107 protein-coding genes (2 of these 107 cut by a window edge) are annotated in these 115343 nt (G+C 70.3%); 54 read left to right on the forward strand and 53 right to left on the reverse strand.

Annotation, left to right across the window (positions count from 1 at the left end; genetic code table 11):
• The 5 genes from KCH87_RS08285 to KCH87_RS08305 form a co-directional block, all read right to left on the reverse strand.
• On the reverse strand, positions 1-25 hold the 5' portion of the coding sequence (locus tag KCH87_RS08285) for a hypothetical protein (protein WP_210585257.1). The gene continues 437 nt to the left of window position 1, outside the view; only the first 25 of its 462 coding nucleotides appear in the window; its start codon is at positions 23-25; its stop codon lies off the left edge, out of view.
• On the reverse strand, positions 9-500 hold the full coding sequence (locus KCH87_RS08290; RefSeq protein ID WP_210585258.1) for an RNA polymerase sigma factor: 492 nt from the start codon (positions 498-500) through the stop codon (positions 9-11). The genes KCH87_RS08285 and KCH87_RS08290 overlap by 17 nt, the downstream gene beginning before the upstream one ends.
• A 79-nt stretch (positions 501-579) precedes the next feature.
• Complete coding sequence (locus KCH87_RS08295) at positions 580-1197, reverse strand: class F sortase (RefSeq protein WP_210585259.1); 618 nt, start codon at positions 1195-1197, stop codon at positions 580-582.
• Entirely contained in the window at positions 1194-1565 is a 372-nt protein-coding gene (locus KCH87_RS08300) for a Tat pathway signal sequence domain protein (protein ID WP_210585260.1), read from the reverse strand. Before KCH87_RS08300 ends, KCH87_RS08295 begins: the two co-directional genes overlap by 4 nt.
• 306 nt (positions 1566-1871) lie before the next feature.
• The gene (locus tag KCH87_RS08305) at positions 1872-3071 is read right to left on the reverse strand and encodes a CdaR family transcriptional regulator (RefSeq protein WP_210585261.1); all 1200 of its coding nucleotides are present in this window, start codon (positions 3069-3071) and stop codon (positions 1872-1874) included.
• 289 nt (positions 3072-3360) lie between these two features.
• Between KCH87_RS08305 and KCH87_RS08310 the strand changes: the two genes are divergently transcribed.
• The 4 genes from KCH87_RS08310 (at position 3361) to KCH87_RS08325 (ending at position 6810) form a co-directional block, all read left to right on the forward strand.
• Entirely contained in the window at positions 3361-4251 is an 891-nt protein-coding gene (locus KCH87_RS08310) for a DUF4394 domain-containing protein (RefSeq protein ID WP_210585262.1), read from the forward strand.
• 354 nt (positions 4252-4605) lie between these two features.
• Positions 4606-4809, forward strand: a complete 204-nt coding sequence (locus tag KCH87_RS08315; protein WP_210585263.1) for a cold-shock protein — start codon at positions 4606-4608, stop codon at positions 4807-4809.
• A gap of 181 nt (positions 4810-4990) precedes the next feature.
• Complete coding sequence (locus tag KCH87_RS08320) at positions 4991-6475, forward strand: DEAD/DEAH box helicase (protein ID WP_210585264.1); 1485 nt, start codon at positions 4991-4993, stop codon at positions 6473-6475.
• Between the two features lie 74 nt (positions 6476-6549).
• Positions 6550-6810: an SCO5918 family protein gene (locus KCH87_RS08325; protein ID WP_210585265.1), complete on the forward strand. Its 261-nt coding sequence runs from the start codon at positions 6550-6552 to the stop codon at positions 6808-6810.
• A gap of 60 nt (positions 6811-6870) precedes the next feature.
• Here the strand turns inward: KCH87_RS08325 and KCH87_RS08330 are convergent, their stop codons facing one another.
• From KCH87_RS08330 to KCH87_RS48915, 3 genes are read right to left on the reverse strand one after another with little or no spacing between them, the layout of a single operon-like run.
• Positions 6871-9393 (reverse strand): FtsX-like permease family protein, encoded by a 2523-nt coding sequence (locus tag KCH87_RS08330; protein ID WP_210585266.1) that lies wholly within the window; start codon positions 9391-9393, stop codon positions 6871-6873.
• Between the two features lie 3 nt (positions 9394-9396).
• A complete protein-coding gene (locus KCH87_RS08335; RefSeq protein ID WP_210585267.1) occupies positions 9397-10158 on the reverse strand; it encodes an ABC transporter ATP-binding protein in 762 nt (253 codons plus the stop codon).
• Positions 10158-10568 (reverse strand): hypothetical protein, encoded by a 411-nt coding sequence (locus KCH87_RS48915; RefSeq protein ID WP_247195892.1) that lies wholly within the window; start codon positions 10566-10568, stop codon positions 10158-10160. The genes KCH87_RS08335 and KCH87_RS48915 overlap by 1 nt, the downstream gene beginning before the upstream one ends.
• 156 nt (positions 10569-10724) lie before the next feature.
• Between KCH87_RS48915 and KCH87_RS08345 the strand changes: the two genes are divergently transcribed.
• The 6 genes from KCH87_RS08345 (at position 10725) to KCH87_RS08370 (ending at position 16312) form a co-directional block, all read left to right on the forward strand.
• A complete protein-coding gene (locus tag KCH87_RS08345; protein ID WP_374198979.1) occupies positions 10725-12014 on the forward strand; it encodes a sensor histidine kinase in 1290 nt (429 codons plus the stop codon).
• On the forward strand, positions 12002-12661 hold the full coding sequence (locus tag KCH87_RS08350) for a response regulator transcription factor (protein WP_210585268.1): 660 nt from the start codon (positions 12002-12004) through the stop codon (positions 12659-12661). The genes KCH87_RS08345 and KCH87_RS08350 overlap by 13 nt, the downstream gene beginning before the upstream one ends.
• Before the next feature lie 146 nt (positions 12662-12807).
• The gene (locus KCH87_RS08355) at positions 12808-13950 is read left to right on the forward strand and encodes a serine hydrolase (RefSeq protein WP_210585269.1); all 1143 of its coding nucleotides are present in this window, start codon (positions 12808-12810) and stop codon (positions 13948-13950) included.
• Between the two features lie 192 nt (positions 13951-14142).
• Complete coding sequence (locus KCH87_RS08360) at positions 14143-15357, forward strand: cytochrome P450 (RefSeq protein WP_247195894.1); 1215 nt, start codon at positions 14143-14145, stop codon at positions 15355-15357.
• A gap of 252 nt (positions 15358-15609) precedes the next feature.
• On the forward strand, positions 15610-16005 hold the full coding sequence (locus KCH87_RS08365) for a hypothetical protein (RefSeq protein WP_210585271.1): 396 nt from the start codon (positions 15610-15612) through the stop codon (positions 16003-16005).
• Positions 16006-16039: 34 nt separating this feature from the next.
• Positions 16040-16312, forward strand: a complete 273-nt coding sequence (locus KCH87_RS08370; RefSeq protein ID WP_210585272.1) for a hypothetical protein — start codon at positions 16040-16042, stop codon at positions 16310-16312.
• Positions 16313-16316: 4 nt separating this feature from the next.
• On the opposite strand, the gene KCH87_RS08375 is transcribed toward KCH87_RS08370, so the two are convergent.
• Positions 16317-16703, reverse strand: a complete 387-nt coding sequence (locus KCH87_RS08375) for a helix-turn-helix domain-containing protein (protein WP_210585273.1) — start codon at positions 16701-16703, stop codon at positions 16317-16319.
• A gap of 116 nt (positions 16704-16819) precedes the next feature.
• Here KCH87_RS08375 and KCH87_RS08380 point away from each other — a divergent pair, with 116 nt between their 5' ends.
• Positions 16820-17668: an SDR family oxidoreductase gene (locus KCH87_RS08380; protein ID WP_210585274.1), complete on the forward strand. Its 849-nt coding sequence runs from the start codon at positions 16820-16822 to the stop codon at positions 17666-17668.
• A 9-nt stretch (positions 17669-17677) separates the two neighbouring features.
• Here KCH87_RS08380 and KCH87_RS08385 read toward each other — a convergent pair whose 3' ends face one another.
• From KCH87_RS08385 to KCH87_RS08405, 5 genes are all read right to left on the reverse strand, one after another.
• On the reverse strand, positions 17678-18334 hold the full coding sequence (locus tag KCH87_RS08385) for a response regulator transcription factor (RefSeq protein WP_210585275.1): 657 nt from the start codon (positions 18332-18334) through the stop codon (positions 17678-17680).
• Positions 18331-19644: a histidine kinase gene (locus KCH87_RS08390; RefSeq protein ID WP_210585276.1), complete on the reverse strand. Its 1314-nt coding sequence runs from the start codon at positions 19642-19644 to the stop codon at positions 18331-18333. Before KCH87_RS08390 ends, KCH87_RS08385 begins: the two co-directional genes overlap by 4 nt.
• 125 nt (positions 19645-19769) lie before the next feature.
• Entirely contained in the window at positions 19770-21986 is a 2217-nt protein-coding gene (locus KCH87_RS08395; RefSeq protein WP_210585277.1) for an MMPL family transporter, read from the reverse strand.
• Positions 21987-22179: 193 nt separating this feature from the next.
• Positions 22180-23841, reverse strand: coding sequence for a lysyl oxidase family protein (locus KCH87_RS08400; protein ID WP_247195895.1), 1662 nt, complete (start codon positions 23839-23841; stop codon positions 22180-22182).
• A 217-nt stretch (positions 23842-24058) separates the two neighbouring features.
• Positions 24059-24514 (reverse strand): MarR family transcriptional regulator, encoded by a 456-nt coding sequence (locus tag KCH87_RS08405; protein WP_308298780.1) that lies wholly within the window; start codon positions 24512-24514, stop codon positions 24059-24061.
• Between the two features lie 166 nt (positions 24515-24680).
• On the opposite strand from KCH87_RS08405, the gene KCH87_RS08410 reads away from it, so the two are divergent.
• The 3 genes from KCH87_RS08410 to KCH87_RS08420 all read left to right on the forward strand — a co-directional run bounded on the left by KCH87_RS08410 (position 24681) and on the right by KCH87_RS08420 (position 27593).
• On the forward strand, positions 24681-25649 hold the full coding sequence (locus KCH87_RS08410) for an alpha/beta hydrolase (RefSeq protein ID WP_210585280.1): 969 nt from the start codon (positions 24681-24683) through the stop codon (positions 25647-25649).
• Positions 25650-25750: 101 nt separating this feature from the next.
• Entirely contained in the window at positions 25751-26677 is a 927-nt protein-coding gene (locus tag KCH87_RS08415) for a peptidoglycan-binding protein (protein WP_210585281.1), read from the forward strand.
• Between the two features lie 154 nt (positions 26678-26831).
• Positions 26832-27593: a hypothetical protein gene (locus KCH87_RS08420; RefSeq protein ID WP_210585282.1), complete on the forward strand. Its 762-nt coding sequence runs from the start codon at positions 26832-26834 to the stop codon at positions 27591-27593.
• 7 nt (positions 27594-27600) lie between these two features.
• Here KCH87_RS08420 and KCH87_RS08425 read toward each other — a convergent pair whose 3' ends face one another.
• The 3 genes from KCH87_RS08425 to KCH87_RS08435 form a co-directional block, all read right to left on the reverse strand.
• Positions 27601-28071 (reverse strand): DUF4442 domain-containing protein, encoded by a 471-nt coding sequence (locus tag KCH87_RS08425; protein ID WP_210585283.1) that lies wholly within the window; start codon positions 28069-28071, stop codon positions 27601-27603.
• A gap of 86 nt (positions 28072-28157) precedes the next feature.
• A complete protein-coding gene (locus KCH87_RS08430; RefSeq protein ID WP_210585284.1) occupies positions 28158-28562 on the reverse strand; it encodes a luciferase family protein in 405 nt (134 codons plus the stop codon).
• A 114-nt stretch (positions 28563-28676) separates the two neighbouring features.
• Positions 28677-29729: an ABC transporter substrate-binding protein gene (locus tag KCH87_RS08435; RefSeq protein WP_210585285.1), complete on the reverse strand. Its 1053-nt coding sequence runs from the start codon at positions 29727-29729 to the stop codon at positions 28677-28679.
• A gap of 260 nt (positions 29730-29989) precedes the next feature.
• On the opposite strand from KCH87_RS08435, the gene KCH87_RS08440 reads away from it, so the two are divergent.
• The 7 genes from KCH87_RS08440 (at position 29990) to KCH87_RS08470 (ending at position 37430) form a co-directional block, all read left to right on the forward strand.
• A complete protein-coding gene (locus KCH87_RS08440; protein ID WP_210585286.1) occupies positions 29990-30748 on the forward strand; it encodes a hypothetical protein in 759 nt (252 codons plus the stop codon).
• A 123-nt stretch (positions 30749-30871) separates the two neighbouring features.
• Positions 30872-31834 (forward strand): HtaA domain-containing protein, encoded by a 963-nt coding sequence (locus tag KCH87_RS08445; RefSeq protein ID WP_210585287.1) that lies wholly within the window; start codon positions 30872-30874, stop codon positions 31832-31834.
• Between the two features lie 83 nt (positions 31835-31917).
• The gene (locus KCH87_RS08450) at positions 31918-32442 is read left to right on the forward strand and encodes a hypothetical protein (protein ID WP_210585288.1); all 525 of its coding nucleotides are present in this window, start codon (positions 31918-31920) and stop codon (positions 32440-32442) included.
• 84 nt (positions 32443-32526) lie between these two features.
• Positions 32527-35067: an immunoglobulin domain-containing protein gene (locus KCH87_RS08455; RefSeq protein WP_210585289.1), complete on the forward strand. Its 2541-nt coding sequence runs from the start codon at positions 32527-32529 to the stop codon at positions 35065-35067.
• A gap of 65 nt (positions 35068-35132) precedes the next feature.
• On the forward strand, positions 35133-35498 hold the full coding sequence (locus tag KCH87_RS08460; RefSeq protein ID WP_210585290.1) for a DUF6479 family protein: 366 nt from the start codon (positions 35133-35135) through the stop codon (positions 35496-35498).
• A gap of 156 nt (positions 35499-35654) precedes the next feature.
• Entirely contained in the window at positions 35655-36539 is an 885-nt protein-coding gene (locus KCH87_RS08465) for a serine hydrolase (RefSeq protein WP_210585291.1), read from the forward strand.
• A 192-nt stretch (positions 36540-36731) separates the two neighbouring features.
• Positions 36732-37430, forward strand: coding sequence for a DUF4142 domain-containing protein (locus KCH87_RS08470; RefSeq protein ID WP_247195956.1), 699 nt, complete (start codon positions 36732-36734; stop codon positions 37428-37430).
• Between the two features lie 10 nt (positions 37431-37440).
• Here KCH87_RS08470 and KCH87_RS08475 read toward each other — a convergent pair whose 3' ends face one another.
• Positions 37441-39084, reverse strand: a complete 1644-nt coding sequence (locus KCH87_RS08475; protein WP_210585292.1) for an alpha-amylase family glycosyl hydrolase — start codon at positions 39082-39084, stop codon at positions 37441-37443.
• 319 nt (positions 39085-39403) lie between these two features.
• Between KCH87_RS08475 and KCH87_RS08480 the strand changes: the two genes are divergently transcribed.
• A complete protein-coding gene (locus KCH87_RS08480; protein ID WP_210585293.1) occupies positions 39404-40318 on the forward strand; it encodes an LAETG motif-containing sortase-dependent surface protein in 915 nt (304 codons plus the stop codon).
• A 76-nt stretch (positions 40319-40394) separates the two neighbouring features.
• Here the strand turns inward: KCH87_RS08480 and KCH87_RS08485 are convergent, their stop codons facing one another.
• A complete protein-coding gene (locus tag KCH87_RS08485; protein WP_210585294.1) occupies positions 40395-41354 on the reverse strand; it encodes a nucleoside hydrolase in 960 nt (319 codons plus the stop codon).
• Positions 41355-41420: 66 nt separating this feature from the next.
• A complete protein-coding gene (gene thrS / locus KCH87_RS08490; protein WP_210585295.1) occupies positions 41421-42641 on the reverse strand; it encodes a threonine--tRNA ligase in 1221 nt (406 codons plus the stop codon).
• A gap of 306 nt (positions 42642-42947) precedes the next feature.
• Between thrS and KCH87_RS08495 the strand changes: the two genes are divergently transcribed.
• On the forward strand, positions 42948-43709 hold the full coding sequence (locus KCH87_RS08495; RefSeq protein WP_210585296.1) for a hypothetical protein: 762 nt from the start codon (positions 42948-42950) through the stop codon (positions 43707-43709).
• 156 nt (positions 43710-43865) lie between these two features.
• Here the strand turns inward: KCH87_RS08495 and KCH87_RS08500 are convergent, their stop codons facing one another.
• The 4 genes from KCH87_RS08500 to KCH87_RS08515 all read right to left on the reverse strand — a co-directional run bounded on the left by KCH87_RS08500 (position 43866) and on the right by KCH87_RS08515 (position 47873).
• Positions 43866-44660 (reverse strand): ANTAR domain-containing protein, encoded by a 795-nt coding sequence (locus KCH87_RS08500; RefSeq protein WP_308298781.1) that lies wholly within the window; start codon positions 44658-44660, stop codon positions 43866-43868.
• A 68-nt stretch (positions 44661-44728) separates the two neighbouring features.
• Positions 44729-45454 carry a TIGR03943 family protein gene (locus KCH87_RS08505; protein ID WP_210585298.1) on the reverse strand — a complete coding sequence of 242 codons (726 nt, stop codon included), beginning with the start codon at positions 45452-45454 and terminating at the stop codon, positions 44729-44731.
• Positions 45451-46458, reverse strand: coding sequence for a permease (locus KCH87_RS08510; RefSeq protein WP_210585299.1), 1008 nt, complete (start codon positions 46456-46458; stop codon positions 45451-45453). Before KCH87_RS08510 ends, KCH87_RS08505 begins: the two co-directional genes overlap by 4 nt.
• A 71-nt stretch (positions 46459-46529) precedes the next feature.
• The gene (locus KCH87_RS08515) at positions 46530-47873 is read right to left on the reverse strand and encodes a tetratricopeptide repeat protein (RefSeq protein ID WP_210585300.1); all 1344 of its coding nucleotides are present in this window, start codon (positions 47871-47873) and stop codon (positions 46530-46532) included.
• 358 nt (positions 47874-48231) lie between these two features.
• On the opposite strand from KCH87_RS08515, the gene KCH87_RS08520 reads away from it, so the two are divergent.
• Positions 48232-49470, forward strand: a complete 1239-nt coding sequence (locus KCH87_RS08520) for an amidohydrolase (RefSeq protein ID WP_210585301.1) — start codon at positions 48232-48234, stop codon at positions 49468-49470.
• Here KCH87_RS08520 and KCH87_RS08525 read toward each other — a convergent pair whose 3' ends face one another.
• The 5 genes from KCH87_RS08525 to KCH87_RS08545 form a co-directional block, all read right to left on the reverse strand.
• Positions 49471-50826, reverse strand: coding sequence for an extracellular solute-binding protein (locus KCH87_RS08525; protein ID WP_210585302.1), 1356 nt, complete (start codon positions 50824-50826; stop codon positions 49471-49473).
• The gene (locus KCH87_RS08530; protein WP_210585303.1) at positions 50823-53306 is read right to left on the reverse strand and encodes a caspase family protein; all 2484 of its coding nucleotides are present in this window, start codon (positions 53304-53306) and stop codon (positions 50823-50825) included. Before KCH87_RS08530 ends, KCH87_RS08525 begins: the two co-directional genes overlap by 4 nt.
• Before the next feature lie 4 nt (positions 53307-53310).
• Positions 53311-53661 carry a hypothetical protein gene (locus KCH87_RS08535; protein ID WP_308298782.1) on the reverse strand — a complete coding sequence of 117 codons (351 nt, stop codon included), beginning with the start codon at positions 53659-53661 and terminating at the stop codon, positions 53311-53313.
• Between the two features lie 168 nt (positions 53662-53829).
• Positions 53830-54942, reverse strand: a complete 1113-nt coding sequence (locus KCH87_RS08540; protein WP_210585305.1) for a hypothetical protein — start codon at positions 54940-54942, stop codon at positions 53830-53832.
• 83 nt (positions 54943-55025) lie between these two features.
• A complete protein-coding gene (locus KCH87_RS08545; RefSeq protein ID WP_210585306.1) occupies positions 55026-56243 on the reverse strand; it encodes a PP2C family protein-serine/threonine phosphatase in 1218 nt (405 codons plus the stop codon).
• Between the two features lie 130 nt (positions 56244-56373).
• On the opposite strand from KCH87_RS08545, the gene KCH87_RS08550 reads away from it, so the two are divergent.
• On the forward strand, positions 56374-56817 hold the full coding sequence (locus tag KCH87_RS08550; RefSeq protein ID WP_210585307.1) for a hypothetical protein: 444 nt from the start codon (positions 56374-56376) through the stop codon (positions 56815-56817).
• Positions 56818-57006: 189 nt separating this feature from the next.
• Here the strand turns inward: KCH87_RS08550 and KCH87_RS08555 are convergent, their stop codons facing one another.
• Positions 57007-57390 carry an SH3 domain-containing protein gene (locus KCH87_RS08555; protein WP_210585308.1) on the reverse strand — a complete coding sequence of 128 codons (384 nt, stop codon included), beginning with the start codon at positions 57388-57390 and terminating at the stop codon, positions 57007-57009.
• A gap of 118 nt (positions 57391-57508) precedes the next feature.
• Here KCH87_RS08555 and KCH87_RS08560 point away from each other — a divergent pair, with 118 nt between their 5' ends.
• A complete protein-coding gene (locus KCH87_RS08560) occupies positions 57509-58393 on the forward strand; it encodes a hypothetical protein (protein WP_210585309.1) in 885 nt (294 codons plus the stop codon).
• Between the two features lie 31 nt (positions 58394-58424).
• Here KCH87_RS08560 and KCH87_RS08565 read toward each other — a convergent pair whose 3' ends face one another.
• Entirely contained in the window at positions 58425-59756 is a 1332-nt protein-coding gene (locus KCH87_RS08565; protein ID WP_210585310.1) for a PLP-dependent aminotransferase family protein, read from the reverse strand.
• Positions 59757-59832: 76 nt separating this feature from the next.
• On the opposite strand from KCH87_RS08565, the gene KCH87_RS08570 reads away from it, so the two are divergent.
• The gene (locus KCH87_RS08570) at positions 59833-60618 is read left to right on the forward strand and encodes an alpha/beta fold hydrolase (protein WP_210585311.1); all 786 of its coding nucleotides are present in this window, start codon (positions 59833-59835) and stop codon (positions 60616-60618) included.
• Between the two features lie 10 nt (positions 60619-60628).
• Positions 60629-61615, forward strand: a complete 987-nt coding sequence (locus KCH87_RS08575) for an endonuclease/exonuclease/phosphatase family protein (protein WP_210585312.1) — start codon at positions 60629-60631, stop codon at positions 61613-61615.
• Between the two features lie 195 nt (positions 61616-61810).
• Here KCH87_RS08575 and snpA read toward each other — a convergent pair whose 3' ends face one another.
• Complete coding sequence (gene snpA / locus KCH87_RS08580) at positions 61811-62476, reverse strand: snapalysin (RefSeq protein ID WP_210585313.1); 666 nt, start codon at positions 62474-62476, stop codon at positions 61811-61813.
• Positions 62477-62650: 174 nt separating this feature from the next.
• Here snpA and KCH87_RS08585 point away from each other — a divergent pair, with 174 nt between their 5' ends.
• Positions 62651-63595: a LysR family transcriptional regulator gene (locus KCH87_RS08585; RefSeq protein ID WP_210585314.1), complete on the forward strand. Its 945-nt coding sequence runs from the start codon at positions 62651-62653 to the stop codon at positions 63593-63595.
• Positions 63596-63736: 141 nt separating this feature from the next.
• The gene (locus KCH87_RS08590) at positions 63737-63952 is read left to right on the forward strand and encodes a hypothetical protein (RefSeq protein ID WP_210585315.1); all 216 of its coding nucleotides are present in this window, start codon (positions 63737-63739) and stop codon (positions 63950-63952) included.
• A gap of 86 nt (positions 63953-64038) precedes the next feature.
• On the opposite strand, the gene KCH87_RS08595 is transcribed toward KCH87_RS08590, so the two are convergent.
• Complete coding sequence (locus KCH87_RS08595) at positions 64039-66105, reverse strand: PhoX family phosphatase (RefSeq protein WP_210585316.1); 2067 nt, start codon at positions 66103-66105, stop codon at positions 64039-64041.
• A gap of 271 nt (positions 66106-66376) precedes the next feature.
• Between KCH87_RS08595 and KCH87_RS08600 the strand changes: the two genes are divergently transcribed.
• From KCH87_RS08600 to KCH87_RS08610, 3 genes are all read left to right on the forward strand, one after another.
• Entirely contained in the window at positions 66377-67759 is a 1383-nt protein-coding gene (locus KCH87_RS08600) for a VWA domain-containing protein (RefSeq protein WP_210585317.1), read from the forward strand.
• Positions 67760-67913: 154 nt separating this feature from the next.
• A complete protein-coding gene (gene metG / locus KCH87_RS08605; protein WP_210585318.1) occupies positions 67914-69623 on the forward strand; it encodes a methionine--tRNA ligase in 1710 nt (569 codons plus the stop codon).
• Between the two features lie 113 nt (positions 69624-69736).
• A complete protein-coding gene (locus KCH87_RS08610) occupies positions 69737-70201 on the forward strand; it encodes a hypothetical protein (RefSeq protein WP_210585319.1) in 465 nt (154 codons plus the stop codon).
• Here the strand turns inward: KCH87_RS08610 and KCH87_RS08615 are convergent.
• Both KCH87_RS08615 and KCH87_RS08620 read right to left on the reverse strand, forming a co-directional pair.
• Entirely contained in the window at positions 70147-70362 is a 216-nt protein-coding gene (locus KCH87_RS08615; protein WP_210585320.1) for a DUF397 domain-containing protein, read from the reverse strand. The genes KCH87_RS08610 and KCH87_RS08615 overlap by 55 nt on opposite strands.
• Positions 70363-70364: 2 nt before the next feature.
• Positions 70365-71213: a helix-turn-helix transcriptional regulator gene (locus KCH87_RS08620; RefSeq protein WP_308298783.1), complete on the reverse strand. Its 849-nt coding sequence runs from the start codon at positions 71211-71213 to the stop codon at positions 70365-70367.
• A 239-nt stretch (positions 71214-71452) separates the two neighbouring features.
• Here KCH87_RS08620 and KCH87_RS08625 point away from each other — a divergent pair, with 239 nt between their 5' ends.
• From KCH87_RS08625 to KCH87_RS08640, 4 genes are all read left to right on the forward strand, one after another.
• The gene (locus tag KCH87_RS08625) at positions 71453-71878 is read left to right on the forward strand and encodes an ATP-binding protein (protein ID WP_210585321.1); all 426 of its coding nucleotides are present in this window, start codon (positions 71453-71455) and stop codon (positions 71876-71878) included.
• A gap of 80 nt (positions 71879-71958) precedes the next feature.
• On the forward strand, positions 71959-72876 hold the full coding sequence (locus tag KCH87_RS08630) for a hypothetical protein (protein ID WP_210585322.1): 918 nt from the start codon (positions 71959-71961) through the stop codon (positions 72874-72876).
• Between the two features lie 3 nt (positions 72877-72879).
• On the forward strand, positions 72880-73299 hold the full coding sequence (locus tag KCH87_RS08635; protein ID WP_210585323.1) for a hypothetical protein: 420 nt from the start codon (positions 72880-72882) through the stop codon (positions 73297-73299).
• A 104-nt stretch (positions 73300-73403) separates the two neighbouring features.
• A complete protein-coding gene (locus KCH87_RS08640) occupies positions 73404-73769 on the forward strand; it encodes a PH domain-containing protein (protein ID WP_210585324.1) in 366 nt (121 codons plus the stop codon).
• A gap of 76 nt (positions 73770-73845) precedes the next feature.
• Here the strand turns inward: KCH87_RS08640 and KCH87_RS08645 are convergent, their stop codons facing one another.
• The 3 genes from KCH87_RS08645 to aspS form a co-directional block, all read right to left on the reverse strand.
• Positions 73846-74811, reverse strand: coding sequence for an intradiol ring-cleavage dioxygenase (locus tag KCH87_RS08645; protein WP_210585325.1), 966 nt, complete (start codon positions 74809-74811; stop codon positions 73846-73848).
• A gap of 131 nt (positions 74812-74942) precedes the next feature.
• Positions 74943-75812, reverse strand: a complete 870-nt coding sequence (locus KCH87_RS08650) for an intradiol ring-cleavage dioxygenase (protein WP_210585326.1) — start codon at positions 75810-75812, stop codon at positions 74943-74945.
• Between the two features lie 121 nt (positions 75813-75933).
• The gene (gene aspS / locus KCH87_RS08655; protein ID WP_210585327.1) at positions 75934-77697 is read right to left on the reverse strand and encodes an aspartate--tRNA ligase; all 1764 of its coding nucleotides are present in this window, start codon (positions 77695-77697) and stop codon (positions 75934-75936) included.
• A gap of 163 nt (positions 77698-77860) precedes the next feature.
• On the opposite strand from aspS, the gene KCH87_RS08660 reads away from it, so the two are divergent.
• The gene (locus KCH87_RS08660) at positions 77861-79969 is read left to right on the forward strand and encodes a SpoIIE family protein phosphatase (protein ID WP_210585328.1); all 2109 of its coding nucleotides are present in this window, start codon (positions 77861-77863) and stop codon (positions 79967-79969) included.
• Between the two features lie 3 nt (positions 79970-79972).
• Here the strand turns inward: KCH87_RS08660 and KCH87_RS08665 are convergent, their stop codons facing one another.
• Positions 79973-81019 (reverse strand): AI-2E family transporter, encoded by a 1047-nt coding sequence (locus KCH87_RS08665; RefSeq protein ID WP_210585329.1) that lies wholly within the window; start codon positions 81017-81019, stop codon positions 79973-79975.
• 19 nt (positions 81020-81038) lie between these two features.
• A complete protein-coding gene (locus tag KCH87_RS08670) occupies positions 81039-81260 on the reverse strand; it encodes a hypothetical protein (RefSeq protein WP_210585330.1) in 222 nt (73 codons plus the stop codon).
• 56 nt (positions 81261-81316) lie between these two features.
• Here KCH87_RS08670 and KCH87_RS08675 point away from each other — a divergent pair, with 56 nt between their 5' ends.
• The 3 genes from KCH87_RS08675 to KCH87_RS08685 all read left to right on the forward strand — a co-directional run bounded on the left by KCH87_RS08675 (position 81317) and on the right by KCH87_RS08685 (position 85096).
• Positions 81317-82696 carry a cytochrome P450 gene (locus tag KCH87_RS08675; protein ID WP_210585331.1) on the forward strand — a complete coding sequence of 460 codons (1380 nt, stop codon included), beginning with the start codon at positions 81317-81319 and terminating at the stop codon, positions 82694-82696.
• 52 nt (positions 82697-82748) lie between these two features.
• Positions 82749-83063 carry a hypothetical protein gene (locus tag KCH87_RS08680; protein ID WP_210585332.1) on the forward strand — a complete coding sequence of 105 codons (315 nt, stop codon included), beginning with the start codon at positions 82749-82751 and terminating at the stop codon, positions 83061-83063.
• Positions 83064-83362: 299 nt separating this feature from the next.
• On the forward strand, positions 83363-85096 hold the full coding sequence (locus KCH87_RS08685; RefSeq protein WP_210585333.1) for a recombinase family protein: 1734 nt from the start codon (positions 83363-83365) through the stop codon (positions 85094-85096).
• A gap of 63 nt (positions 85097-85159) precedes the next feature.
• On the opposite strand, the gene KCH87_RS08690 is transcribed toward KCH87_RS08685, so the two are convergent.
• The 3 genes from KCH87_RS08690 to KCH87_RS08700 all read right to left on the reverse strand — a co-directional run bounded on the left by KCH87_RS08690 (position 85160) and on the right by KCH87_RS08700 (position 88852).
• Positions 85160-86131, reverse strand: a complete 972-nt coding sequence (locus tag KCH87_RS08690; protein ID WP_210585334.1) for a pirin family protein — start codon at positions 86129-86131, stop codon at positions 85160-85162.
• A 116-nt stretch (positions 86132-86247) separates the two neighbouring features.
• A complete protein-coding gene (locus KCH87_RS08695) occupies positions 86248-88194 on the reverse strand; it encodes a YncE family protein (protein WP_210585335.1) in 1947 nt (648 codons plus the stop codon).
• 190 nt (positions 88195-88384) lie between these two features.
• A complete protein-coding gene (locus tag KCH87_RS08700) occupies positions 88385-88852 on the reverse strand; it encodes an SseB family protein (protein ID WP_210585336.1) in 468 nt (155 codons plus the stop codon).
• Positions 88853-89017: 165 nt separating this feature from the next.
• Here KCH87_RS08700 and KCH87_RS08705 point away from each other — a divergent pair, with 165 nt between their 5' ends.
• The 6 genes from KCH87_RS08705 (at position 89018) to KCH87_RS08730 (ending at position 96936) form a co-directional block, all read left to right on the forward strand.
• Positions 89018-89869 carry an intradiol ring-cleavage dioxygenase gene (locus KCH87_RS08705; protein WP_210585337.1) on the forward strand — a complete coding sequence of 284 codons (852 nt, stop codon included), beginning with the start codon at positions 89018-89020 and terminating at the stop codon, positions 89867-89869.
• A 132-nt stretch (positions 89870-90001) separates the two neighbouring features.
• Positions 90002-91828, forward strand: coding sequence for an acyl-CoA dehydrogenase (locus tag KCH87_RS08710; protein WP_210585338.1), 1827 nt, complete (start codon positions 90002-90004; stop codon positions 91826-91828).
• Positions 91829-91924: 96 nt separating this feature from the next.
• Positions 91925-93223 (forward strand): M18 family aminopeptidase, encoded by a 1299-nt coding sequence (locus tag KCH87_RS08715; protein WP_210585339.1) that lies wholly within the window; start codon positions 91925-91927, stop codon positions 93221-93223.
• Positions 93224-93293: 70 nt separating this feature from the next.
• Positions 93294-93545: a DUF6458 family protein gene (locus KCH87_RS08720; RefSeq protein WP_210585340.1), complete on the forward strand. Its 252-nt coding sequence runs from the start codon at positions 93294-93296 to the stop codon at positions 93543-93545.
• Positions 93546-93618: 73 nt separating this feature from the next.
• Entirely contained in the window at positions 93619-94113 is a 495-nt protein-coding gene (locus tag KCH87_RS08725; RefSeq protein WP_210585341.1) for an LURP-one-related/scramblase family protein, read from the forward strand.
• Positions 94114-94236: 123 nt separating this feature from the next.
• Positions 94237-96936 (forward strand): SpoIIE family protein phosphatase, encoded by a 2700-nt coding sequence (locus KCH87_RS08730; RefSeq protein WP_210585342.1) that lies wholly within the window; start codon positions 94237-94239, stop codon positions 96934-96936.
• Positions 96937-97015: 79 nt separating this feature from the next.
• On the opposite strand, the gene KCH87_RS08735 is transcribed toward KCH87_RS08730, so the two are convergent.
• Positions 97016-97915: a D-alanyl-D-alanine carboxypeptidase family protein gene (locus tag KCH87_RS08735; RefSeq protein ID WP_247195899.1), complete on the reverse strand. Its 900-nt coding sequence runs from the start codon at positions 97913-97915 to the stop codon at positions 97016-97018.
• 186 nt (positions 97916-98101) lie between these two features.
• Between KCH87_RS08735 and KCH87_RS08740 the strand changes: the two genes are divergently transcribed.
• Positions 98102-98764, forward strand: coding sequence for a GntR family transcriptional regulator (locus KCH87_RS08740; RefSeq protein WP_210585344.1), 663 nt, complete (start codon positions 98102-98104; stop codon positions 98762-98764).
• Positions 98761-100056 carry a nitrate/nitrite transporter gene (locus KCH87_RS08745; RefSeq protein ID WP_210585345.1) on the forward strand — a complete coding sequence of 432 codons (1296 nt, stop codon included), beginning with the start codon at positions 98761-98763 and terminating at the stop codon, positions 100054-100056. The genes KCH87_RS08740 and KCH87_RS08745 overlap by 4 nt, the downstream gene beginning before the upstream one ends.
• Positions 100057-100094: 38 nt before the next feature.
• Here KCH87_RS08745 and KCH87_RS08750 read toward each other — a convergent pair whose 3' ends face one another.
• Positions 100095-100919 carry a maleylpyruvate isomerase family mycothiol-dependent enzyme gene (locus KCH87_RS08750; protein ID WP_210585346.1) on the reverse strand — a complete coding sequence of 275 codons (825 nt, stop codon included), beginning with the start codon at positions 100917-100919 and terminating at the stop codon, positions 100095-100097.
• A 180-nt stretch (positions 100920-101099) separates the two neighbouring features.
• On the opposite strand from KCH87_RS08750, the gene KCH87_RS08755 reads away from it, so the two are divergent.
• Positions 101100-101924, forward strand: a complete 825-nt coding sequence (locus KCH87_RS08755; protein WP_210585347.1) for a carbon-nitrogen family hydrolase — start codon at positions 101100-101102, stop codon at positions 101922-101924.
• Positions 101925-102091: 167 nt separating this feature from the next.
• Here KCH87_RS08755 and KCH87_RS08760 read toward each other — a convergent pair whose 3' ends face one another.
• From KCH87_RS08760 to pdhA, 3 genes are read right to left on the reverse strand one after another with little or no spacing between them, the layout of a single operon-like run.
• Positions 102092-103531, reverse strand: coding sequence for a dihydrolipoamide acetyltransferase family protein (locus tag KCH87_RS08760; RefSeq protein WP_210585348.1), 1440 nt, complete (start codon positions 103529-103531; stop codon positions 102092-102094).
• 10 nt (positions 103532-103541) lie between these two features.
• A complete protein-coding gene (locus KCH87_RS08765) occupies positions 103542-104522 on the reverse strand; it encodes an alpha-ketoacid dehydrogenase subunit beta (protein WP_210585349.1) in 981 nt (326 codons plus the stop codon).
• 2 nt (positions 104523-104524) lie between these two features.
• Complete coding sequence (pdhA, locus tag KCH87_RS08770) at positions 104525-105673, reverse strand: pyruvate dehydrogenase (acetyl-transferring) E1 component subunit alpha (protein WP_210585350.1); 1149 nt, start codon at positions 105671-105673, stop codon at positions 104525-104527.
• Between the two features lie 527 nt (positions 105674-106200).
• Here pdhA and KCH87_RS08775 point away from each other — a divergent pair.
• Entirely contained in the window at positions 106201-107205 is a 1005-nt protein-coding gene (locus tag KCH87_RS08775) for a phosphotransferase (RefSeq protein ID WP_210585351.1), read from the forward strand.
• 114 nt (positions 107206-107319) lie between these two features.
• Here the strand turns inward: KCH87_RS08775 and KCH87_RS08780 are convergent, their stop codons facing one another.
• Together KCH87_RS08780 and KCH87_RS08785 are read right to left on the reverse strand one after the other, a co-directional pair.
• Positions 107320-108888: a protein kinase gene (locus KCH87_RS08780; RefSeq protein WP_210585479.1), complete on the reverse strand. Its 1569-nt coding sequence runs from the start codon at positions 108886-108888 to the stop codon at positions 107320-107322.
• 374 nt (positions 108889-109262) lie between these two features.
• A complete protein-coding gene (locus tag KCH87_RS08785) occupies positions 109263-109802 on the reverse strand; it encodes a bacterial proteasome activator family protein (protein ID WP_210585352.1) in 540 nt (179 codons plus the stop codon).
• A 141-nt stretch (positions 109803-109943) separates the two neighbouring features.
• Here KCH87_RS08785 and KCH87_RS08790 point away from each other — a divergent pair, with 141 nt between their 5' ends.
• Positions 109944-110366, forward strand: coding sequence for a hypothetical protein (locus tag KCH87_RS08790; protein ID WP_210585490.1), 423 nt, complete (start codon positions 109944-109946; stop codon positions 110364-110366).
• Between the two features lie 108 nt (positions 110367-110474).
• Here KCH87_RS08790 and KCH87_RS08795 read toward each other — a convergent pair whose 3' ends face one another.
• Positions 110475-111455, reverse strand: a complete 981-nt coding sequence (locus KCH87_RS08795; RefSeq protein ID WP_210585353.1) for an NAD(P)H-quinone oxidoreductase — start codon at positions 111453-111455, stop codon at positions 110475-110477.
• 154 nt (positions 111456-111609) lie between these two features.
• On the opposite strand from KCH87_RS08795, the gene KCH87_RS08800 reads away from it, so the two are divergent.
• Both KCH87_RS08800 and KCH87_RS08805 read left to right on the forward strand, forming a co-directional pair.
• The gene (locus KCH87_RS08800) at positions 111610-112638 is read left to right on the forward strand and encodes an ATP-binding cassette domain-containing protein (protein WP_210585354.1); all 1029 of its coding nucleotides are present in this window, start codon (positions 111610-111612) and stop codon (positions 112636-112638) included.
• Positions 112635-113483 carry an ABC transporter permease gene (locus KCH87_RS08805; protein WP_210585355.1) on the forward strand — a complete coding sequence of 283 codons (849 nt, stop codon included), beginning with the start codon at positions 112635-112637 and terminating at the stop codon, positions 113481-113483. Before KCH87_RS08800 ends, KCH87_RS08805 begins: the two co-directional genes overlap by 4 nt.
• 14 nt (positions 113484-113497) lie before the next feature.
• On the opposite strand, the gene KCH87_RS08810 is transcribed toward KCH87_RS08805, so the two are convergent.
• Positions 113498-114604, reverse strand: a complete 1107-nt coding sequence (locus KCH87_RS08810; RefSeq protein WP_308298784.1) for a potassium channel family protein — start codon at positions 114602-114604, stop codon at positions 113498-113500.
• A protein-coding gene (locus tag KCH87_RS08815) for a molybdopterin molybdotransferase MoeA (protein WP_210585357.1) crosses the window boundary here: on the reverse strand, positions 114592-115343 show its 3' portion. The gene runs 598 nt beyond the window's last position; 752 of the gene's 1350 nt are visible here — the last part of the coding sequence; the start codon falls outside the window, past its right edge; the stop codon is at positions 114592-114594. The genes KCH87_RS08810 and KCH87_RS08815 overlap by 13 nt, the downstream gene beginning before the upstream one ends.

The following is a 115343-nucleotide window of genomic DNA, read 5'->3' on the forward strand; positions in this document are numbered from 1 at the left end:
GGTCCTCGTCAAGGCGTGTGGTCAAGGCTTCTCCTCAGATGGACGCGGAGCAGTTCGCGGGCCGCGTGCAGGTCGGCCTTGACGGTTCCTTCCTTGCGTCCGGTCAGCACGGACACCTCCCGGACCGGCATGTCAGCGTAGTAGTGGAGAAGGATGGGCACGCGCAGTCGTTCCGGCAGGGACTGCACGAGCAGCCGTACGGACGGGTCCGTCTGTTCGTCGTGGGGGCGGACCGCCGCTTCGTTGGTGACGCGGCGCACGGCCTTGCGCTCGCGCTCCAGCTTGCGCCAGTGGTCCCGGACGAGGTTGGCCGCCGTGACAAAGAGGAACCCGCGGGGCTCCTCCACCTTCGTCCAGCGGGCCCACAGCCGGGCGAACGCCTCCGACGCGATCTCGTGCGCCGTCTCGTCGTCGTCGACGAGACGGCGGCACCAGCCGGCCAGCCGCGGGTAGAGGGCCGCGAACAGCTCGGATGCTGCCTTGTCACGGGAGGGTTTCAACGCTCTCCATCGTCGTGGGGGGCGGTCGTAAGGAAGGATGCCGGGCCGTCGGCGTACGTTCCGTCGGCCCGGATCCTTCTCAGGTGCTCGGCGCGGCGAAGACGATCACGTTGTCGCGGTACTCGGTTCCGCTCCTGGGGCCGCCGCAGGTGACCAGCCGCAGCTCGGGGCGGTCCACGTCGCCGTAGACCTCGTTGGTCGGGAAGTCGGCCTTGGCCACCGTCCGTACGGCGCTCACGGCGAACTCCGCCCTCGTTCCGTTCCCCAGGCGCGCCTCGATCCGGTCGCCGCGGTGCAGCTCGCCGAGACGGCGGAAGACTCCGTCGCCGTACTCGCCGACCGTGACATGGCCGAGGAGCACCGACGGGCCGACCTGACCCGGCACCGGCGAGTGCCCGTACCAGCCCGCCCGGTCGTCCGCGGTGATCGGCGGCACCTCCACCGTGCCGTCCGCCGCCAGCCCCAGCCGGATGACCGGGGTGTCGACCCCGATGGCCGGGATCCGCAGCCGGACGGGAACCGAACGGCCGGTCGCCTTCGCGGGGGCGGACGAGGACGGCGGTGCGCTGCCGGCGCCCTGGTCGGTCCCGTCGGTCCGGTCGGTCCCGGCGGTCCCGCCGCCGCAGCCCGCGACCAGCGAGGCCGTCAGCGCGCCCGCCGCCGTGGCGAACGCGCGCCTGGAGAGCGGCGGGGTCATGCCCCGGTCGCCCGCCGGCGTACGACGAAGACCGCCGCGCCGCCCAGGCCGAGCAGCGCGGCAGTGCCGCCGCCGATGAGCCCGGCCCCGGGCCCCGAGTTCTCCGACGCCACTCCGGTGTCGGGCGCGCCGCTCGGTACGACGGAGACCTGGTCCGACGGGGCCCTGGTCGGTCCGGTGTCGCGAGCCGAGGGAACGGGGGACGCGTCCCGGGTCGGCTCGGCGCTCGCACTCGCGTCCCGGGCCGGTTCGGCACTCGGGGCGGCCCTCCTGGGGGCCGGGGACGTCTCGTCGGCGAGCGCGGGCGCGGTGCTCGCCAGTACGGCGGTGCACGCAAGTGCCAGGGCGCTGAGGACAGTTCGGCGCATGGAATCGCTCTCTTTCGTCGGACCGCCCGGTACGCGGGCGGCCTGAATGACGGATCGAGCGGAGAGACGAGGCAGGGGTGAGGCGGGTTGTAAAGAGATGGCAAAGTCGATGAAGGGGCCGGCCGCCGCCGTGTTCCTCCTCAGGTCCACGCACCCGACAGCCGCCGCGTGACGACCGCGCTGAGCGTGCGTACGCCGTGCGCGGAACCCGGATCGATACCGGCGAACTCCCGCGCCCGGCCCAGCCGGTAGCCCAAGAGGACCGGCCGCCACGCGCCCGCTCAGCCCTACACCCCCGACAACCCCTCAGCCCCACGCCCCCGACAACCGCCTCCTGACAACCGCGCTGAGCGTGCGCACGCCATGTGCCGAAGCCGGATCGATGCCGGTGAGTTCCCGGACCCGGCGCAGGCGGTAGTCGAGGGTGCGCGGATGGACGTTGAGGGCGGCTGCCGCCGCGCCACGGTTCATGTCGTGGCCGTAGTAGGCGTCGAGCGTGACGACGAGGTCCGGGCCGGGTGCGAGACGCCGGGCCACGGAGTGGAGCCAGGTGTCGACGAACGGCACGTCCGCGACCGCGAGTTCGACGAAGACGTCCGCCATGGTGTGCGGCCGCAGCCGGGGGGACGGCTTCCCCAGTGGGGCCGCCTTGCTGATCCGGCGGGCCCGTTCGAGGGCGTCGGGGAGTTCGGCGAGCGGTGCGGTGGCGGTGCCTGCGGCGCAGGGACGGCCGAGGGCCTCGGCGAAATCCCGTACGAGATCCGCCACGGGCGCGGGGGACGGCCGTAACTCCTCGTCCGCACCCGGAGTCACGGCGATCAGCTCACCACCCCGCGTCCCGCCCTCCGGGCACCACACGACCGGCACCCGGTGCGCCTTCACCAGCGTCTCGATCTCGTTGTCCAGTTCGCGCTCCCCGGCGGGACGGTCCGGCACGCGGATCACCGTCACGGCGCAGAATTCCGGGAGTTCCAGGTCGAGGGCGGGGGCGAGGTCCGCGGCCAGCGGGTCGCCGGTCAGCAGTGATCTGGCCAGCAGGGCGACCTGTTCGACGTAGGGCAGCCGGCGGCGCAGCACCGTCACGAATCCCCGCCGGTAGGCGACGATGCCGCGGTCGCCCTGCGGGGCGAACCAGGTCATCACCCGCATGAGTTCCTCGACATCGCCGCCGCGCCGGCTCTCGGTCGCCTCGTGGATGTCGCGCAGCATGAGCGCGGTGTGCACACGCAGCACCCGCTGCCGTGAATCCGAGGACATTCCGGCACCGGCCCGAACCTCGCCGATGGCCGCGATGTAGCCGAGGTCGTCGGCGGACAGCTCGCTGTTGTCCGGGGACAGTTCGATCGTCCGGCGCCGGAGCCACACGGAGTACTCCATGGTCTCGGCCCTGGCCCGAGGGTCTGTATCCAGAAAACGGAACTCCGGAATCTCACGTGCGTACGTCTCGACCTCCCGGCGGGCGTTGGTCGACGCCTGCCGGGCCAGTTCGGCGTAGAGGCTCCCCATGGGCGGGAGCCTGCCATCGCAGGTGAGCGGCTCGACAGACGAAATCCGGACGGGGTTTATCACTTCGCGTGATGCGAAGGACGTTGCACCACCGGAACATTTGTCATGGTGCGCAAAGTTCGCTGATCCAGGGGCTGTTGTGGGCCGATCCGGTTGTGGAGCTGCTGTGAAGGCGGCTAAATGGGAGCCGCCATCACTTCGAAATTCGCACTCGCAGAGATTCGCGTTGCTCCTGCGATTGCATTCGATGACATTCGTTGGCGTTCGATCAAACGGGAGGGAAACAGCGATGAATGCAGGAATCAGGAAGAGACTCGCGGCGGCGGCCGCGGTCCTGTCCGTCTCAGCGGCGCTCCTGGTGAGCGCACCCGGCACCAGCTCGGCCGCCCCCGCCGCCACCCCCAGCCTGCGGGCCTTCGGGATAACCGGCGACGGCACCCTGATGGCCACGTTCACCACCGACCGGCCGGACAAGCTGGACTGGGTCCAGCTCATCACCGGCCTGTCCGGCGACACAAAGCTGCTCGGGATCGACTTCCGGGTCCAGAACGGCCTGATGTACGGCCTCGGCGACAAGGGCGGCCTCTACACGATCAAGACCCCGCCGCAGACCGCCGATGTCGTCGTCACCAAGGTCTCCCAGCTCCAAGTGCCGCTGTACGGCACCAACTTCGGCTTCGACTTCAACCCTGCGGCCGACCGGCTCCGGGTGATCAGCGACAACGGCCAGAACCTGCGGCACAACCTCAATGACCACACCACGGTCGAGGACACCACCCTGACCACGCCCCCGCTCACCGGCCCGGCCCGGGGCGTCACCGCCGCCGGCTACACCAACAACGACCTCGTCGCGGCCACCGGGACCGTCCTGTTCGACATCGACACCACGAACGACACCCTCGTCATCCAGGCGCCGGCCAACAACGGCCCCCTGACCACCGTCGGCTCCCTCGGCTTCGACGCGCAGCCCAACGCCGGCCTGGACATCTTCAGCTACCTGACCAACGGCAAGACGACCTCCGTCGCCGCCTTCGCCTCGCTCACCCCGTACGGCGCGAGCACCCCGACGCTCTACAGCATCAACCTCTTCACCGGTGAACCGACTCCGGTCGAGTCACCGGTGTCCCCGAAGTTCCCCCTGCCCATCACAGACCTGGCGATCAGCCTCACCGGCAGCTGAGCAACAGCACCACGAGGCGGCACATCCGGTGCGGCGGCGCTCATGAGCGTCGCCGCACTCGGCGCGGCACCCGCACCCGACCCGGCGGTGCGAAAACAAGGCTGTCGGCGAAGACGATTTTCGCCTCCTCCGGACGAGAGGGACAAAAATCACGTGCTGCGCACGGCCGATCGCGTCGTGATACCGTCGAGCCCAGTTGTAGTTGTGGTTCCCAAAACTTCAGCGCCGCCGCCGCTCCATCGCAGCGGCGGCGGCGCTTTGTCTTACCGGTTGTATTCCGGCGGGGTAATCATCGCGACGACACGGAGTCCGCACGGTGCGGACTCCGACGCACCACCCCTAAGGAGATATGACATGGCTACTGGCACCGTGAAGTGGTTCAACGCGGAAAAGGGCTTCGGCTTCATCGCGCAGGACGGCGGCGGCCCCGACGTCTTCGCCCACTACTCGAACATCGCCACCCAGGGCTTCCGTGAGCTGCTGGAAGGCCAGAAGGTGACCTTCGACATCGCGCAGGGCCAGAAGGGCCCGACGGCCGAGAACATCGTTCCGGCCTGACGCTGACACCTGCTTCGCAGCTGGGGCCCGCACCTTGGGGTGCGGGCCCCAGCTCGTTGCTCTGCCCGGCACGGACTCGCACACCCCTTTCTCTTTCAATCAGGCTCGTTCTCGCAATTCACCGCGCTGGTCATTCGCTGCGGGAATTCCTTGATGCGCGCCACGTCAAGGAAGATTTCGAATGAACCGAAACCGCACGCGTACGAACGACCGCGTGGCCCGTACGCGAACGACACGATCCAGCACCGGGAAGGGCAACGCCCATTCCGGCACCGGCAAGGGCAACGCCCGACGCCGTCCTACCGTGCCCCAGCAGGGCGAATTCGCACTGCCGGAGACGATCACCCCCGCGCTGCCCGCCGTCGAGGCGTTCGCCGACCTCGCGATGCCGGCGTCGATCCTGACAGCGCTCGGCACCGCCGGCGTGACCGTTCCGTTTCCGATCCAGGCGGCGACCCTGCCGAACTCCCTGGCGGGGCGTGACGTACTCGGCCGTGGCCGCACCGGCTCGGGCAAGACCCTCGCCTTCGGACTGGCCCTGCTGTCCCGTATGGCCGGCCGGCGGGCCGAGCCCCGGCAGCCGCTGGCACTGGTCCTCGTCCCCACCCGTGAGCTGGCCCAGCAGGTGACCGACGCGCTGACCCCCTACGCCAAGGCGGTGCGGCTGCGGCTGACCACGGTGGTCGGCGGCCTGTCGATCGGCCGGCAGGCCGCGGCCCTGCGTGCGGGGGTGGACGTCGTCGTCGCCACGCCGGGACGGCTCAAGGACATGATCGACCGAGGCGACTGCCGCCTGGACCAGGTCGACATCACCGTCCTGGACGAGGCCGACCAGATGACCGACATGGGCTTCATGCCCCAGGTCACCGCCCTGCTCGACCAGGTGCGTCCCGGAGGACAGCGGATGCTGTTCTCGGCCACCCTGGACCGCAACGTCGACCGGCTGGTCCGCCGCTACCTCACCGACCCGGTGGTCCACTCGGTGGACCCGTCCGCGGGCACGGTCACCACCATGGAGCACCACGTTCTCCATGTGCAGACCGAGGACAAGCGGCAGGCGACCACCGAGATCGCGGCCCGCGAGGGGCGGGTGATCATGTTCCTGGACACCAAGCACGCGGCCGACCGGCTGACCAAGCACCTGCTGAACAGCGGCGTGCGCGCCGCCGTGTTGCACGGCGGCAGGTCCCAGTCCCAGCGCACCCGGACCCTGGCGCAGTTCAAGGACGGGCACGTGACCGTGCTGGTGGCCACGAACGTCGCGGCACGCGGTATCCACGTCGACAACCTCGATCTGGTCGTGAACGTGGATCCGCCCACCGACCCCAAGGACTACCTGCACCGTGGCGGCCGTACGGCCCGCGCCGGCGAGTCCGGCAGCGTCGTCACTCTGGCGACGCCCGACCAGCAGCGCGAGGTGAGCCGGATGATGGCTGCCGCCGGAGTCAACGCCCGGACCACACGCGTACGTTCCGGTGCCGCGGAGCTGACCGACATCACCGGCGCCCGGACACCCTCGGGCGTCCCGGTCACCATCACCGCGCAGGCCACGGAACGCCCCCGGGCCGACGCCTCTTCCGCGGCCCGGGCCCGCCGCGGGGGCCGTGGTGGGCGGCCGAGGCGGCACCCGGACCGGCGGCGGTCCGTCAACGACCCGGCGGCCTGAACCGGGCCGTCGTGATCAGGAGTTCCGTCCCGCTCTCCTCCCCGTGACAACCCCTTGACCCCCTGAGAGGCATCATGCGCGTCATCATCGCCCGTTTCCCGTTCGAGCTGACCAAGAGTGGTGTCATCGACTCGATGGCGGGCGTCGAGCCCGAGCCGGTCACGGGAGAGTCCGTGATCGTCGGCCGCCGCCAGTACCCCGTCAAGCAGGTCGGCCAGATCGTCACAGGTCAGGACCGCCGCGACTTCTCCGCCGCCGAGGTCACCCGGGCCATGGTCGCGCTCGGCTTCACCTGCCGCACCGGTGCCGAGGTCGCGCCTCCCTCGTTCCCGTAGCCGCGGTCACCCGTTTGAGCTCTGCGAAGGCCTCGCCGTCCGCCGTCTCCAGCGGTGCTGCTACTCGCGCACCGAGAGCGCGTCCGCGGGGGCCGTCCGCAGCGACTGGCGGGTGGGCAGTTCGACGGTGAGGAAGGCCGTGCCGACGACCAGGACCGCGAGGGCGGGCAGCAGCCAGGGCGGGCCCGCGGGCCAGGGGCGGTCGAGGAAGCCGATACCGAGCAGGGCCAGCGGGATCACCGACAGCAGCACGCCCGTGATGAGAGCCGCCGCGCCGATCACCGCGGCCTCGCGGCGCATCATCGCGAGGATCTGGCGGGGTGTGGTGCCGTTCAGGCGGAGCGTGGCGATCTCGTTCCGGCGCTGGGCGGTGGTGGCGACGAGCTTGTTGGCGATGCTCAGCAGCAGGTAGCCGAGGAGTACGACGATGACGGCCAGGTTGATCCAGACCTCGGGCGGGGCCTCGCTCAGGCTGTCGGCGTCACCGTTGTCCGTGGGTTCGAGTACCAGGCCGGGCTGCGCCGCGGCCGTGGCGGCGAGGTTGCGCTCCGCCGTGTCGGTGCCGTCGGTGCGGACGAGGATGCTCTGGTCCAGCCCTGCGGTCGTATGCCCCTCGGCGAGGTTGTGGGACAGGACCACCGGCCCGAAGCCGAGGCCGCGGTCGTAGACGGCGACGACCTCCGCCTCGACACGGGTGCCGTCACCCAGCACCAGCCGCACGATCCTGCCCAGCTCCGCCCCGCGCATCCGCGCGACCTCGCTGCTGACGGCCACGGTGTCCCCGGTCAGCCGGTCCAGACTGCCCTCCCGTACCCCGAGGTCGAGCACCGACCTCGCGTCCGGCGTGAGGATCATCGCCGTGGCGGACTCGACCGCGTCGTCCCCGAACATCTTGTACGGCCACACCACGGTCGTGGAGCTGACGGGGGCGGCCGCTCGTACACCGTCGGTGTCGCGTACGGCGGACAGCGCGTCGGCGGGCAGTCCGCCGAGGCCGGGGGCGGTCAGGCGCTGCTGGGCGAGGGTGCCGGTGGAGACGTCCTGTTCGGTGGCCGCCATCACCGTCGTCTGCGTGAAGGTGTACGTCAGCACGAACACGACCGCCATCGCGAGGGCACTGACGACGCCCGCGAGCCGCATGGCGTACCCGCGGATGTTCGACACCGCCAGCCAGGTCGGCGCCGAGACGCCGGGGCGCAGACGGCGGGCCGCGGTGTCGCCGAGGCCCCGGACCAGTGCGGGGCCCGCGAGGGCGAGGCCGATCGCGCCGAGGATTCCGGAGAGGGAGGTGGCCGTGGAGCCGAGGACCGTGCGGCTCAGCAGCGGGGCGGCCGAGAGGACGGTCGCGGCGACGATCAGCAGGAGGCCGGCACGGGTGCGGAGCTTGGACGGGTTGCGGGGTTCGCTGCGGGACTCGGCGACCGCCTCGGTGGCCGGCATGCGCGAGGTGCGCCAGGCGGCACCCCGGGCCGACACCTGGACCGCGGCGCCCAGCAGCAGGATCGTGGCGGCTGCGGGGATCGGGCTCAGGGTCAGCGGCAGGGCGTCCGGGAGCACTCCGCGGTCGACCAGGAGATCCCGGAACCGACCGGCCAGCAGATAGCCGAGGGCGACTCCCGGCACCATGGCCACGCCCGCGATGAGGGTCGCCTGCGTGGCCGCAAGTCGCCGTATCTGCTTGGGAGTTGCGCCCACGGCCCGCATCAGCGCGAGGTCGCGCCGCTGCCCGCCGACCGCCACGGCCAGCGCGCTCGCCATGACGAAGCCGATGATCAGCAGGACGATGCCGGCCAGTGAACCGGCGAGCAGGATCAGCAGGGAGCGGGCCGCCCCGGCGCCGGGGGACTCGACGTCGCCGCGGTCGGCCCCGGTGGACACCGTCAGGCCGGTGCCCTGCACCTTGTCGCGGGCCGCGGCGGCGACCTCGTCCTCGGCACCGGGTTCGGTGCGCAGGGCGACCAGATCGACGGTGTCGCCGCCGGACAGCTGCCGGGCCGTCGTATCGGCGAAGAGGATTCCGGCGCCGGGTGCGTCGACCACGGCGGAGAGGCGGTAGTCGGCGGCGGGGCGACCCACCGCAACGATCCGTACGCGGTCACCGACTTCGACTCCGGCGGCCCGCGCGGTCGCGGTGTCCACGGCGACCTCACCCGCAGCGGGTTCGTCACCGTCGACCCGCGAGTCCGTCAGCAGCTGCGTCGAGGACCAGCCGTGTCCTGCGGTCTGCGGTTCCTCGGCCGGTACGACCTGGCCGCGGGCGTCGACGAGGGCGGCGGGGAAGCCGATGTCGCCGACGGCCTTGGTGACACCCGGCAGTCGGGAGAGGTCGTCGACCAGCTCGGCCGGGACCGTCCCGCGCTCCGGGAGCGCGATCGGCAGGTCACCGGCGGGGTGGTAGTTCTGGTCGCTGGAGACCACGACCTCCGCGCCGGCGAGGCGGCCGGTGGGGAGCTGGGAGCGGAGGCCGGACTCGGCGAGGACGCCGGTGCCGGTGATGAGCGCCGCGCCGCCGAGGACCGCGCAGGCCACCGCGAGGAGTGCGGTGATCCGGTGACCGGCCATGCGTACCGCGAGATGCAACATGATCTACGCCTCCCCCAACGCGACGAGACGGGCGGCCAGTTCGGGCGCGGTGGGCTGGTGGAGCGTCTCCGTGACCCGGCCGTCGGCCATGACCAGGGCCTGGTGCGCCTGGGCGGCGGCGGCCGGGTCGTGGGTGACCATCACGACCGTCTGCCGGAGTTCGTCGACGAGTTCGCGCAGCAGGTTCAGGACCTGGTGGGCGGTGCGCAGGTCCAGCGCGCCGGTCGGCTCGTCGGCGAACACGACGGCCGGCTTGGCGACCAACGCCCGGACGATGGCGGCGCGTTGCTGCTGGCCGCCGGAGAGCTCGGCGGGCCGGTGGCTGAGCCGGTCGGCCAGTCCGACCCGCTCCACCAGCGTCGTCAGCCACTCCTTGTCGGGAGCGCGGCCCGCGAGGCGCAGCGGCAGGGTGATGTTGTCGGCGATGCTGAGGGAGGGCACGAGGTTGTAGGACTGGAACACGAAGCCGATGCGCTCGCGGCGCAGTTCGGTGCGGCGGGTCTCGTTCAGGCCGCCGATCTCGTGGCCGTCGATGGCGATGCTGCCCTCGGTCGGGGAGTCGAGCCCGGCGGCACAGTGCATCAGCGTGCTCTTGCCTGACCCGGAGGGCCCCATCACGGCCAGGAAGGTGCCGTGCGCCACCGTCAGCGACACGTCGTCCAGGGCTCGTACGCCGCCCGGATACGTCTTGCTGACGTGCGCCAGCGTGATGGCGGGGGTATGGCCCGTGACCGTACGGGGAGTTCCCGTGAAGGGCGCCCTCATCACCGGCCCCGCAGACGCTGGATGACGAGCGCGGTCACGCAGAGCGCGGTGACCGCGCCGCAGGCGAGGTGGATGTGGGTCGCGGCGCCGGTGTAAGAGGCCGCCATGTTGCCAGCCACGCTGATCACCAGCACTACCCAGAGGGTCGTTCGGGCCAGGGCCTGTGTCGAAAGTGGCGTCGTCCGCCCGGAGGGCGGGCCGGGCGGCGTCTGGTGCGTGCTCTCGGCGTGCCGGGCGGAAGCCCTCGTACTGGACGTACTTGGGCTTTCGCCCGGTGCGGCGAGAGTGCGTGCCAGGCGTCGCCCGGCAGGCGCCACTTTCGACACAGGCCCTGGGTCGGCGCCGGAGAGGGCGCGCTGCTGCGGGGTCCGGGGGTCGGTGGTGATCCGGTAGGGGTCGGTGGTCGTCATGGCCTGCTCCTTCGGCGATCCGCTGTCGGTCACCGAAGTTACGGATCGTGACCCCTCGTCTCCGAGCCCGCAGGCCGCCCGGTTCGGGGTACAGCAGGCTGTACCTCTGCCTCCTCCGCCTGACGGCGAACCGGCCGACCCCCTAGGGTCGTTGACGTGCACGCCGAAACCGCCGAGATCACCGACGGCAAGAAGGCCGCCCCCGCGCGCCCCGGCATCCGGGAGACCTTCGTCCGCGCGGCCGGTGCGGCCGTCGCCGCGCTGGAACAGCTCGCCGGCGGGCTCGGTACCGCCGTGGTCGCGCTGGCCGTCCTGCTGTGGCTGGTGCTCGCCGCCGTCACCGTTCCGCTGGGCGTCGGACTGCTGATGGCGCCCAGGGCGCTGCGCGCCCTGCACTCGCTGGCCGACCGCGAACGCGACCGGCTCGGCCGCTGGGGGCCCGAGGTCATCGGCCCCGGTCCGGCACCGACACGGCTGCGGCTCGCCCTCGTCGACACCACCACCCGGCGGGAGCTGCGCTGGCTGGTGCGCCACGCCACGCTGGGGCTCCTGCTGGGCATGTTCGGCGTCCTGCTGCCGCTCATGGCCGTACGCGACTCCCTGTTCCCGGCGTACTGGTGGCTGATCCCGAAGGACGCCAGCAGTACGTCGATAGGGTTCGGGCCCGCACAGTCGTGGGCGGACGCCCTCGCCGTGGCGCTGCTGGGCCTCGGCTGGATCGCGATCATCGTGGGGCTCACCCCGGGCATGGCACGGCTACAGGCGGCGCCCGGACGGCGGCTGCTGTCCGCCGGGCCCGACGTGGACCTGTCCCTGCGGGTCGCCGAGCTCACCGCCACCCGGGCCGCCGCGCTGGACGCGCACGCCACCGAACTGCGCCGGATCGAGCGCTCGTTGCACGACGGCACCCAGAACCGGATCGTCACCGTCACCGTGCTGCTGGGCGCCGCCCGCCGCATGGTGGCCCGCGACCCGGCGGGCGCCGACGAACTCCTCGAACGCGCCCAGGGCGCCGCCGAACAGGCCCTCGCGGAACTCCGTACGGTCGCCCGGGGCATCCTGCCGCCGGTGCTGGCAGACCGTGGACTCGAGGGCGCCCTCTCCGGCCTCGCCGCGAACTGCGCGGTGCCCTGCCGGACCGATGTCGAGGCGCCGGAGCGGTGCGCCGCGTCCGTCGAGGCGACCGCCTACTTCGTCGTCGCCGAGGCCCTCACCAACATCGCCAAGCACAGTGGCGCCCAGGAGGCCTCCGTCACCGTCCGCTCACGCGGCGGGCAGCTGTGTCTGACCGTGACCGACGACGGCCGGGGCGGCGCGGACGAGGGCGGCGGCTCCGGACTGACCGGCATCCGCGGCCGCGTCGCCGCGCACGACGGCTCCCTCTCCCTGACCAGCCCCCAGGGCGGTCCGACAACTCTGGAAGTGGAACTGCCATGCGGATCGTGATCGCCGAGGACGACCCGTTGCTGCGCGAGGGCCTCGCGCTGTTGCTGCGCGCCGAGGGTCTGGACGTCGTGGCCACCGCGGGCACCCCCGACGGCATCCTGGACGCCATCGACGAGCACAAGCCCGACGTCGCCATCCTCGACGTACGGATGCCGCCGACGCACACCGACGAGGGGATCGTGGCGGCGGTCGAGGCGCGGCGGCGCAGGCCCGATCTCGCCGTGCTGGTGCTGTCGGCGTACGTCGAGCAGAGCTTCGCCAGCGATCTGCTGGGCGGCGGAGTGGGCGGGCTCGGCTATCTGCTGAAGGAACGGGTGGGCCGGGTCGAGGAGTTCCTCGACGCGCTGCGGCGGGTGGCGGAGGGCGGTACCGCCATCGACCCCGAGGTGGTCGCCCAGCTGTTCACCCGCAGCCGTCAGGACACCCGCCTGGAACGGCTCAGCCCCCGGGAGCGGGACGTGCTCGCGCTGATGGCCGAGGGGCTCGGCAACAGCGCCGTCGCAGAGCGGCTGGTCGTCACCGACGGGGCCGTGCACAAGCACATCCGCAGCATCTTCGCCAAGCTCGACCTGTCGCCGACGGACCAGGTGGACCGGCGGGTCGCGGCGGTCCTGCGGTATCTGGAGGACGTACGGCAGCGGGGCTGAGGTACAGCAGGCCGTACCCCGGCACGGCCCCGGCCACCACCGCACAGAGGCCAGTTGGCGAGATCGTACGGAAGCGGCCGGCTTCCTAAGTTGGTGTCCGCATCGCAGAGAGCGGTGCGGACACAGACCCGCAAGGAGCACCCGCCATGAAGCTCACCGCCACGGCCCTGGTCGCCGCGATCGCCGCGTCCCTCCTGACGGTCCCCACCGCGTCCGCCGCGACCAGGACGCCCCAGGACTCGCTGCGGGACCGGGTGAACGCCGTGATGGAGACCGGGACCGTCGGCGCCCTCGCCCGCTCGACCGGCCCGCGCGGACACCGCTCCGCGACCGCGGGCGACCTCGACACCGCCACGGGTGAGGCCGTGCGCCCCGGCGACCGGTTCCGGATCGCCAGCGCGAGCAAGACGTTCGTCGCGACGGTGGTGCTGCAACTGGCCGGTGAGGGGCGGCTGTCGCTGGACGACACCGTCGAGGACTGGCTGCCGGGCGTCGTCGCGGGCAACGGCAACGACGGCGGCAGGATCACCGTACGACAGCTTCTCCAGCACACCAGCGGGCTGTTCAACTACACGGCCGACCTCCCGGTGCTCGCCACGGTCGACGGCTTCGAGGCCGGCCGGTACACCACCTGGACCGACGAGCAGCTGGTCGCGATCGCGATGAGGCACAAGCCGGACTTCGAGCCCGGCACCAAGTGGTCGTACTCCAACACCGGTTACATCCTGGCCGGAATGATCATCAAGAAGGCGACCGGGCACAGCTGGCAGCAGGAGGTCACGCGCCGCATCATCGAGCCGCTGCATCTGCGCAGCACCTCCGCCCCGACCACCGAGACCCGGATCCGCGGCCGCCATCTGCACGGCTACTCCGACTTCGGCGACTCCGGCGCGACGATCGACGTCACCGAGTTCAACCCGACCGCGGCCGGCGCGGCGGGCGCCATGATCAGTACGACGGCCGATCTGACCCGCTTCTACCAGGCGCTCCTCGGCGGGCACCTCCTCCGCCCGGCCGAGCTGAAGGCGATGAAGACGACCGTGCCCACCCCGGACCTGGACGTCGTCTGGCCCGGCGCCGGCTACGGCCTCGGCCTGATGCGGATCCCGCTCTCCTGCGGTGGGGCGTATTACAGCCACCCCGGCGACTTCCCCGGCTACACCACCCGCGACGGCGTCAGCGCCGACGGCCGCCGGGTCGTCGTCCTGGCGACCACCGGCGACGGCGCGGCCGATCTGTCCACCGAGCACGCGCAGAACAAGCTGATCGACGGAGAGCTCTGCGCCTGACACAAGCCTGACAAAAACCTGACAACAGCCCGACAACGACCGGATAAGCGCCGAAAAGACCCGGAACGCCGCGTTCCGGGTCTTCACACAACCCGGCCGCATCCCTCCTTTCGTGCCACACCGCACCGGAATCACGATGGTCAAGTACCGCGTGGCGCCGATGGGTTGAAGGGACGACCGATGGAGAAGTCGATGGCCGAGACCATTCCGGAGTTCGGGACGAGCAGGGCGCCGGGGTGTCCGTTCGATCCCGCACCGGCCATGCGGGACCGGCGGGAGGAGGGGCCGGTGGTGCGGGTGCGGCTGTGGGACGGCAGCACCCCGTGGCTGGTCACCGGATACGCCGAGCACCGGGCCGTACTCAGCGACCCGAGGGTCAGTGCCTCCCCGACCACCCCGGGCCTGCCGAGGCTCTCCGCGTCGGAGGTCCGCGAGGAGGGGTCGGTCCCCGCGCTCAGCTTCATCATGATGGACGATCCCGAGCACGCCCGGCTGCGGCGGATGGTCACCGGCGCCTTCTCCGTCAAGCGGGTCGAGGCGATGCGCACGGTCACCCAGCGGATCGTGGACGAGCAGATCGACGCCATGCTGGCGGGCCCGAACCCGGCCGACCTGGTCGAGGCGTTCGCGTTGCCGGTGCCCTCGCTGGTGATCTGCGAACTGCTCGGAGTGCCGTACGACAGCCATGACTTCTTCCAGCGGAACAGCAAGGTCATCATCAACCGCGACTCCACCGGCGAGGAGCGGATGGAGGCCATGATCCGGCTGTACCAGTACCTGGACGGACTGGTCGGCGACAAGCTCGACGCCCCCGGCGAGGACCTGCTCTCCGGGCTGACCGGGCGGATCAAGGACGGCGAGCTGTCCCGCGACGAAGCGGTGCAGATGGGCGTGCTGATGCTGTTCGCCGGGCACGAGACCACCGCGAACATGATCGCGCTGGGCACGCTCGCCCTGCTGGAACACCCCGACCAGCTGGCCCTCCTGCGCGAGAGCGACGACCCGAAGTTCGTCGCCGCCACGGTGGAGGAGCTGCTGCGCTATCTGACCATCACCCACGGCGGGCTGCGGCGGGTGGCGCTGGAGGACCTGGAGATCGGCGGCCGGGTCATCCGCGCCGGCGAGGGCATCATCGTCGTCAACGAGACCGCCAACCGGGACGCCGCCGCCTTCCTCGACGACCCCGACCGGCTCGACCTCGGCCGCGACGCCCGCCGCCATGTCACCTTCGGCTACGGCATCCACCAGTGCGTCGGCCAGTCGCTGGCGCGGATGGAACTCCAGGTCGTCTACAGCACCCTGTATCGGCGTATCCCGACGCTGCGGCTGGCGGCGGACGTCGACGACATTCCCTTCAAGCACGACGGGTTCATCTACGGCGTGTACGAGCTGCCTGTCACCTGGTGACGGAGCGCTCTGCTGGGTTGGGCCGCTTTGGGTCGTTTTTCGGCTGCGGCGCCGTTGTGGCTGGTCGCGCAGTTCCCCGCGCCCCTTTGGGGCGCTGATGTGGGCCGTCGTGGATCGAGGGGGCCGTGGTGTAGCGGGCTACACCATTCCTTCGGGAGGTCGGTCCCTCGTGGCGGCGGGCCTGGCCCGGGATCGTTGACGGCAGAGATCGCGACCGATCCCGGCCCGCGCCCCTCCCAGAAGGACACTCCCATGCGCTCGAAGCCCGCCGCCCTGAAGTCGTTCGCCGCGAACCTGCTGCTCTGGTCGTTCTTCGTCGGCGGTCTCGCCGCGAGCTCCGCCTCCGGAGCCGTCCTGGACGGGACGCAGAAGGACATCGCCACCTACGCCGGTATCGCCGTGTCGCTCCTCGCCGGCTCGCAGATAGCGAGGAAGCCGAAGATCAAGGCGTTCCTCTCGACCCGTCCGGTGCTGTGGTTCCTGTTCCTGTTCAACGGCGGAGTGGCCGGGGTCAGCTACCTGACCATGGACGGCGCGAAGGGGATCATGGCCGCCGCCGGCATGGGCCTGGTCTCCCTGGGCGCGGCAGGCGGCCTCGTCACCGGCCGTCGCAAGCGGGCCGCGGGCGCACTCCGGGCCTCGGCCTGACTCCATCGACGTCCACACCGAAAGGGACCCCTCCATGCCCACGAAGCGCCTCGCCGTCACCCTCGCCACCGCCCTCGCCGCCGTCGTCCTGACCGCCGCACTCGCCACCGGCTGCGACGACTCCGCCGACAGCGCCGACAACGCCATCGACTGCAGGACGGACAACGACAAGCTCGCCCAGTCCATCGACGATCTCAACCAGGCCATGGCCGACTACAACAAGGCCATCCTGAACGGCGACACGGACCCGGACACGGGGAGGATCGACGCCGCGGCCGACGCGTTCAAGGACGTCTGCACACCGTGACGGGTCAGGACGGCTCGGCGTCGTAGTCCTGCCGGGCGCGATCGACCTTGTCCAGGTTGTCCGTCGCCCATTCGGCGAGGTGGGCGAAGAGGGGGGCGAGGCTGCGGCCGAGTTCGGTGATCTCGTACTCCACCCGGGGCGGGACCTCCGGGTGGTACGTGCGCATGACCAGGCCGTCGCGCTCCAGCTGCCGCAGCCGCTGGGTCAGCACCTTCGGCGTGATCTTCGAGATCCCCCGCTCCAGCTCGACGAAGCGCTGCCGGCCGTAGGTGTGGAGGCTCCACAGGATCGGCGTGGTCCAGCGGCTGAAGACGATGTCCACGACCGGGCTGATGGGACAGGCCAGTTCGGGGTCGGAGACCGGCGTTCGGGTCTTCGCTGCTGCGGCCATGCGCGCTCCCCTGAGGTAGTCACTTTCCCCTAGGTACCTACTATACCGAGGCTGTTAGCGTCCTCTCATCGGCACGGAATCTGGCGCAAATGCCCAGATCACAAGGGGAGTTGACGATGATCGTAGTGACGGGGGCGACCGGCAACGTGGGGCGGTCGCTCGTACGGTTCCTGGTGGGCGCCGGTGAGCCGGTGACCGCGACTTCGCGCTCCGTCGCGGACGCCGAGCTGCCGGAACAGGTGGTGCGGAAGGCGGCCGATCTCCTCGACGCGGAGAGCCTGCGGCCCGTTCTCGACGGCGCCGACGCGCTGTTCCTCCAGGACGGGGGTCCGAGTGCGCATCGGCTCGACCCCGCGCACCTCGTGGATGTCGCGAAGGCAGGCGGCGTACGGCGGATCGTGCTGCTGTCGTCCCAGGGGGTCGCGACCCGGCCGGACTCCGCCTCGCACGGGGAGGTGGCCCGGCGCATCGAGGACGCCGTACGGCAGTCCGGGCTGGAGTGGACCGTCCTGCGGCCCGGCGGGTTCGCCTCCAACACCTACGCCTGGGCCGAGTCGGTGCGCACGACGCGGAGCGTGGCCGCGCCGTTCGGTGACGTCGGGCTGCCCGTGGTCGACCCGGACGACATCGCGGAGGTCGCGGCTGCGACGCTGCGGGCGGAAGGCCGACATGCCGGGCGGATCTACGAGTTGACCGGACCGGCCCTCGTCACGCCCCGGCAGCAGGCCGAGGCGATCGCGGCGGCGCTCGGTGAACCCGTGCGGTTCGTCGGGCAGTCGCGTGACGAGGCCCGCGCCCAGATGCTGCGGTTCATGCCCGGGCCCGTGGTCGACACGACCCTCGGCATCCTCGGCGAGCCGAACCCGGCGGAGCTGCGCATCAGCCCGGACATCGAACTCGTCCTCGGGCGGGCGCCGGGCGCATACGGCGGCTGGGCCCGGCGTCATGTCGCCGCCTTCCGCTGACCGACCGGCTCACGCGGGCCTCACCAGCCCCGTGTCATAGGCGAAGATCACCGCCTGCACCCGGTCCCGTGCGCCGATCTTCGCCAGCACCCGGCTCACATGGGACTTCACAGTGGACTCGGCGAGCGAGAAGCGTTCGGCGATCTCGGTGTTGCTCCAGCCGGTGGCCATCGCGGTGAGGACCTCGCGTTCGCGTTCGGTGAGGGCGACGAGGCGGCGTTCCTGGTCGGGGGTCTGGCCCGGCATCCGGTCGGTGAAGGCGTCGATGAGCTTGCGGGTCAGACCGGGCGCGATCACGGCGTCCCCGGCGGCCACCGCCCGGATGCCGGCGATCAGTTCGTCGGGCAGGGCGTCCTTGAGGAGGAAGCCGCTGGCGCCGGCGCGCAGCGCCGAGTACGCGTACTCGTCGAGGTCGAAGGTGGTCAGGATGAGGACCCGGGAGCGGCCGCCGGACTCGACGATACGGCGGGTCGCCTCGATGCCGTCCATGCCGGGCATCCGGACGTCCATCAGCACGACGTCGGGGCGGAGTTCGGCGGCCATGCGCACCGCCTCAGCGCCGTGGGTGGCCTCGCCGACCACGGTCAGATCGGGGTGCTGCTCCAGGAGCATGCTGAAGCCGAGGCGCTGAAGCGCCTGGTCGTCGACGATGAGGACGGTGGTCATCCGGGTCGCTTCTCCGTGGGTGCCGAGGTGGTCGCGATCAGAAAGCGGGCGTGGACGGTCCAGCCGCCGAGGTCGTTGGGGCCCGCGGTGACACTTCCGCCGTAGAGCGCGGCCCGCTCGCGCATACCGACCAGGCCGCGGCCCTCGTCGCTCACGCGCGCGTGCAGAGCGGGCCCGGTGTCCTGGACGGTCAGGTCCACGGCGGTGTCGTCGGCGGTGAGCGTGACCTGGACGGTCGTGTCGGCCACCGCGTGCTTGAGGGTGTTGGTCAGGGCCTCCTGGACGACGCGGTAGACGGCGAGTTGGAGGCTGGGGGGCAGGTCGGTGCGGTGGCGGCCTTCGGTGTGCAGGGTGACGGCGGGGCCTGCGGCGCGGACGCGCTCCAGCAGGGGGGTGAGGTCGTTGAAGCCGGGCTGGGGGGCGAGCGGGGTGCCCTCTGCGGTGGCTTTCTCGTCGTCGCCGATGACGGCGAGGAGGCGGCGCAGTTCGGCGAGGGCGCCGCGGCCACTGTCGGCGATGATGCGCAGGGTCTCGGCGCCCCGTTTGGGTTTCGCCTCGGTCAGTCCGGCGGCGCCGTTGGCGAGGCCGACGATGACGGCGAGGGTGTGGCCGAGGATGTCGTGCATCTCGCGGGCGACGCGGGCGCGTTCGGCGGCGACGGCGAGGCGGGCGCGCTGGTCTCGCTCCACCTCCAGGCGGCGGGCGCGTTCGCGCAGGGCCCGGATGTACGCGTTCACCACCCGGCCGACCAGGCCCGCCGCGGCGACCGCCGCCACGAGGGCCGACTGGATGATCGCCACCACCGGAGCCTGGAGGCCGATGTCCTGGCCTTCGTCGCGCATGATGGTGGCCACGGTCGTCTGCGTGACGGCGACCCCCAGACAGACCGCCAGCTGAACGGGCCGGCTGCTGCGGCCCACATTGAGCAGCGCCACCACGCGCGCGGCCTCGGACCCGGTGGCGGTGTCCAGGGCGAGGGCCACCGCGGAGACCACAGAGGTGAAGGCGAACACCAGAAGGGGCCGATGCTGCCGCCACAGCAGCGGGACGCAGAAGGCGGCCATCAGGACCAGCAACGTCGGCACGTCGCGCCCGCTGCCGTCCTGTACGTCCGTCAGGGCCGGAATACCGAACAACACGCACATCAACGGCACCGCCCAGCGCCTGACCCACGGACGGTTGTGGTCCGCCTGCACCACCCGCATGAGCGAGCGCATGACCACGACGTCCGCGCGCCGCTCGTCCCCGCCCAGCAGGGTCTCGGGCGTGACGGAGGAAGCCGATGGCCCGGCAGCGGTCGATGCGGTCACGTCGTACGCCCTCTCGGTACGGGGGCCGCCCGCCGGTCCCCGGGGGAGTGGGACCGACGGGCGGGGCGGGTGGTCACGGCTGAGGTCGGGCCGTACGCCCTGCTTCGGATCGTACGGCCGACCGCTCAGCCCTTTCCGCTGGGCACGGGCTCCGGCTCCGATGCGCTCTCGGGCTCCTTGTCCAGCAGGTGCCGCAGCCTCTCGCCCTCCACGTCCACATTGGGCAACAGACGGTCGAGCCACCCCGGCAGCGACCAGGCGCGGCGGCCCAGCAGGGCCATGACCGCCGGGACGATGGTCATCCGGACCACGAAGGCGTCGAAGAGGACGGCGGCGGCGAGGCCCAGGCCGATCGACTTGATCATCGCGGTGTCGCTGAAGATGAACCCGGCGAACACGGAGATCATGATGACCGCGGCGGCCGTGACCACCCGGGCCCCGTGCCGGAAACCGGCGACGACCGCTTCCCTCGGCTCGGCCCCGTGGACGTACTCCTCCCGCATCCGGGTCACCAGGAAGACCTGGTAGTCCATCGCGAGGCCGAACACCACGCCGACCAGGAAGATCGGCAGCACGCTCACGATCGGGCCGGTCTGTTCGACGCCGAAGAGGTCCGCGAGCCAGCCCCACTGGAAGACGGCGACGACGACGCCGAGGGTCGCGAGGACGCTGAGCAGGAAGCCGGCGGCGGCCTTGACCGGGACGAGGATCGAGCGGAACACCAGCATCAGCAGAATCAGCGCCAGGCCGACGACCATGCACAGGTACGGGATGAGGGCGGCGTTGAGCTTGTCGGAGATGTCGATGTTGAGGGCGGTGGTGCCGGTGACCATCAGCTCGGCGCCGGTGTCGTCCTGGAGGGCCGGGCCCCGGTCGCGGATCTCGGAGACCAGGTCGACCGTCTTCTCGCTGGTCGGGGAGGAGCCCGGGACGGCGCGGATCAGGGCGACGTCGCCGGTCTGGTTGAAGGTCGCGGGGCTCACCGAGGCGACGTCGGGCAGACCGTCGAGGAAGGTGACCGCCTCATTGGCGGCGGCCTTGGGGTCGTCGCTGCCGCGGGCGTCGACCACGACCGTCAGGGGGCCGTTGTAGCCGGATCCGAAGCCCTCGGTGACGGTGTCGTAGGCGGTGCGCTGGGTGCTGCCGGGGGTGGCCGACTCGTCGCCGGGCATGCCGAGCTGGAGCGACAGGGCCGGGATGGCGAGCAGGAGCAGACCCGCGACCGAGACGCCGAGGACCTTGACCGGGTTGCGCAGCACGAACTTCGACCAGCGCACACCCATCGGCTCGCGCTCACCGCTCTCGATCGCCCGCATCCGGCGCGTCTTGAGCTTCCCGGTCGAGACGCGGGGGCCGGCGAAGCCGAGCATCGCGGGCAGCAGGGTGAGCGCGATGACCACGGCGACGACCACCGCGAAGGCGGCGCCGAGGCCGATGTCGGACAGGGCCTTGATGCCGATGACACTGAGTCCGGCCAGCGCGATGACCACGGTCAGCCCCGCGAACACCACTGCCGAGCCGGCCGTACCGAGCGCCCGCCCGGCGGCCTCCTCGGGCCTGTGCCCGTCCCGCAGCTCCCCTCGGTAGCGGGAGACGATGAACAGGGCGTAGTCGATGGCGACCGCCAGGCCCAGCATCAGCGCCAGCGTGCTGGTGTTGGAGCTCAGGTCGATGAACGAGCTCGCGACGGTGATCCCGAGGATCGCCATGCCGACCCCGAACAGCGCGGTCAGCAACGGCAGTCCGGCCGCGACCAGCGAGCCGAAGGTGATGACCATGACGACGGCGGCGATCGCGATGCCGATCAGCTCGGCCGCGCTCTGGTGGGCCTCTTCGGCGACGGCGTTCCCGCCCATGCTGACCGCGAGGCCCGCCCGCTCGCCCTGCTGGGCGATGTCCTCCAGGTCGGCGCGGGCGGCGTCGGTGACGTCGGCCTCCGCGACCTTGTACGTCACCTGCGCGTAAGCGATCGTGCCGTCCTTGCTGACGGTGCCGCTGGTGTACGGGTCGGCGACGCTCGCCACCTGGCCGGCCTTGCCGAGGTCGGCGACGAGGGACTCGACCTCGGTCTTGTGCGCGGCGGACGTCAGCTTCTGTCCGTCCGGCGCCTCGAAGACCACCCGGGCCGTGGCCCCGTCGGCGGACGCCTGCGGGAACTCCTTCTCCAGCAGGTCCAGTGCCTTCTGGGACTGGGTGCCGGGGATGGAGAAGGAGTCCGACGTACTGCTCGACACACCGGCGGCGCCGATGCCGACGGCGGCCAGCACGGCTATCCACAGCATGAGGACGAGCCGTCGTCGTCGGAACGAGAACCGGCCCAGCCGGTAGAGGAACGTGGCCACGGAGAACTCCCGGATGGGGGAACGAGGAACGTGTCACCACGCTAGGAACGTCTCGCCGCGACTCAGTGGGCCTCAAGAGGTGAATACGGCGCAGGCACTGGTACTGCGGTGCCATGCGGCCGTCATTCGCCAGGTGTAGTCCCGCCCATGGAAAACCCCCGGGTGGCGGCCCGGGGGTCGGTGGTGCAGAGGGTCAGCCGACGTTGATCAGGTCGTGCGGCGGCACGGTCACCGTGCGGGCGCCCGGCTCACCGCCCAGGACGACCTTGCGCAGGGCGACGTTGTTGTTCGTGTTGGTCTCCTGGAGCCGCTTCTCCGGGTTGGCGATGACCTGGATGTAGTACGTGCCGTTCGGCAGGTCCGTGACGTCGAAGGACTGGCCGGGGCGGTACTGGGTGTAGGTGTCGCCGGAGCCGACGTCGAGGACCTCGCGGACGGAGATGGAGTTCTGCTGGCCGCAGGCGGTCGACAGGTCGGTGTTGTACGGGTGCCAGTTGGCGTTCTTGACCGTGTAGTCGACGGCGTCGGTGTTGGCCAGGCAGAACGCCTCCTTGCCGCTGCGCACCTCCTTGGTCTGGTCCTCGCTCAGCAGCCGATAGCTGGCGAAGTCGGTGAAGTGCCAGTGCTCGTGGCCGATCCGCGGGTCCCACTCCATGGTGCCGGTGGGGGTGTACCCGACCTGCTTGCCGTCCGCGTCGTAGAAGTACTGGTACGCGTCCATCAGGTCCTTGCCGGGGCTGCGGAAGCCGTCCACGACGAGGGGCGCGGGGCCCGCGTTCCAGACGTTGGCGCTGAAGGCGAGGTAGTCCTTGCCCGCTACGTCGCCGTCCTCGCCGTCGGTGATGGCGATGTCCCACGCGGGCAGCGAACGCAGGTCCGGCTTGGGCACGTTCGCGGGGGCGCCCGCCCGGCCGGTGGGCCGCTGGGTGGCCGGCTTCAGCGCGGGCGCGATGCGCGAGCCGTCGGTGTGACCGCGTCCGTCGCCCAAGTGGTGTGCCAGGCCGCGGTCTTCGAGCGCGTGCGACAGGGCGCCCGGCGTGGGCGCGTCGGCGCCGCGGGGGCCGTCCTGGTGCATGCTGTGGCCGGCGGCTCCCTGATGACCCGAGTGGCCCGAGCGGGCGGTCAGGCCCTCGCCGCCGCCCCCGTCGCTCTGCTGACGCACCGTCACCTTGATGGTCGGCTGGTCGTCGGGGATGCCGAACAGGTCGCGGTACTTCTTCGCCACCCGCACCTTGGCCGTGTACTCACCGGCCGGCAGATCCACCGGCTTGTCGTAGTCGACCGTGCTGGAGTTGGACGCCCACCCCTTCTCCGTTCCCCACACCGAGCCCAGCGTGAACGGGTTGGTGGGGCAGCTCTCCGGGTAGTGCGAGGTCGCCGGGGCGTCGGGGCGCAGGCGGCCGGAGGCGTTGTTCGGGCAGAAGGCGCCCTTGCTGGTCGCCACCTCCTGGCCGGCCGCGTTCTTGACGGACACCTCAAGGAAGCCGGGCAGCCCGGAGAAGTCCTTCACCAGGCCGGCGGGCAGGTTCTTGGTCGTGGTCTTCGTGCCGTCGCGGAAGATCTGCTGGGCGACGACGGGGTCCTTGTACGACTTGCGCGTGACCTTGAACTCCAGCGGCGCGTCGTCGACGGTGACATACGTCCCCAGGTCCAGGTAGACGCCGGACTCCCCCTCCCAGCGGTCGAGCGTCACGGAGTTCGAGGCGGCGATCAGCTTGAGCTTCGGCTTGCCGGGCGTGCTCGGGGCCGCGTCGGCGCCGGGAGCGGTGGCGGCGACCCCGGCGACGACGGCGAGTGCGGCGGAGACGGCGAGTGCCGAGCGTTTCACGCGCGTGCGATGTTGCTGACTGGTCATCGGTTCCTCGTCTGCGAGTGCCATGGTCAATGGCATCGGACTGGACAGCCCACGACCGGCCGGCCTTGGGTCCCCCCGGACCCGACCGGTTCTGTGAGCACTCTGTGAGACCGGTAAACACCGTGTGTGGGTTGCCTGTTGAGGCTGAGGAGTTACGGGACACGGCAGAACTCCGTTACGCGAGACACATCCCGTCACGCATGCGCGGTCGGTGCCGTCAGCCGTCCGTCACGTTCGCCGTCAGCAGCCGCAGCAACTGCTTGGCCTGCGCGTCCTGTTCCGGGGTCAGACCCATCGCGTCGCCGATGGCCAGGGGGACGGTGGCGGCCCGTTCGCGGAGGTGCGCGCCTGCTTCGGTGAGGCGGATGGCGACGGAGCGTTCGTCCTCGGGGCGGCGTTCGCGGCGGAGCAGGCCGCTCGACTCCAGGCGCTTCAGGAGCGGGGAGAGGGTGCTGGACTCCAGCTGGAGGGCGGCTCCCAAGTCCCGTACGGAGATCGAGTCCTGCTCCCACAGCACCAGCATCACCAGGTACTGCGGATAGGTCAGACCGAGCGCGTCCAGGAGCGGGCGGTAGCGAGTGGTGACCGCCCTGGATGCCGCATACAGTGCAAAACAGAGCTGGTCGTCGAGGAGCAGCGAACCCTGTCGTGCGTCCGGTTCCGCAGTGCTCACGCCACCCTCCTCCATGTCCGACCTGCTCCTACCCTACTTTTCAAGTCTCCCCGATTCAATCGATGCCAAATAAGTCGAGCACAAATAAGTTGCGCACGACTTAATCGTGCAGTACCTTCACAACATGCCGCCACTCCCGACGGCACCCGATCCAAGGGAGATCGCCATGACCGACACCACCGCCCCCCACCCCGTCCTGGAGCCCGCCGCCGCCGACTTCGCCGAGGCCACCGCGAACCCGCCGTACCTCTTCGACCTCGACCCCGCCGAGGGCCGCAAGACCGTCGACGAGGTGCAGTCGGGCGAGATCGAGAAGCCGGTGGTGGACGAGGAGTGGATCACCGTCTCCGGCGGTCCCACCGGCAGCGTCCGGGCGCGCATCGTCAAGCCCGCCGGAGCCACCGGCACCCTCCCGGTGATCGTCTACATCCACGGCGCCGGCTGGGTCTTCGGCAACGCCCACACCCACGACCGCCTGGTCCGCGAACTCGCCGTCGGCGCGCGGGCCGCCGTGGTCTTCCCCGAGTACGACCTCTCCCCCGAGGCCCGCTACCCGGTCGCCATCGAGCAGAACTACGCGGTCGCCCAGTGGGTCGTCCGCGAGGGCGCCGCCAAGAACCTGGACGCGACCCGGATCGCGGTCGCCGGTGACTCCGTCGGCGGCAACATGAGCGCCGCGCTGACCCTGATGGCGAAGGAGCGCGGCGACGTCCCACTCGTCCAGCAGGTCCTCTTCTACCCGGTGACGGACGCGAGCTTCGACACCGCCTCCTACCACCAGTTCGCCACCGGCTACTTCCTGCGCCGGGACGGCATGCAGTGGTTCTGGGACCAGTACACGACCGACGAGGCGGAGCGCGCCCAGATCACCGCGTCCCCGCTGCGCGCCACCACCGAGCAGCTCACCGGACTCCCGCCGGCGTTGGTCATCACCGGCGAGGCGGACGTCCTGCGCGACGAGGGCGAGGCGTACGCCAACAAGCTCCGCGAGGCCGGCGTCCCCGTCACCGCCGTCCGCTACCAGGGCGTCATCCACGACTTCGTGATGCTCAACGCCCTGCGCGGGACCAACGCCGCCGAGGGCGCGATCACCCAGGCGATCACCACCCTGCGCACGGCCCTCGGCACCGGCTGACGCAACACTCCTGCTACAGGACGCTCGAGCCTCCTCCGCCCACACAGCCAATGCCCTTACATTTCAGGGCAGTTGGGCAGAGTGATCAGGAGGAGGCCGGAGTGAGCACCAAGACAGGACCGCAGCGGTACCCCGGAGCGAGCCGCGCGAACTGGTACCAGGACGACTTCGGCGGGGACGCGATGGAGGTCAACGTCGTCGTCCTGCACACCACCGAGGGCCGCAGCCTGCCGGGATACGGCGGTGGCGGATCGGCCCCGAACCTCACGGCCGTGCCCGACCTCTCCGCCAAGAAGCTGAGGTGGTACCAGCACTTCGACGTGGAGTCCTCGTCCAGAGCGCTGCAGAACCTGCGCGGCGGCGTCGAGACGAACACCCTGAACGTCTGTCAGGTCGAACTCGTCGGCACCTGTGACCCCAAGACGCACAAGAAGTGGCAGGCCGCGGACCAGTCGCACGTCTACTGGCCCGACGCCCCCGAGTGGGCGCTGCTCGGCGTCGCACGCTTCCTCGCCTGGATGCACGAGGAGCACGGCGTGCCGCTGACCGGGCCGAAGGCCTGGCCGGCATATCCGACGTCGTACGCGGACGGCGGCGACCAGCGGATGCCGGGCGCGAAGTGGAGCGCTTTCAAGGGCATTTGCGGGCACATGCACGTGCCGGAGAACCTCCACGGCGACCCCGGCGCGATCGACTTCGCCCGCATTCTCAAGCACGCCAAGGCGGAGCTGGACCTCGACGACGACACTCCGTCGGAGACCGAACCGTCCAAGCCCGCGAAGCCGAAGGTGCCCGCCTTCCCCGGCCGCAAGTACTTCCGCGACGGGGCCTCCAACAAGTACGTCCTCCAGCTCGGCAAGCAGCTCGTGAAGCGTGGCTTCGGCGACCACTACCGGGTCGGCCCCAGCAAGGCCTGGGGCGAGGCCGACCGGCTCAACGTCCGCGACTTCCAGAAGTCCCGCAAGGAACTGCGCGGCGACGCGGACGGCCGGCCCGGACCGCTGACGTGGCGACTGCTGTTCTCGTAGGACATGCACCACATGCACCCCGCTTCCCACGCGGGGTGCATGTATTCACCGGCGTGGAATCTGCGCAAGAGCACCACACGGGCTGCACACAGGCTTTCAAAAGGATCGTTAGGTTGCTGGCCAGTCGGTGCTGTCAACCCCAGGAAGATCACAGATGGACTACTGCTCCACGTGTCGCCGGCATCTCAACGGCGCCCTGGTCTGTCCCGGGTGCGGCGCCTACGCCCCGGACATAGCCCCGGTGGCGATGGCGACCTGGTTCGACGACCGACGCCATGACGAGGCCGACGCCGGGTCCGGCAGGGACGACGGCACGGGCGTCCAGGGCCCTCGCCACGCCCCGGTCGCGGCATCCGCAGCGCACGGCGGCCGGGCCGCGCGGCGCCGGCAGCTGGCCCGGCTGCGGAAGCACCAGCGGCGAGCCGTGATCGCGACCGCCATCGCACTGGTCGGCGGCGGCCTGAGCTTCGCCACGATGAACCGCGGCACCACCGAACGCGCACAGGCGACCACGGCCCCCGACGACACGATCATGGGCGGCGCGGGCAAGCAGACGACGGGAGTGGAGGAAGCGACGCCGGAGCAGGGCAGCCGCCCGGCTTCGCCGACCCCCAGCACCCAGGCTTCCGACCCGGCGTCCCCCCGGGTCCCCGGCCAGCGGTCCGCCACCACCCCACCGGCCACGCAGTCGCACACCGTCACCACGACGGCCCCGCAGCAGCAGCGGCAGAGCCTGCCCCTGCTCCCCAGCGCGCCGGACACGCCCGTGACGACACCGACGCCGTCCAGCACGCCGTCCGACCCCGCGACGACCGCCCCCACCCCGACTCCGACGCCGTCGCAGACGACACCCTCCACCGCGCCCACGACGCCGCCGCCGGCACAGCTGTGCCTGCTCGTGATCTGCCTGGGCTGACCGCGAGTCAGGCCCTGCGCCGCACGCTCCAGTCGAACGTCCCCCGGCACACCACGGCCCCCGACGCGTCCGTGATCTCGGTGTGGGTGGAGAGACGGGCCCGGTCGGTCTCGCGCGAGAGCAGCGGTCGTACGGCGTCCCGGGCTTCCTGCGTCAGACGGCAGGTGGCGACCAGGCGCCCGCGCGCGGGGGCCAGGAACTCCATGGTCGCTTTGGTGCCGAGGGGTACGACGCCCGTCATGTCGTCGGGGCCGCTGCTCTCGGCGATGATCGCGGCCAGGCCCGCCGCGTCGGCGAGGGCGACGAGGCCGCTGGAGTGGAGGGAGCCGATCACGTTGGTGAGTGGCTGCGGGGTGGGGCAGGTGAGTTCGGCGGTGCCGTCGGCGGCGGTGAGGACCTCGATGGCGGCCGTACGGTGCGCGGGGATGTCCAAGAGGGTGCGTGCGAGCGCGGTGGTGTCCGTCTTGTCCGTATCCATCGCTGCAGAGTGACACGGGCCGCTTACGGCCGGGTGACGTGCAGGGTGGAGTCAGGAGTTGATGGCAGGCAGGGAGTCGGCGGTCCTTACGCCGTGTCGCGCCAGCGTGCCGAGTCGCGGGGCAGGACGGTGACGTGGTGGAAGTTGCAGCGCTGGGCCGGCGGGCCGTCGGCCGGGAGTGGCTTGTCGTGGGCCTGGAGGGCCACGCTCACCAGGCTGGCCAGCAGGTCGACGTCCGTGTCGCAGTCGAGATGGACGGTCACCCACCGGGAGCCGGGAACGAGCCGGATCGCGGTGGACTTCACCAGGTCGTCGGAGAAGCGCTGAATGGCCGCGCTGGTGAGGTGCAGGTCGACCTCGTGGTCGGAATGGAAGTGCACGATCTCGTTGCGAGGGGTGCGCAGAGCCCGGCCCGTCCCACAACTGGCCGGAACCACCGTGAGATCGGGCCAGGCTTCCAGTCGCTCCAGTGCGCGCCGGGCCAGAGTCATGGCTCCATCGTCACCCGATCGCCCCATCGCTACCAGGGGTTGTTCGATCCGTAACCGTTGCGTCGCTCACGTTCGGACCGTTTTGCTGGCTCATGTCCGACCTCACACCCCATCTCACGCCTGGTGAATCCGGTCCACGAGGATGTCGATGACCAACGGCGTGCGCGGGCCGAAGCTCAGCAGGACGCCGTCCTCCAGCGTCACGATCCGCCGGTCGGCGCCCGCCGGGGTCTGGCCGATGCCCGGGATGCCGACGAGGCCTTCGACGCCGCCGACCGATTCCAGGCCCTTGTCCATCATCAGGATCACGTCCGGCCGGGCCGAGACCAGGGCCTCACTGGTGAGCGGGGTGAAGGGCTTGTCGAGGCCGGTCTCGACGCCGGCGTCGACCGCGCCGGCCGCCTCGATCAGGGAGTCGGCGCCGGAGCCCTTGCCGCCCATGAGATAGACGGCCGCGCTGCCGCGCATGTAGAGGAAGGCGACCTTGGGCTTGCTGCCACTGGGAACGGCGGCGCGGGCGGCGGCGAGTTCGTCGTCCATACGGTCGTTGAGGGCCTTGCCCGCCTCGGGGACGCCGAGGGCCTCGGCGATGCGCGTGGTGCGGGTGGTGACGTCGGCCAGTTTCGTCGCCGGGTCGAGAACGACCACGGGGACGCCGGCGTCCCGGATCTGGTCGACGGCCTCGGAGGGGCCCGTGTCGGTGTCGGCCAGGACCACGGTCGGCTTCAGCGACAGCACGCTCTCCGCGCTCACGTCGTGCGCCTTGGTGACCTGCGGGAGCTTCTTCGCCTCCTCGAAAGTGGCGGTGATGTCACGGCCCACGACCCTTTTCCCCAGCCCCAGCGTGAACACGATCTCCGCCACACCGCCGTTGAGGGGCAGGATCCGCGACGCGTCCTTCACGGTCACCTTGCGGCCGTCCGAGGAGTCGACGGTCACCGGCAACTCCGGTGTGGGCGCCTCGCCTTCGAGCGGCACGAGCGTGTTCTTCGCAAGCTGCTTCTCGGCCACGGCGGCTCGCTCGCCCGCGGACACCGGGGACGCGTCCGAAGCACCGCCCACATCGACGGAGTTGCCCGCACAGGCGCCGGTGAGCAGGACGACCGCCAGAGCTAGCGGGGCCAGGGCCCGTGTCGAAAGTGGCGTCTGCCGGGCGACGCCTGGCACGCACTCTCGCCGCACCGGGCGAAACCCCAAGTACGTCCAGTACGAGGGCTTCCGCCCGGCACACCGAGAGCACGCACCAGACGCCGCCCGGCCCGCCCTCCGGGCGGACGACGCCACTTTCGACACGGGCCCTGGGACCCGTAGGCGCGGGGTTCTACCGGACTTCTGCATCGCCGGTCCTTTCACGTCTCGTATCTCACACACGGTTGAGCATTAGCTTAGGTTAGGTTTACCTTAACTACCCGAGGTGGGGGTGTGACTTGATTTCCTCAAGTGGCCTGCATGGCAGGAGAGTTGTCGGATTCGCCGGGGCAGCCGCCTCGGTCGCCCTGGTGCTCACGGCCGCCGCACCGGCGTCCGCGGCGAGCAGCTCGGCGACCGGTCCCGAGGGCCAGAAACTCACCGTCTCCAAGGCCTCCGGCCTCGCCGCGGCCGGCGAGACGGTCACCGTCTCCGGCTCCGGCTACAACACGGAGAAGGGCATCTACGTCGCCTTCTGCGTGGACAACGGAGCCGGGAAGACACCCACGCCCTGCGTCGGCGGCGTCGACATGTCCGGCGAATCCGGGGCGTCCCAGTGGATCTCCTCCAACCCGCCCTCGTACGGCGAGGGCCTGGCCAAGCCGTACCAGGGCAGCGGACACAACGGCTCCTTCAGCGTGCAGCTCAAGGTGCGCGCCAAGGACGCCAACACCGACTGCACCAAGTCCGGCGTGAAGTGCGCCGTCATCACCCGCAACGACCACACGCGCGGCGGGGACCAGTCGCAGACGGTGCGGATTCCGGTGAGCTTCGGGGGAGGCGGGTCGTCGGAGGCGGAGGGGACTTCCGCGACGCCGAGTGCGACGGTCGGCGCGAGTACGACCGGCGGAAGCACGGGCGGTACGGGGGAGAGCTCCGACGGTCCGCTCGCCAGCACCGGTTCCCTCGCCCTGCCGCTCGGCATCACCGCGGCCGGGCTGGTCGTGGCGGGCACGGGGACCTGGTACGTGGCGCGACGGCGCCGACGGGCGATCTGACCCCGGTTCGGCAGCGCCCCGGAAGGGGCGCGGGGAACTGCGCGACCAGCCACGACGGCGCCGCAGACGACCGCGGGAGCCGCACACCGACACAGCCAGCGGAATGCGCAAGGAGAACTGAAGATGCTGAAGAGACCCGGCGCCGCGGTCCTGGCCGGCGGCGCCCTGCTCGCACTGCTCGGCCCGGCGGGCCCGGCAGACGCGGAGGAGACCTTCCCGCGTGAGGTGTCCGGCGGTTACGCGACCTGGGCCACGGGCTCGGCGGAGCTGGACGGCGTGACGCTCACCGCTGTACGGCCCGCCGTGCAGGGCTCGGCCGGCCGGACCTCGTTCCCGGCCACGGGCGGTGGCGCCGACCCCGAATCCGGCGCCGCCGACATCGACCTGGGCGGCACGCTCCGCCTCGACGGCTCCGCCGGGCAGCCCCTCGTCCTGGGCACCCTGCGGCTGAGCCTGGAGGGCGACGACGGTGCCCTCCACGCCCGTACGGCCGTCGGCGGCCGGGCCCGTGACCTCACGCTGGCCGAGGTGGCGACGGACGGCGCCGCACTCGCCGTACGGGCGGGCGGGGTGACCTGGACCGGCCTTCAGGCGTCGCTCACGGAGGAGGGCGCGGAGTTGCTGGCCGCGTGGAGCGGCGCGGAGTTCGCGGCGGGGGACGGGCTGGGCGTGCTGGATGTGACGGTGGGGACGGGCAGCGGTACGCCTGTTGAGACACCTGAGCCGACGCCGACCGCCGAATCACCCGGTGCCGAGCCGGGCACCGAACAGCCCAAATCCCAGCGCCCTACGGGGACTTCGGCGAAACCCACGGCGACCGTCACGCACCCGAACCTGACCGCTGGCAGCGAACAGACCGTCACCGGAACGGGGTTCGAGCCGGGCGCAGTAGTGCTCGTGGCGATCGACGGCGACACCCGCCATCAGGCGGTGGCCGACGATCGGGGCCGCGTCGAGCGAGCCTTCCCGGTGTACGCCACCGCCGAAGCGGGTGCGCACGCAGTGGAGTTGTACTCGCCGACCGGTGAACAGCCGGGCGTATCCGCGCAGTTCGCGGTCGAGTCCTCGGACTTTGCTTCCCGTTGACAAAACCACAGGGATCGAAGTTAGGTTTGCCTAACCTAAGTTGAGCCTTCGCTCAGCTCACCCAGAGAGGTTCTCGGTACCCCATGAGACGTAACTCCGCCCGTGTCGCACTCGCCGTGGCCGCCGCCGGCGCGCTCACCCTCGGCCTGGCCACCTCGGCCTCCGCCGCCACCTCGACCCGCACGGTCGTCGACGGCACGACCACGTACAACCTGTCGCTCACGTCGCCGGACACGGCCGCCGCGGCGGGCCAGGTCATCACCGTCTCCGGCGCCGGCTACAACACCGGCCAGGGCGTCTACGTCGGCCTGTGCGTGGTCGACGGCGCGGCGGGCGTCAACAAGCCGACCCCGTGCCTCGGCGGCCAGGACGAGTCCGGCGCGACGGGCGCCTCGCACTGGGTGAACGACACCTTCGGCGGCATGTTCGCCAACAGCTCCAAGTTCTCCGCCGGCGGCTCCTTCAGCGTGAGCATCTTCGTCAAGGCGACCCTCGACGACGGCAGCGTCTGCGGCGAGGACGTGACCTGCGCGGTGGTCACCCGTGCCGACCACTTCGACACGAACGACCGCAAGTACGACGTCCACGTCCCGATCGCCTTCCAGTAACCCCCGCACGTGGTGCGGGCCGGACTCCCGTCATACCGGCCCGCACCACCCCCTGCCGAGCCGACCCACCGATGAGGAACTCCCATGATCTCCACGGCAGTTGACCAGCCCCGTCCGCGTCGCAGACGTCCGGTGGCGGCGCTGCTCGGCGCCGCCGCGCTCGTGGCCGCCTCCGTCACGGTGGGCGCCGGCTCGGCGGCGCAGGCCTCCGACACCCCGAAGACGGCCCTCGGCAAGAGCGGCCAGAAGCTCACGGTCTCCGCCTCCGCGAATCTCGACCCCGACGGCGAGACGCTCCGGGTCACCGGCGAGGGCTACGACGCGACCAAGGCCATCTACGTCGCCCTGTGCAAGGACAACGGCGACAACCGCATCCCCACCCCGTGCCTCGGCGGCGCCGACATGACCGGGGGCGGCGAGTCGTCGAAGTGGATCGTGCCCGAGGGCGACGAGTACGCGGGCGACCTCGCCGTGCTCTGGGGCGAGGGCGGCACCTTCGACGTGCAGATCGCCGTCAAGGCCAAGGACGGCGGGCTCGACTGCACCCGGGTCACCTGCTCGGTCGTCACCCGCGTCGACCACCGGAACAGCGGCGACCGCTCGCAGGACGTCCGGATCCCGGTCGCCTTCGAGGGCCAGGATCCCGGCGGTGACGACGGCGACGGCGTGGACGCGCCTCCGGGCACCGTCAGCTATGTGAAGGCGGCCGAGTTCACCACCGCCGGACGGCCGGTGGATCTGCTGCTGCACCCCGACTCCGGGAAGCTGTACGTCGGTTCGGAGAACATCCCGGACACCGCGGACATCGCCGAGCAGGGCCTGTACGCACTCGACGCCGGCGACGGCAAGCTGCTCAGCCATGTCGCGCAGGCCCCCGGATCCACCGGCACCCTGGCCCCCCGCGTGGCCAAGGAGATCACCGTCCCGCTCGCCGGTGACGGGGTCGTCTTCCACTACCCGCTGCGCGGCCTGGGCCACGCCAAGGACGGCGACACGGTCGCGAAGGGCGTCTGGCTGACCGGCGCGTCGGTCACCGCCACCGGCCCCGGGACCAAGGCGTCGACGGTCCTGGTCCAGCAGGGCGCCACCCTCTCCGAGGTCGACTACGCCACCGGCACCGCCAAGCCCGTGCTCACCCTCGACGGCGGCAGCAAGCTCGGCGTCGGCACCGCTCACGCCGCCGCCTGGTCCGGCCACGACTCCGGGAAGCTGAGCCGCATCGACACCGGCTCCTTCACCGTGACGGCCACGGCCCAACTCCCCGAGGGCTTCCTCACGTTCATCGAGCCGGACCCGGACACGGGCAACGTCTGGGTCGGCGTGGGAGACGACGTCCTGGTCTACGACGCGGACGCCAAGCTCCTGACCACTCTGGAAGGCAAGGACAGGGCGAAGGCGGCGGGCTTCGACGCGACCACCCACCGCGCCTTCGTCCTCCGCGAGGACACCGCCGCGGAGGGCTCGGACAGCACCGGCTCCCTGGAGACGTACGACAGCACCACCTTCCGGCAGGCCGCCGCGACCGTCGCCCTCCCGGGCAGCCTCGCGGGCACCGGCGCCGCGGTGGCCGTCGCTCCCGGCGCCACCTCCGTCTATGTCACGGGCCAGGCGGAGAGCAAGGTCCTCAAGTTCGACGTCCGCGTCTCCCCCAAGGTCGTGCAGTCCCCCACGGACCAGACGGTCTCCCCGGGCGACGAGGTCACCTTCGTGGCGGCGGCCGAGGGCACCCCGGAGCCGGCCGTGCGCTGGCAGGTCAGCCCCGACGGCGGCCAGACCTGGACCGCGGTCGAGGGCGCGACGCGGAACGCGTACGCCTTCACCGCGAAGGCATCGCAGGACGGCTACCGCTACCGGGCGGAGTTCACCAACTCGGCAGGCACGACCCGCACTTCACCGGTCACGCTCACGGTCGAGGAGCCGTCGGACGGCGACGACGGCGGCGGCACGGACGAGGACCCCTCCGGCACGAAGACCGTCACCGGCCCCGAAGGACAGAAGCTCACCGTCACCCCGGTCAACAACCTCGCCACCGAGGACCAGACCCTGAAGATCACCGGCTCCGGGTACGACACCGACAAGGGCATCTACGTCGCCCTGTGCGTCGACAACGGCGCCGGCGAACTCCCCACGCCCTGCATCGGCGGCGTCGACATGTCCGGCACCTCCCACTCCTCCGCCTGGATCTCCTCCAACCCGCCGGACTACGGCGAGGACCTGGCGATCCCCTACGGCACCGGCGGCACCTTCGAGGTCGAGCTCACCGTCGACGCCGAGGACGAGTACACCGACTGCTTCGAGGCGACGTGCGTCCTGGCCACCCGCGCCGACCACACCCTCTCCGGCGACCGCACCCAGGACGTGAAGGTCCCGGTCAGCTTCGTCGGCCAGGACCCGGTGGACACGGACGACGGCGACACGGGCGGGTCGGGCGGCACGTCGGGCACGGGCGGCACGGCCTCCTCCGGTTCTTCCGGCACCTCCGGCTCCTCCGGTTCCACACCCACGGCCTCGGGCGGCGGCAGCCTCGCCTCCACCGGCGTCACGGTCCTCTCCGTCGCCGCACTCGCGGCCACGCTGCTCGGCGCGGGCTGGGTGGCCTACCGCCGGGGTCGCACGACCGACTAGCCACCCCGGAATCCTGTCCTCCCCCAGCACTGCCCATTCAGTCGATATCGGCGATAATCGGAAGCATGAGTACGGCAGCGTTTGAGGTAGCAGCCACGGCGAGTGACGTACTGAACGTGATAGGCGCCTTCGCCGGAGGCCTGCTCATCGCCGGTGCCCTGGTCTGGGCCGTGCAGTTCGGCATGCGGGTCAGGGACCAGGAGTCCCCACGGCCTCGCCCGGATGAACAACCCCACCTTCCCGACACCGGCCCGGTCCGTGAGACCCGGGAGATGCGGGAGCCGGACGAGGTCCCCCGGTCGGAGCGGGAGCGGCTCCTGCCGCACGAGCTCCACCACTCGGGCAGCAAGCGAGGAGACGACCAGCACCGCAAGCGCTGGCTGCCAGGATCGAGCGGCGGCTTCGGAAGCGGCGGCCTGGGCCACCGCTGACCGCCTGAAAAGGGGCTGTGACGTGAGGTAAGCGGCTCCGGCGAAGTCGGCTGCGGATGGGCGGCGCCGAAAAGAGGCCGGGCCGATCGGGCGATGTTGACGTGCGGGAGCCGAAGGGCGGTCCTTCACTGGGAGGCACCGACCCTTGGAGGCGACATGGCCCTCATGTCCCTGGCCCTCGCCGGGACACTCGCCGTCACCGCTCTTGCCGCTCCCGACCGGGCCGCGCCGGCCGTCAGCTGTACGTCCGGCAAGGCGGGCCTCGCCGCGAAGCTGCGCAGGGAGCTCACGGCCGCGCTGGCGGACCGTGGCGGCACCGTCGCGATCGGCCTGCGCGACCGCAGGACGAACACGACGTGCACGCTGCGCCCGTACAGACGCTTCGACTCGGCGAGCATCGTCAAGGTCACGCTCCTGGCGACCCTGCTGTGGGATGCGGAACGCAAGGACCGCTATCTGACGGACTGGGAGGAGTCCCTGGCGTGGTCGATGATCACGAAGTCGAGCAACAAGGCGACGGGCACGCTGTGGAGCCGGGTGGGGGTGAACAAGGTCCGGTCGTTCCTCAAAGAGGCCGGGATGACGCAGACCGTCCCCGGTTCGTACGGCTACTGGGGCCTGACCCGCATCACGGTCCGCGATGAACAGCGCCTGCTGGCCCTGCTCACGAGGGAGAACCCGCTCCTGGGCGCCGACGCCCGCGCCGCCATCCTCAGGCTGATGAACCAGGTCACCGACACCCAACGCTGGGGCACCCCGGCCGGCGCCCCCGCCGGCGTCTCCGTGCACGTAAAGAACGGCTGGCTGCCGCGCGCCACGCACGGCTGGCGGGTCCACAGCACCGGCGTGTTCCGGGGGAACCGCCGCACCTACACGATCACCGTGCTCACCGAGGGCAACCACACCAAGACGTACGGCGTGAACACCATCCAGTCCGTCGCCCGCGCCATCCACGACAACCTCAACCCCGAGTCGCGCACGGCGGAGCTCCACACCCCGCCGGCCCCGGCCGAGGTGATCCCCCCGCTGCCGCCCGGCTGACGCCGGCTCCTCCGGGCGAGGCACCTGACCATCCCTTTACGAAGCGTCGTCAAGCCTTACGAAGTCCATACGAAGCCTTACGAAGTCAAAAGGCGCCGCCCGCCCCCGCACCCGTACTCCCGTACGCACGACCGCGTACGGGAGTGCGGACGCCGGCCGCCAGGAGGAACGGTGCGATTGTCGCGGAACGCCATGGGGACGCTCTTCATCGGCGGAGCCCTGAGCCTGACCCTGGCCGCGCTCGCCTACCCGGGGATGCTCGGCCTCCAGACCGTCTCCAGCTCGGGGGACCGGATCATCGCGCAGACCTCGGCGGGGCCGCTGACGGAGTCGGACCGGGACTTCGTGGTGAAGGTGCGGGCGGCGGGGCTGTGGGAGTACCCGGTGGGGCAGATGGCGCTGGAGAAGGGCACGACCAAGGCGGTCGTCACCGCCGGGGAGCATCTGATCGACGGACACGCCGGACTCGACGCCGCGGTCCGCAAGATCGCGCCCGAGCTGGGCATCGCGATCCCCAACCAGCCGAGCCCGCAGCAGCAGGGCTTCGTCGCGACGCTCCAGTCCGACACCGGCAAGCAGTTCGACAGCGACATGGCCAACATCCTGCGGGTGACGCACGGCCAGATCTTCAACACCATCGCGAAGATCCGCGCCACCACCAAGAACTCGCTGGTGCGCCAACTCGCCGACCAGGCCAATGACACCGTCCTGGACCATATGACGGTCATGGAGAAGACCGGCCTGGTCAACTTCGACCAGGTCCTCTTCCAGGAGACCACCCCGCCCAAGCTCCCCGCCGACGACATGACCCCGCCGCCCCCGGCTCCGGGCCAGTCCCAGGTGGTCCTCACCCCGCCGGCGACCAGCTCACCCGAGCCGACGACGGGGTGACGCACCAGGGCTACGCCAGCCAGACCGTCGTATCCGGCCCGATCCGTCCGTCGTCGAGCGGCGCGCTGCTCAGCAGCACCTCACCCGGCGGCAACGGCACCGCCGTACCGGACAGGTTGGCGACACACCGCCAGCCGTCGCCGCGGGCGAAGGCCAGGACGCCGGGCGGGGAGTCCTCCGCCCAGCTCAGCTCCTCCCCGGCGAGCAGCTTGCGGCGCAGCCTGAGGGCCCTGCGGTAGAGCTCCAGGGTCGAGCCCTCGACACCGTCCTGGGCCTCGACGGCGTACGACGCGAAGCGCGCCGGCTGCGGCAGCCAGGCGGCCCCCGCCCCGAAGCCGTACGACGGACCGGTCGTCGTCCACGGCAGCGGCACCCGGCAGCCGTCGCGGCCCTTGGAGGTGTGGCCGGTCTGCTGCCAGACCGGGTCCTGGAGGACCTCGACGGGCAGCTCGGCGACCTCGGGCAGACCGAGTTCCTCGCCCTGGTAGACGTACGACGATCCGGGCAGCGCCAGCATGAGCAGCGTGGCCGCACGGGCGCGCCGCAGCCCGGCCGGCTCGTCGACGGTGGGGGAGGTGCCGCCCGACAGGAGCCAGGCGTTGTCGTCGGTGCCCGGCGGGAGCATCAGACGGGAGGCATGGCGGACGACGTCGTGGTTGGAGAGCACCCAGGTGGCCGGGGCGCCCGCCGCGCGGGCCGTGGCGAGCGAGTCGACGATGACCTGCTTCAGTTCGCCGGCGTCCCAACTCGCTTGCAGATACTCGAAGTTGAAGGCCTGGCCGAGTTCGTCCGGGCGGGCGTACCGGGCTCGGCGGGCGCCCGGGACCCAGGCCTCGGCGACCGCCATCCGGGGCGGAACGTAGGCGTCGAGGATCTTGCGCCAGTCGCGGTAGATCTCGTGGACCTCGTCGCGGTCGTAGAAGGGGTGGGTGCCGGGGGCGAAACGCGGGAGCGCGTCCTCGGCGCTGAGTTCGGGCTCGCCGAGGTCGCGCAGCGGTTCGCTCAGGTCCTTGGCGAGGGCGTGCGCGACGTCCACCCGGAAGCCGTCGACGCCTCGGTCGGACCAGAAGCGCAGGGTGGTGCGGAAGTCGGCGCGGACCTCCTCGTTGTCCCAGTTGAGGTCGGGCTGCTCGGGGGTGAACAGGTGCAGGTACCACTGGCCGTCGGGGACGCGTCGCCACGCGCTGCCGCCGAACACGGACTGCCAGTCGGTGGGCGGCAGTTCACCCTTGGCGCCCTTGCCGTCGCGGAAGACGTACCGTTCGCGGGCCGGCGAGCCGGGCCCGGCGTGCAGCGCCTCCCGGAACCAGACGTGCTGCTGGGAGGTGTGGTTCGGGACGATGTCGACCATCACCTTCAGGCCCAGCCGGTGGGCCTCGTCGACCATGGCGTCGAAGTCGTCGAGGGTACCGAGGCGGGGGTCGACATCGCGGTAGTCGGCGACGTCGTAGCCGCCGTCGGCGAGTTCGGAGGGGTAGAAGGGGCTCAGCCACAGGGCGTCGACGCCCAGGGCGGCGAGGTGGGTCAGGCGCTGGGTGATGCCCTTCAGGTCACCGAGCCCGTCGCCGTCTGCGTCGGCGAAGCTGCGCGGATAGACCTGGTAGACGACGGCCTGACGCCACCAGTTGGGGTCGCGGGACGAGAGATCGGGCACGCGGTCTCCTCTGCGGTGCGGTGGAGCGACAGGAAAATCCCTGTCCAGATCGCCTGAAAAGTGAACCACCGGGCGGTTGCGTCGGGCGTGGAGTGATGCATTCCTTGTGTGACGGAAATGTGATGACGCTTGAACTTCCTTTGTATCTCCGCAGGTTGACAGCGTTCGACGGCACGACGAGCATGGTGCTCACTGTGGCGCATGTGACCGATGGGCCCAGTGTTTTATCTACGACCATTCCGCCCCGGCACAGCCGGCGGCATCGCGCTGCCCTCCACGCTCTGTGCCCGGGTCTGCTCACGCCAAGATGGGGATCCGCATGTCCATAGCGAGACGTGTCACCGCGCGCCGCCTGCTGACCACGGGCGCCGCGTCGCTCGTCCTCTGCGCCGCCACCGTCGCCTCCGCCTCCGGCGCCTGGGCGCACGGCACGCCCGGCGGCGACGGCTGGAAGTCCGGCGGCGCCTACCAGCCCGGCACCGGCGCGGGTACGGAGACCGAGACCGACCGCTGCCAGTTCTCGCTCGACGGCACGAACTTCTACGACTCGGTGAAGGTCGACGACCAGAACCTGAAGCCCACCGACGACGGCAAGGTGCACATCTCCGTCCGCACCGCCGGCGACGCCACCACCTGCACCGCCTCGCTCGCCTCCTACCTCGCCCACGGCGCCACCTTCGCCACCTCCGGCGAGCAGGTCTTCATCGACTTCGACACCGTGACCGCCAAGCCGGGCCAGACCGACACCCTCGACATCGCGGTGCCGGACGCGGGCTGCTTCGCGCAGATCGACCTCTACCGGGGCGCGGTCAAGTACGACGGCGAAGACCCGGACATCGGCGACGGCTTCGAACACGGCGACCTGCCCAAGGGCCCGGACCGCCCGGTCATCAAGGACAAGCTGATCGCGGCCTGGAACGGCGGCACGAAGGACTGCACGACGCTGCCTTCGGAGCCCCCGGCCGAGTCCACCCCGCCGGCCGAGTCCACCCCGCCGGCGGAGGAGACGACACCTCCGGCGGAGGAGACGGAGCCGCCGTCCGAGACCCCGTCCACCCCGACCGCCTCGGAGTCGACCACGGCCCCCGCCGCCACCCCGAACGGCGGCGGCGACGACCTCGCCGAAACCGGCGGCAGCAGCGCCACCATGCCGATCGCCATCGGCGCGACGGTCCTGCTGGCAGGCGGCGCGGGAATGGTGGTCCTGACACGCCGCCGCCGCACAACGAACTAGGGGCAGCCATAGCGCCCCTTTAGGGGCGCGGGGAACTGCGCGACCAGCCCCCACAAGCCCGCAGACAAAAAACCGACTAACGCTCGACGGTCGAGAGGTACAGCTTCACGTACCTCTCGACATCGACGTCCAACGCCACATCCACCAGCGCCTGTTCACGCACCCCGACGTGGATCTCGGACTCACCGTGACGCGGACGCCGGTCAACGATCGTCTGCCCCCGCCCGGGCCCCGCGGCAAGGCCAACCTCAACAGGCAACAACTCCGTACGGATCCCCGCCGGATCAACAACCGCACACACCGCCCCGGCGTCGCCCAGACCCCCCGTCGGGGTGGGATCCCCGGACGCGTCCGGATCCCGGTGCGCAAGCAACTCACCGGCCATCCAGAGCGCCGGCTCCGAACTTCCCCGCAGCCGCTGGACGTCCGCCGCCGGGACAAGAACCCGCTGGAACACATCCAGGCCGTACATCGTGATCGGCACCCCCGCGGTGAGCAGGATCGCCGCCGCCTCCGGGTCGTGCCACACGTTGAACTCCGCGACCGGCGTGGCGTTCCCCGTCGCCACCGCGCCGCCCATGAACACGATCCGCTCGATGTTGCGGACCACCTCCGGGTGGGTCCGCAGGAGCAGCGCGATGTTGGTGAGGGGCGCGGTGGGGACGAGGGTCACCGGCCTCGGCGAGGCGAGGATCTCCCGCCTCAGCAGAGTCACCGCGTCCACGTCGACCGGGGCACGGGTGGGCGCGGGCAGCCCGAGGTCGGCCATCCCGTCCTCCCCGTGGACGTGCCGGGCCGTCCGCACGGCCTCGATCAACGGCCGCTCGGCGCCGCGTGCGACGGGGATGTCCGGGGCGCCCGCCTGCTCCAGCACGGTGAGCGTGTTGCGTACGACCCCTTCGACATCGGTGTTCCCGGCCACACAGGTGATCGCCCGCAGGTCGATTCCCGGGTGGCGTACGGCGAACAGCAGGGCCAGGGCGTCGTCGACACCGGTGTCGCAGTCGATGATCACGGGTATGGGCTGACCGGTCACGTCGGCGCTCCTCTTTCCACGTTCCGCTTCCGCGTAAGTCACTGTCGAACACTGTCGAAAATGACCTTACGCAGCCGCCCAGAGTTCGGCGCCGCGATCGGCGACCCGTTCCGCGATCCGGTCGAGAAGCGCGCCCACAGGCACCGCCCCCGGCTGCCGCCCGTCCCTCAGCCGTACCGCCGCCAGGTCGCCATCGGCCTCCCGAGCCCCGATCACCGCCTGGTACGGCACGAACCGCGCCCCCCGGACACGGGCACCGAGGGTGCCGTCGCCGGGCCCGTACAGCTCGGCCCGCAGCCCGCGCCGCACGGCTCGCCGTACGACCTCCTGCGCCTGCTCCTCCTGCGCCCCGGACACCGGCAGCACCGCCAGCTGCACGGGCGCGAGCCAGACCGGGAAGGCACCGCCGTGTACTTCGACGAGGTGGGCGACGGCGCGTTCGACGCTGCCGATGATGCTGCGGTGGACCATGACGGGGCGGTGCTTGGCGCCGTCGGCACCGATGTAGTGCAGATCGAAGCGCTCCGGCTGATGGAAGTCGATCTGCACGGTGGAGAGGGTGGCCTCGCGCTCCGCCGAGTCCACGATCTGCACGTCGATCTTGGGCCCGTAGAAGGCGGCCTCGCCTTCTACCGCGTCGTACGCGATCCCGGCCCCGTCGAGGACCTCCTCGAGCAGGGCGGTGGCGCGGCGCCACAGCTCGGGATCGGCGACGTACTTGCCGCCGTCCCCGGGAAGTGACAGCCGGTACCTCGCCGCACGGATCCCCAGATCCGCATACGCCCGCCCGATCAGCTCCAGCGCCGCACGGGCCTCGTCGACGGATTGCTCCAGGGTGCAGAAGACATGCGCGTCGTTGAGCTGGATGGCCCGCACCCGGGTGAGTCCACCGAGGACGCCGGACAGCTCGGAGCGGTACATGCCGCCCAACTCCGCGATACGGAGAGGAAGTTCGCGGTAGCTGTGCGAACGGGACCGATAGATGAGCGCATGGTGCGGACACAAGGACGGCCGCAGCACGACCTGCTCTCCACCGAGCTCCATGGGCGGAAACATGCCGTCGCTGTAGTGATCCCAGTGCCCCGAGATCTCGTACAGCTCCCGCTTCCCGATCACGGGTGAGTACACATGCCGATACCCGGCGGCACGCTCCATCTCCCGGACGTACTCCTCCAGCACATGCCGTACGACGGCACCGTCAGGCAGCCAGTAGGGCAGTCCCGCGCCCATCAGCGGGTCGGTGTCGAACAACTCGAGCTCACGGCCGAGGCGGCGGTGGTCATTCATCTCGGGCTCCTCCGGGGTGGGGGGCGAGGAACCCGGCGGCCGGCAACACCGAAGCCCCGGGGCACTCGCCCCGGGGCTTCGGTGATCTACGTCAGCAGTCAGCGCGCCGGGACACTCTCCGGCGTCGTCGTCATCGCGGACGGCTGGGCGCGCTTCATGGGGGGACGGTAACAAGGGGCCGGAAGGACGGCGACGGATTTATGGCGGGCCCCCTCACCCGTACGGACCGGCACGCTGGTGGGCCCCCGGATGCGGTGGTGCCGTAGGGAGACACGCCTTCGCCCCGGCACCCCAGGAGTCCTCTCGATGCCCCGCACCCCGGCCGTCTGTCTCCTCCTCGTCTCCGCACTGCTGACTGCCGGCGCATGCTCGGTCGGACGGCCGGACCGCGCGTCCTCGGCAGCCGTGCCGCCCGGCAGCCCCACCGCCGTACAGCCGCCGTCCGCCGCGGCGGCCCCCGCCCTCACCGAGGCCCAGGCGCGGGCCGCGCTGGTCACGGAGACCGATCTGGGTGAACCCTGGATCCCCACGGAAGGGGCCGCCACCTGGCGCGACGGTCTGCTCAAGGCGCGTGCGAACCGGCCCGAGTGCCAGCGGCTTCTCGACACCGTCTACAGCGAGGAACTCTTCGGCACGACCACGAGGTCCCGCGCGGTCACCGCACTCGACGACGCCTGGGACGAGGCCCAGCTCCGCTACCAGGTCGTCACCCAGCGCCCGGCGGACGTGGACAGCACCCTGGCCTGGCTGCGGACGCTGCCGAAGAAGTGCGCCTCCTTCACCGCCACGACCGCACAGGGCGCCGTACGCGCCGGCCAGGTCAGCGGTTTCGAACTCCCCGAGATCGGTGACGCCCGTGAGGCCCTCCGGCTCACGCTCACCGGAGAGTCGGCGGACGGCGAGTTCACCCTCACCCTCGACGTCGCCGCCGTCCGCGTGGGCGACGACGCCCTCGCCCTCACCAACGGCGGCGTCGGCGACGTATCGGCCGACGTCACCCAGGGCATCGCACAACTGGGCGCCGAGCGCCTCGCCGAGATCCGCAGACAAGGCCGCGAACAGGTCTGAACCGGCCGCAGAACTGCTGAACGCGGGTTCGACCATCGCGGCCCCATAGGGGCGCGGGGCTGTATCGATATGCGGCTCCGCCGCGCGGGCGCGACAAGCCCCCACCGGCCCGCGGACAAACGAACCACACCACGAACCGCACACCCAGCGGAGCGCTCAGTCGCTGTCGAACCTCGTCCGCTGCGCCACCACGTCCCGCGCCACATCCACCGCGGTCCGGTCATCCGCGAACGCCCGCCCTCGCAGCCGCGCCATCGCCTCGTCCGCCCCGACCCCCAGCTGAGCCATGATCATGCCCGTGGCCTGGTAGATCTCGTCGTGGTCGGTCGCCAGCCCGCTCAGCCAGAGCCCCGGGTCCAGTGCTCCGTCCTCCTCGTGCGGCAGGGCCATCAAGGCCACGGTCATGACCCCGGCCATGAGCCGCGCGGTCCGCAGTTCACGTGCGCCGAGCGCACCGGGCTCCCGGCGATACAGGTCCAGCGTGCCCACACACTCCGCGATCTCCGGGCCCGCCCCGGCGTCCTCGCCGCCCAGCGGCAGGGCATACGCAGCGCGTATCCCCGCCGCCGTCGCCTCCTGCGCGAAGAACGGCCACCGCCCGGAATCCGCCGCACCCGCCAGATCCTGGGCGAACACCGCCGCGCCGGCCTCCGCGGCAGCCAGACAGGGCCCGTCCCCCAGCGTCGCCTGCAACTCCGTGAGATGCCCCGCCAGCGGGTCACTCGCACACAGCTGTACGGGCATTCCGCCGCTGTACAGCGACACGGTCGCCCCGTTCACGCCCACCAGCCGCACCGCGACCGCGCACAGCCGTCCCGGAATCTCCGCGGGCCGGGCGCCCCGCACCTCCTCGCCGATCACACCGGCGGCCGGATCATGTTCTCGTTTCCCCGTGCGCCGGGGCCCTTCGCCGCCGCCGGGACCGCCGTACCGGTCGTCCCTGCGCTGCACGGCCACCGCCTCCTTCATGGTCCCGAACGACGCCCGACTACCCTCGGCACCCCACCCGAAACGCCCTCCTACCGCTTCTCGTACGGATCCGCCGGCTGCTTCACCCGCCGCACCGACCCGGCGTCCAGCACCGGCGGCCAGGCCTCGTCGCTGCCCAGCGCGCCCGTCGGATGCCAGGTGCCGGTGACGGTGACCCAGGCGTCGGTGGGCGGCGCGTCCTCGCCCCTGATCTCGACCTTGCTGGTCGTGGCGTCGGCGGCACAGCAGTTGACGTAGAGGCGGGTGACGTACCAGGTGCCGTCGTCGTCCTGGGTGACGAAGCCGGTCATGCGGACGGTACGGCCCTTCAGCGAGCGTCCGCTGTCGTAGATCGCCCGGGAGCTGAACTCGCCGAGCGTCAGCTCCACCGGGTCCCCGGAGGGCAGCGCGGGGAAGGTCCCGATCCCTTGGGCGGCCTGTTGGGCCGCCTCGCGCCCGGCGCTGTAGGACCCGAGTGCGGGGGGAGGGAAGAGGAGAAGGGCGAGTGCGGGGAGGGCGAGCAGCCAGGCCGGCCGGGGGCCGGAATGCACGTGATCGTGCCCGTCCCCGTGCTCGTGCTCTTCATCCGCGTGCCGACCCCGCCACCGTACGGCCCCTGACGCCACCCCCAGCAGCACGAGCGCCACCCCGGAGAGGACCAGATACGGCCGCAGCCCCGACTGCACATACCGCAGGTACAGCTCGCTGAACAGGGAGATCCGCAGGATCGCCGCGCCGGTCAGGAGCAGCAGGACCGCCGGGCCGTAGCGCCTCACAGCAGCCACCACCCCGTCAGCACGCTGCTCACGACGGCCACCACCCAGGTCACGGACGAGAACCGCAGCGCGAAGGACCGCCCGAAGGTCCCCGCCTGCAAGGCGATCAGCTTCAGGTCGACCATCGGGCCCACCACCATGAACGCCAGCCGTGCGGTCGGCGAGAAGCCGGTCAGTGAGGCGGCGACGAAGGCATCCGCCTCACTGCACACGCACAGCACGACGGCGAGGACCGCCAGCAGCAGCACCGACAGCCAGGCGGAGCCGGTGAAGACGTCCAGTACGGAGCGGGGGACGGCGATGTTGAAGGTCGCGGCGGCCGCGGCACCGAGGACGAGGAAGCCGCCCGCGTGCAGGAAGTCGTGCTGGAGCCCGGAGGCGAAGGCGCGCACCCCGGTGGCCTGCGATGCCGTACGCCCCTTCGGCAGCCGTAGCCACTCCTCCTTGCCGAAGCGGACCCACAGCCAGCCCATCACGACGGCGGTCGCGAGCGAGGCGACGAGCCGTCCGAGGACCATCATCGGCTGCGCCGGGAAGGCGATGGAGGTCGCGACGAGGACGACGGGATTGATCGCGGGCGCGGAGAGGAGGAAGGCGAGTGCCGCGGCCGGGGCCACCCCTCTCCTCATCAGGCTCTCCGCCACCGGCACGGACGCGCACTCGCACCCCGGCAGCACAATCCCCGCCGCGCCCGCCACCGGCACGGCGAGCGCCTGGTTCTTCGGCAGCAGGCGGCTGAAGACCTTCTCCGGCACGAAGGCGCCGATGGCCGCCGAGACGACGGTCCCGAGGAGCAGGAAGGGCACCGCCTGGACGACCACGGCCGTGAAGACGGTCCACCAGGCGGCGACGGGCGGGGTGTAGAGGTCGAGGGCCAGCATCGGCCCGAGCACGGAGACGACGGTGGCGATGGCGATGAGGGCGGCGCCGCCCAGGACGGCGTACACGAGGGTGCGTACGGCGAGCCGCAGGCCGTCGGCCACCGTCGTCCGTTGGTTCTCCACGTGCCTCGTCCCGGTCGTCCCCTGTTCCCCACGCAGACTAGGCCGAGCCGCTGTGGGAAGGCTCGGCCTTCTCAAAGAGGGGGCTGTGCGGGCGCCGGCCCGAGGGTGGTCGTGCCGGGGGCCGTACGGTGTCCCAGCCCCGTCCGGTACGCGTCCAGGGCCGCTTCCATCCGCCCGGTGCGGCGCAGCAGATCGCCGAGCAGCCGGCACAGGTCGGCGAGATCACCGGCGGCACCGGCCCGCTCCAGCAGACTGAGCGCCCGTACGTAGTGCTCCTCGGCGTCGTCCGTGTCCCCGGTGTCCTCGGCGATGATCCCGAGCAGCCGGTGCGCGGCGGCGGAGTGGACGGCCCCGCGTTCGGAGGACAGATCGCCGAGGACCGCGTGCAGGATGGCCGCCGCTTCTTCGGACTTCCCCCGCCGGTGGAGTACGTCGGCCAGCTCGACGGTGACCTGGCTGCTGTAGAGGGCGGCCCGCTTGGCGGACAGCATGTCCAGGGCGGCTCTCAACTCGCCCTCGGCGCGGTCGAGTTCGCCGTTCTGGGCGCATACGTACCCGCGCATCCAGTGGCAGTTGGCGAGTTCGGTACGGATCTGAAGCTGCCGGTACAGCTCGGCCGCCTTGACCAGCGAGGCGTCGGCCTCGGCGAGCCGCCCCTCGGCGAGCAGGGTGCGGGCGACCTGCCGGTGCATACGGGCCACCAGCGCCGGGTCGCCCGCCTGCGGGGCGAGCGCGAGCGCGAACTCGGCGGCCTGGGCGGCACGGGCGTGAGCGCCCATGTCCATATAGGGGCCGATGGCGGAGGCATAGAGCAGAAGCAGGGCGTCCGGGTCGTGCAGGCCTCCCCGGTTCAGTTCGTCGAGGGTGGACTCCAGCAGGTAGACGGCATACCGGAGTTCACCGGCGAGGTAGTGCGCGAGGGCCCGGCCGCGCAGGGCCGGAACCCGGACGGGAAGGGGCGAGTCGGCGAGCACGGTCTCGGCCCGCTCGAAGCACTTCCGTGCCTCGACCAGCTCGCCGGTCTCTATCCCGCATTCCCCCATCCCCAGCAGCGCGGCGGCCTGTTCCTCCGCGAGCCCGTGCCGCTCGGCCTCCTCCAGAACGGACCGGAACTCCTCGGCGGCGGCCTCCGTGGCGCCGGTGGCGAGGGTGCGCTGGGCGCCGGTGAGCCGCAGCCGCAGCTCGGTGACGAGCCGCGCGGCCCGCCCGCCGGCCAGCTCGTCGAAGGCGACGCCGAGCCGCTCGGCGAGATGCCTCAGCGCGTCGTCGGAGGGCCGTACGCGTCCGGACTCGATGGTGGAGACATAGGCGGGCGTGTACGCGGGCTCGGCCAACTGCCGCTGCGTCAGCCCCTGTTCGACTCGCAGCCGCTGCACCCGGCGCCCGATGACCTCCGGCTCGTCCCGCTCCGGCATGCCGTCCAACTCCCCTGGCCCCTCTTGCCGTTCGGCAAGCACAGCCTCTAGGTTAAACGGCGTATTAAACGCGCGTAGGAGACCCGCTTAATACGTCACCACACGTCGCCACACACAGCCGCTGCGAGGTCGTCGTGCTCCAACGCACCAGCCCCACAGAGCGATACGTCAGAGGCATCACCGCCGCCGTCATCGCCGTAGCGACCCTGCTCCTGGCAGCGAACGCGGGGCCGGCGAGAGCGGCGGAGCCGAGCGGACACGTCAGCACTTCCACGTCTCCCGCTTCAGCTCGCCCTTGAGGGAGCCGTCGGACCACGCCTTACACAGGTCTCACAACTGATCGCCATACCCTGACGCCATGACGTCTGCTGCCGCACGCACCGCGCTGGACCTCACCGCCGACCTCCCCCTCGACGCCCTTGAGGACCTCTACCGCGACCTGCACCGCCACCCCGAACCGGCCTTCCGTGAACACCGCACGGCCGCCGGGCTCGCCAAGAGCCTCACCGCGGCCGGATTCGACACGGCCGAGGGCATAGGCGGTACCGGAGTCACCGGGGTGTTGCGCAATGGCGACGGCCCGATCGTCCTGCTGCGCGCCGACATGGACGCACTGCCGGTCGAGGAGCAGACCGGGCTGCCGTACGCGTCCGAGACGCCCGGTCTGATGCACGCGTGCGGGCATGACATGCATGTGACCTGGCTGACGGGCGCGGCGCAGGCGCTGGCCGCCGGACGGGACGCCTGGTCCGGGACGCTGCTGGTGGTCGGACAGCCCGCCGAGGAGTCCGGCGAGGGCGCCGCCGCGATGGTCGCGGACGGGCTCTACGACCGCCTGCCGCGCCCGGACGTCCTGCTCGGCCAGCATGTGGCGCCCGGTCCTGCGGGACTGTACGGGCACCATCCCGGGCTGATCCTCTCCGCCACGACGGACGTCGACATCGTGGTGCACGGGCGGGGCGGGCACGGCTCGCGTCCGGAGACGACCGTCGACCCGGTGGTGACCGCCGCGTACCTGGTGACCCGGTTGCAGACCGTCATCAGCCGGGAGATCGCCCCGCGCGAGTCCGCCGTACTGACCGTCGGCCGCATCGAGGCGGGCACGGCCGCGAACATCATCCCCGCCACCGCCCGGATCTCCCTCAACCTGCGGACGCAGTCCGTCGCGGTCCGGGACCGGATGGTCGCCGCGATCCGGCGTATCGCGGCCGGCGAGTGCCTGGCCGCGGGCTGTCCGCGCGAGCCCGAGGTCACGCTGGGCAACGACTTCCCGGCGACGGTGAACGACCCGGAGACCGACGACCGTATCGCCGGGGTGCACCGCGAGGTGTTCGGCGCGGCCGCCGTCTTCGACCCGGGCCCGGCGATGGGCAGCGAGGACTTCGCACAGCTCGCCGAGGGCAAGCTGCCGTACTGCTTCTGGTTCGTGACGAGCACCCCGGCCGAGGTGTGGGACGCGGCGGAGGGCGAGGACCTCATGGAGAAGTTCGACGCGGTCCCCAGCAACCACAGCCCGCTGTTCGCACCCGACCTGTCCGTGCTCGCGCCGGGGGTGCGGACACTGGTGGCGGGGGCGCTGGCGTATCTCGTGGGCTGATCAGCGGGGGAGGGCCTTCTTCAGTGCCGTGTGCAGACTCTTGGCCAGTTCCTCCTCGGGCGGCGGGTCGTCGGTGAACAGGGGGCCCAGTTGCGCGATGAGGGTCTGGGTGAAGGCGCCGTACAGGGCGGTACGCGGGCGTTGCACGGCGTGCTGGAGCGCGGGGAGGAGAGTGGAGCGGGCGTAGGCCGGGCGGCCTTCCTCGCGGGGCATGTCGTCGGGGCGCTCGCCCGTCGCGGAGGGAACGGGCGTGGCCGCCGCCGTGCAGCGCACCCGGTCGTCGGTGTACGCCGACTCCCGGGTCGCCGCGAACCCCGCGTCCAGCAGGCAGCGTTCGCTCTCCTCGCCGGTGAGGAACTCGATCAGCTCCTTGGCCTTGCCCGCCCGCTGCGAGGCCTTCGTCACCGCCAGGTTCTGCCCGCCGAGCACCGCCTTGCCGGGCAGCGGGACCACCCCGAGCTGCTCCTCGCCGAAGGTCTGGTGCAGGGTGCCGTACGCGTACGGCCAGTGCCGCAGGAACGTGGTGCGGCCCGTGGCGAAGTCCGCCATGGACGTGGCCTCGTTCGAGTCGAAGGCGTCCCGGAGGACGTACGGCGTCCGGGTGCGCTCGCGCAGTTCCCTGATGCCCTTCTCCAAGGTGTCGGCGTCGCCGCTGTACTGGCCCCGGTCATCGGTCAGTTCCAGGTCCGCCACGGCCGACGCGAACGCCTCGACCGCGTTGACGGTACGCCCCTCGTAGGCGCCGAGCTGGGTGGTCCAGCCCTTCTCGTAGCCCCCGGGCTCGTCGTCGCCGAGGGAGTCCATCGCACTCAGGAGGCCCTTCCAGGTGAGGTCGCCCGTCAGCTCGGTCTGCGTCAGGCCCGCGGCCTTCAGATGGTCACGCCGGTAGTAGAGCAGCCCGACGTCGCTGTTGAACGGCGCCGCGTACACCTTGCCGTCCCAGCGGGCGGTGTCGGCGACGGACTCGATGACGTCGTCGTCGAGCAGGTCATCGGGCAGCTCCCGGACGAGACCGGACTCGGCGAACTCCGGCACCCAGGTCACGTCCAGGTTGACCACGTCGTAGCGCGCGCTGCCCGACTGGAGGGCGCCGAGGAGCTGGGAGCGCTGTTCGTCGGCGCTGCCGGTGAGTTCGACCAGGCGGGCGGTGAATCCGGTGCCCTCCTTGTCCTGCCGGTCGTTCCAGGCGTCGATGAGCTGCTGCCGGATACCGCCCTTGCCGGTGACATCCAGGCCGCTGGCGATCACGATGTCGCCGACCACGTCGCCGGAGGGTTCGGCGGACGTGCCGTCCCCGCCGCCGGTGCAGGCGGCCACCAGCAGCAGGGCGAGCAGGGCCGCCGTCCGTCGGATCACTGGTCCTCCCCCAGTCCCGTCCGTTCGACCTCGGCGGACAGGCCCTTGCCGATGTCGTCGTCGGCGTCCAGGCAGCGGCCACCGCTCGCGGCGGAGATCCGGGCGTCCGGCTTGCCCGCGGCGCAGGCTCCGCTCCGCAGCGACACCATCGCCACCGGCACGTCCGCCGACTCGGCCCGGGTCAGCACGTCGTCGAGTCTTCCGCCCGTCATCCGGTCGTGGTCCCCGCTGTCGGTGATGTAGACGATCAGCTGGGGGCGGTCGTCGGCGCCCCGGTCCGCCATCTCGTCGAGCGCGGCGAGCAGCGCGGCGTGCGGATCGGAGTCGGCGCCGGGCCGTACCTCGGCCTGGTCGACCCTTTTCGCGGCCTCCCCGCGTGGGTGGGTGGTGAGGGGAAGCAGAGTCTCGTACTTGTCGCCGCCGGGCGTGTCCGCCACCATCCGCACGCCGTACTCGTCCTGGCCGCCGAGCCCGCCGAGGGACTGCTTCAGCAGGCCGGGGCCGCCGCTGGGCCCGTCCCACAGCGAGGCCATCGAGCTGGAGCCGTCGAGCAGGAAGAGGACCCGGCCGGGACCGTGGGCGGCGCGGTACTCCTTCAGTGCCGTCTCCATCTCGTTCAGTCCGGCGGACTCCTGGAGCGGGGAGGGCGCCGGCAGCACCCCGAACGCCGGCCCGCTCTCGTCCAGCAGGGGACGGTCGCCGGTGGCCTCACGGAAACCGGCCTGCGCGAACGCGTCCCGCCCCCGGCCCTCCGTGAGCCAGGCACGGAAGTCCTCGACGGCGGCGTCCCGCGCGGCCAGGTCGTCGTCGCCGTCCTGCCAGCGGACCCGGACGAACGTGGGCTCCAGGCCGGGGACGTTCATGGGGTACTCGGCGAGCCGGGGGCTGCGCCGCGCGCTGTCGCAGCCGACGCCGGTCTTCAGCAGGAACTCGGGGACGAGGGCGGCCGTGCGGTCGTCCACCGTGTCGTTCCGGGGCAGTTCGCACAGCAGGCCCGCGGCCGTGTCGGAGGGCGGCCCCGGCTGGTCGAGCTGTTTCTCGACGTCGAGCGCGCCGTCGGCGCCGTCGTAGAGGCCGATCGTGGCGAGCAGCGCCGAGTCCGCGGACTCCGGGTCGGTACGGCGCACTTCGGCGTCGTCCGCGCGGTCACGCAGGGCGTCGACCAGCTCGGTGAGCGAACGGCCGGTGCGCTGAGCGGTGGCGGGGATGTCCGCCGGGACGGCGAGGACGATCGGGGAGTACGCGAAGGGCTGCTGCTCCGCCTCCAGCCGGGCCTTGGTGTTCGTGTCGCGGTCGTGCTCGGCCCGTTCGACATCGGCGGGCGAGCCCGGAATCCAGATGTCGGCCTGCGGCCCGACGTCCCGCTGCGGGTTGGTCTCCTCCGCCCGGGGCTCCTGCCAGGCCTCGGACTCCTCGCGCAGCGCGGTCACCACGTCGGCGGAACGGGCGCTGTACACGGTGATGCCGCTGACCCGGCAGCCGTCGCCGTCCGTGTTCTCCTCCGACGTCAGATAGGCGTCCGCCGCCGCGGTGAGCGTCGGCTCCAGATCCGGGTCGGTCACCAGGCGCAGTTCGAGGGGCGGCGCGCAGGCGGGGGAGGAGCCGACGAGGGCGTACAGGCCGTACGTGCCGAAGGCGAAGGCGGTGACGGTGAGCACGAGCGTGCCGAGGACGGCGGCGCGACGGCGCAGTCGTTGCACCAGGGCCGACGGTTTCGACGGGGGAGGCGGCACGATCGGCGGCTGCACCGCGCCGGTCTCCTCCCACTCGGACAGCAGCGCGTCCTCCCCGGGCTCCGCCCGGCTCTGCGGCACCCATGGCTCACGGCGCATGGTCTGCCGGCCGGCCATCCGCTCACGCAGTTCGCCGGAGAGCCAGCGGAACGACAACTTGCCCGGTTTCTCCAGCAGTTGGACGAGCTCGGCGGTGAACGGCGTCGGTGTGGCGGCGTCGCCCGCGTCGATACGGTGGTTGGCCTGCACGCTCATCAGCAGCAGCACCCGCCGCTTGTCGCGGTACTCGTGCTCCCAGGCGAGGCCCGCGTTGCCCGCGTAGCAGCAGTCGAGGACGACCACGATCCGCTCGGCCGGGCTGCTGAGCAGCACGGTCTGTACGTCGTCGTACTTCACCGCGCCGTGGAAGACGGTGTGACCGCCCGCGATCACGCGCGCGTTGCGCATCTGAAGGAACAGCCGGTCGCCGGAGCTGGGCGTGGCGCCGTGCCCGGCGAAGTACAGCAGGAGCAGCCCGTCGGCCTCCGCGGCGGCCGTGTGCAGCGCGTCGTTGAACTCGTCCTGCGAGGGCGACCGGCATACGGTGATCGAGTCCTCGTCGAACACACCGCCCCGCAGCAGGGCCCGTCGAAGCATGGTCAGGTTGTGCTCGACGGCGGGAAGATCGCCGGGGACGCCGCGCGGTGGCTGCTTGTCCTCGTACGTGGACACTCCCACCAGCAGTGCCCGGTTCTTGCTGGGGCTCACCGGCCTACCCGTCGCCGTCCAACGGGTCGACCGTGCCCGTGGGCGGCTCGCCGTCCTGCACCTCACGGCGGTTGGCACGCCAGGCCTCGACGGACCGTCCGACCTGGTTGAGCAGCTGGAGGAAGACGGCGCCCGCGGCCGCCCCGATCAGCTGGATGACGATGTCCGTGCCGACGCCCATCGGGGCGCCGGTCTCGTCCGTGCGGGCCCGCTCCTGGATGCGCAGCCTGCCCTCGCGCACCATCTCGTCGAGCGGCTGCTCCCGCTCCAGCCACTTGCGCAGCGCGTCCAGGTCGCTCCCGCTCGCGGTCCCGTCCAGCCGGACGCGGATTTCCCGATCGTCCCGGTCAGCCACTGCATCCCCCTCAGCCATAACTCACCATCATGTCAGTGGTGTTGCCAGGGCTCCAGGGTTCGGCGGGCGTGCGCCGGAGCCGCCTGCGGTTGGGCAGCGCCCCAAAGGGGCGCGGGGAACTGCGCGACCAGCCACGACGGCGCCGCAGCCGACCGACAACCCATCGCGTCAGCTCTGCGCCAGCAGTTGGTGCAGTTGCCGCCGGATGTGATCCAACGCCCCCTGCCGCCGCCCCGGCACCCGCGCCCGCAAGTCGGCCAGCGCCGACCCGAGTTCCCTGGCCGGCGCCGGATCGGCGATCCGGCCCCACTGGTGGTGCGCGCGATCGACGGCGGCCTCCACGGCCGGGTCGCCCGGCGACTGCCCGGCGCCGAGCCGCGCGCCGGCGACGGACAGCCAGGTACGGCAGCTGCGGACGGAGTCCCCGGCGAACATGGCGAGGTCGGCGCGGACTTCGGCCCAGTGCAGCGCCTGCTCGGAGCCGGGACCGTACGCCCTCAGCGCGGCCTGTTCGTGGTGCGCGGCGAGCGCGTCGGCCTCGTTGTGCCGCCCGGACTGCACGGCGGAGCTGATGGCGGAGTGCGGGTCGGCGACCGTCGGCGGGTGCTGCGGGCGGGGTACCTGCACCGGCACCGGCACCGGCACCCGTACCGACGACGGCGTCAGCACGATGTCCCCGTACGAGCCGTCGCCCGCGATGCGGCTCAACGCCTGCTGATGCAACTGCTCCAGCGGCGGCCGGTGCCCGCTCCGCAGAATCGTCGCCACCGCCTTCATGTACGACGGCACAGCCACCGTCCGACGGGGCGGCGGCGGTGCGATGCGACCGTAGACGGCGACGTTGTTCCCCGAGTCGAAGGGCCGGCTCCGCAAGTGGTCCCAGGTCTCCGCGTCCGCGTGCAGATCGAGGACGAGGGTCGTGCTCCCCGCCGCCCGCAACCGCAGCTCCTCCCGCACCCAGTGCCAGGGAAAGCCGGTGTACCGCACCGTCGACGGCGTCGTCCGCGCCAGCGCCAGATGCGGCAGGTACTGCTTGCGGTCGAGTTGGAGCTGGCCGGTGACGAAGACGGTGAGCGGGCCGGGGGCCGCCGCGGCGGCGCGCAGACGGGTGAGAACGGCCTGCGGCTCCAGGGGGTCGGCGAGTTCGACGACGTTCGCGGTGTCCGTGCCCGACAGGACGGGGGGCGGAACCGCCGCGAGGACCGGGAGGACGGACGCGGCGTCCACCAGACTCCCCTTGCCCAGCGGCGAGGCCGCCAGCAGCAGCACGGTTCCGGGCATCGGCCCCTCCCAGTCCCCCGTCGACATCCCCCGTGGATCACTTACCCGCAGCACGGTAACCGCTGCGGCCGCAAAGGTGGGTGTCAGGACCGCAAACCGGACTGCCCATCAGGGGGCATAAGCCGCCGTACGGCGAACACCGTCGTGTCGTCGGCCAGGTGCCCGCCGCAGTGCCGCAGCACGCCCTCCCGGACGAAGTCGACGAGGCGGCGGGGTTCGACGGTGCGCGGGTCGGCGGCGACGGCGCGGGCGACCTCGGTGGTCAGGGGGTAGAAGTCGCCGTCGGTGTCACGGGCCTCGGTGACACCGTCGGTGGTCAGCAGCAGCGTCTCGCCGGGGGCGAGGGTGACCCGGTGTACGGGCGGCGGGCCCTGGGCGGGGGCGAGGGGGCTCAGGCCGAGCGGGAGGGTGTCGCCGGGCGGCAGGGCGCGTACGCCGTCGGGGCCGACGAGGAGCGGGGGCTCGTGGGCGAAGACGACGGACCGGACGGCGTCGGGTTCCCACTCGGAGAGGCCGAGCAGGACAGCGGTGGCAAAGCGGTCGCCGTCGTCGCGGCCGAGAGCCGCGATGTGAGCGCCGTGCCGCAGCATCCGCACCTCCAGCCGGTCGGCGACCGTCGCCAGGTCCGGTTCGTGGTAGCCGGCCTCGCGGAAGGTGCACAGCAGTGCGGCCGCCGCCTCGACCGCGCCGAGGCCCTTGCCCTGGACGTCACCGAGGAGGACGCGGGTGCCGTGCGGGCCGGGCTGGATGTCGTAGAAGTCACCGCCGACGCGGGCCTCCACGTCGGCGGTGAGGTAGACCGCCGCATGCTCCAGGCCGCCCCAGCCCGGCGGGAGCGGACGCAGCACGGTACGCCGGGTGGTCTCGGCGACGTCCCGCATGTGCAGCATGCGGCGCTCGCCGCGCACCCGGATCGTGCAGGCCAGCGTGGCCAGCACACCTCCGATGGCGACGAGGAAGAAGTCGGCCGGTCCGGCCTGGTACTCGTTCGGCCAGGCGCTGTCCGCGATGGGGTAGACGACGGTCGCGAGCAGTGCGTAGGCGGCGGTGCCCCACACCCCGCAGATCGCGGCGGCGATACCCGGCACCAGCACGATCCAGGTGATGATCCGGAAGTCCTGTGTGGTGTTCCAGTCGACGACCAGGATGGCGACGAGAACCAGCAACGGCGGCAGCCAGGCGACGCTGCGGTCCCGGGCCCGCAGCATCTGGTGCTGTTGCAGCTCGTCCCGGGGCACGGCGTGCGGCAGACGTGCGAGCGGGCGCCGACCGCCCACCGGCCTCAGTCCGCGCCCGCTCATGACGCCCAGCGAAGCACGGCAGTCCGCGGACCGCATCCGGACCGGGGCCGACCGTGTTTGCCACCGACTTGCCAGCGCACCCGCACAGGTGTGCTCTGGATGACAGGGGCGACAAGAGAGGAGTCCTCTCATGGCTCAAGCGGCACCCGCGTCCGGCCCGGCGGCCACGCGGCTCCCGACACCCGACGTCTTCAGCGCGCGGACCCACGAGGTCGCCAGGTATGCGATTCCCGTGGTCCTCGGGCTCGTCTACGGCTACTGGGCCGCGGCCAACCGGCGTGGCGGCGGCGAGATCACCGGCTGGAACATCCTGTTCGGCTTCGTCACCGCGCTCGCGTTCATCGTGCTCTGCATCGCCGTGGCGACGCTGGCGCCGCGTCTGAAGCGGGAACTGCACTCGCTGACGAAGTCCGCCTTCGCCGGCGGGGCATTCGGGTTCCTCTACAGCCAGACGGGGGCGAGCGTTCTGCGCTCCGTCGTCATGAGCCTGCTGATCACGGCGGCCATCTTCGCGGTGTTCTTCTACCGCTACTACACGCACGAGGACGCGGAGGGAAACCGCCTCCCCCGCTAAGCGCTCCGCTGAAAGTCCGGTGTGTCGGCCGCAGGTCCGTCGTGGCTGGTCGCGCAGTTCCCCGCGCCCCTTCGGGGCGCTGCCCAACCGCACCGGACTTCGCCGGACCCGCTTAGACGGGACACGCGCACGCGTGGGCCCCGGCACGACCAGCCGGAGCCCATGCGCTCCCCTGTTCCCTTCCCCCGGTCACCACACGTTCTTCCACTGCGGGCACGGGTCCGCACAACTCGGCACCCTGTGCCCGCCGGTGTCGACGAAGGCCGCGCTCGCCCACGCGCCGGCGCCCACGACCCAGTACCAGTGCGGGTTTCCGTTGACGCTCTGTCCGACGACCTGGCACTCGACACGGATCTGACTGCCCGGTGCCAGCCGGGCGACGACGGCCGAGTGGACGGTGGGCGACTGCCTCAGGTCGAGCTTCGTCGCGGAGGCGACAGTGCCCCAGATCGAACCGGAGGATCCGTCGCCGGCATCGCCGGCATATGCCGTGCCGCCCGCCGTCACGACGGCGAGGCTTCCGCCGGTCAGCAGGGCTACGGCCAGGGTCCGCAGGGCCGGAGTGGTGCGCATGATCGGCCTCCTTCTCCCCAGAACCATGAGACACCCGATCGGGTGAACCCTCCACCGGAGGGCGGACGCATGCGCCGGTGCGGTCGCGCACCCGGCGCTGAGGCCGTTGCCTGAAGAGGTGCCCACCCGCTTCCGGAACGGCCTGTCGGCCGCCCTCATCGCCCTCGCCTGCCTCCTCGTGCCTTTCGGCACGCTGGCGGCCTGGGCGGCGTACGGGCTCGCCGACACCGGACGGTACGTCACCACGATGGCGCCGCTCGCCGACGACCCGGCGGTGCGGGAGGCGGTCGCGGACACGGTCGGGACCGGAATTATGGAAGAGATCGACGTAGGCCCCCTCCGCGCCACGGTCGCGCCCTTCGTGCATGACGCGGTGCGCTCCTTCACCCGCACCGAGGCGTTCCGCACGGCGTGGGACTCGGGCAACCGGGCCCTCCATGACGCCGTGCTGCACGCGCTGCACCGGGACGACCTCCGGCCGGTCACCGTCGATCTCGCCCCCGTCACCGCGCAGGTCAGGCGTCAACTCGCCGACGACCACATGCCGTTGGCACAGCGCATCCCGGTCGAGCACACGGCGGTCGCCGTGTTCCCGGCCCGCGAACTGGCCCACTTCCGGAAGGGGTTCCACGTGCTCGAAGTCGCCGGCTTCTGGCTGCCCTTGACGGCCGCCGTCCTCGCCGTCGCCGGGATCGCGGTGGCCGCCTGCCGTCGTCGCGCGGTCACCGCGACCGCGCTCGGCACGGCGCTCGGCGGCGCGTTCCTCTGCCTCGCCATCGCGATCGGCCGCCGCCTCACCCTCGCCGACCTGTCCGACGAGGTCCACCGCCCGGCCGCCGGCGCCGTCTACGACGCCCTCACCGCCACCCTGCGCACGGTGTCCTGGATCCTGGTCGCCGTCGGCCTCACCGTGGCCCTCGCATGCCACCTCCTACGACGCCGACGAGCATCCCCGGCGCCCACTCCGGATCCGGCCCAGGAACCGACCCGAGCCCGAGCCTGACCGCGCGCCGCGAAGGCCTCCGCCGGCTGGCTCACCAGCCCCCCGAGCCATGTACGGCGACGTCGGCGAGCGTCCGCAACGCCCGCTCCAGATCCGCAAAGGCAGCCGACCCGAGCCCGAGCCTGACCGCGTTCGGTGTCCGCGCGGGGTCGACGGCGAACGCGGGGCCCGGTGTGAGGGCGATCCCGTGGTCGGCCGCGGCGGCTGTGAAGGTGTCGGCACGCCAGGGTGCGGGCAACTCCCACCAGGCGTAGTAGGCGTGCGGATCGGACCGTACGGCGAACCCGTCGAGGTGCCGGGCGACCAGCCGCTGTCTGCGGGCGGCGTCCTCCCGCTTCGCCGCCACCAGCCGTGCCACCGTTCCGTCCCCGCACCACCGCACGGCCGCCTCCAGTGCGAACCGCCCCGCACTCCACCCGCCCGACCGGATGGCGGCCGCTACGGCCTCGGTCCGCTGCGCCGGTACGACGAGAAAGCCCACGGTGAGCCCGGGGGCGACCCGTTTGGAGAGGCCGTCGACGACATGCGTCAGCCCGGGGGCGTGCGAGGCGAACGACTCGGCATCGCTGAGGAAGGACCAGATGCGGTCCTCCACGACGGGAATGCCCAAGTCGGTGACGACACCGGCAAGTTCACGCCGCCGCGGCTCATCCGTCGTCACGGACGTCGGGTTGTGCAGCGTCGGCTGGAGATAGAGCGCGGACAGCCGTGCCGTGCGATGGGCGGCGGCGATCGACTCGGGGAGCGGGCCGCGCTCGTCCGTGGCCAGCGGGACCAGGGTGACGGAGAGCCGGGCCGCGACCTCCTTGACCAGCGGATACGTCAACGGCTCGACACCGACCCGGCCACCCGGCCGGACCAGGGAGGCGAGGGCGGCGGCGATGGCCTGACGGGCGTTGCCCGTGAAGAGCAGCTGGGCAGGGTCGGGGTGCCGGCCCGGAGTGGCGAGCAGGGCGGCCGCCGCCTCCCGGGCGGGCGCGGTACCGGTGGCCGCCGCCGGGCGCAGTGCCTCCGCCAGGACGTCGGGGCGCAGGAGCGGGGCCAGGGCGGGGGCGAGCAGCTCCGACTGGCCCGGTGCGGAAGGGTAGTTCAGCTCCAGGTTGACGGGCGCGGTGGTCGCCGCTTCGGCGAGGGCGCGGCCGTACGACATGACCGGCGCCGCCCGCACGAACGTGCCGCGGCCGACCTCCCCGACGACCAGTCCCCGGCGCACGAGTTCGCCGTACACCCGCCCGGCCGTCGATCCGGCGATCCCGCGGCGGCGGGCGAACACGCGCTGCGGGGGCAGCCGTTCCCCGGGGCGGAGCCGGCCGGCGGCGATGTCGTCGGCCATCCGGTCGGCGAGGCGCCGGTAGTCGTCCATGCGGGCCCTCCCAGGATTGCACCGAGGGCAAAGATCTTATTGCACCGAGGAGTTGACCGGATCTAGGGTCATCCACATGGCACCCTTCCTCGCATACGAGGACAAAGGAGCGGATAGCTCTCCGGTCCCCCTCGTCCTCGTCCACGGCCACCCCTTCGACCGCACGATGTGGGCCCCGCAGATCGAGGCCTTCTCGGCCTCCCGCCGGGTCATCGCCCCCGACCTGCGCGGCTACGGCGCCTCCCCGGTGGTCCCCGGCCTCACCGCCCTGTCCGACTTCGCCCGCGACATCGAAGCGCTGCTCGACGAGCTGAAGGTGCGGGAGTTCGTCCTGGCCGGTCTGTCGATGGGCGGCCAGATCGCGATGGAGTGCTATCGCCTCTTCCCCGAGCGCATCCGGGGCCTGGTCCTCGCGGACACCTTCCCGACGGCGGAGACGGCAGGAGGCAAGGTGATCCGCAACGAGACGGCGGACCGGCTGCTGGCCGAGGGGATGGACGGGTACGCCGACGAGGTGCTGGAGAAGATGGTCGCGCCGTACGCCTCGCCGGAGGTCAAGGCCCACGTCCACCGCATGATGACGGCCACGCCCCCGGAGGGCGCCGCGGCCGCCCTGCGCGGCCGTGCCGAACGCCCCGACTACCGCACCCTGCTGACCCGGGTCACCGTCCCGGCGCTGGTGGTGGTCGGCGCCGACGACGAGTACACGCCGGTAGCGGACGCGGAGGAGATGCACGCGGCGCTTCCCGACTCGACGCTCAGGGTCGTGGAGGGGGCGGCCCATATGCCGAATCTGGAGCGTCCGGCGGAATTCGACGAGCTGTTGCGGGAGTTCCTGGTGCGCGTGGATGGGGCCTCGTAGTCTCGGGGCAATGACACTCCAGCCGGTCGTCGAGGCTCCCGCCGCTCGTCCACAGCCTCGGGCGAGGGCGCGACTCGGCGTCTGGGCGGCCGCCCTGCTGTTCGCCGGCGTCAGCGTCGTCGTGGGCTGCCGGCTCGCCGACACCGACGGCATCACCCCCGTCCCGCAGTTCCTCGCTTTCCTGCCCTGGCTGCTCGTGCCCACGGGCCTCGGCCTGCTGTTCACGCTGGTCGCGCGATGGTGGGTCGGGGCGGTCTGGGGCGTCGTCCTGCTGGGTCTGCTGGCGTGGTTCATCGAGCCGTACGGCAAGAGCGCCCAGCCCACCGGGCCCGCCCTCGCCTCGTTCCGTGTCCTCACCTCGAACGTCGAGTTCGGACAGGCCACCGGCGCCCTCGTCGAGGCCGTCCGCCGCGAGAGGCCGGACATCGTGTTCGTGGCGGAGTGCGAGTACACCTGCGACGCGACGCTCAAGCGGGACCTCGGCACCGACTATCCGCACCGCGAGGCCGTGGTGGCCGGCGGCTCCGAGGGGTCGGTCATCGTCAGCCGCTTCCCGCTCAAGGGCACGGACGGCGTCCCCGGCACCATGGCGATGCCCGGAGCCGTCGCCGACGTGCGCGGGCACTCCGTACGGCTCCAGCTCGCGCACCCCATGCCGCCGCTGCCCGGACAGACGGACGTGTGGCGCCGTGAACTGGGCGCCCTGCGCGACTACGCGAGCGCCGGCAAGGGGACCCCCACCGTCCTGGCCGGCGACTTCAACGCCTCCCAGGACCACGCCGCGTTCCGCCGCATCCTCGACGCCGGCCTGCGCGACGCGGCCCGGCTCACCGGCGAGGTCCGCACGCCCAGCTGGCCGACCCGGACGACCCCGACGTTCGGCACGCAGATCGACCACGTGCTGCTGTCCCCGGACTTCTCCGCACGCACGGCCCGCTTCCTGGACCTCGCCGACACCGACCACCGGTCGCTGCTGGTCGACGTCTCTCTCCACTGACCGCGGTGCGGAACCGCCCTGTGCAGGAGGGCGGCCCCGCACCATGTGGGGGGTGGGAACCAATGCGGCTCTTCAGCGCCGCTGGCGAATCAGCTGCGGTTCAGCAACGCCCCAAGGGGCGCGGGGAACTGCGCGACCAGCCACGACGGACCCGCAGCCGACCGACGGCCCATCACGCCACTCCCCGCGGAGCGCCTAGCGGGACTTGTGAAGGGCCTTGTCGCTCATCGCCTCGGCCAGCGCCCCAGCGAACCCGTTCGCCCACAGCTGCTCGACGCGAGCCTTCTCGTTGGCATCCGGGACGGAATTCGTGCAGGACGGACCGGGACCGCCACCCGACATCAGCTCACTGCACGGACCCTCGTAGTGGTCCGGCAGACCGAGGACGTGCCCCGTCTCGTGGGCGGTGACGCGAGTCGAGTCGTACTCCTCGTTCTGCGCGTAGTCGAGGAAGATGTAGCCGCCGCCGTGCCCGTCGGTGGAGGCGTACGATCCGCGCGAGTCGTTGCCCTCCCGGTAGGTGAAGTCGGCGTTCGAGCCCTGCTGGAGCTGAACGTTCGACACCGAGCCGTTCCAGATCTCGGTGCTGCGGGCTATCTGCGCGCTGAACGTCGGCGCGGCGGAGGCGTCGTAGGTGACGGTGACGGCCGCGGCGGCGTTCGGGTTGGCGGCGCGCTTCTCGGCGACCGACTTGAGGACGGCCTCGAAGAAGGCGCGGCTCGCGTCGGTGTCGGCGGACGCGGCGGTGTAGCCGACGGGGGTGGCGGGGGCCGCACTGGCCGGAACCGCCATACCGAGGCCGACCGTCGCGACACTGAGGCCGAATGTTGCAGCGGCCATGACAGACGTGTGGATTCGCATCGATGACTCCATTGGTGGGGGGTGAGTCGTCATCGGTGAGTCTCGGCGGCTGTGGCGCGGCTGTGATGATGGCAAACGGCGATAGCACCGTCCTATCGCGCGCCCAATTCGCGTAAGTCAGCAGCGATTTATGCGTCTGGTGGAACCTGTGTTCCCGCCATAGTCTCCCTGGGCATGGAGCTCGAGGTGAGACATCTACGCGCGCTGTGCGCCATCGCCGACACCGGCAGTCTGCACCGGGCGGCCCGCCAACTCGGCGTCGCCCAGCCGTCGCTCAGCACACAGCTGCGCCGGATCGAGCAGGAACTGGGCGGCACGCTCTTCACCCGGGAACGCAGCGGCTGCCGCCCCACCCCGCTCGGCAGGCTGGTGCTGAGCCGCGCCCGCCCGGTGGTGGCCGATATGCGCTCCCTCGTCGCCGAAGCGCGCGCCGCCGCCACCGGCGGACCGCAGCTGCGCGTCGGCTCCACCGCGAGCGCGGCCCTGGCGGGCTGGCTGCGCCGGCTGCGCGCACGCGGCCAGGAACCCACCCTCCACATGGACGTCTCCCCGAACGCCCTGCTGCGCATGGTCGCCGACGGCCAGCTCGACGTCGCCTTCGTGCACGAGGTCGAGGGCTGTCCGCTGCGCATCCCCGAGCAACTGCGCCTGCGCGTCCTGGTCTCCCGCGAGCCGCAGTTCGTGTCCCTGCCCGCCGGCCACCCGGCGGCCGCGCACCCGGTCGTCCGGCTCGCCGAACTGGCCGGTGACCGCTGGATGATCGACCCCACGGTCGACGGCGAATGGGACGCCGTACAGCGCATGTTCCGCGCGGCCGGGGTCAACCCCCGGGTCCTGCACGGCGATTACCACACGGCCGCCGCCCTGGTGGCCACCGGCGAGGTCGTCACCGTCTGCCAGCCGACCTGTCTGTCCCGCCCCGAGATGGCGGTACGACGGCTGTACGGCGACCCGCTCGGCGTACGGCTGCTGCTCGCGGCCCGTACCGAGACGGACCTGGACGGTGTGTATCCGGGACTGGAGGAGGCGTACCGGGAGGCGGCGCGGGAGGCACCGGCGTACCGGGAGTGGCTGGAACGCGACGGTGCGGACCGGTCACCGGTCCCGGCACTGCCGTGACACCGGCAGGGTCAACTACGCGCAGGCGGTGAATCGTTACGTCGTTCTCGTGCGAGTGACCGAGGGCGAGTTCAGAGGCGCACACAGGTAATGATCAATCATCAATCCTGTTCAGCCGCCCTCCCGATAAGGGGATTTTCCATGCGTCGTACCGCTGCCGTCCTGTTCGGAAGCCTCGCCCTCGCCGGAGCCGCAACCCCGGCCGCCACCGCCGTGCCGGACCCGGTGGGCACCGTCACCTGCCTCACCGCGGCCCCGGCCGACGTCACGGGCCTCGTCGACCCGGCCGCCCTGACCGACCCCGCCGCCCTGCTCGACCCGGCCGGGGCCCCGGGCGTGAGCTGCTTGGCTCCCTGAGCGCATCGGACACGCGTGCGGGCCGCTCTCGTCAGGAGGGCGGCCCGCATACGTATGGGTGGGTGCGATCAGACGAACCAGTCGCCTCAGACGCCGATGTCGCAGCCGTCCTTGCGCCACACCGCCACGACCGCCGGGCGGACGTACTTGCCCGGTCCGTCGGGCCAGAGGCTGGCGGGCTTCTCGACGGTCGCGCCGCTGATCTCGCCCGGGTGCTGGACAGCGACCAGTACCCGCCGGTCCTGCACGAGCGGACCGCAGGTCTCGGCGCCGATCGGCATCGTCGCGAACTGCTTCAGCTCACCGCGCCGGTCACCGCGCGTAGCAACGCCGAAGAGACCGTCGTGGTAGCCGAGCTGGGCGCCGTCGGTGGAGATCCACAGGTTTCCGTGTCCGTCGAAGGCGACGTTGTCCGGGCAGGAGATCGGGCTGACCTTGTTCTTCGGGAACCCGGCGAAGTAGGTGGCCGGGTCGTTCGGGTCGCCCGCGACGAGGAACAGCGACCAGGCGAACTTGGTGCTGTCGGCGCGGTTCCAGCGCTCGGTCAGCTCCAGGATGTGCCCGTGCTTGTTGGCGTTGCGCGGGTTGGCCTCGTCCACCTTGGCGTTCGTACCGACACCGCGGTTGGTGTTGTTGGTGAGCGCCACGTACACCTTGCCGGTGTGCGGGTTGGGCTCGATGTCCTCGGGCCGGTCCATCTTGGTGGCACCGACCTTGTCACCGGCGAGCCGCGTGAAGACGAACACCTCCTCTGCGGTCATGCCCTCGACGTGGCTCTCGGCACCGTCGGCGGTGGCGGTGGCCAGCGGAATCCAGACGCCGGAACCGTCGAACTCACCGTCGCTGGGAAGCTTGCCGGTGCCGTCGATCTCGATGGCGGGCGAGTCACCGGTGAGCTTGGCGACGTAGAGGGTGCCCTCGTCGAGCAGCGAGAGGTTGTGCTCGCGATCCGCCCGGCTCGACCCCTTCTTCATCCGCTTGGTGCCGACGAACTTGTAGAAGTAGTCGAACCGCTCGTCGTCACCGGTGTACACGACCGGACGGCCGTCCTCCGTGAGCCGCACGGTCGCGCCCTCGTGCTTGACGCGGCCGAGCGCGGTGTGCTTGCGCGGCTTGGAGGTCGGGTCGTACGGGTCGAGCTCGACGACGTAGCCGAAGCGGTGCACCTCGTTCGGCTCCTGGGCGACGTCGAAGCGCTTGTCGAAGAGCTCCCACTTGCGCTCGGAGGCGGTGGTGCCGATGCCGTACCGCTTGTCGGTGGCGCGGCTCGCGTTGGCGAAGTACTGGTTGAAGTTCTCTTCGCCGTGCAGCGTGGTGCCCCACGGGGTGGTGCCGCCGGAGCAGTTGTTCAGGGTGCCGAGCGCCTTGGTGCCGGTCGGGTCGGCGGAGGTCTTCAGCAGGTCGGAGCCGGCGGCGGGCCCGGTGATCCTGAACTCGGTGGTGGCGGTGACCCGGCGGTTCAGCGGGTGCCGGAGCACGGGCGTGAGCTTGCCCGTCTTCCGGTCGCCCTCGACCACGACGGCGGACAGACCGTGGGCGGCCCAGGCGATCTCGACCTGCTCCCTGGTCGGGTTGGCGGCGTCGTAGCCACGGAACATGAGCACCTCGTCGGTGTACTCATGGTTGGCGACGAGGACCTGCCGGTTCCGCTCGCCCGGGAGGGGCAGTAGCGCGAGGAAGTCGTTGTTGTACCCGAACTGCATGGCCTGCGCCGCGGCGGTCTGCTTCTCCGGGTCGAAGGCGGGCGCGCCACGCAGGATGGGCTCACCCCAGCGGATCACGACGTTCTGGGCGTAGCCCTCCGGGATGGTCACGGCGTCGTTGGTGTTCGGGACGACGGCGGTGAACCGCAGGCCACGCGCACCCTTGGAGGAACCGAAGGTGGACGTCGTCTGAGCGGCGGCGGCCTCCGGAGCCGCGGCAGTGGTCACGGCGGTGCCCGCGGCGGCGGCCACGGTGACGACGGCGGCGGCCTGCATCACCGAACGGCGGCTGAGGGCGCCCTGGATGACGTCGCCGACGTATTCGTTGGTGGTGGTGTTGGGCACCTCGTGGAAGCAGGCGTTCCCACACCGGTAAAGACAGGTCATGGCCGACCGGCCACCGGGATGCGAGTCGGACGGCGTTCTGACGAGCGGTAGTGGAATGCGCACTTTGTACTCCCCTTGCTTCCCCTTGGTACCAGCGTGACGGACGGTAGGCGGATGTTTGTGCGGGAGCGGGGCGGCACGGTGAACGATAGGTGAACTGGAGGTATCTGTAAGTCCGTTGCCGTCCGGGCGGATGTTTGACCGGTCCGGCCCTTGACTCAAGACATCCCGCCCACCCTGCCCCTCCCCAAGATCACCATCTGGGGCCGCTAACCTTACGTGTCCGTCCTGGCCAGGGATTTACGGGCATCAACTCACGCGAAGGGTTGCGCACATGGGCATTCTCACTCTCCTGCGGAACGCGTTCGGCCGCAGCCGAAAAGCCCGCACGACCGAAGCAGAGGGTGCGACACCTTCGCAGACATCGGAACCGACGGTCCCCTCCCCGTCCCCCGAGCCGACCCTCACCCCACCCACCCCCACGGCCTCCATCCCGGAGCCCCGCCCGTCCACCCCGGACGACGATGACGAGCACGACCTCGTCGCGGCAGCGTTCACCAACGTGACGGTGCCGAGGCCGGCGGGGGAGCCGACGGCCGAGGAGCAGGTTACGGAGCCGGTTGCGGAGACGCCGGTGACTGAAGAGCCGGCGGCGGAGACGCCGGTGACCGAGGAACCGGTGACCGAGGCGCCGGTGACTGAAGAGCCGGTGGCGGAGACGCCGGTGACCGAGGAACCGGTTACGGCGGCGCCGGTGACCGAGGAACCGGTGGCTGAAGAGCCGGTGACCGAGGCGCCTGTAGTCGAGGAACCGGTGACCGAGGTGCCGGCCGTTGAGGAGCCGGTTGCCGAGGAGCCCGAGCCCGTGGCTGCCGCGGTGAACGAACCGCTCGCCGCCGATGGCGAGGACACCCCACAGGGGCCACCCGCACCCGACGACGAAACCAGCACGGGTGGTGCGGGTGGGAACAACCCGGCCGAAGGCGAAGCCGAGGCCGAACCGGAGCCGGCCACCGAGGAACCCGCACCCGACGACGAAACCGGCACGGGCGGTGCGGGTGGGAGCGACAACCAGGCCGAAAGCCTGGTGCCCACCACCCTGCGGACGGCCTACACCGCAGCAGAAACCACCCTCACCACCCACAACCTCACCACCACCAAGGCCAAGGTCTACCTCGTCCTCGACCGCTCCGCGTCCATGCGCGCCTACTACAAGGACGGCTCGGCCCAGGCCCTCGGCGACCAGTCACTCGCCCTCGCCGCCCACCTCGACCCCGACGCCACCGTCCACGTCACGTTCTTCTCCACGGAAGTGGACGGCACGGGTGACCTCACCCTCCCCGACCACGCCACCAAGATCGACGACCTCCACGCCTCCTTCGGCCGCATGGGCCGTACGAGCTACCACGCCGCCGTGGAAGAAATCACCACCCACTACACCAAGTCCGGCACCACCCTCCCCGCCCTGGTGATCTTCCAGACCGACGGCGCCCCCGACGCGAAGACCCCCGCCACCCAGTCCCTCACCGAAGCCGCGAAGACCCACCCCGCCCTCTTCTTCTCCTTCGTCGCCTTCGGCGAGCACGACAACAAGGCCTTCGACTACCTCCGCAAACTGAAGACCGAGAACACGGCCTTCTTCCACGCGGGCCCCGCCCCGAAGGAACTCACGGACGCGGAGCTCTACGAGGGCGTACTGGCGACCTGGCGTCCGTAGCGGACCGCAACGGCCCGGCACCCCATGGGGCGCCCGTCACCCCGTAAAACGGGAGGCGGGCGCCCCTTGCCCGTCGGCTACGATTTCAAGGTTCGTAGACGGTCGAAACACACCGAAACCGTCACCCCGTGTAGCGACTTGGGAGCAGCCCGCAATGGCTCGACACCTCATCACCAGCGCCCTTCCGTACATCAACGGGATCAAGCACCTGGGCAACATGGTGGGGTCCATGCTCCCGGCGGACGTGTACTCCCGGTACCTGCGCCAGCGCGGCCACGACGTCCTCTACATCTGCGCGACGGACGAACACGGCACCCCCGCCGAGCTGGCCGCGAAGGAGGAGGGCCTGCCGGTCGACGAGTTCTGCGCACGGGCGCACGACCAGCAGAAGGCGATCTACGACGGCTTCAACCTGGCCTTCGACTACTTCGGCCGCAGCTCCTCCCCGCAGAACCGCGAGATCACCCAGGAGATCGCCCGCGAGCTGAAGGCGAACGGCTTCATCGAGGAACGGGCCATCCGCCAGGTGTACTCGGTCACGGACGGCCGTTTCCTCCCGGACCGGTACATCATCGGCACCTGCCCGCACTGCGGCTACGACAAGGCCCGCGGCGACCAGTGCGAGAACTGCACCCGCGTCCTGGACCCGACCGACCTGATCGACCCGCGGTCCGCGATCAGCGGCAGCAGCGACCTGGAGATCCGCGAGACCAAGCACCTCTTCCTCCTCCAGTCGGCCCTGGCCGGCGAGGTCGAGGCGTGGGTCGACGAGCGCGCCGACAACTGGCCGATCCTGGCGTCCTCCATCGCCCGCAAGTGGCTCACGGAGGGCCTGCACGACCGTGCGATCACCCGCGACCTCGACTGGGGCGTCCCGGTCCCGGCGGACACCTGGCCGGAGCTGGCGGCCGAGGGCAAGGTCTTCTACGTCTGGTTCGACGCCCCGATCGAGTACATCGGCGCGACGAAGGAGTGGGCGGACCAGGACCCGGAGAACCGTGACTGGCGCTCCTGGTGGTGGAAGTCGGACGCGGACGTCCAGTACACGCAGTTCATGGGCAAGGACAACGTCCCCTTCCACAGCGTGATGTTCCCGGCGACCCTGCTGGGCACCCGCGCGCCGTGGAAGAAGGTCGACGTCATCAAGGCCTTCAACTGGCTGAACTACTACGGCGGCAAGTTCTCCACCTCGCAGCGGCGAGGCGTCTTCACCCACGACGCTCTGGAGATCCTCCCCGCCGACTACTGGCGCTACTTCATGATGGCCAACGCCCCGGAGTCGGACGACTCGTCCTTCACCTGGGAGCACTTCACGGCCACGGTGAACAAGGACCTGGCGGACACCCTCGGCAACTTCGTCAACCGAGTCCTCTCCTTCTCGAAGAAGCGCTTCGGCGAAGAGGTCCCGGCGGGCGCGGAGCCCGGCGAGGCGGAGGCCAAGCTCGGCGAGGAGATCGCGCGTCTGCTCACCGAGTACGAGGAGCAGATGGAGGCCATCCAGTTCCGCAAGGCGGCGGCCGCGCTGCGCGCCCTGTGGTCGGCCGGCAACTCCTACCTGGAGGAGAAGGCCCCCTGGCTGGAGATCAAGACCGACAAGGAGGGGGCGGCCCTGACCCTCCGTACGGCGATGAACCTGATCCACCTCTACGCGGTGATCTCGGAGCCCTTCATCCCGACGACCTCGGCGGCCATGCGCCAGGCGTTCTCCCTGACGGAAGACACGGCGACCTGGGTCAGCACCGACGAGGCGAAGACACTGAACTCGGTCCCCGCCGGCGCCCCCTTCACCGTCCCCCCGGTCCTCTTCGCCAAGCTCACGGACGAGGACCTGGAGACGTACAAGGAGCGCTTCGGCGGCGAGTAGGAGTGAGAAAGCGGTGATCAACTCGCGGACGAAGAGAGAAAGTTGCCCGAGCGGTCGATCCTGTGTGTGCCCTGACTGCACGACGCCCAGGACACGACCGTAAGGTCTCCGCCATGGCAGTACCTGAGGTCATCCCGATCGCCTACGAGCCGCACGGCCGTACGGAGGCCATCGGTCACTACGCGGACGGACAGTTCCTGGGGACGGTCGCCTGGGCCTTCCCCAAGGGCTTCCGTCTGGACGCCGGCTGGGAAGAGCACAAGCGCCTCTACGCAGCGCTGCACACCTTCGACGCCAAGGGCATATACCGCGACTCGCAGATCCTGTGCGCGGGCACCTGGGCCGAGCAGCAACGCACCCCGGCAGTCCTGCCCCGGGCCCGCGCCCATCTGGCGACCCTGCTCAGGGCACTGCCCCGCCGCACCTACACGGACATCGCGATCCGCCCCTTCCAGCTCACCGTCGACGACGTGCTGTTCGGCCTGGTGACCGAAGAGGACGAGGGCGAACCCTGGGCGGAGCTCTACCCGGACCACCTGGGCTTCGGCCCACCGTGGGACGGCACGTACGACACGTGAGTGCGCTGCAGTAGGGCGGCGAGGGCGGTGGGGGTGACGGTGATTATTCGGGTGGGGTCGTCGCTTTCACGGAGGAGCAACGTGGCTTCGCCGTGAGCGAGTTCGACGCACTCGTTGCCTGCCCCGCCGCCGGAGTACGTGGACTTCTGCCACTGGGTCACGTCTACAGCTCCTTCGACAGACGGTGAATGAAGTCCCGCGACTTGCGTGAGTCGAGGGATGCCGACTCCACCTTACGGAAGAACGTTCGCAAGGCCTGGAGCTGAGAAAAGGCGTCCACGAAGGCCGAGCCGTAATATGCGTCCCGCTGCACGGTGTCCAAGGCGGGCACCCGCCCGCCGACATACACCAAGGACGTACTCGCTCCGCCGAATCCGTCGACGTCGAAGGGGATCACCCGCACCGTGACATTTGGGTGCTCCGACCGAAGCAGCAGCTCGTCGAGCTGATCACGAGCCACCCGTCGGTCCGCGACGCGGGTATGCAGTACGGACTCATGCAGGACCGCCTCGTACGGAACCGGATCCTCTCGCGACAGCACCTGCTGGCGCCGCATACGGTAGGCGACCCACAACTCCAGCTCAGGGTCGGGCAGTGGCGGAACCCAGTATCCGAACACCGCCCGTGCATAGTCCTCGGTCTGGAGCAGCCCCGGCACGTGGGCAGTCGCGATCACCTGCATGAAGTGCGCGTGATGCTCCAGCTCCGCCAAGTCCAGGAACTCCGCCGGTAGTTCGTCCCGGTATTCCTCCCACCACCCACGCGTGCGATCCGTCGCCATCTCCGCCAGTGCATCGATCAACTCGTGATCTGCGCAGGCGTACTGAGCTGCCATCCGCCGTACCCGCGCTTCGCTGACCCCCGAGACACCGGACTCGATCTGGCTCATCGTCACCGAAATCGTGCCCAGCCTCCGGGCCGACTCGCGGGCCGTCAGGCCTGCCGCCTCCCGCAGTTTGCGCAGCTCACGGCCGAGCCGCTCCTGCCGAACCGTCGGCTGTTTCCGCGGCACCCGCGCCTCCTCGTTTCCCCAACGGCACTCGTACATCCGCCGATTGGCCACCACATCGAGTGACCAGACTACGACAAGGAGTTGCGGCGGACTAACTTTATTCTCTACCGTCAGTGACGCGACGCACACCCTGCGGAACCGGGACCCCGGAAGCGCACCGCTCCGCCCTGCCATGACGGCCGCGGCACTGCCACCGCCCGCCCATCCGCAACCCCCTCCACCCAACCGGGAGTTGACGCATGCCCGAAACGGAAACCGAATCCGGAGACTCCTGGGAGTACTCCCTCTACATCCCCAACGACCTCCGAGCCGTCCCCATCTGCCGCCGCACCCTCCGCCTGATCCTGACCGCGCACGGCCTGATCACCCTCGTAGACACGGCCGAACTCCTCGCAACGGAGCTGATCAGCAACGCCGTATGCCACACCAAGGGCCCCGCAGCACTCCGCGTCCGCTGGTCGGCCGGCGTGCTGCGGATCGGCGCATGGGACGCGGATCCGGAACCCCCGGAACCTCCAGGCACGTTGGCCGACATCACCGACCTCGAAGCGGGCCGCGGCCTCATCCTCGTCCGAACCTGCGCCGGCCTCTGGGGCTGGCAGCCCCTGTCGAGACACGGCAACCGAGGCAAGTACGTGTGGTGCGAGCTGACGTCGGCGGCGTGAACGTTTCCCCGCCGCTCGAAAGGGTGAACGCATCCCAATCCCCCGACCAGCCAACCCCTTGATCAACCTAGGTTGCACACATGGTCACATCAGCTCACGAGGGCATGCACCGCATCTTCCAGGAGCGGCCCGAGATCTTGGCTCCCGTCTTCGGGGTGCTGGGCGTCCCGTTACCCGCAAAGGCCACGGTGGACGCCGTCACCACGGACGTGACGGAGGCTCGGCCGCTGGAGCGTCGCGTGGACACCGTTCTGCGCATCGGCCCGTCCGACGGTGAGGACTTCCTGCTCGCCATAGAGTCGCAGTCGAAGAAGGTCCCGGGCAAGGAGGCGAGTTGGGCGTATTACGTCGCCTACCTCCAGGCGAAGTACGGCCTGCCCGTGCTGCTTCTGGTGGTCTGCCAGGACATGGCTACGGCCAAGTGGGCGGCGGGCCCCTTCGACTGCGGCACCCGCGGCTGGACTGCCCAGCGGACGTTTCCCCTGGTCGCCGGGCCGGACAACCTACCGGTGATCACCGATGCCCGGACCGCGGCGAAGAACCTCGCACTGGCCGTGCTCTCCGCCCTGGCACACGCCCGCAGCGCCGACTGTGAGGCCATACTGGAGGCAATCGAGAAGGCCCTCCACGAACTCCGGGAAACGGACCCCGAAACCGCCGGGTACTTCTTCGACTTCCTGGAAATCAACCTGGGGAACACCCCCGCCGGACAGAAATGGAAGGAAATCATGTCGTTCGTCAGCTACTTCCCCGGCCGGGGAACAGTCCGTGAGACGGCCTACCTGGAGGGCCAGGCCGCAGGCGAGGCGAAGGGGATCCTGTCCGTGCTGGAGGTGCGCGGCATCCCCGTACCGGACAGTGTGCGTGAACGCATCACCACCTGCACCGACCCCGACCGCATGGGCGCCTGGCTGGAGCGTTCCCGCACGGTCATGCGCGCGGAGGATCTGTTCGCCGAGGACGCGGAGGTTCCGCGGAACGCTCCTGAAGAGGCCTGAACGTTGGACGACGAGCTGGACGAACATCCAGACCTGAACAACCTCGTCCGGTTCACGGCGGTGACCCTCGCACTGGGGGTACCGCCGAACCGGGTCGTCGCCGACTTCCAGTCGGGGCTTGAGGATCTCAGACAGCGCGGCTCGCTATCGCTCGAGCAGCTGGCCGACGTGCGCAGCAAGGTGGGCAGGAGATCCCAGGAGCACGCCACCGAGTGGACCGAGGGTTTTGTAGCGGGCTACGTGTCGGCCTGGGGCGCAGCCGTTCTGCGGGTCTTGGAGACACGCGGCATCCCCGTCTCCACCGAGATCTACCGCGCCCTCAGTACGTGCCCCGACGCGGATGCACTCACCCGGTTCCTCGACCGAGCCGTCACCGTCACCGACGCGATGGATCTGTTCAACGAACCGTCAGCAAGCGCCTGACGCAATCTGGGTGATCCGAAGCCCTCGATCCTCTGTACGCGCAGCTGCCCAGGGGATACACATCGCGAAGATCACGTGAGCCAACTGAATGGGGGGATCCATCCATGGCACTGTTCGGCAACGCGCACACCATAGACCCGGGCGCGGCGCAGCACGACTACGCACGTCTGCTGGGTCAGAGCGAGCAGGTGCACGCGGCGTACATGCTGGTCCGCGACACCATACTGTTCACCGACCGCCGTCTGATCCTGGTCGACAAGCAGGGCATCACGGGGAAGAAGGTGGAGTACCACTCGATCCCGTACCGCAGCATCACCCACTTCGCCGTGGAGACCGCCGGCACCTTCGACCTCGACGCCGAGCTGAAGATCTGGCTCTCGGGCTCCCAGACCCCGATCGAGAAGACCTTCACCAAGGGCGTCGACATCTACGAAGTCCAGGCGATACTCACTCAGTTCGTGGCGAGGTAGCGGAACCACGCGAGCCCAAACAGCGCGGGGCGCCCAGGACTTCACGTCCTGGGCGCCCTCGCTCACGTACCGGTGACTACGACGCGGACGCCGACGCCGACGCCGAAGCCCCCGGCACCGTGTCCGTGCTGTCGTGGGTCTCGTCCGGGGCGACGCCCATCGTGATGGTGCCGATGACGCCCTTGGCGATGTTCTTCTTGTTGTACTTCAGCTTGAGGAGACCGCCGGTCGTGCCGGACTGGTCGTAGATGGTGTCCTCGGTGAGCGTGGTGCGCTCGGTGGTGGACGTGGAGTACGGCTCGACCTCGGCGGAGGCGAGGACGGACTCCTCGTCGAAGAAGAACTGGCCGGTGTGGCAGGTGTGCCCGCCCTCGTAGCCGGCGTCCGTCCAGGTGCCGTCCACGTGGACCTTGGTGTGGATGTGGACGCAACGGCCCTGGTACCAGCCCGGGAAGACCGTCTTGAAGGTGACGATGCCCTGCTTGTCGGTCTTCCAGGTGCCGCGCAGGTAGCGCTCGTCGTCGGTGGGCTCCTGGTGGCCGCCGCCCCCACCGGTGCCGCCGGAGGGCGCGCCGGACGGGGGCTCACCCGTCGGCGTACCGGAGGGGGCGTCGGTCGGGGCGGAGCCGCCACCGCCCGTGGAGGAGTCCTCGTAGCCGGAGTAGATGCCCAGCGCGTCGCAGTGCCAGATGTCGACGGCCACGTTCTTCAGCGGCTTGCAGTTCTCCGCGTCGATCACCTTGAGACGGAGGGTCAGCGGAATGCCCTCCTTGTCCTCGGTGATATCCGTACGGAGCTTGTCGGCGTCGATGTAGTAAGGCCCCTCGGTGGTTTCCGAGGTGAGCGTGTAGCACGTCTCAGCCGACGTGGAGCTCGCGGACGCCTTCGCCGCGGCGCCCTTTCCGCTCTGGCCGGCGTTGGCGGTCGCGGCCAGGGTGCCGCCGACACCCACGGCGGCCACGGCCGCTCCACCTGCAACGACGACCTTGCGCCGCGTCACGTTCCGCTTGTGCGCCGGTCCTTGGTTCTCGTTTCCCGTCATGGCCAGGACGCTAGGTAAGAGGGCTGTCAGGACCATGGGAAAGGACTGTGCTTTTTCATGAGAAGGCAAAGGGGCTCGATATCTACGGTGATTTCGAGCCCCTTTCACAAACAAATTAGGTAAGGCTTTCCTTACCCATTTTCATTCTCGTCCGGAGCCACGCCCATCGTCAGGCGGGCGTGGACGCCACGTGCGATGTGCCGCTCGTCGTAGCGGAGGTACAGCAGACCGCCCTCGGCGCCGTTGTCCGGGTAGATCGTGTCCTCGTCGAGGGTGGTGCGGGTGGCGGTGTTCGCCGAGTACGGCTCGACCTCGGCGGAGGCCAGGACGGACTCCTCGTCGAAGAACAGCTGGCCCGTGTGACAGGTGTGGCCGCCCTCGTAACCCGCGTCCGTCCAGGTGCCGTCCACGTGGACCTTCACATGGATGTGCACACAGCGGCCCCGGTACCAGCCCGGGAAGACGGTCCTGAAGGTGACCTGGCCGTGCTTGTCCGTACGCCAGGTGCCGCGCAGATAGCGCTCGTCGTCGGTCGGCTCCTGGTGGCCGCCGGGACCGCCGGGACCACCGGAGGGAGGCGGGCCGGTGGGGGCGTCGGTGGGCGGGGTCCCGCCGCCACCTCCGTTGCCCATGTCCTCGTAGCCCGAGTAGATGCCTGTCGCCGAGCAGTGCCAGATGTCGACCGCGGCATTCCGTACCGGTCTACAGGTCTCCGCGTCGATCACCTTGAGGGCGAGCATCAGCGGGATGCCCTCCTGGTCCTCGGTGACATCCCGGCGGATCTTGTCCGCGTCGATGTAGTACGGGCCCTCGGTGGTCTCCGTGGTCAGTAAGTAGCACGCGTCGGTGGCGGGACCGCCGGTGCTCGCGTCGCCCGCGAAGGCGTTCGCTCCCAGGCCGGCGGCCAGGCCCGCTGCCGCGACCGTCGCACCTCCGGCGACGACGACCTTACGGCGCGTCAATTCCCGTTCTGCTGCTGCCTGTTGGTTGGTTTCCGTCATGGCCCTGAAAAATATGAACGGGACCTGTCAAAGGCCTGTGATTCATGAGGGTCACATGAGAATGGCTCGGAATCGGCGCCGATTCCGAGCCACCCTCGTAAAGCCCTCAGGCCCTGAGGCCCTACTTCGGCTGCGGCTTCCGCACCGACAGGTGCAGCTCCTTCAGCCGCGCCTCCTCCAGCTCCGTCGGCGCGCCCATCATCAGGTCCTGGGCGTTGCCGTTGAGCGGGAAGGCGATCGTCTCGCGGATGTTCGGCTCGTCGGCGAGGAGCATCACGATGCGGTCGACGCCCGGCGCGATACCACCGTGCGGCGGGGCGCCGAAGCGGAACGCGCGCAGCATGCCGGCGAACTTGTCCTCGACGGTCTCGCGGTCGTACCCGGCGATCTCGAAGGCCTTGAGCATGATCTCGGGCTCGTGGTTCCGGATCGCGCCGGAGGACAGCTCGACGCCGTTGCAGACGATGTCGTACTGCCAGCCCAGGATGTCCAGTGGGTCCTGGGTCTGAAGGGCTTCAAGACCGCCCTGCGGCATGGAGAACGGGTTGTGCGAGAAGTCGATCGCGCCGGTCTCCTCGTCCTTCTCGTACATCGGGAAGTCGACGATCCAGCAGAACCGGAAGACGCCCTCCTCGAAGTGCCCGGCACGCTTGGCGGCTTCCACCCGCACCGCGCCCATGATCTTCGAGACCTCGTCGAACTCGCCCGCGCCGAAGAACACGGCGTGCCCGGCGGCCAGCGACAGGCGCTTGGTCAGCTCGGCGACGTTCTCCTCGGTGAGGAACTTCGCGATCGGGCCGGTCAGCGAGCCGTCCTCGGTCACGCGCACCCAGGCCAGGCCCTTCGCGCCGAGCGTGACCGCGAAGTCGCCGAGCTGGTCGAAGAACTTCCGGGGCTGCGTGGAGACGTCCGGCACCGGCAGGGCACGGACGTGCTTGCCCGCGAAGGCCTTGAACTCCGAGCCCTCGAAGATGTCGGTGATGTCGACGAGTTCCAGCTGGGCGCGCAGGTCCGGCTTGTCGGAGCCGTACTTCAGCATCGCCTCGCGGAACGGGATCCGCGGGAAGGGGGAGGTGACGTGGCGGCCGCCGCCGAACTCCTCGAACAGCTCGGTCATGAGCTGCTCGATCGGGCGGAACACGTCCTCCTGCTCCACGAAGCTCATCTCGACGTCGAGCTGGTAGAACTCGCCCGGCGAGCGGTCCGCCCGCGCGTCCTCGTCACGGAAGCAGGGCGCGATCTGGAAGTAGCGGTCGAAGCCGGAGATCATCAGCAGCTGCTTGAACTGCTGGGGGGCCTGCGGCAGCGCGTAGAACTTGCCCGGGTGCAGACGGGAAGGGACGACGAAGTCGCGGGCGCCCTCGGGGGAGGTCGCGGACAGGATCGGCGTCGCCATCTCGTTGAAGCCCAGCGCCGTCATCTTGTGCCGGATCGCCGAGATGACCGACGTACGCAGCAGGATGTTGCGGTGCATGCGCTCGCGGCGCAGGTCCAGGAAGCGGTACTCCAGGCGCCGCTCCTCGTTCACCCCGTCCTCGGTGTTGATCGTGAAGGGCAGCGGGGCGGCGGCACCGAGCAGCTCGACCTCGGAGACCTCGACCTCGACCTCGCCGGTCGGCAGGTCGGGGTTGATGTTCTCGGTGCCGCGGGAGACGACCCGGCCGTCGACGCGGACGGTGGACTCCTTGGAGAGCTTGTCCAGGGCCTCGTACGCGGGCGTGCCCGGTCGGGCGACCAGCTGCGTGATGCCGTAGTGATCGCGCAGATCGATGAAGAGGATGCCGCCCAGGTCGCGCCGATTGTGCAGCCAGCCACTCAGCCGGACGTCGGTGCCGACGTCAGAGGCGCGGAGCTCGCCGCAGGTGTGGGACCTGTACCGATGCATCGTCGTTCATCCAGCCTTCGCAGATCGGGGTCGTTTCACGTGAAACACCCCCAGGGTACCGGCCGCCCGGGACGGCCTTCCCACCGATAACGCCGGTCACGGCGACGAAGCCGAAGCTCCGCTTCAGTGGCACCTTTCGATCACCTCTCCATACAGTGGGCCAATGCGCACTGGTGAGTCCCTGCCTCCCGTGGGGGAGGTCCTTGCCACCCTCGCGACCGGCGTGTGGCACTGGGACACCGCTACCGGGCAGGTCACGGTGGATGCCGAGGCGGCTCGGCTGCTTGGGCTGCCCGCCGAGCAGACCACCCTCACCGAGGCCCAGACGCGGGCCAGGCTCCACCCGGTCGACTGGAACGAGATCACCGGCGTGGTCCAGCTCGCCGTGGCGGAGGGCACCCTCGCCGAGGTTCGGATCCGGATCATGGACGGACAGGGCCGGAACATCCGCACCGTACGCAGCCGCTCCAAGCCGTCCTTCGACCCGGAGAAACGGGCGTACGAGCTGATCGGCACCCTCCAGGAGGTCACCGAACCGGAGCCGGGCACCCCCGCGGGCCGTCGTGCGGTGACCGGCGACTGGCGGCGCTCCCGGGAGGCGTTCCTGCTGGACGCGGGCCGGGCGCTGGCCGAGGCGCGCTCCACGTCGGAGGTGCTGCGGGTCGCGGCGGCCCTGTCGATGCCGGGGTTCTCACCAGACGGACTGGCCGTCTTCGGCGTGGAGGCCGACCGGCTGACGATCATCGGCCACCACGGGCACCAGCCGGGCGACGAGGGCCCCTTCTCGCATATGGCGCTGGACACCGACTACCCGGCGGCGGAGGTGGTCCGCACCGGCCGCGCCGTCTATCTGTCCACGCCCGACCAGTACAAGTCCCGCTACCCGGTCACCTGGCCGCTGGCCAAGCACTTCGGCCGCCAGTCGTGGGCGTTCCTGCCGCTGACCGTGGCCGGGCGGACGATGGGCGCCTGGATGGCGGCCTTCACCTACCCGGTGGCGTTCACGCCGGACGAGCGGTCCGTGCTGACGACGGTGGCCCGGATGCTCGCGCAGGCCCTGTCCAGGGCCGGGCTCGCCGAGTCGGAACGGGAGCTGACGGACGGCCTCCAGCGCTCGATGCTGCCCACGCTCGGCCCCGAGATACCGGGCATGAGCGTCGCCGCTCGCTATGTGCCGACCGGCGGCGGCCTCCAGGTGGGCGGCGACTGGTACGACATGATCCCGCTGCCCTCCGGCCGGTTCGCGTTCGTCATCGGCGATGTCCAGGGCCACGATGTGCGGGCGGCGGGCCTGATGGGCCAGCTCCGGATAGCGCTCAGGGCGTACGCCTCCGAGGGCCACCGCCCGGACGCGGTGCTCTCCCGCGCCTCCCGCTTTCTGCACGGGATCACCTCGGACGACGACGACCTGCGCTTCGCGACCTGCCTGTACGCCGAGGCCGACCCCGTGACCGGGACACTGGACGTCGCCCGCGCCGGGCACCCCGACCCGGCGATCCGCATGGCGGACGGCACGGTGCTGACGCGTCCCACGGCGGGCGGCCTGCCGCTCGGCATCGACCCGGACGCCGACTACCCGACGACCCGGTTCACCCTCGAACCCGGCGAGACGATGATGATCTGCACGGACGGTCTGATCGAGACCGGCGGGCACGACCTGGAGACCGGCTGGCAGCGGATCCGCACGATCCTCGAGGAACACAAGGGCGACCTGGACGAGCTCTCCGACGCCCTGGTCCAGGCGGTGCACGGCCCCTCCTCCCACCACACCACCGGCCCACTGGCCGACCGCCGCGAGGACGACATCGCCGTACTCCTGCTCTGCCGGCAGGGGAAGGGCTGCGACCACGAGGACACGTCGGTCCTCGAACGTCACCCGGTACGGCGGACGATGCTCTCGGTGGCCCAGGCGGAGCCCGAGCGAGTCGCCACCGCCCGCCAGCAGCTCCGCGAACTCCTCCACGACTGGGCCTCTCCCGAGCAGGTCGACTCCGCCGTCCTGCTCCTCTCCGAGCTGCTCACCAACGTCCTCGTCCACACCGACGCCGACGCCCTCCTGCTCGCCGAGGTCACCGGCGAGGCCGCCATCCGCCGCCTGCACGTCGAGGTCACCGACACCAGCGACGACCTCCCCCACAGACGCCGCCCCGGCGAACTGGCCTCCTCCGGACGCGGGTTGATGCTCATCGAACTGCTGGCGAACGCATGGGGCGTGGACCCACGGGGCGAGGGCAAGAGCATCTGGTTCGAGCTGTACGAGGAGGCGGGGTAGGGCCTAGGAATCCGGCGGCTCGGCAGCCCCGTACCGCGTCCGCAGTTCCTGTACGACCCCGAAGGCGGCCGCCGTCAGCGGCACCGCCAGCAGCATGCCGAGGACTCCGGCCACGGACGCGCCCGCGGTGATCGTCACCATCACCAACGCCGGGTGCATCTGCACGGTCCGGCTCTGGATCATCGGCTGGAGGACATGTCCCTCCAGCACCTGTACGGCGAGGACGACACCCAGCGCCCACAGCGCGATGACGAACCCGCGGTCGGCCAGCGCGACCAGCACGGCGACGGCGCCGGAGAGGAAGGCGCCGAGGTAGGGGATGTAGGCGCCGACGAAGACCAGGGCGCCGAGACCGACCGCGCCCGGAACGTCCAGGACCAGCAGACCGACCGTGATGCAGACGGCGTCGATCAGCGCGATGAAGGTCGTCCCGCGCATGAACCCCTCGACCGCCTCGAAGGCCCGCCGCGCCATGGCCTCGACGGTGTCGGCGGCAGCGTGCGGGGCGATGGCGCGCAGGCCGCCTGCGGCCTTGTGGGAGTCACGTAGGAAGAAGAAGACGAGAAACAGCGCCAGTACGGCAATGGCGATCGTCTCGCCCACCACACTGACCCCGCTGATGACACCGGACGCGGCGGTCCCGCCGAACTTGGTGAGCAGCTCCTTCGCGTTGGACGCGAGGTCCTCCAGCGAGGTCCCCGCCGCCCCGAAGTGCTCGGTGAGCGACTGCCCCGCCTCCTTCAGCGAGGCGACGATCTCGTCCCCGCTGTCGACGAGCGCGGCCACCACGATGTACACGGCCCCACCGACGACAGCAACGACCGCGACGCAGGTCACGGCGGCAGCGACGGACCGGTTGACCCGCGCCTTCACCAGCCGCCGGTGCAGCGGCCCGAGGAGCGCGGTACCGAGAAGAGCCAGCAGCACCGGCACGACGGCCGTACGCAGTTCCCCGCACAGCACCACCCCCACCCACCCGACCCCGGCGACGAGCAGCACGACAACACACCAGGCCGCGAAACGGCGGACGGGCTCGGGAAGCAGTTGCACGGGCCCACCTGATCATGCGTCAGACGGGATGTCGCCTCAGGAGGGGCCGAAAGGAGGACGGGTGCAGCGCGCTCCGCAGGATCATGGTGCTGCCGTAGCCGCGGTACAGCTCGGCCACGGCCCGGCGTCCCTCAACTCGTCGCGGGTATCCGGGAACGGAGATCACGTAGTCGAAGACGACGTCTTCGGCCAGGAGGTCGAAGCAGCCGACGACCGCATCCACCCCCGCTGACGCCCGCACGCCCAGCCTCACCCCAGGGGGATCCGCCGCCGGGCCTGAGCCGTGATGATGGAGGCATGGCCACCGTCATCACCGAGATACCCGGCCCCAAGGGCCTCCCGCTGCTCGGCTCGGCGCTCGACCTGCGGCGTGACGCGCTGGGGGCCTTCCTCCGTGCGCGGCGGGAGTACGGCGACGTGGTCCGTATCCACGCGGGCCCGCCCGGACTCCGTACCGTCGTCTACTGCGTGTTCTCCGCCGAGGGCGCCCAGCAGGTGCTGGCCTCCCAGGCCGCCAACTTCCGCAAGGACAACCAGTTCTACGAGGAACTGCGCCTCTCCGCCGGCAACAGCCTGGTCACCAGCCAGGACGCCGACTACCTGCGCCAACGCCGCCTGATCCAGCCGCTGTTCACCAAACGCCGGGTGGACGGATACGCGAGCGCGATCGCGCTGGAGGCCGCCGCCACGGTGGAGCGCTGGCGGGAGTCCGACTCACCCGAGGTGGACGTCGTACGCGAGATGGACCGGCTCGCCCTGCGCACCGTCTCCCGCATCCTCTTCGGCGCCGACGTCGAAGCCGCCGTGGACGTCATCCACCACAACTTCCCCGTCGTCAACGCCTATGTGACGCAACGCGGCTACTCACCTCTCAACCCGCCCCGCACCTGGCCCACCCCGGCCAACCGGCGCGCCGAAGCGGCGACCCGCGCGGTGTACGCGGTCTGCGACCGGATCATCGCCGAACGCCGAGCCAAGGACGAGCCCACCGGCGACGACCTGCTCTCCCTCCTCGCCGTGGCGAACAGCGAGGAGGACGGCAGCCTCGACGCCGCCGAGATCCGCGACCAGGTCGTGGTCTTCCTGGTGGCGGGTCACGAGACGACGGCGACGTCCATGGCGTTCGCTCTCCACCTGCTGGCCCGGCACCCGGAGGCGAGGGCGCGAGCACACGAGGAGGTGGATCGACTAACGGACGGAAGGGAGGCCTCCGCCACCGATCTGGCCCAACTCCCCTACCTGACCATGGTGCTGAAGGAGGCGATGCGACTGTATCCGGCCGCCCCGGTGGTGGGCCGAAGGTCGGTCGAAGAGGCCGAGATCGACGGCCACCTCATCCCCGCCGGCGCCGACGTGCTGGTCTTCCCCTGGGTGACCCACCGCCACCCGGACCTCTGGGACGACCCGGAACACTTCGACCCCCACCGCTTCACCCCCGAACGCGAGGCGGCCCGGCACCGTTACGCATGGTTCCCCTTCGGCGGCGGCCCTCGGGCCTGCATCGGCCAGCACTTCTCGATGCTGGAGTCGGTGCTCGCCCTGGCGGCGCTCCTACGGTCGTACGACCTCCACGCGGTCGACACCGAGGTCCCGGTGTCCGCCGGAATCACCCTCCAGGCGACGGGGCCGGCGCGGGTGCGTCTCACACCGCGAGGGGGTGTGCGGGCCGGCAGCTGACCCGCGCCGCTGGGAGGCGCCTCATGTGCACGACGGTCCCACGCTTCGGTCTGTGATCGGGCTGCCGTCACTGTTCGCCGGAGGGGTGGCAGGCATGTCGTGGGCGGTCGTCGAGGGCCCTGACGGCTGGCGTTGGCTGCTGGTCCTGGTGTGCGTCCTGGTCTGTCTCGTGGCGGCAGGCGCGTGGGCATTGATGATCGCATTGCGCGACGCCGATTTCTGTCTGCTCTTCGGCGCGCTTGCCGCTCTCGCCCTGGTCATCTCGATCCCGATCGGCGTCAAGCTCGGCGCTCGAAGCCCCCGCTTCAGCGTGTCCACCGACGCCTGGTCGGCCTTCGTTGCACACGCGCACGGCAACGGAGCCTGAGCCCGAGCTCCAAGCCCCGGTATCCGAGACCCTTTTGCGTGAAATGGGCGGGAAGTTGAACCCAACCTCCCATCCTGCCCACACGCCAACTGCCGAGCACACCAGCACAGATCACTTTTCGCAATCGGCTGCGACACTCCGTCGCGATCACTTAGCGTTCGCTGTAACAAACAACCCCGGTCGGGTGTTACCAGCACCCGCCGGGGTCTCACCACAGGATCGAACGGACCGATCTCATGGATAACAGCGACTCTAACGTTGCCCTGCCCGCTCCCGCACGCCTCGTAGCTGTGACCGGCATGGCAATCCACGTGGGTGTGTACCTACGCCAATCCGAGCGTCGCACCACCGGCAGCGAGGCCAGCACCGCAGCTCAACACGAAGAGTGCATGAAGGCCCTGGCCCAATGGGACGTCCCACCGGCTCACGTCGAGGTGTACGAGGACCTGGGGATCAGCGCCTTCAAGAACGTGGAGCGCCCCGCTTACGAACGGCTGCTGCGCGACGTACGAGCCGGCCGCATCAACGTGATCATGGTGCATTACATGTCTCGGCTCAGCCGGAAGAACGCCGCAGAGACGTACGACGAACTGCGCCCGCTGCTCACGAGCCGGGTTCGCATCATCAGCGTCGGCGAGCACCGCGAGTTCCACACCGACAACCCACTCGCTCTCATGGAGCTCCTGTTCAAGCTTCAGGCCAACCACGAAGAGAGCCTGAACAAGAGCCACGCCGTCAAGGCAGCCAAGGCCCTGGAGACCAGCTTGGGCGGCTACACGGGCAAGGCTCCCTTCGGCTTCACCCTCATCCGCGAGACACGCAGGTCCGCCGACAGCAAACCGGTCAGTGTCAAGATCCTCACCCCTGACGACGAGCACGAAGCACCGGTCGTCCGCCGCATCGTGGAGATCGTCGAGGAGTGGATCGCGACGGACGCCATGTCCGGCTCGTGCTGGAAGCTCGCCCGCCGTCTCGAAGCCGAAGGACACCTGACCCGCGGCAAGAAGGCGGCGCAACAGCACGCCGACGCGCCCTGGGACGGCAAGACTGTGAAGCGCATCCTGACGGACCCGCGTATCGCCGGGCTCGCCTGTGAGAGTGTGTACGGCTTCCGCCGTGACGGCACACCGAGCAATAAGATCACCGAGTACCGGATCATCCGGGACGACAGCGGCAATCCCGTACCGGCGTACGAGCCGATCGTCAGCCCTGAGCGTTGGTACCGCGTACAGAAGTGGGTCATCGACCGTCACCCCGGCGGTGGGGACTGGCAGAGCGAACCCTCAGGGGTCCTGTCGGCGATGAAACTCCTGTACTGCGAGTGCGGGTCGTCCATGACGCACGGCGGAACCGGCTCCAAGAAGCACTACCGATGCCGCCGCCGGGCCGTGAAGCCGGGCCAGCACATGGGTGAGGTGACCATCGGTGCAAAGGGCATCGAGAAGTATGTCGCCCGCCGGGTTCTCGCTGTGATCGCGACAGCCCAGGGCGATGAAGCGACCATGACCGTTCTCGCACACGCGTCGGCACGGTATGCGCATGAACAAGAGCAGCAGGAGTCCTCACAAGTCACGCAAGAACGAGATCGCCTCTTGGCCGAACGCGCGAACCTGCGGCACTCACTCCAGAAGCACCATGCGGACAAGCAACACACCCTGCTCAAAGGCGGATTCGCCGACGCCGTCGCTCAAGACCAGTGGGACAAGACCGAGCGTGGCCTCGCGAAGCACATGAAGGCACTTGACGCCCGCATCGCAGAGCTCGGGAACAGCAAACAAGTCCAACTACCTTGCTCCGCATGGCTACCGCGTGACGGCTCGGACCCCATCGGTCAGGGCTCCTGGTGGCACCAGGCCACCCGAGACGACAGACGCGCCTTCTTCCGGCTCTTCCTAGACCGTGTGGAGGTCTGCAAGGCATACCAGCACGCCGGACAAGGCGTGCCCACCGTGTCGCGCGTCACTATCACCTGGGCAGGAGGCGTAACTCTCGACGACTTGCCGGACATCGAGAAGTTGCGCGAGTCCGCCTGAACAACGGCCTGGAGCAGGACTTCGTCGGCCGGCCTCCGAACCGGCCGACGATCTGCCAAGTGGCTACAGTCCCCCCTCGGACATCCCGTGCACGGCCGGGATCGTCCCCAGCCGGCCCTTCTGGAAGTCCTCGAAGGCCTGCTGCAACTCCTCGCGGGTGTTCATCACGAACGGGCCGTAGTGCGCCATCGGCTCACGGATCGGCTGCCCGCCCAGGATTACGACCTCCAAGTCCGGCGCGTTGGAGTCCTGCTTCTCGTCCGCACGCACGGTCAGAGAAGAGCCGGAGCCGAAGACGGCGGTCTGGCCCAGGTGGATCGGACGGCGCTCCGCACCGACGCTGCCGCGTCCTGCAAGGACATACGCGAGGGCGTTGTAGTCCTCACTCCACGGCAGCGTGATCTCCGCACCCGGCGCCAGCGTCGCGTGGATCATCGTGATCGGCGTGTGCGTGATGCCCGGCCCCTGGTGGCCGTCCAGCTCACCCGCGATCACCCGCAGCAGCGCACCGCCGTCCGGCGTGGTCAGAAGCTGTACCTGGCCACCGCGGATGTCCTGGTAGCGCGGGTCCTTCATCTTGTCCTTGGCCGGCAGATTGACCCAGAGCTGAAGCCCGTGGAACAGCCCACCGGACTTCACCAGCGACTCGGGCGGGGTCTCGATGTGCAGCAGGCCGGAGCCCGCTGTCATCCATTGAGTGTCCCCGTTCGTGATGGTGCCACCGCCACCGTTGGAGTCCTGGTGAATGAAGGTGCCGTCAATGATGTACGTGACGGTCTCGAAGCCACGGTGAGGATGCCACGGCGTACCTTTTGGCTCATTTGCCCCATAATCCACCTCGCCCATCTGGTCCATCATGATGAACGGGTCGAGATGGCGGTAGTTGATCCCGGCGAACGCCCGGCGCACCGGGAAGCCCTCACCCTCGAAACCGCCCGGCGCGGTCGTGACGGTGAGCACGGGACGTGCCACGCCCTCGGCCGGCGCGGCCACGCGGGGCAGCGTCAGCGGGTTCTCGACGGTCACTGCAGGCATGTCGGTACCTCCTTGTGCGGCCAGTTTAGTTGAGCATTGAACTTCCTGCCACCCCAGAACGACGAAAGCCCGGAGGACATTCCCTCCGGGCTGCGCCGTGCGGACCGGGGCCCGCGTCAGTTGCTGAAGTACAGGTACTTCCAGGCCCCGTACGTCGTCGAGTTCACGGTGTCGCCGGACGAGCCGTTGACGTACACCGACCGCATCCGCGCCCGGATGCCCGACTCACCGGGTGCCTCAAGGCTGACGGCCGACTTCCCGTTCGTACCGATCGGGAAGTACTCCGAGCCCGCCGAGTACCACGAGCCCTGGTAGTAGACCTGGAGATCGAAGCGCTGCTGACGGCCCGGGTAGTAGCTCATCGTCGTGGTGAGCAGCGGGTCGGTGTTCTTGTGGAACCAGTGGTACGACGTCGAGCCGATCTTCGCCGTCTTGTAGTGCTTGGAGACGGCGGTGGAGACCTTGACCCTGGCGTACGCCGTGACCTTGACCGTCTTCGGCTTGTAGCGGGCGTCGCCCGAGAAGACCGCGGTCACGGCCGTGTCGCGGGTCATGTCCACCCACACACTGATGTCGCCGGCGGAGTTGACCTTGCCGGACTTGATCAGCTTCTTCGGCTTGTCGCCGCCGAAGGGGTCTGCGTAGATCTGAACCGAGCGGTTCTTGTACGTCGTACCGAGGTGCGCGGTGAACTTGACGTCGGCGCCGTAGTTGTACAGCTTGCCGTTGTTGTTCAGGCTCAGGGAGGTCGAGGCGCGGGACACCTCGACGGTGTCGGAGGCGCCGGCCGTCGTGTGTGTGGAGTCGCCCGCGTAGGAGACCTTGTAGGTGACCTTGCCGCCGGCCGGCGGGGTGTCCGTGAAGGAGTAGGTGCCGTCCGCCTTCACCGTGACAGCCGGAAGCGCCTTGCCGTTCGGGCTCTCCAGGTCGGTGCGGGTGACCGCGAGCTTGGCGCCGGAGGGCAGCGGAATCGTCGCCGAGAGCTTGCCGGTGACCGTGAGCTGCTTGGCGCGGGTGGCGGTGGCCGGGGCGTTGACCGTGAGGGTGGGGACGTTCAGCGTCGGGTCGGTGAGTGCCTTGAGGGTGTAGCCGCCGGACGAGCTCACCAGGGCGAACACCCGGGAGGAGTCCGGGGCCCAGGCCACGTCGGCCGCGCCCCACGTGCCGGCGCTGTACGTGCGTACCGGCTGCGTGCCGTTGGGCCGGTAGACCGCGACCTTGGTGCCCGAGATCTGAGCGATCAGGCCGCTCCTGCCGACGTCGGCCCGCTGTCCGGCCGGGTAGGCACCGGCCTTGGCGAAGGTTCCGTTCGCGTAGGCGTGCCGGTCGGTGCCGTTGACGAGCGCCTGATCGCTGCCCGCGACGAGGTCGATGTCCCCGACGCCGTCGTTCAGGGCGTACGAGGTGTCGTGCCAGGCGGTCACCTTGGGCGTGCCGCTCGACACGTCGAGGACGGCCTCGGTGCCGGTGGAGTCCCCGGTCTCACCGACGGCCAGCAGGCCCGGCCGCAGCGGGTCGGTGTCCAGCAGGGCCTGCCCCCACAGGCCGGACCCCGTTCCCTCGGTCGGGAGCTGGACGAGCGCCACCGGGTCGGTGCCGCTCGCCGGGTCCACCGCCGGGTCGACGGAGCCCAGGTCGCCGTCCCACTGGTCGCCGTACGAGAACCAGACCTTTCCGCCGGCGAACTCGACGTGTATGGGGCCCGTGTTGGTGGCGACCGGGTAGCGGGCCTTCACGTCGAGGGTGGCCGCGTCGAGGGCCACGATCTCGTGGCTGACCCGGGCCGTGGCGTACAGGGTGGTGCCGTCGTCGGAGAGCGCCAGGTCGAAGATGCCGTCGATGCCGTCCACCGAGTCGACGCGGTTGCCGTTGTAGTCGGCGGCGACGATCCTGTCGTTCGTGTCGTCGCCCACGAAGACCCGCTTGAGCGTGTCGCTCACGACGATGCCCCCGGGCGAACCGACCGTGACGGTCGCAGCCGATGCCGTCCCGGCCGATACGGCGGTCAGCGCCACCGAGCTGAAGAGGACCGCGAGTGCCGTCGCGGCCGAAGTGCTGCGCATGCGCACAGTAGTGAAACCCCCACAAGAAATCCCGGGTTCGCCGGGAGATGAGAGCGCCGCGCGGCACCCGGACGTGAACCGCCTGGAGGCGGTGACGTACGGGGCGCGGCTGCCGGGGGCAACTCTATGGCATGGCTGTGACAATCGAGTGGAGATTTTGCGACCGGGGCTTCCCGCCAACGGGCGGCGTCTACCCGTACATCCGCCGCATCGCGAACTCCACCATCTGCTCGACCGCCTTCGCGTCGAACACCATCCGGTGCTCGCCCTCCATGTCCAGGACGAAGCCGTAGCCGGTCGGCAGCAGGTCGATCACCTCGGCGCCGGTGATCACGAAGTACTTGGACTCCTTGCCCGCGTACCGGCGCAGTTCCTTGAGCGAGGTGAACATCGGGATCACCGGCTGCTGGGTGTTGTGCAGGGCGAGGAAGCCGGGGTTGTCACCGCGCGGGCAGTAGACCTTCGACGTCGCGAAGACCTGCTGGAAGTCCTCGGCGGACACCTGTCCCGTGGTGAAGGCACGCACCGCGTCCGCAAGGGAGGGTGGAGACGGCTCGGGGTAGAGCGGAGACTGCTGCTGCCCGTACCCGCCGGGCATCGGCTGCTGCGGGGGGACGTAACCCTGTTGGGCACCGGCGTTCTGGTCGTAGCCGTACATGGGCGCAAGCGTACCGAGAGCCCCGGGGCATACGGGCCGGTACGGGTGTCCTGGCAAACCGACAGCGACCCGACAGCCACCGTCCTGGTTTCCCACAGCTGACGCTCATAACGTCTGTCGTGCCCAGGGGGGCACCGGAAACGGCACACCAGCGAGGGGACAGCCATGCACCGACACCACGACGACGAGGTCCACGAGCACGACAGAGGGCTCTCTTACGACCTTCCCGTCCTCGCCCGCCGCCGCATGATCCGGCTGATGGCCGGGGCGAGCCTGATACCGCTGGTGGGATGCAGCTCCGAGGACGAGACCGCCGTGTCCCCCTCCTCCGCCTCGTCATCGACCGCGTCCTCCTCCTCGTCATCGTCCTCCTCCTCGTCCGCCGACTGCGCGACGATCCCGAACGAGACCGCCGGCCCCTACCCCGGCGACGGCTCCAACGGCGTGAACGTCCTCAAGGAGAGCGGTGTCGTCCGCAGCGACATCACGAAGAGCTTCGGCGACTCCGCGGGCGGCACCGCCGAGGGCGTGCCCCTGACCATCACGCTCACGGTCGTCGACGCGGACTCCGGCTGCGGCACCCCGAAACAGGGCGCGGCCGTCTACCTCTGGCACTGCGACCGGGAGGGCAACTACTCCCTGTACTCCGAGGGCGTCACCGAGGAGAACTATCTGCGCGGCGTCCAGGAGACCGACGACAAGGGGCAGGTCACCTTCAAGAGCATCTTCCCGGCCTGCTACACCGGCCGCTGGCCGCACATCCACTTCGAGGTCTACGGCAGCCTTGAGGACGCCACCGCCGCCACCTCCATCACGAACACCTCGCAGCTCGCGTTCCCCGAGGACGTCTGCGACACGGTGTACGCATCGAACGGTTACAGCCAGAGCGTGCAGAACCTCAGCCAGCTGTCCCTGGAGACGGACAACATCTTCAGCGACGGCTACGACCAGCAGCTGGCGGCGGTCGAGGGCAGCGTGGAGAAGGGGTACACGGCGACGCTGACGGTCCCGGTGTGACCTGTCACAGATGGCCGGATCGGGGTTGCGTCTTATTACCGACGGGTAGCATCATCGAGTAGCTACTTGTTGGTATGTGAACTAGCGCGAGGATCCAGTGCCTCGCCGATCTCTCTTTACGGAGCCGTCGCCATGGGGCACTACAAGTCGAATCTCCGCGACATCGAGTTCAACCTCTTCGAAGTACTCGGGCGCGACAAGCTGTACGGCACGGGCCCGTTCGAAGAGATGGACGCCGAGACCGCGAAATCCATCCTCGACGAGATGACCCGCCTCGCGGAGAACGACCTGGCGGAGTCCTTCGCCGACGCCGACCGCAACCCGCCGGTCTTCGACCCGGAGACCAACACCGCGCCGGTCCCCGCGTCCTTCAAAAAGAGCTACAAGGCGTTCATGGACTCCGAGTACTGGCGGCTCGGCCTGCCCGAGGAGATCGGCGGCACCACTGCTCCCCCTTCGCTGATCTGGTCGTACGCGGAGCTGGTCCTGGGCGCCAACCCGGCCGTGTGGATGTACTCCTCCGGTCCGGCCTTCGCCGGGATCCTCTTCGACGAGGGCAACGAGGTCCAGAAGAAGATCGCGCAGATCGCGGTCGAGCGGACCTGGGGCTCCACCATGGTGCTCACCGAGCCCGACGCCGGTTCCGACGTGGGCGCCGGGCGCACCAAGGCGATCCAGCAGGAGGACGGCTCCTGGCACATCGAGGGCGTGAAGCGCTTCATCACCTCCGGTGAGCACGACATGGAGGAGAACATCCTTCACTACGTGCTGGCGCGTCCCGAGGGCGCCGGTCCCGGCACCAAGGGCCTGTCCCTCTTCCTCGTGCCGAAGTACCTCTTCGACTTCGAGACCGGCGAGCTGGGCGAGCGCAACGGCGCCTACGCCACGAACGTCGAGCACAAGATGGGCCTGAAGGCCTCCAACACCTGCGAGATGACCTTCGGCGACCAGCACCCCGCCAAGGGCTGGCTGATCGGCGACAAGCACGACGGCATCCGCCAGATGTTCCGCATCATCGAGTTCGCCCGCATGATGGTCGGCACGAAGGCCATCTCGACGCTCTCCACCGGCTACCTCAACGCCCTTGAGTACGCCAAGGAGCGCGTCCAGGGTCCGGACCTCGCCAACTTCATGGACAAGGCCGCGCCCAAGGTCACCGTCACCCACCACCCGGACGTCCGCCTCTCGCTGATGACGCAGAAGGCGTACGCCGAGGGCATGCGCGCCCTCGTCCTCTACACCGCCTCGATCCAGGACGCGATCGCCGTCAAGGAGGCCGCGGGCGAGGACGTCAAGACCGAGCACGCGCTGAACGACCTGCTCCTGCCGATCGTCAAGGGCTACGGCTCCGAGAAGGGCTACGAGCAGCTCGCCCAGTCGCTTCAGACCTTCGGCGGCTCCGGATTCCTCCAGGAGTACCCGATCGAGCAGTACATCCGCGACGCCAAGATCGACACCCTGTACGAGGGCACCACCGCGATCCAGGGCCAGGACTTCTTCTTCCGGAAGATCGTCCGCAACCAGGGCTCCGCGCTGAACTCCCTCGCCGAGGACATCAAGAAGTTCCTCGCGCTCGGCACCGGCGGCGAGGAGCTGGCCGGCGCCCGCGAGCAGCTGGCCAAGGCCGCCGTCGAGCTGGAGGCCATCGTCGGCCTGATGCTCACCGACCTGGCCGCCACCGAGCAGGACGTCAAGAACATCTACAAGGTGGGCCTCAACACCACCCGCCTGCTGATGGCCTCCGGTGACGTCGTCGTCGGCTACCTGCTCCTCAAGGGCGCCGCGGTCGCCGCCGAGAAGCTGCCGAACGCCTCGGCCAAGGACAAGGCGTTCTACACCGGCAAGATTGCGGCGGCGAAGTTCTTCGCGGCCACCGTCCTGCCGGGCGTCACCGGCGCGCGCAAGCTCGCCGAGGGCGTCGACCTGGACCTGATGGAGCTGGACGAAGCCGCGTTCTAGCCCGCTTGTCCCCCTTTACGAGGGCCCGTTCCCAGTCATCGGGAGCGGGCCTTCGTACGTCGTCAAGGAAGCCTCGTACGTCGTTAAGGTGAACCCATGAGCGAACCCCACCGCTTCGACCGCGGCCACACCGACGACCTCATGACCTTCCTGGCGGCGAGCCCCACGCCGTACCACGCCGTGGCGAACACCGCCGAGCGGCTGGAGAAGGCCGGCTTCAAGCAGGTCGCGGAGACGGACGCCTGGGACGGGTCGAGCGGCGGCAAGTACGTGCTGCGCGGCGGCGCGATCATCGCCTGGTACGTCCCCGAGAGCGCCGCGCCGCACACGCCGTACCGGATCGTCGGCGCGCACACCGACTCGCCGAACCTGCGGGTCAAGCCGCTGCCGGACGCCGGGGCGCACGGCTGGCGGCAGGTGGCGGTCGAGATCTACGGCGGCCCGCTGATGAACTCCTGGCTGGACCGCGACCTGGGCCTGGCGGGCCGGCTGACGCTCAGGGACGGCTCGACCCGTCTAGTGAACGTCGACCGCCCGCTCCTGCGCGTCCCCCAACTCGCCATCCACCTGGACCGTTCGGTCTCCTCCGAGGGCCTCAAGCTCGACAAGCAGCGCCATCTCCAGCCGGTCTGGGGGCTGAGCGACACCGTGCGGGACGGCGATCTGATCGCCTTCCTGGAGGCGGAGAGCAATCTGGCCGCGGGCGAGGTCACCGGCTGGGACCTGATGGTCCACTCCGTGGAACCGCCGGCGTACCTGGGCCGCGACAAGGAGCTGGTCGCGGGACCGCGCATGGACAACCTGCTGTCGGTGCACGCGGGCACGGCGGCGCTGGCCGCGACGGCGACCGGCGGCGGACAGCTGCCGTACATCCCGGTGCTGGCCGCCTTCGACCACGAGGAGAACGGCTCGCAGTCGGACACCGGCGCGGACGGGCCGCTGCTCGGCAGCGTGCTGGAGCGTTCGGTGTTCGCGCGCCAAGGATCGTACGAGGACAGGGCGCGCGCCTTCGCGGGCACCGTCTGTCTCTCCTCCGACACGGGCCACGCCGTCCACCCCAACTACGCGGAGCGGCACGACCCGACGCACCACCCGCGCATCAACGGCGGGCCGATCCTGAAGGTGAACGTCAACAACCGCTACGCCACGGACGGTTCGGGGCGTGCGGTGTGGGCGGCGGCCTGCGAGCGGGCCGGCGTCCCCTTCCAGTCCTTCGTCTCCAACAACTCCATGCCCTGCGGCACGACCATCGGCCCGATCACCGCGGCCCGGCACGGCATCAAGACCGTCGACATCGGCGTGGCGATCCTGTCGATGCACAGTGCGCGGGAGCTGTGCGGCGTGGACGACCCGCATCTGCTGGCGAACGCGCTGGTGGCGTTCCTGGAGGGGTAACGCCCGCCCGGCCGGGTACCCGTCGCCGAGCCGGCCGGAACGACCGGACCGGAAAGGGAGGCGACAGCTCATGGGCCTCGGCGGATGCATCATCCTCATCGCCGTTGGAGCCATCCTCACGTTCGCGACCGACTGGAACATGGAGGGGGTCAACCTCGACCTGGTCGGCGTGATCCTGATGATCGTCGGGCTGATCGGAACGACGACGTTCAGCAGCATCGCGCGACGCCGGCGAGTCGTGGTGCCACCTTCGACGCCGGTCGTCGAGGAGCAAGGGCACCACCATCGGCGCGACGGGTACAGCGACGGTTACGGCGTCTGACAGTCGGGCCAGGGCGTACCCCGTCGGCCTACCGGCGGCGTTTCGGAGCCGTCGGCGGGGAACCCCTCGTCTCATGAGATTCCTCGTACGCGACCGGCTCCTCGGCTTCGGTGACGACTACTGGATCGAGGACGACCGCGGCAACAAGGTGTACCTCGTCGACGGCAAGGCGATGCGGCTGCGGGACACCTTCGAGCTGAAGGACACGCAGGGGCGCGTCCTCATCGACATCCATCAGAAGATGTTCGCCCTGCGGGACACGATGGTGATCGAGCGGAACGGCGACCTCCTGGCCCGCATCAAGCGCAAGCGGCTGTCGCTGCTGCGCAACCACTACCGGGTGTCCCTGATCGACGGCACCGACCTCGATGTCAGCGGCAAGATCCTCGACCGTGAGTTCGCCGTCGAGTACGACGGCGAACTCCTCGCCGTGATCTCCCGGCGCTTTCTGCACATCCGGGATACGTACGGCGTCGATGTCGTCCGCGACGACGCGGACCCGGCGCTTCTGATCGCGGTGGCGGTGTGCGTGATCCACCTGGCGGAGAAGGAGCGGGAGGCGGACTGAGCGCTCCGCTGGATACGCGGTCGTTCACCGCGGGCCGGTGGGGGCTGGTCGCGCAGTTCCCCGCGCCCCTTCGGGGCGCTGCCGAGCTGTCCACATCGGCGCGCGATGTGAGACAAAAGAGTCATGGCCGGACTTCTCGACCGGCTGCGCCCGGTGCTGAGCGCCCCCACCGTCGCCCGGCAGGTCTTCGTGCTCCAGGCGGCGATCGTGGTACTCCTCGTCGTCGCCGCGGTGATCGCCGTCGTGCTCCAGGTCCGCAGCGACAGCGAGCGCGAGGCCCGGAACCGCTCCCTCGCCGTGGCCGAGACGGTCGCGAACTCGCCGGGCGTCGTGGCGGCCCTGGCGGGGCCGGACCCGTCCGCGGTGCTCCAGCCGCGCGCGGAGGCGGTACGCAAGGCGTCCGGCGTGGACTTCGTCGTGGTGATGACCACGGACGGGATCCGCCACACCCACCCGGACCCCGCCCGGATCGGCCGCCCCTACATCGGCCACATCGCCCCGGCCGCGGCGGGCGGAGTCGTGCGGGAGACCTTCACCGGCACACTGGGCCCCTCCGTGCGTGCCGTCGTCCCCGTGACGGACGCGGACGGCAAGGTCGTCGGTCTGGTCGCCGCCGGGGTGACGCTGGCCAGCGTGCGCGGGGTGGTCGAGCACCAGCTGCCTGTGGTGATCGCCTCGGCCGGCGTGGCGCTCGTCGTCGCCACCGCCGGAACCGCCCTGGTCAGCAGGCGGCTGCGGCATCAGACGCACGGGCTGGGGCCCGCCGAGATGACCCGGATGTACGAGCATCACGACGCCGTCCTGCACGCCGTACGGGAAGGCGTGCTGATCACGGACGGCGACGGGCGGCTGGCGCTGGCCAACGACGAGGCGCGGCGGCTGCTCGCGCTGGGGCCGGACGCGGAGGGCCGGCCCACCCTCGACCTGGCCATCGGCCGCAACCTGGCCCGGCTGCTGGCCTCCGGCCGGGACGCCACCGACGAGGTGCATCCCACGCGGGGCCGACTGCTGGCGGTCAGCCAGCGGTCCACCGCGGGCGACGACGGCCCGCCCGGCAGTGTGGCCACCCTGCGCGACACCACCGAGTTCCAGTCCCTCACCGGCCGGGCGGAGGTGGCGCAGGAGCGGCTGCGACTGCTCTACGACGCCGGACTGGAGGTCGGCACCGGCCTCGACGTGACACGCACCTCGCAGGAACTGGCGGACTTCGCGGTCCCCCGGTTCGCCGACTACGTCACGGTCGACCTGGCGGATCCCGTGCTGCGGGGCGGGGAGCCGAAGGAGGGCGAGACGGACATGCGGCGCGTCGCGTTCCGGGGGGTCGAAGAGGGCAGCCCGCTGTACGGGCTCGGCAGGCTGATCCACTTCGTGCCGGCCACCCCGCAGGCCGCCGGGTTCCTCGCCGGGGAGACGATGCTCGAGGAGGACATGACCACGTTCTCCGGGTGGCAGGTGCAGGATCCCGAACGGGCCCGGGGACTGGTGGAGTTCGGGATCCACTCGATGCTCGCGGTGCCTCTGCGCGCCCGCGGCGTCATCATGGGAATGGCCACCTTCTGGCGCGCCGACCAGCAGGCGCCCTTCGAGCAGGAGGACGTCTCCCTCGCCGAGGAACTGGTGGCCCGCGCCGCCGTCAGCGTGGACAACGCCCGCCGCTTCACCCGCGAGCACGGCATGGCCGTCACCCTCCAGCGCAGCCTGCTGCCGCGGGCCCTGCCCGACCAGAGCGCCCTGGAGGTGGCCTACCGCTATCTGCCCGCGCAGGCCGCGCAGGGCGGGGTCGGCGGAGACTGGTTCGACGTCATCCCGCTGCCCGGCGCGCGGGTGGCGCTGGTCGTGGGGGACATCGTCGGGCACGGCCTGCACGCGGCGGCCACCATGGGCCGGCTGCGGACGGCCGTCGACAACTTCTCGACCCTGGACCTCCCGCCCGACGAACTCCTGTGGCACATGGACGAGTTGGTGGCGCGCATCGACCAGGACGAGGGCGGGGACGGCAGCGAGGAGAAGGGCGCGCCGGTCACCGGCGCGACCTGCCTGTACGCCGTCTACGACCCCGCGTCCGGGGTGTGCACCATCTCCCGCGCGGGCCATCTCGAACCGGCGGTCGTGCATCCGGACGGCGAGGCGGAGTTCCTCACCGTCCCCGGCGGGCCTCCGCTGGGGCTGAGCGGCGGGCTTCCATTCGAGGTGACGGTGGTGCGACTGCCCGAGGGCAGCAGTCTCGTGCTCTACACGGACGGGCTCGTCGAGGACCAGCGCCGGGACATCGACGAGGGCCTGGAGCTGCTGCGCCGCGCACTGACCGGCCCCGGGCGGACGCCGGAGGAGACCTGCGACGCGGCCCTCGACGCCCTGCTGCCCGACCGGCAGCGCGACGACATCGCCCTGGTCGTCGCCCGTACCCACACACTCGCCGCCGACCGCACGGCAGCCTGGGACGTGCCGGCCGACCCCTCGGCGGTGGGGCGGGTCCGGGCGGCGGCCGGCCGAACGCTTCAGGCCTGGGGACTGTCGGAGGAGGCCTTCACGACCGAGCTGATCCTCAGCGAGCTGGTCACCAACGCCCTCCGCCACGCCACCCCTCCCATCCACGTCCGTCTGATCCGCGACCGCTCCCTGATCTGCGAGGTCTCGGACGGCAGCAGCACGGCCCCCCATCTGCGCCGGGCGGCGTCGACGGACGAGGGCGGGCGGGGGCTGTTCCTGGTGGCGCAGTTCGCGGAGAGGTGGGGGACGCGCTATTCGGGGGGCGGGAAGGTGATCTGGACCGAGCAGCCGCTGGAGGACAAGGCGAAAGCACCGGGGACGCCGGAGGGGTGAGAACGCCAAAGGGGCCCGCCCGTCCGCTCAGGACGTCGTGGCGGGCCCCTTCTTCAAGGCTGCTTCAAGGCTGCGGGTATCAGGTGATCTTCGCGTAGCCGTAGTTGATCAGCTTCTGTACGTCCGTCGTGCGGTTGGCCGCCGAGGAGGAGGTGAGGACGGCGCCGACCACCGACTCGCCGTTCTTCGTGGCGGAGAAGACGAGGCAGTACTTGGCCTCGGTGCCGGAGCCGGTCTTGATGCCGAGCGTGCCGTTCCAGCCGAGCAGGGTGTTGGTGTTCTTCCAGGCCGCCATCGTGCGGGTGGAGCCGGTCTTCGTGACCGTCTTCGCCGTGTACGACTTGGTCTTGACGACGCCCCGGAACGCGGAGGTCTTCATCGCACTGCGCGCGAGCTTCGTCAGGTCCTTCGGCGTCGAGTAGTTGGCGCCATTGCTTATGCCGTCGAACGAGTCGAAGTGCGTGTTCGCCATGCCAAGGGTCCTGGCCATGGTGTTCATCTTGCCGATGAACGACTTCACGCGCGCGGACACCGTCGTGCCGGAGCCGTACTTGTCGGCGAGCGCCATCGCGGCGTCGCAGCCGGACGGCAGCATCATCCCGTACAGCAGCTGACGGACGGTGACCTTGTCGCCGACGATCAGCCGGGCCGACGAAGCGCCCTTGGAGACGATGTAGTCGCTGTACGCCTTCTTGATCGTGACCTTGGCGTCCAGGTTCAGGTTCGACTGCGAGAGCACGACCTTCGCGGTCATGATCTTCGTCGTGGAGGCGGTGAGGCGCTTCGTGTCACCCGCCTTGGTGTAGAGGGTCGTGCCGGTGGCGCTGTTCATCACGAATCCGCCCTTGGCCGTGATGGTGGGCGTCGTGACGGCCTGTGCCGGTGCCGCGGTGAGGGCTCCGGTGGCGAGCATCGCGCCGGTCGTGACGGCGACGGCGACGGCTCTGCGGACACGGATGCCCTTGATGGCGGTTGTCAACTCAAATACCCCGAATACGTCGAATTCCCCTGAAGTGCGGCCGAGTTGGTAGGCAAAGCAGGCAGGCCGCATACGTGTGACACGTAAGTAGCACAGAAGGTTGTGTGGCTTCTGGGACGGGTCTCATCACGTCCGCATGCTGGAATGAGCGACCGCATGCGTACGTGTTGTATCTAAGCTGTGGCCATGCCCTCAGCCCCGCCCGCACCCGTCAAGCAACCACCTGCCGCCGACCGCGTCTACGCCCACGTCAAGCAAGGCGTCCTGGAACGCCGTTATGAGGGCAGCACCCTCCTCACCGAGGGCGAACTCGCCGAGGCCGTCGGGGTCTCCCGCACCCCGGTGCGGGAGGCGTTGCTCCGCCTGGAGGTCGAGGGGCTGATCAGGCTCTACCCGAAGAAGGGCGCGCTGGTCCTGCCCGTCTCGGCCCAGGAGATCGCGGACGTGGTGGAGACACGGCTGCTGGTCGAGGAGCACGCCGCGCGGAAGGCCGTACCCGCGTCGTCGCAGCTCATCGCGCGGCTTGAGGAACTGCTCGCCGAGCAGAAGGCGCACGCCGCCGAGGGTGACCTGGCCGCGGCCGCCGTCACCGACCGCTGCTTCCACGCCGAGATCGTCCGCAGCGGCGGGAACGAGATCCTCTCCCGGCTGTACGACCAGCTGCGCGACCGGCAACTGCGCATGGGCGTCGCCGTGATGCACTCCCACCCCGACCGGATCGCCAAGACACTCGTCGAGCATGAGGAGATTCTCGACGCTCTGCGCTCCGGAGACGCGGAAGCGGCCGTCGGTGTCGTCCACCGGCATGTCGGCTGGTTCTCGCATCTCGCACGGGGTGAGGTCCGTTGAGCGCCGTCGTCCTCCCCGGGGACCCGCCCGGCGGCCGCCGTGCCGTCGCCGTCTGGGGCATAGGTGTCTCCGTCTACTTCGTCGCCGTCATCTTCCGTACGTCGCTGGGGGTCGCCGGCCTCGACGCGGCCGAGCGGTTCGACGTGGGCGCCTCCGCACTGTCCACCTTCTCGATCCTTCAACTGCTGGTGTACGCGGGCATGCAGATACCCGTGGGCCTGCTGGTCGACCGGCTCGGCACGAAGAAGGTGCTGACGATCGGCGTGGTCCTCTTCACGGCCGGGCAACTCGGGTTCGCCTTCTCGTCGTCGTACGGCATGGCCCTCGCCTCGCGTGCGCTGCTCGGCTGCGGTGACGCGATGACGTTCATCAGCGTGCTGCGGCTCGGCACGCGCTGGTTCCCGGCGCGGCGCGGGCCGATGGTGGCGCAGCTCGCCGGGCTGGCCGGCATGGCGGGCAACCTCGTCTCGACGCTGGTGCTCGCCCGGCTGCTGCACGGGGTGGGCTGGACGGCGGCCTTCGCGGGGAGTTCGCTCGCCGGTGTGGTGGTGCTGGTTCTGATGCTGCTCTTCCTCAAGGACCATCCCGAGGGGCATGAGCCGGAGCCCTTCCCGCATCAGGGGGCGGCATACGTACGGCGGCAGATCGCCGCCTCGTGGCGGGAGCCGGGGACGCGGCTGGGGCTGTGGGTGCACTTCACCACACAGTTCCCGGCGATGGTGTTCCTGCTGCTGTGGGGGCTGCCGTTCCTGGTTCAGGCGCAGGGGCTGTCACGGGCGAGTGCCGGGGAACTGCTCACGCTCGTCGTGCTGTCGAACATGCTCGTGGGTCTGGTGTACGGGCAGGTCGTCGCCCGGCATCATGCGGCGCGGCTGCCGCTCGCGCTGGGGACCGTGGGGGCGACGGCGTTGCTGTGGGCGGCGGTGCTGGCGTATCCCGGGGAGCGGGCGCCGATGTGGCTGCTGGTGGTGATGTGCGCGGTGCTCGGGGCGTGCGGGCCCGCGTCGATGATCGGGTTCGATTTCGCGCGGCCGGCGAATCCGCCGGAGCGGCAGGGTACGGCGTCCGGGATCACCAACATGGGGGGCTTCGTCGCCTCGATGACCACGTTGTTCGCGGTCGGGGTGCTGCTGGATGCGACCGGGGACGACTACAGCGTCGCGTTCTCGTCGGTGTTCGTGCTTCAGGTGCTGGGCGTGAGTCAGATTCTGCGGTTGCGGAAGCGGGCGGCCCGGCGGGAGCGGGAGCGGTTGGTGGCGAGCCGGGTGTCGACGGTGCACGTCCCTGCGTGAGGGCGCCCACCACCCGACTCGCTCGGATGAAAGGTTCCCTACTGCGTCACCGTGAAGTTCCGCAGGATCGCCGCCGTCAGTTCCACATCCCCCTCCGCCTTGATGCGGTCGGCGGCCGACTCCAGGGTCACGCGGCCGAATGCCAGGCGGAGGTAGGTCTCCCAGTCGAGGGTGAGGGTGGCGGCGGGGCCGAGGGCGGGGGCCGTTTCGAGGGTGCCGCGGCCCTGGATGTCGACGCGGATGGTGCGCAGGAACTCGATGGGGCCGTGGACGTCGAAGACGATCGCCGAGCTGCGGGGCGCGTTCGCCTTGTTCGCGACGATGTCGGGGAGGGCGGCGAGGAGGACGTCCCGGGCCACGTGTGCGCCGGGTGAGTCGAGGTTGCCGGGGCGGCCGAGGGCGACGCGGAGATCCTGCTCGTGGGCCCACACGTCGAACGCGTGGTTGCGCATGGCCTCTTCGAGCGTGATCTCGGAGCTGAGCGGGCCGCGCACCTTCGTGCCGGGGTCGCGGGACTCGTTCCGCAGCTGGCGGTTGCGGCGGATCGTGACGAGCTCCAGCTCGGACGTCATCTCCGGCCCCGTGTGGTGACGGCGTACGTCGACCTGCATCTCCATGTAGCGCTGGAAGTCGTTGGTGACGTGGTACAGGTCGCGCGGGAGCGTGTGGATGGGGCGCGGGTCGCCGAGCATCTCGCAGTCGAGGCCGATGACATGGGAGGCGACGTCACGGACCGACCAGCCGGGGCACGGTGTGCGCCGGTTCCACTCGCCCTCCACAAGGGGCTGCACCAGCTCGGATATCGCTTCGATGGAGTGGGTCCAGGCGTCGGCGTAGGGCTGGAGAGTGGGATGCAGACTCACGGAACGGGACCCCTCGGCGGTCGGTACAGGGTTGGTGGTGGCGGCGTTGCCAGTGGGAGGTGGCTGCTGTCGGCGGGTGTCTTGAGACGCTAAGTTACGCTGCTGTGAGGCACCCCGGCAGTGCTTTCGTGTGACGATCGTAGGCCGTGTGGACGGCTCGAATGCCAGGACGGTGGTAGCGTGCGCGCCTCATTGCTCCAGATCGCAGTAAACGAGGGCGAATCGACCGAATCGCGCCGACGGCGGGTGGCTTCGCTGGTACGGGAACAGGCCGGGACCGCCGATCTCGTCGTACTGCCGGAGCTGTGGACGACGGGGGCCTTCGCCTACGAGGAGTTCGGCAGCGAGGCCGAGCCGCTCGAAGGGCCGACGTACGAGGTGATGGCGAAGGCCGCGAGCGATGCCGGCGTGTGGCTGCATGCCGGGTCGATTCCGGAGCGGACTGCATCCGACAGCGGCTCCGCAGCGGGTGAGGGGCCGCTCTACAACACCTCTCTCGTCTTCTCCCCCTCCGGTGACCTGGTCGCCGCCTACCGCAAGATCCATCGCTTCGGGTTCGACAAGGGCGAGGCGGTGCTGATGGGCGCGGGCGAGGAACTGGTGACGGTTCGTCTGCCGGAGACGACCGTCGGGGTGGCTACCTGTTACGACCTCCGTTTCCCCGAGTTGTTCCGCGGTCTCGTCGACGCCGGGGCCGAGACCTTTGTCGTCCCGGCGGGCTGGCCGGAGCGCCGCCGGTCGCACTGGACGCTGCTGGCTCAGGCGCGGGCGGTGGAGAACCAGGCGTTCGTACTTGCCTGTGGAACGGCCGGGACGCACGCGGGAGTTCCACAGGCCGGTCACTCGATCGTGGTGGATCCGTGGGGCGAGGTGCTGGCGGAGGCCGGTGCCGGGGAGCAGGTGCTCACGGTGGAGTTCGACCCGGCGAAGGTGGGCGTGACGCGGGAACAGTTCCCGGCGCTGAAGGATCGTGTGCTGGGGCTGGAGCCGCCGCCGCGCAGGTGACCCGGGGTAAAGCCGTCGACGCCTGCATCCACTCCCGCGGGGCAAGCGAGGACGGGGAACCCGATCTACGTACTCGAGCGTTCCTGACCGGCCTCACTGGTGAAGGGGCGGCCGCAACCCGAAATTGCGGCCGTCCCTTCGGCTTTCAACCTATCCCGCCCGCACTGTCACGCCCAGGTGATCAGCCGCTTCGGCTGCTCCAGGATCGCCGCCGTGTCGGCGAGGACCTTGGAGCCCAACTCCCCGTCCACCAATCGGTGGTCGAAGGACAACGCCAGCGTCGTCACCTGGCGCGGCTTCACCTTGCCCTTGTGGACCCAGGGCTGGAGCTTGATCGCGCCGACGGCGAGGATGGCGGACTCGCCGGGGTTGAGGATCGGGGTGCCGGTGTCGACGCCGAAGACGCCGACGTTGGTGATGGTCACCGTGCCGCCCTGCATGGCGGCGGGGGACGTCTTGCCTTCCCTCGCCGTCGTCACCAACTCGCCCAGCTCCTGGGCCAGTTGGGGAAGCGTCTTGTCGTGTGCGTCCTTGATGTTCGGGACGATCAGGCCGCGCGGTGTGGCCGCCGCGATGCCAAGGTTGACGTAGTGCTTCCGGACGATCTCCTGGTTGGCCTCGTCCCAGGACGCGTTCACATCAGGGTTGCGCCTGATCGCGACCAGCAGGGCCTTGGCGATCAGGAGGAGCGGGTTGACCCGCAGGCCCTCCATCTCCTTGTCCTGCTTGAGCTCCTCGACCAGCTTCATCGTGCGCGTCACGTCGATCGTGACGAACTCCGTGACATGCGGCGCCGTGAAGGCCGAGCCGACCATCGCCGCCGCCGTCGCCTTGCGGACGCCCTTGACCGGGATACGGGTCTCGCGCGCCGTGTCGTACGTCGTCATCGGGGTCGGGACCGGGGCTGCCGCCGGCGTCGACGTCACCGGCTCGGGGGCCTTCGGCAGCGCCACCGCCGCGTGTACGTCCTCGCGCGTGATGATGCCTTCCGGGCCGGAAGGGATCACCGTCGCCAGGTCGACGCCCAGGTCCTTGGCCAGCTTGCGCACCGGGGGCTTCGCCAGCGGGCGGTCCAGGGCGGAAGCGGGGGCGGGGGCGGAAGCCGCAGCGGGGGCCGGCACCTCTGGAGCCGCCGGAGCCGGAGCCGCGCCATGGCCGTTCAGCTCGCTCTGGATCGCCGCCGAGGCCGCCTGGACCGGGACCTCCGGGCCCTTGCGGGGGCGGCGCTTGGTGGAGGACGCGGCGACGCCGTAGCCCACCAGCACCGGTGTGCGGCCCGAACCCTCCGGCTTGGGTTCCTCCGCGGGTGCCGCGGGTGCCGCGGGGGCCGCCTCCACCGGGGTCCCGCCCGCCAGGTCCACCGCGATGATCGACGTGCCCACGTCCACCGTCGTGCCTTCGGGGAAGTGGAGTGCGCGGACCACGCCGTCGTACGGGATGGGGAGTTCGACCGCGGCCTTGGCCGTCTCGACCTCGCACACCACCTGGCCGTCCGTCACCGTGTCACCGGGCTGGACGAACCACTTGAGGATCTCGGCCTCGGTGAGTCCCTCGCCCACGTCGGGCATCTTGAACTCGCGCACGGACGCTTCAGTCATCGTCGTCACGCCCCTCTCCTCAGTACGCCAGGGCGCGGTCGACGGCGTCGAGCACCCGGTCCAGGCCCGGCAGGTACTCGTCCTCCAGGCGGGCCGGCGGATACGGGGCGTGGTAGCCGCCGACCCTGAGCACCGGAGCTTCCAGGTGGTAGAAGCAGCGCTCGGTGATCCGGGCGGCGATCTCCGCGCCCGAGCCGAAGAACACCGGCGCCTCGTGGACGACGACCAGGCGGCGGGTCTTCTCGACGGACGTCTGGATCGAGTCGAAGTCCAGCGGAGACACCGAGCGCAGGTCGAGAACCTCAAGGTTCTTGCCCTCCTCGGCGGCCGCGTCGGCGACCTCCTGGCAGAGCTTCACCATCGGGCCGTAGGCGGCAAGGGTCAGGTCCGAGCCCTCGCGCACCACGCGCGCCTTGTGCAGCGGGCCCGGGATGGCCTCACTGTTGACCTCGCTCTTGTCCCAGTAGCGCCGCTTGGGCTCGAAGAAGATCACCGGGTCGTCGCTCTGGATGGCCTGCTGCATCATCCAGTAGGCGTCCGACGCGTTCGAAGGGCTGACCACCTTCAGGCCCGCCACATGCGCGAACAGGGCCTCCGGGGACTCCGAGTGGTGTTCCACCGCGCCGATTCCGCCGCCGTACGGAATGCGGACGACGACCGGGAGCTTGACCTTGCCCAACGCGCGCGCGTGCATCTTGGCGAGCTGGGTGACGATCTGGTCGTACGCCGGGAAGACGAAGCCGTCGAACTGGATCTCCACCACCGGGCGGTAGCCGCGCAGGGCCAGGCCGATCGCCGTGCCGACGATGCCGGACTCGGCGAGCGGGGTGTCGATGACGCGGCTCTCGCCGAAGTCCTTCTGAAGGCCGTCGGTGACCCGGAAGACACCGCCGAGCTTGCCGACGTCCTCGCCCATGATCAGGACCTTGGGGTCGGAATCCAGAGCGCGCCGCAGCGACTCGTTGATCGCCTTGGCCAAAGCCATCTTTTCCGCTGCCATGATCAGGCCCCCTCTCCATCTGCGAACGACGCCTGGTAAGCGGCGAACTGGGCTCGCTCCTCGTCGACGAGCGCATGCCCGTCCGCGTACACGTTCTCGAAGATGGCGAAGTGGTCCGGGTCCGGCATGGCGCGGACCGCTTCGCGCACTCGCCTGCCCAACGCCTCGCTCTCGGCCTCCAGTTCCGCGAAGAATCCCTCGTCCGCGTGGTTTGCGGCCTCGAGATACGCGCGGAGGCGGGTGATCGGGTCCTTGGCCTCCCAGGACTGCCGCTCCTCGTCGCCCCGGTACCGGGTCGGGTCGTCGGAGGTGGTGTGCGCGCCCATGCGGTACGTGTAGGCCTCGACGAGCGTCGGGCCCTCACCGCTGCGGGCCCGCTCCAGCGCCCACTTCGTCACGGCCAGACAGGCCAGCACGTCGTTGCCGTCGACGCGGACGCCCGGGAAGCCGTAGCCCTGTGCGCGCTGGTAGAGCGGCACGCGGGTCTGCTTCTCGGTCGGCTCGGAGATCGCCCACTGGTTGTTCTGGCAGAAGAAGACCACCGGGGCGTTGTAGACCGCGGAGAAGGTGAAGGACTCGGCCACATCGCCCTGGCTGCTGGCGCCGTCGCCGAAGTAGGCGATCACCGCGCTGTCCGCACCGTCCTTGGCCACGCCCATCGCGTAGCCGGTCGCGTGCAGGGTCTGCGAGCCGATGACGATCGTGTAGAGCTGGAAGTTGTTGCTGTTCGGGTCCCAGCCGCCGTTGTTCACGCCGCGGAACATGCCGAGCAGGTTGGCCGGGTCGACGCCGCGGCACCAGGCGACGCCGTGCTCGCGGTAGGTCGGGAAAACGTAGTCGTCCTCGCGGGTGGCCCGGCCGGAGCCGATCTGGGCGGCCTCCTGGCCGAGCAGCGAGGCCCACAGGCCCAGCTCGCCCTGGCGCTGGAGAGAGGTGGCCTCGGCATCGAAGCGACGGGTGAGCACCATGTCGCGGTACAGGCCGCGCAGCTCTTCGGGGGTGATGTCGGCGACGTACGGGTCGTACTCGGCGTTCTTGACGCGCTTGCCCTCGGCGGTCAGCAGTTGAACCAGCTCGGGCTTGGTGCTCGGGGACTTCTTGGTCCCGGCGCTGCGTCGCGGCTTGCGCGCGGCAGTGCTCTCCACGGTCACGTGTGCTCCTCCGTCGGTCCGGCCCCCGGGGTTGCCGGGCAAAGCCAGTGCGGCTCACCTGGTCCGACACCCGTGCACGGGGTGGGTGCCACTCGGCCGGAACAGGCGTGACAGGTGCCCCGGCGAGCGCCCTGCAAGAATCACGTTACCCAGTGCTCCACATTTCTGTGAAACCCCCTTTGACCTGCGATTTTGCTTGGATTTCCAAGTAAATCGAGAAGTACTCGAAGGGGTGCTGGTCACAGCCTTGCAGGAGGCCGGAGCAACGGCACGTTATCCCGCCGACCCGGGCCACCGGAAGGGGTTACGTCTTTGACTTACCCATGCGCGAAGAAGGAAAAATCAGCGCATTCCTCCTCGATGACCATGAGGCCGTCCGGCGAGGCGGGAACGACGGCCGGCGCCACTTCGAGGACGTCCTGTGACCGAAAGCGACCACCGACGACTTGCTGTGACAACGCCCAGCTCACGGGCCCGGATCGTGCCCTAGCATCTGGCGCGTGCCGCGCCCCTGTGTACCACCCCTCATGCTCCACGCGCCCCCGCTGGGCGCCCTGCTCCGCCAGTACGCCGCCGGTTCCGCACTCACCTGTGAGCCCGTCGACCAGGGGCTCCTCAACCGCGGCTACCGGCTCTGCACGAGTCGCGGCCGCTACTTCCTGAAGCACCACTTCGACCCCGAGACCGCCGACCCGACCGCGATCGAACGCCGGCACCGTGCCACCCAGCGCCTCGCCGACCTCGGCGTCCCGGTGGCACCCCCACTCGCCGCGCGCGACGGGCGCACGGTGGCGGTGGTCGGCGGCCACGTCTACGCCCTCCATCCATGGATCGAGGGACGGCACCGGCACGGCGGCCAGCTCAGCACGGAGCAGTGCGGACGGCTGGGGGCGCTGCTCGGAGTGGTGCACGCCAGCCTGGAGCGGGTGATGCCGGCCCACACGCGCAGGCGTACGGAGCCTGCCGAGGGCGCCGACCCCGCCGACACCTTCGCCCTCATCGACGACCTGCTCGCCCGTGTACGCCGCCATCGCCCCGCCGACTCCTTCGACGAGCTGGCCCGGCACCGGCTGCTGGAGCGGCGCGTGCTCCTGGAGCGGCACGCGGACCGGCGTCCGCCGCACGGGGGCTCGGTGGGCTGGGTGCACGGCGACTTCCACCCGTTCAACCTGCTGTACCAGGGGGACGCGCCCGCCGCGATCGTCGACTGGGACCGGCTCGGCGTACAGCCCCGCGCCGAGGAGGCCGTACGCGCCGCCATGATCTTCTTCGTGCGCCCCGCGGGCACGCTCGACCTGTCGAAGGTACGGGCGTACGCGCGCGCGTACCGGCGCACGGCGGGCGCCACGCCCTCCCAGCTCGCGGCGGCCGTGCACCGCGTGTGGTGGGAGCGCCTCAACGACTTCTGGATGCTGCGCTGGCACTACGAGCGCGGCGACACCCGCGCGGATCCCCAGTTCCCGGCCGCTTCGGCGCTCGCGGTGTGGTGGACACGGGAGTACGACGCGGTGTGCGAGGCGTTCAGCGACTGATGTCCGGGGCCCGGCAGAAGCGACCGATGTGCGGGGCCCTGCAAAGCAGCACGCGCGCGTGGAGCCCGTTTCCGGGCCGCACGCGCGCGTGGACGCTGTCTTCTGGCCTGCCGATCAGTTCCCGCCCTCGCCGCCCTCGGTGACGTTGCCGGGGTCCGTCGGCTCCGTCGCCGGGTCGGTCGGCTCCGTCGCCGGATCCGTCGGCTCGGTCGCCGGGTCGGTCGGCTCCGTCGGCTCTTCGGACGGCGTGTAGGAGGGCTCCGAAGAGGTCGTCTCCGACGGTGTGTAGGAAGGCGTGTACGACGGCGTGTAATCCGAACCGCCGCCCGTGTCCGAGCCGGTGTCCGTCTCCGTGTCGGTCGGCTCGTCGGTCACATCGTCACTCGGCGTCTCGCTGGCCTGCTGGTCCTCAGTGGTCTGCGAGGTGGTCGGCGACTCCTTGACACCGCCACTGCCACCGCCGCCGTCGCCGTTGTTCAGCGCCAGCGCGACGCCCGCGGCGATGGCGATCACCGCGAAGACGGCCAGGATCCACAGCTTGCCGCGGCCGTTGCCCTTGTTGCCGCGCCCCTCGAAGCCTCCGTCGTCCCCGCCGCCGTATCCGGCCGGCAGGATCTGCTGCGGGATCTGCGAGGTGCTGGAGCCGTCACCGGGGTGCCCCAGCACGGTCGTGCTCGCGAAGCCCGCCGCAGGGGTCTGCCGACCGTCGTGCAGGGTGACCGGGCCGGTGTTCCAGGTGCCGGTGTGGCCGCCCTGCTCGTACAGCATCTGGAGGCCGTACTGGACGAGCCCGCGCATCTCCTCCGCCGTCTGGAACCGGTCGTCCGGCTCCTTGGCGAGCGAGCGCATGACGAGACCGTCGAGCTCCGGAGGACAGGCGTCGGACGCCTCGGACGGCGGCGTCGGGATGTCCTGAACGTGCTGGTAGACCACCGACAGCGGCGTCTCGCCGGTGAACGGGGGCCGGAGCGCGAGGAGTTCGTAGAGCAGACAGCCCACCGCGTACAGGTCGGAGCGGTGGTCGACGGCCTTGCCGAGCGCCTGCTCCGGGGAGAGGTACTGCGGCGTGCCCATGACCATGCCGGTCTGCGTCATCGTCGACTGCGCACCGTGCAGGGCGCGCGCGATGCCGAAGTCCATCACCTTGACCGCACCGGTGTGCGTGATGATCACGTTCGCCGGCTTGATGTCGCGGTGCACGATGCCGTGCTGGTGCGAGTAGGCGAGCGCCTCCAGGACGCCGGAGACGATGATCAGAGCCTGCTCGGGCCCGGGTGCCTCGGCGTTGATGAGGAGGTCGCGGATCGTCCGCCCCTCGACGATCTCCATCACGATGTACGGCACCGACTGGCCGGCCACGAAGTCCTCGCCGGAGTCGTACACGGCGACGATCGCGTGGTGGTTGAGCCCGGCCACCGACTGGGCCTCGCGCGTGAAGCGTGCCTTGGAGACCGGGTCCTCGGCGAGATCGGAGCGGAGCAGCTTGACCGCGACGGTTCTGCCGAGGCGCACGTCCTCGGCCGCGAACACCTCCGCCATACCGCCCCGGCCGAGTCTGTGGGTGAGCCGGTAGCGGCCGTCACCGACCAACCCGCCGTTACCCCACAGCTCCGGCGCGTCTGACATGCCGCCGCCAGCCGCCTCGGGGTCGGACGGGCCCTGAGCGCGCTGCTGTGCCATCAGTCCTCGCCGTCGTTTCTGCCCGCGGTGCGCGGTGTTGTTACGGTCTCCGTCGGCCACGCTACAGCCTCCGTGCAAGCCTCCGGTCCGGTACGGGCGCCCGTACCGGCATGAGACGGACCGGCCATCAAACCCGTAATCCGGGGTTGTGTGCAAATTCCGTGTACCGCCCGCACACCCCCTGTAACGCTTCCGCGACGCTTCTTTCGCGTACGGTCACGGATCGGGCACCACGCGGTGGGCAAGCTCACTAAAGGAGAACCCGAACGAGCAACGCCGATGGGAAAGGGCCCGGCAGCCTGCGCTGCCGGGCCCTTTGCGTACGGGGTACAGGTCGTACGAATTACAGGTCGTGCGGGGTTACAGGTCGTACGGGGTTACAAGTACGGCCCTCCCGCGTGGCCGCCCGGACCGTCCTCGCCCTGTTCGTGGCCGCCGACGCCCGGCGGGAGGGCGCGGCGCATCTGTTCCAGCTGCGCGCGGGCCGCCATCTGCTGGGCGAACAGAGTGGTCTGGATCCCGTGGAAGAGGCCTTCCAGCCAGCCGACCAACTGGGCCTGCGCGATACGCAGTTCCGCGTCGCTCGGGATCCCGTCGTCAGTGAAGGGCAGCGAGAGCCGCTCCAGTTCCTCCACGAGATCGGGGGCCAGACCGTCCTCCAGCTCCTTCACCGAGCTGGCGTGGATCTCCTTGAGCCGGACCCGGCTCGCCTCGTCCAGGGGAGCCGCGCGGACTTCTTCGAGCAGCTGCTTGATCATGCTGCCGATCCGCATGACCTTGGCCGGCTGCTCGACCATCTCCGTCACGGGAACCTCGCGGGAGTCCTCGTCTCCTCCGCCGCCCAGCGCCATCCCGTCCTGGCCTACGACCAGGATCTGCGGGTTCTCGGACGACCGTTCGTTCCTCGGCATCTCCATGCCGCCATTCTCTCGCACCCGTACACCTCATCACCGTGGTGCCCCCGGTGGCAGCTGATCCACCGTTTTACGGTGCTCCGACTTCGACCCGGTGGCGCAACCCGGAATGCCTGAATGGCCAGCCGATGTGAGGCTTGTTCCGTGACTCCGTGGTGGCGGGTACTTCCGGGGCTGGTGGCGGGGGTGGTCCTGCTGCCGTGCGGGGATGTCTCGTACGGGAGCGTCCAGTCGTACGGGGCTGTCTCGTCGTACGACATCCAGGTCAGCGCCTCCGCCTCACCCTCCGAGGAGCCGTCCCGGGCCGGGAGCCGGGCCGGTGAGGGGCGGGAGCGGCCTGGGCGGCAGGGCGCGGCGGAGCCGGTGGAGGAGGCGACCCGGGCGACCCGGCGGCCTCAGCACCAGCCGACGTCCACCGCCCCGCCGCAGCCCGTGAAGCAGGCTGCGGCGGAGGCCGAGAGCCCCGCAGAACCCGTACTGCGGATCCTGCCGCTAGGCAGCGGCCTGGTCCTCATCGGACTCGGACTGGGGCTCGCATTGCTGGGGCTGCGTCTGCGAAGGCGCTGAGCACCAGCGCCCCAAAGGGGCGCGGGGAACTGCGCGACCAGCCACGACGGCCCCGCAGACGGCCGACGGCCGATCACGGCACCCCGCGGGGCGCCTAGGGGACCGGCCCTAGGCCACGACCAACAGCACCTTTCCGACATGGCCGCTCTCCTCGACCACCCGGTGGGCAGCCGCCGCATCGCTCATCGGGAGCTCCCGGTCCACAACGGGGCGGACATGACCGGCGTCAAGAAGCGGCCAGACATGTTCGCGGACGGCCGCGACAATCGCCGCCTTCTCGCCAAGGGGACGCGCGCGCAGCGAGGTCGCGCTGATCGCGGCGCGCTTGGTGAGGAGGGCGGCGATGTTCAACTCGGCCTTGATGCCACCCTGCATACCGATGATCGCGAGCCGACCGTTGACGGCAAGGGCCTGAACGTTGCGATCAAGATACTTCGCGCCCATGTTGTCGAGGATGACGTCCGCGCCCGCACCGTCGGTGGCCTGCCTGACCTCCTCGACGAAGTCCTGCTCGCGGTAGTTGATCAGAATGTCGGCGCCCAGCTCGGCGCAGCGCTCCAGCTTCTCCTTGGTGCCCGCGGTGACAGCGACCTTGGCACCGACGGCCTTGGCGAGCTGGATCGCCATGGTGCCGATGCCGCTGGAGCCGCCGTGCACGAGGAGGGTCTCGCCGGGACGGAGGTGAGCGATCATGAAGACGTTCGACCAGACCGTGGAGGTCACCTCGGGCAGTGCGGCGGCCTGCTTGAGGTCGAGGCCCTGGGGTACGGGGAGCAGCTGGCCGGCCGGGACGGCGACCTTCTCGGCGTAGCCGCCGCCGGCGAGCAGCGCGCACACCTCGTCGCCGACCGCCCAGCCGGAGACACCGGGGCCGAGCGCGGTGATCCGCCCGGAGCACTCGAGGCCGGGGTAGGGGGATGCGCCAGGCGGCGGGTTGTAGAAGCCCTGGCGTTGCAGGATGTCGGCGCGGTTGACGGCGCCGGCCACCACCTCGACCAGCACCTCGCCCTCGCCGGGGGCGGGATCGGGGACCTCGTTCCACACCAGCGCCTCGGGCCCACCAGGTTCGGGAATCGTGATCGCATGCATGGGCAGGACGCTACTCCCCTGCTCCTCGGGCTCCGGTCCTATGCCGCTAGGTCCTTGGGCGGGACCGTGAAGAAAAACCTGTGCACCACCGATGAGTTTGATGGACGGTAAAGGTCTCCCCATGCGTAACCCACGAACGCGGAAGGAAACCACCATGAGCCAGCAGACCTCAGGCCTGGCCATCGAGACCGCGGGCCTGGTGAAGACGTTCGGCGAGACCAGGGCCGTGGACGGCGTCGACCTCGCCGTCCCCGCCGGCACGGTCTACGGCGTCCTCGGTCCGAACGGCGCCGGAAAGACCACCGCAGTGAAGATGCTCGCCACACTCCTGCGCCCCGACGGCGGCCAGGCCCATGTCTTCGGGCACGATGTCGTGCGCGAAGCCGACGAGGTGCGCAGCCGGGTCAGCCTCACCGGCCAGTACGCGTCCGTGGACGAGGACCTCACCGGCACCGAGAACCTGGTCCTGCTCGGCCGCCTGCTCGGGCACCACAAGAAGGCCGCCCGGGACCGGGCCGCGCAGCTTCTGGAAGCCTTCGGGCTGACGGACGCGGCCGGAAAGCAGGTCAAGAACTACTCGGGCGGCATGCGGCGCCGTATCGACATCGCCGCATCCATCCTGAACACCCCCGAGCTGCTGTTCCTCGACGAGCCGACGACCGGGCTCGACCCACGCAGCCGCAACCAGGTCTGGGACATCGTGCGCGCGGTGGTCGCCCAGGGCACGACGGTGCTGCTGACCACGCAGTATCTGGACGAGGCCGACCAGTTGGCCTCCCGGATCGCCGTCATCGACAAGGGCAAGGTGATCGCGGAGGGCACCAAGGGCGAGCTGAAGGCGTCCGTCGGAGCCGGGTCCGTACATCTGCGCCTGCGTGATCCGGCGCAGCGGCCACAGGCCGAGCAGGTGCTGCGGCTGGCCCTGGACGCGGAGGTGAAACTGGAGCCCGATCCCGTGGCCCTGACCGCACGCGTGGGCGGCGGTGCGGCCAACGGACAGGGCGCGGCCGAGCAGGCGGCCCGGGCACTCTCCGAGCTGGCCCGCGGCGGCATCGTCGTCGACAACTTCTCGCTGGGCCAGCCCAGCCTGGACGAGGTCTTCCTCGCCCTCACCGGCCATGGCACAGGCGCCACCGACGATGCAAAGACGAGCGACGACGTGAAGGACGGGGCAGCAGCATGAGCACCGCGACCACCACCACCGAAGCCAAGGAACTCGCCCCCGTCAGCGCCGAGTCGCTCGCCGAGCTGCTCATCGCCGGCGAACGACCGCCGCGACCCAGCGCCCTGTCGGCCTCCCTCACCTTCGGCTGGCGGGCGATCCTCAAGATCAAGCACGTTCCGGAGCAGCTCTTCGACGTCACCGCGTTCCCGATCATGATGGTGCTGATGTACACGTACCTGTTCGGGGGCGCCCTGGCCGGTTCCCCGAAGGAGTACATCCAGTTCCTGCTGCCCGGCATCCTGGTGATGTCGGTCGTGATGATCACGATGTACACGGGCGTCTCGGTCAACACGGACATCGAGAAGGGTGTCTTCGACCGCTTCCGTACGCTGCCGATCTGGCGGCCGTCGGTGATGGTCGGCTATCTGCTCGGCGACGCCCTGCGCTACACCATCGCGTCCATCGTGATGCTCACCGTCGGCATCATCCTCGGCTACCGGCCGGACAGCGTCGGCGGAGTGCTCGCCGGGATCGCGCTGCTGGTCGCCTTCTCGTTCGCGTTCTCGTGGATCTGGACCATGTTCGGGCTGATGCTGCGCTCCGAGAAGTCGGTGATGGGCGTCAGCATGATGGTGATCTTCCCGCTGACCTTCCTGTCCAACGTCTTCGTCGACCCGAGCACCATGCCGGGCTGGCTCCAGGCCTTCGTCAACAACAGCCCGATCACCCATGTGTCCTCGGCGGTCCGCGGACTGATGGCGGGCGACTGGCCGGCCGACGAGATCGCCTGGTCGCTGGGCTGGGCGGGCCTGTTCGTGCTGGTCTTCGGGCCGATCACGATGCGGCTGTACAACCGCAAGTAGTTCAGTCCTGTAGTTCAGTCCTGAGGCAAGGGGCGGACGTCGGGTGCGATCTGCGTGCCCGGCGTCACCCGCACGATGGTGATCAGCCGGTCCGTCAGCTCCAGCGTCCCGATGGCCGGATCGTCGTATCCGAGCACCCGATGCCCTCGTACGACACTCACCACCAGGTCGTCCGTCTGCCGTGGGCCCTTGCCCACCTCGGCCTTTATGACCGGCCGTTCGACGATGTCGAGCCCGCTGCCCTGCTGGATGAGGTCCTCCATGACCATGCCGGCGGCGGGGCTGAGCACGGAGAGGCCGAGTAGCCGACCGGCCGCGCTGGCGCTGGTGATGACCGCATCGGCGCCGGACTGCTTCAGCAACGGCGCGTTCTCCTCCTCCCGCACCGCGGCCACGATCTTGGCGGCGCGATTGAGCTGCCGGGCCGTCAGTGTGACGAGGACGGCCGTGTCATCACGCTGGGTCGCGATGATGACCTTCCGCGCCTTGTGCACCTCGGCCCGCTTCAGCACGTCGCTGCGTGTCGCATCGCCGACAATTCCCGCATACCCATGGGCTGTCGCGGCGTCGATCGCCTTGGAGCTGGGGTCGACCACGACGACCTGTTCCGCCTTGAGCCCCGACGCACACACGGTCTGGATCGCCGAGCGCCCCTTCGTCCCGAAACCGACGACAACGGTGTGATCGCGCAAGGCGGACCTCCAGCGGGTCAAGCGCCATTCGTCCCGGGTCCGTTCGGTGAGAACCTCGAGCGTGGTGCCGACCAGGATGATCAGAAACATGACGCGCAATGGCGTGATGACGAAGATATTGGTGAGCCGGGCGGCATCGCTGACCGGGGTGATGTCGCCGTATCCGGTGGTGGATAGGGTGACGGTCGCGTAGTACCAGGCGTCGAGGAAGTCGACGGAGCCGTCGGAGTTGTCGTTGTAGCCGTCGTGGTCGGCGTAGACGATGAGCGCGGTCACCACGAGGACCAGCAGGGCGATCGACAGCCGTTTTGCGACCTGCCGGAAGGGGTGCTCGACCACCTTCCGCGGGAGTTTCACCCGATGGGTTGTGAGATGTTCACCCGCCTCGCGGGCGATCACATCATGGCCCGGTTGTTTCACGTGAAACACACCTCGATACCGGCGAACGCCCACGGCAGATCAAGGAGTTCGACCTCCTGACCCGGCCGGGCACCGCCCGGTGGTACGACGGCCAGCGCGTCGGCCGCCGCGATGCCCCGCAGCATGGCCGGACCGTTGTAGTGCAGCGGCACGGCACTGTCGACGCGCAGCGATACCGGGACGAGCCGGGTGTCGTACGGATGCCCGTGCGCCGCGTCCTGGAGCGGCAGCGCGAGCGGCTCGGGGGCCGGACGGGCGGCGAGGGTACGCAGCAGCGGTTCGGCGAGAGTGAGCAGGCCGGAGACGGCGGCGAGGGGGTTGCCGGGCAGGCCGACGAGGTGCTGGTTCTCCTTGGTGCGGGCCAGCAGCATGGGGTGGCCGGGGCGCACCTTGACGCCGTTGACCAGCAGCTCCGCGCCGATGCGATCCAGGGTGGGATGGACGTGGTCGACGGGCCCGGAAGCGGTGCCGCCCGTGGTGACGATGAGGTCGACGTCGGAGGTGGTGAGCGCCTTGCGCAGGGCCTTGGCGTCATCGCCGAGCCGGCGCACCCCGATGACCTCGGCGCCCAGCGCCCTTAGCCAGGACGGCAGCATCGGGCCGAGCGCGTCCCGGATCAGTCCGTCGTGCGGCAGCCCTTCGGTGAGCAACTCGTCGCCGAGGACGAGGATTTCGACGCGTGGGCGGGGGACTGCGGTGACGGTGTCGTATCCGGCGGCCGCGGCGAGTCCGATCACCGCCGGGGTCA

The organism is Streptomyces sp. GESEQ-35 (assembly GCF_017948485.1).
Classification (GTDB): Bacteria; Actinomycetota; Actinomycetes; order Streptomycetales; family Streptomycetaceae; genus Streptomyces.

Bases quoted from the DNA above. Each gene is read 5' to 3' on its own strand.
- KCH87_RS08805 (WP_210585355.1), top strand. From the start codon at position 112,635: ATGAGCACCGCGACCACCACCACCGAAGCCAAGGAACTCGCCCCCGTC.
- metG (WP_210585318.1), top strand. From the start codon at position 67,914: ATGGCTCGACACCTCATCACCAGCGCCCTTCCGTACATCAACGGGATC.
- KCH87_RS08795 (WP_210585353.1), bottom strand. From the start codon at position 111,455: ATGCATGCGATCACGATTCCCGAACCTGGTGGGCCCGAGGCGCTGGTG.
- KCH87_RS08450 (WP_210585288.1), top strand. From the start codon at position 31,918: ATGAGACGTAACTCCGCCCGTGTCGCACTCGCCGTGGCCGCCGCCGGC.
- KCH87_RS08380 (WP_210585274.1), top strand. From the start codon at position 16,820: ATGATCGTAGTGACGGGGGCGACCGGCAACGTGGGGCGGTCGCTCGTA.
- KCH87_RS08640 (WP_210585324.1), top strand. From the start codon at position 73,404: ATGGCACTGTTCGGCAACGCGCACACCATAGACCCGGGCGCGGCGCAG.
- KCH87_RS08800 (WP_210585354.1), top strand. From the start codon at position 111,610: ATGAGCCAGCAGACCTCAGGCCTGGCCATCGAGACCGCGGGCCTGGTG.
- KCH87_RS08385 (WP_210585275.1), bottom strand. From the start codon at position 18,334: ATGACCACCGTCCTCATCGTCGACGACCAGGCGCTTCAGCGCCTCGGC.
- KCH87_RS08420 (WP_210585282.1), top strand. From the start codon at position 26,832: ATGGACTACTGCTCCACGTGTCGCCGGCATCTCAACGGCGCCCTGGTC.
- KCH87_RS08495 (WP_210585296.1), top strand. From the start codon at position 42,948: ATGCCCCGCACCCCGGCCGTCTGTCTCCTCCTCGTCTCCGCACTGCTG.
- KCH87_RS08775 (WP_210585351.1), top strand. From the start codon at position 106,201: ATGCTCCACGCGCCCCCGCTGGGCGCCCTGCTCCGCCAGTACGCCGCC.
- KCH87_RS08570 (WP_210585311.1), top strand. From the start codon at position 59,833: ATGGCACCCTTCCTCGCATACGAGGACAAAGGAGCGGATAGCTCTCCG.
- KCH87_RS08550 (WP_210585307.1), top strand. From the start codon at position 56,374: ATGGCTCAAGCGGCACCCGCGTCCGGCCCGGCGGCCACGCGGCTCCCG.
- KCH87_RS08320 (WP_210585264.1), top strand. From the start codon at position 4,991: ATGAACCGAAACCGCACGCGTACGAACGACCGCGTGGCCCGTACGCGA.
- KCH87_RS08480 (WP_210585293.1), top strand. From the start codon at position 39,404: ATGTCCATAGCGAGACGTGTCACCGCGCGCCGCCTGCTGACCACGGGC.
- KCH87_RS08650 (WP_210585326.1), bottom strand. From the start codon at position 75,812: ATGACGGAAACCAACCAACAGGCAGCAGCAGAACGGGAATTGACGCGC.
- KCH87_RS08325 (WP_210585265.1), top strand. From the start codon at position 6,550: ATGCGCGTCATCATCGCCCGTTTCCCGTTCGAGCTGACCAAGAGTGGT.
- KCH87_RS08445 (WP_210585287.1), top strand. From the start codon at position 30,872: ATGCTGAAGAGACCCGGCGCCGCGGTCCTGGCCGGCGGCGCCCTGCTC.
- KCH87_RS08355 (WP_210585269.1), top strand. From the start codon at position 12,808: ATGAAGCTCACCGCCACGGCCCTGGTCGCCGCGATCGCCGCGTCCCTC.
- snpA (WP_210585313.1), bottom strand. From the start codon at position 62,476: ATGCGAATCCACACGTCTGTCATGGCCGCTGCAACATTCGGCCTCAGT.
- KCH87_RS08710 (WP_210585338.1), top strand. From the start codon at position 90,002: ATGGGGCACTACAAGTCGAATCTCCGCGACATCGAGTTCAACCTCTTC.
- KCH87_RS08705 (WP_210585337.1), top strand. From the start codon at position 89,018: ATGCACCGACACCACGACGACGAGGTCCACGAGCACGACAGAGGGCTC.
- KCH87_RS08330 (WP_210585266.1), bottom strand. From the start codon at position 9,393: ATGTTGCATCTCGCGGTACGCATGGCCGGTCACCGGATCACCGCACTC.
- KCH87_RS08430 (WP_210585284.1), bottom strand. From the start codon at position 28,562: ATGACTCTGGCCCGGCGCGCACTGGAGCGACTGGAAGCCTGGCCCGAT.
- KCH87_RS08610 (WP_210585319.1), top strand. From the start codon at position 69,737: ATGGCAGTACCTGAGGTCATCCCGATCGCCTACGAGCCGCACGGCCGT.
- KCH87_RS08600 (WP_210585317.1), top strand. From the start codon at position 66,377: ATGGGCATTCTCACTCTCCTGCGGAACGCGTTCGGCCGCAGCCGAAAA.
- KCH87_RS08520 (WP_210585301.1), top strand. From the start codon at position 48,232: ATGACGTCTGCTGCCGCACGCACCGCGCTGGACCTCACCGCCGACCTC.
- KCH87_RS08625 (WP_210585321.1), top strand. From the start codon at position 71,453: ATGCCCGAAACGGAAACCGAATCCGGAGACTCCTGGGAGTACTCCCTC.
- KCH87_RS08425 (WP_210585283.1), bottom strand. From the start codon at position 28,071: ATGGATACGGACAAGACGGACACCACCGCGCTCGCACGCACCCTCTTG.
- aspS (WP_210585327.1), bottom strand. From the start codon at position 77,697: ATGCATCGGTACAGGTCCCACACCTGCGGCGAGCTCCGCGCCTCTGAC.
- KCH87_RS08590 (WP_210585315.1), top strand. From the start codon at position 63,737: ATGCGTCGTACCGCTGCCGTCCTGTTCGGAAGCCTCGCCCTCGCCGGA.
- KCH87_RS08630 (WP_210585322.1), top strand. From the start codon at position 71,959: ATGGTCACATCAGCTCACGAGGGCATGCACCGCATCTTCCAGGAGCGG.
- KCH87_RS08740 (WP_210585344.1), top strand. From the start codon at position 98,102: ATGCCCTCAGCCCCGCCCGCACCCGTCAAGCAACCACCTGCCGCCGAC.
- KCH87_RS08515 (WP_210585300.1), bottom strand. From the start codon at position 47,873: ATGCCGGAGCGGGACGAGCCGGAGGTCATCGGGCGCCGGGTGCAGCGG.
- KCH87_RS08460 (WP_210585290.1), top strand. From the start codon at position 35,133: ATGAGTACGGCAGCGTTTGAGGTAGCAGCCACGGCGAGTGACGTACTG.
- KCH87_RS08765 (WP_210585349.1), bottom strand. From the start codon at position 104,522: ATGGCAGCGGAAAAGATGGCTTTGGCCAAGGCGATCAACGAGTCGCTG.
- KCH87_RS08465 (WP_210585291.1), top strand. From the start codon at position 35,655: ATGGCCCTCATGTCCCTGGCCCTCGCCGGGACACTCGCCGTCACCGCT.
- thrS (WP_210585295.1), bottom strand. From the start codon at position 42,641: ATGAATGACCACCGCCGCCTCGGCCGTGAGCTCGAGTTGTTCGACACC.
- KCH87_RS08715 (WP_210585339.1), top strand. From the start codon at position 91,925: ATGAGCGAACCCCACCGCTTCGACCGCGGCCACACCGACGACCTCATG.
- KCH87_RS08370 (WP_210585272.1), top strand. From the start codon at position 16,040: ATGCCCACGAAGCGCCTCGCCGTCACCCTCGCCACCGCCCTCGCCGCC.
- KCH87_RS08725 (WP_210585341.1), top strand. From the start codon at position 93,619: ATGAGATTCCTCGTACGCGACCGGCTCCTCGGCTTCGGTGACGACTAC.
- KCH87_RS08400 (WP_247195895.1), bottom strand. From the start codon at position 23,841: ATGACCAGTCAGCAACATCGCACGCGCGTGAAACGCTCGGCACTCGCC.
- KCH87_RS08315 (WP_210585263.1), top strand. From the start codon at position 4,606: ATGGCTACTGGCACCGTGAAGTGGTTCAACGCGGAAAAGGGCTTCGGC.
- KCH87_RS08375 (WP_210585273.1), bottom strand. From the start codon at position 16,703: ATGGCCGCAGCAGCGAAGACCCGAACGCCGGTCTCCGACCCCGAACTG.
- KCH87_RS08685 (WP_210585333.1), top strand. From the start codon at position 83,363: ATGGCAATCCACGTGGGTGTGTACCTACGCCAATCCGAGCGTCGCACC.
- KCH87_RS08545 (WP_210585306.1), bottom strand. From the start codon at position 56,243: ATGAGCGGGCGCGGACTGAGGCCGGTGGGCGGTCGGCGCCCGCTCGCA.
- KCH87_RS08305 (WP_210585261.1), bottom strand. From the start codon at position 3,071: ATGGGGAGCCTCTACGCCGAACTGGCCCGGCAGGCGTCGACCAACGCC.
- KCH87_RS08720 (WP_210585340.1), top strand. From the start codon at position 93,294: ATGGGCCTCGGCGGATGCATCATCCTCATCGCCGTTGGAGCCATCCTC.
- KCH87_RS08730 (WP_210585342.1), top strand. From the start codon at position 94,237: ATGGCCGGACTTCTCGACCGGCTGCGCCCGGTGCTGAGCGCCCCCACC.
- KCH87_RS08695 (WP_210585335.1), bottom strand. From the start codon at position 88,194: ATGCGCAGCACTTCGGCCGCGACGGCACTCGCGGTCCTCTTCAGCTCG.
- KCH87_RS08700 (WP_210585336.1), bottom strand. From the start codon at position 88,852: ATGTACGGCTACGACCAGAACGCCGGTGCCCAACAGGGTTACGTCCCC.
- KCH87_RS08350 (WP_210585268.1), top strand. From the start codon at position 12,002: ATGCGGATCGTGATCGCCGAGGACGACCCGTTGCTGCGCGAGGGCCTC.
- KCH87_RS08575 (WP_210585312.1), top strand. From the start codon at position 60,629: ATGACACTCCAGCCGGTCGTCGAGGCTCCCGCCGCTCGTCCACAGCCT.
- KCH87_RS08470 (WP_247195956.1), top strand. From the start codon at position 36,732: ATGGGGACGCTCTTCATCGGCGGAGCCCTGAGCCTGACCCTGGCCGCG.
- KCH87_RS08785 (WP_210585352.1), bottom strand. From the start codon at position 109,802: ATGGAGATGCCGAGGAACGAACGGTCGTCCGAGAACCCGCAGATCCTG.
- KCH87_RS08690 (WP_210585334.1), bottom strand. From the start codon at position 86,131: ATGCCTGCAGTGACCGTCGAGAACCCGCTGACGCTGCCCCGCGTGGCC.
- KCH87_RS08585 (WP_210585314.1), top strand. From the start codon at position 62,651: ATGGAGCTCGAGGTGAGACATCTACGCGCGCTGTGCGCCATCGCCGAC.
- KCH87_RS08645 (WP_210585325.1), bottom strand. From the start codon at position 74,811: ATGACGGGAAACGAGAACCAAGGACCGGCGCACAAGCGGAACGTGACG.
- KCH87_RS08300 (WP_210585260.1), bottom strand. From the start codon at position 1,565: ATGCGCCGAACTGTCCTCAGCGCCCTGGCACTTGCGTGCACCGCCGTA.
- KCH87_RS08360 (WP_247195894.1), top strand. From the start codon at position 14,143: ATGGCCGAGACCATTCCGGAGTTCGGGACGAGCAGGGCGCCGGGGTGT.
- KCH87_RS08365 (WP_210585271.1), top strand. From the start codon at position 15,610: ATGCGCTCGAAGCCCGCCGCCCTGAAGTCGTTCGCCGCGAACCTGCTG.
- KCH87_RS08555 (WP_210585308.1), bottom strand. From the start codon at position 57,390: ATGCGCACCACTCCGGCCCTGCGGACCCTGGCCGTAGCCCTGCTGACC.
- KCH87_RS08675 (WP_210585331.1), top strand. From the start codon at position 81,317: ATGGCCACCGTCATCACCGAGATACCCGGCCCCAAGGGCCTCCCGCTG.
- KCH87_RS08565 (WP_210585310.1), bottom strand. From the start codon at position 59,756: ATGGACGACTACCGGCGCCTCGCCGACCGGATGGCCGACGACATCGCC.
- KCH87_RS48915 (WP_247195892.1), bottom strand. From the start codon at position 10,568: ATGACGACCACCGACCCCTACCGGATCACCACCGACCCCCGGACCCCG.
- KCH87_RS08335 (WP_210585267.1), bottom strand. From the start codon at position 10,158: ATGAGGGCGCCCTTCACGGGAACTCCCCGTACGGTCACGGGCCATACC.
- KCH87_RS08410 (WP_210585280.1), top strand. From the start codon at position 24,681: ATGACCGACACCACCGCCCCCCACCCCGTCCTGGAGCCCGCCGCCGCC.
- KCH87_RS08295 (WP_210585259.1), bottom strand. From the start codon at position 1,197: ATGACCCCGCCGCTCTCCAGGCGCGCGTTCGCCACGGCGGCGGGCGCG.
- KCH87_RS08660 (WP_210585328.1), top strand. From the start codon at position 77,861: ATGCGCACTGGTGAGTCCCTGCCTCCCGTGGGGGAGGTCCTTGCCACC.
- KCH87_RS08310 (WP_210585262.1), top strand. From the start codon at position 3,361: ATGAATGCAGGAATCAGGAAGAGACTCGCGGCGGCGGCCGCGGTCCTG.
- KCH87_RS08540 (WP_210585305.1), bottom strand. From the start codon at position 54,942: ATGCCCGGAACCGTGCTGCTGCTGGCGGCCTCGCCGCTGGGCAAGGGG.
- KCH87_RS08455 (WP_210585289.1), top strand. From the start codon at position 32,527: ATGATCTCCACGGCAGTTGACCAGCCCCGTCCGCGTCGCAGACGTCCG.